Origin of the sequence: Belliella pelovolcani (assembly GCF_900156785.1) — a bacterium.
Classification (GTDB): domain Bacteria; phylum Bacteroidota; class Bacteroidia; order Cytophagales; family Cyclobacteriaceae; genus Belliella; species Belliella pelovolcani.
Window position 1 is genome coordinate 288,357 of the sequence record NZ_FTOP01000003.1, and the last position, 115,343, is coordinate 403,699.

The window sequence follows — 115,343 nt, forward strand, 5'->3', positions numbered from 1 at the left end:
CAATCGTCATTTCAGGCTTGTTTCTTTTGATGGCATTGAATTGTGAAAGTCGTTTTCTTACTGTCAGTTCGGCTTTTTCTCTGATCGAGCAGGTGTTTAGAAAAATCACATCTGCTTGCTCAAAATCAGAGGTGGTGTCAAATCCATTTTCTTTCATAATAGATGCGACGATCTCCGAGTCAGAAAAATTCATCTGACAGCCATAAGATTCTATATAAAGTTTTTTGGATTTGCCGGTATTTTCATCTTCAGTAGTCTTGTAATCACAAGCCTGCGCCTCTTCCGCTGAGATGATATCGATGTCTTTGATGATATTTTCCATGTAAGCTTTCAATTTCAAGTTGCGAAATTAAGAAAATACCGACAAAATGACAGTTTTTTGACTTGCTTTATTTTCTTAATTGGATCAATTACCCACAAACCAAAAAAACAGAAACTAAAATACTAAAATCGGGTTTGATATGTTAATGAAATTGAATCCAGATTTAGTCTGTAGTGGCGTTATTTTTGCCCATTTCAGTAGATAAAGTTTATATTTGAATTTGAATTTCACCAAAACAGTTAGAAATTATTAAACGGTTTTTCTATAGATTTTTCAAAATCACGGGACTCAGTGTGCTGGTATTGATGCTATTGACGATACTGTTACTGCTTTTTGTCCGAAGTCCCTGGGGGCAGGGTATAATCGTAGACAAGGCGACTAAATATCTTGCAGGAAAAACCAATACAACCCTATCCATCGGAAGATTATTTGTGACTTTTCAAGGTAATTTGTATCTGGATGATTTCTATGTGGAAGATCTTCAGGGTGACACATTGGTCTATTCAGACAATTTGGAATTAGGCTTTGGGTTGATGGAGTTTGTCAAAGCAGGTACAATTCATATCAATAAATTTGAATGGGAAGGCTTGAAAGCCAAAATTAGTAGAGCTGAAGGGCAAAAGGATTTCAATTATCAATTTTTGATAGATGCTTTCGCTGGAGATGTTGAAGAAGCTGATCAAGGTAAAGAGGAAGTAGAAAGTGCTGAGTCAAGCCCTGATCCCATTCAAATCAAACTCTCACCGATTAGATTCCGTGATTTTGACTTGAGCTATTTAGATTCGGAAGGAGGCACGGAGGCCATCTTGAGGTTCAAAGAATTTATGGTAGATGTTCAACATTTGGACTTGGAAGCTTTTGAGTTTGATGTCAGAGCGCTAAAACTCCAACAGAGTCAAATTTCTTATAAACAGCTAAAACCTATTGAAAGTGAAGAAGAAGCGTCTGATGATGGGTTGATTCCTTTATTATTATCCGTTGAAAAGCTGACGCTAGATCAGGTGATGCTGGATTATGAAAATCAAGTGGATCAGCAGTTTGCTAACCTATCTATTGACTTTTTTGAGCTGAGTTTACCAGAACTGGATTTGCAAGATCAAAAAGTTCTATTGAAATCAATTGATCTTAAAAATTCAAAAATAGCTTTTGCTGATTTTGGAACAAAAGCACCATCAGATGATGCCAAGCAAGAAACGTCTACTCCATTTGAATGGCCTTATTGGGATATTGAGATTGGGTACATAGACTTAGAGGACAATCAGATTACATACAAAACCCAGGATATAGATGCCATACCAGGATTCTTCAATCCGGAGAACATGCAGTTTGAAGGATTAAATTTTAATGTTTCTAATGTTCTTTTGAAGCACAAAGAAGCAAAGCTTGCTTTGAGAACTTTTAATTTTAGAGAATCTAGCGGTTTTGAACTCAAAGGACTCGAAGTCAATCTTGATGTGGATGATCAGAGGCTCATCATAAATGATATTGTCGTAGAAACCAATAGCAGCAAGCTGCAAACAAATCTTAAACTTGCTTATCAATCTTTTGCAGATTTCATTACTCAACCAGAGTCGGCAAAGCTAGATTTAAGATTGAAAAGCCTAAAAGCAGATGTAAGAGATGCTTATTTTTTTCAGCCAGATTTAGCAAAAGATGAAGTAATTCAAAATCTGGCACTATTCCCAATATTAGCAAATGGCAGCATTATAGGGAATCTAACTAGTTTGGCAATCCCAAATCTTCAGGGCTCTTGGGGAAGTAGTAGATTCGTTGCGCGAGGTTCTGTAAAAAACGTACTTGATGTCGATCAATTAATTTTTGATTTTCCGAAACTAGAATTAAGTAGCGATGCCAAAACAATCACAAAATTCATTGAGGAAGATTTGATTGCAGCCTATCAGCTGCCAGAAAAATTTAATGTCAGTGCAGACGCGAAGGGGAAGCTGAATAATCTTCAAGCTTCGATGAATTTGGTCTCAGACCTAGGTGAAATTGATTTTAAAGGTAAATACAGAGACCTAAGTGAAATAGTATTTGAAGTGGCGCTTGGGGTAAAAGATTTTCAGCTAGGTACACTTTTAAAGGATCCAAGATTAGATACACTGACTTTTACAGTTGAAGCTCAAGGAATAGGCGCATCACTTGAGAACTTGAATGCGACTTTGAAATCAGATTTTCAGCGTTTGAAATTCGATGGGAATGATTATTCAGGTCTACAGCTTGAGGGGGTAATGAAGGATGGAGTAGGAGAGTTGATGCTTGGCTTGGAGTCTGAATACTTGGATTTTGAATTACTGACCAAATTGACTTTGGATACTGTGGATTACCATGTGGACTTATTATTAGACCTCAAGGGAGCAGATTTTTTTGCACTAGGCCTTACTCCGGAGCAGGTTAGGGGTAGGTTGGTGTTCAATGCATTATTTGATGGCAATCCAGAGGCTTTTGATCTTAGTACAAGTTTGAAAGATGCAATTGTTGTATTCAATCAAAGAAATTACCCTCTCGGGAATTTGGATATTCAAGCCAAAGTGAGAGAAGAAGAGACTAATTTCGAATTAAGGAGTTTGCTCTTGAATGGGAAAATGGCAGCGAATACATCACCAGAAAAACTGGTGGCTTCCTTGACTTCCTATTTGAGAACATATATCGACAAAGAAGAGGCCATAGAGGACCTTTCTGATCAAGAAGTAACCATGGAGCTTGATTTTAAGCTGAATCAAGCACCTATTTTGAATCAGGTTTTGCTTCCGGGATTAGAAAAGCTCGATACTGCGAGGCTGGTAGTAGATTTTGATGTTTCCAATGCTAAGCTCTTAGCAAATCTTGATTTTCCATACATGAAATATGGTGAAATTGAAATTGATAGTTTGGGCATGCGAGTCAATGCTGACAGGGATGATTTAAATCTGGCTTTTGGATTTTTGAAACTTGAATCTGGTCCATTATCCATGGATAGGACATATTTCACTGGAGAGTTGGAAGACTCAAGGTTGTTTTTTGATTTCAATGCATTCGATGGTGATCAACGGATGGTTCATGTAGCTTCAGATATTGGCCTGATGGGGGATACTTTGAGTATTCATATAGATCCAGAAGATTTGCTATTGAATAAGCGTGAATGGGGAATACCTATGGATAATGAGGTCTTGATAGCCGAAAACTACCTTCATTTTAAGAATTTAAGGTTTTTTAGAAATAATCAAGAACTACTAATCCGGGATGATTTGGATGATGTAGCGGAGGAGCATGTTGCATTGGAATTTAGAGATTTTAGGCTGGAGACCTTCACCAGTTTATTTAATCCAGACGAATTGATTGCGGGTGGCCTTTTGAATGGCAAGCTAGTGGTCGAAAATCCTTTTGGCGCCATAGGTATATTGGCTAATCTAAAAGTTCAAGATCTAAAGGCTTTAGATGTTGGTCTTGGAAATCTCAGCATGGAAGCTGTAGCCGCTAATTTGGGAGAATATCAACTCAAACTTGCATTGAAAGATGGAGGGATAGATCTAGATCTGGCAGGGGATTTTGTCGCAGACGAAACTGGAGGAGAATTTGATCTGGACATCGCTATCAATCGAGTGGAGATGAAACTCCTAGCTGATCTTTCAAAGGGAGAGATTAGAAATGCTGATGGATATATCTCAGGCAAAGTCAATGCAAGTGGAAATACCAATGAGCCAAATTACAATGGGGAATTGGTTTTTAACGAAGCAGAATTTGTAGTCGCACAGCTTAATGCTAGATATATGCTTCCTAAGGAGGTTTTGAAAGTGGATAATGCTGGCTTGAGCTTGAATCAATTCACCATTCGAGATGAGAATGGGCAAAAATTCATCATTGATGGAAAGATACTTACCGAAGATTTTACAAATCCTAAATTTGACCTCAAGCTAAAAGCGAATGGGTTTAGGGCAGTAAATTCAAGTAGAGAAGACAATGATTTGTTTTATGGAACAGCCATACTAGATGCAGATGTGACCATCCGAGGAGATCTAAATTTACCTAGAGTGACAGCAGATCTTAGCGTGAAAGATGGTACCAACTTCAATGTCATCATCCCTGAAACGCAACTTGACCTCGTAAAAAGAGACGGTACGGTCATTTTTGTAAATAGGCAAGACCCATATGATATTTTGACTAGACAAACTGACGAAATGCTCAACACTTTCACTGGGTATGATGTCAGGTCGGTATTGAAAGTGGATCCTAATGCGGTTTTTAAAATCATTGTAGACGAAAGGTCAGGAGACAATTTATCTGTTTCGGGTGAGGCTAATCTCAATTTGGAAATCAATCCCAATGGAAGGATTACTTTGAGCGGTACCTATGAATTAAGTAAAGGGCATTATGAAATGTCCCTCTATAATTTGGTCAATAGGAGGTTTGAGATTGCTCCAGGTAGTACAATAGCATGGAATGGAGATCCGATGGATGCCAACATGAATATATCGGCGATTTATAATGTAAGGACGCCTTCGGCTGAATTGATGGCTTCCCAGCTAAGCGGAACCAGCGCAGATGCTAGACTTCAATATCAGCAAGAATTGCCTTTTCAAGTGTACTTGAATGTTGGCGGTGAAATCCTCAAGCCTGAGATTTCTTTCCGCTTGGATATGCCAGAAGATCAGCGTGGTGCCATGGGAGGGAATGTGTACAGTAGAGTTTCTCAAATAAACGAACAAGAGGATGAGTTGAACAAGCAAGTATTTTCTCTACTCGTATTGAATAGGTTCTTCCCATCTACAGGAAGTGATGGTTCGGGTGGAGGAACTGCCGCAATTGCTAGAAACAGTGTGAGCCAGGTACTCTCAGGCCAACTCAACGCACTTTCCAGTAGTGTATTTGGAAATACTGGTTTAGAATTGGATTTTGATTTGGATAGTTTTACTGATTATCAAAGTGGATCAGCCCAAGACAGGACCCAACTCAATGTAAATGCTCGTAAGCGGTTTTTTGATGATAGGCTGATTGTACAAGTCGGCAGTCAGATGGATGTAGAAGGTAGCTCTCAGAATCCTGAGCAGGCCAATGCTGTGCTTGGGAATATCAGCTTGGAGTATGTATTGACGGAAAATGGACGCTATAGGGTGCGAGCTTTTAGGAAAAATCAATTTGAAAGTATCATTGATGGTCAGTTGATAGTGACTGGTTTTGGCTTGATTTTCAATCGGGAGTTTAATAGATTTTACGAGCTTTGGAGAGGTGTAGATCTCAGCGAAAATGGCACCAACCCTATAGACAAGCTTCAAAATGGTGAAGCAAAAAAAGAGAATCAAAATGAAAAATCTCAAGATAAAAAAGAGCTTGATGTTTTGAGAAAGGAGGAAAATGAAGACTAAGTTTATTTTTACAGCATTTATCTTTTCTCTGATCTGCAGTTATTCTTGTAGTGTAAAGAAATTCATTCCTGAGAATGAGACGCTTTATATTGGTTCTAATCTAGAGCTTGAATCTGAGGAGCGTATTGATGATATCAAAGCTATCAGGTCAGAGTTAGAAGGTTTGATTAGGCCAGAGCCCAATGGGAAAGTTTTGGGTATGTACTTTGGACTTTGGGCGCATTACAAAGGGAGTAAGGAGAGGCCTGGCTTCATCAATAAATTCCTCAAAAAGCGTTTTGGAGAGGAACCTGTTTATTTCAGTAAAGTGAATCCTCAGAATACCGAAGAGTTGATGTTCAATAGATTAGAGAACAATGGGTTTTTCTACTCAGAAACATCCTCAGAAGTCAATAGAGGTGAAAAATTCACTTCAGTATCTTATAAGGTAAAGCTTTCTGAACCTTACTTACTTCGTTCACTTTCAGTTGATCGTGATTCTTTAGAAGTGGATAAAGAAATCATCAAATTGATAGAAGATTCCCCATTGAAATCAGGAACTAGGTTTAGCCTTTCAAAAATGCAGGCTGAAAAGGAGCGGATTGATGAAGCGCTAAAGTCATTGGGTTACTATAATTTTAACCCGAATTACCTGATTTTCGAAGCTGACACCAATGTGTCTGATAAACGTGAATTTGATCTTTTTTTGAGATTTAGGTCCAATGTGCCTCAAAGTGGCATCATTCCATATAAAGTCAGGAATATTCGAGTTTTCCCTAATTATTCTGTCATGGAAGACGAAGATAGACTTGATACAGTAAGTATAGGTGGCAAGGATTTTATTCAGGGTGTAGAAGTATTTAGACCAGATCTTTTGGAGCAATATATTTTGCTAGAGAAAGATGAGCGCTTTAGTCCTCAAAAATCCAGATTGACAAGCAATAGGCTAAGCTCTATTGGGACTTACCGGTTTGTTAATTTGAGATACGAAGAAGCGGATGATAGTGTAACACATGGTAATTTGGATGCAAATATTTTTCTTTCCCCTTTGACCAAGCGCTCTATTAGAGCGGAACTTCAGGGCGTGTCTAAATCAAATAATTTTGCAGGCCCTGCATTGAATTTGGTTTATAGAAATAGAAATCTTTATCAAGGGGGAGAAGTTTTTAGCCTTACAGGCAAGTTTGCTTATGAAACTCAAATTGCTGGAGGGGAACTATCTGGCTTAAATTCAATTGAGCTTGGGTTGAAGGCAGATCTTGTATATCCAAGGGTGGTTTTCTTCATTCCAATAAAAGAGCGCTTTTCTTACTCAGTTCCAAAAACCAAGATGAGTCTCGGTACAGAATACCAAAGCAGGGGAGGGCTGTATAGGTTAAACACCTTCTCTGCTAACTATGGTTATTTTTGGAATGCAAATCGTTTTGTCTTCCATGAGATCAATCCTATTAGTTTGAATGTGGTAAACCTCTCCAGGACATCGCCCGAATTCGAGGAGATTTTGGATAATAATCCATTTTTGAGAAGGAGCTTTGAGCAGCAGTTTATCGCAGGTATCAATTATACCTTCAATTATGATAAGCTTTCGGGTAGGTTTAGAAGACATGGTTTATTTGTAGGGACTACATTGGATATTGCAGGCAATGGATTGAGTTTGGCCAATAGAGTTACAGGTGGAGCAGAAGGGACTTTCTTGGGGCTTAATTATGCCCAATATGGCAGGGGAGATCTTGATTTGCGTTATTATTTTAGAATCAATGAAAATCACACCATCGCGACAAGGATGTTTGGCGGGGTAGGTTTACCTTATGGAAATTCTGAGTCACTTCCATTTGTCAAGCAGTTCTTTGCTGGTGGTCCCAATAGTATCAGAGCGTTTCGTATCAGATCAGTTGGTCCAGGTACATATAGACCTGAGTCTTCTGGGGTAGCAGCATTTTTTGATCAAGCTGGTGATATTCGTTTTGAAGGCAATATTGAATATCGATTTCCTTTGGTTTCCATACTCAAGGGAGCCGTGTTTATGGATGCTGGAAATGTATGGCTAATGAATGAAAATGAAGCCTTACCTGGTGGAAAATTCACTTCTGATTGGTGGAATGAATTGGCTGTCGGAGCGGGCGTTGGACTTCGCTTTGATATTGAATTCTTTGTACTTCGCTTTGATTTTGCTACACCGATGCGAATTCCATACTTGCCAGAGGATCAGCGCTGGGGGAATAGCCTAGATGTGAGAAGTAGAACCTGGAGACGAGAAAGGTTGATTTTCAATTTTGCAATTGGCTATCCATTCTAAGCAGGCTGCTCAGGTCTGAATCTTATTTCTTTGGGGTAAGGGAAGGCGTGAAGGAGCTCTCCTTTCCTAATTCTTTCTTGAATCTGTGACCAATAATCGGGATTGAATAGCTCCTGGTGATAACTTAGAAAATGGGGCTTCACGTCTACTCTTCCAATCATGAATCTTTTGAAATCCTCAGGGAAAACATCATGCTTAGCAATATTATACCAAGGAGTAGGAGCATAGATTTGCTCGTAAGTTTCTGCTTTAGGTTTCCAACTAAAGTTCATATCTGTCAGAAATTCAATTTCATCATAGTCATAGAAGATCACCCGCTTTTGTCTTGTAACACCAAAGTTTTTTGTCATCATATCGCCTGGAAATATATTAGCTTGAGCAAGTTGTAGAATACTATTACCATACTCTTCCACTGCAAGTTTAGCGTCTTCTAAATCACAGCTTTCTAAGTAAAGGTTTAAAGGAATCATTTTCCTCTCTGTGTATAGGTGTTTGATGATCAGGGTTTTTTCGGTGAATATTAAAAGTGAATTGACGGTATTTTTCAACTCCTGCATCAATGCAGGACTAATCCGATCAAGTGGGATAGAAAAGTATTCGAACTCGTGCGTATCGGCCATCCTCCCAACTCTATCATGGAGAGATACGAGCTTATATTTATCCTTGACCTGCTGACGTGTCATGTCTTTAGGTGGTTCAAAATGATCCTTGATCAATTTGAAGACAATGTTGTAGCTTGGTAAAGTAAATACTGTCATCACCATTCCCTTGATACCTTCTGCTATTTCAAATTGATCTTGACTATTTTCTAGGTGGATTAAGAAGTCTCTGTAGAATTCTGTCTTGCCATGTTTATTAAAGCCTATGGCATTATAAAGTTCATGGATCTGCTTGTGGCTAATCACCGCATTGAGAAAGGAGACCATCTGTGATGGAATAGTTGTCTTGACCATAAAGTAAGACCTGCTGAAGCTAAACATATGCGCCATGATCCTTGGGTCAAAAATCATGGTGTCTACATATACACCATTTTCATTATGAAGAAATGGGATGATAAATGGCATCCATTTATCACCTACACGCGTTCTACCTATCAGATAGGCAGCTTTGTTTCTATAGAATACACTTTTAAGCACTTGGGTGACGGTGTCTTTGGTTGGCTTGTATCGGGTGAGGATGACTTCCCTTACTGCCCTCACTAAGAGCTGTATATCCTCTTCCTTATTGTAGTATTTGACTCCAAAATCAAAATCATCCATAATCTGTCTGATGATTTTTTGCAATCCCCAAGCAGATGGATAGGTGTAATAGAGGTCGTCATTAGGGTGAAGGTCGCAGGTGTTGTATCCTTCATGTACATACATAAGACTATCGTCTACAGCTAAGTTATCGAAAGTTTTCCTGATGGTAGAGTTGTAAAAAGTCTCAGCAAGCTCCTTGTTTTTTCTATTGTTGATTATCATTGAAAAATGTTGTTTCACTTCCAACCAGAATGTGCTATTATTTTTAAACTCACCAATCTCTTGGATGATTTTCCCTCTACAGTTCGCTATAAAATCTTTGTAGAGTCTCAGCCGCTTTTTATGATTTGCTTGCATCGCTGTCCATTGACGATTTTTGAAAAACTCAGGTGCAAGCGCAGTTAGTTTATTGAATTCCTCAAGGTAAAGTTCAAAATCATTAAGGATATTCTTTGTAGTAAATTCTATAGTATTTTTCACGCTATTTGGTGGATTTTTCTATTACAGGAAAATGAAATTAACGAATCTAATTGGTATTCATATACTCAAATTTAACAAGTTTGAAATGCTTATTCATAACAATTGATTCTTAGAGGGATTTACTTTTTATTCAAGCGATTACCAATAGAAATAATGAAACAATAATCCATTTATTTACACAAAATAAAATTTTCGCAATCGATTGCTTGTACAATAAAAAAACATTTTCTACCTTTCAGCCATGTTATTCACACACTGAATATCTACAATAGGTTTAATAGGTTTGAGAGATAAAAAAGGTTCGGACAATGTTCGAACCTTTTTTGATTTCTGGAGATTTTACACTTTTTTCGTATCCGCTAACACAATTTCAATATGAGGCTTTCTTCTTGGTTCCACCTCTCCATTCTCATAATTTTCTCCATCATATTATTTGCATGTGATGGTGCTAATAAAGAAGGAGAAAAAATAGCAGACTCTGAGGTTCAAATTCCAATTGAAGAAGCACAACTTCTGGATATAGGATTTCAGCATCTCCAACAATGGGTAGCTCATTGGAAGGGAGTTGAGCCTACTTTTAATCTAAAGGATTTTCAACTTTCCAGAACTGACTCCATAGATCGAATTGAGCGTCCTGAAGAAAATTTCATCACAGCAGGAAATCCCTTCTTTCCATACCTTTTGGAACATCCAGAAGGTGAAGGGACTGTAGATATCTATAGCTACAAGATTGTCTACCCAGAACAGGGAAAACCATATTTCAACCCTGACTCGGAAGTTACTTATTTTCGAGCTGATGGCATGAGGGAGCGACTTTTATTCATAGGGCCATCAGGCGCATTTGAAGATGCAGTTTGGTTGAACAATGAAGCTTTATTGGTCGTTGGACATTTTGAGGATGAACAGGGGGTATCCCCTAAGGCATGGGTGATATATCCAGAAGCTGGTTTGATTTCTCAGTATGACAATCCAATTCACTCACAATCTTATGGCAGAGAGAGTTTTTTGACCAAAAGATTCACAGTGGAGGTTCCCTAGATCAAAATGGAGTTTCAAGATATTATCCAAAAAGTAGAAAAAATGCTAACTCAGCCACTTCCGGGTAGGGTTGGTCAAATGATGATGTCACCTCAGCCTGTGGATGAAACACGCTTTGCGGAAGGGGCTTTGAAAAACCCTCGAAGGGGGGCTGTTTTGATGCTTTTTTACCCTGATGAAGATCAGACTCTGGTTCCATTTATCAAACGTCCAAGTTACGAAGGCGTGCATAGCGGGCAAGTGGCTTTTCCAGGAGGAAAGTGGGAAGAGCAAGATGAAGATTTAAGTATGACAGCTTTGAGAGAGGCTGAGGAAGAAATTGGAATTGATCAAAAGAAAGTTAAGCTTCTCGGAAAGCTTTCGGATTTATTTATCCCTCCAAGTAATTTTTTGGTATCTCCATTCATAGGGTTTTTGGAAGAAACTCCATTCTTCAAACCTGATCCTTACGAAGTAGATAGAATTATCAATTGTCCTGTAAATCAACTGACTGATTTGAGTATCCGAAAGGAAGGAAAAATCACTGTTAGAGGACAGTATCAGTTGAAGGCACCTTATTTTGATATTGAAAATGAGATGGTCTGGGGAGCTACGGCAATGATGCTGGGTGAATTCATGTACCTCTGGGAAAACTCCTAAGTTTGATTTTTCGGGCTTTTGATGTATTTATGTACTTCATTTAACCCGAATATGATGGAAGAAAATACACCCTTACTGACCAATGATGCTGTAGTTTTTGGAATTTTAGTTGGAATTTTGGCATTGGTATTTGCTACTTCTTCAAGTAGCAATAGCTTTTGGAAGAAATTCTATCGAGTAGTTCCTTCTATTTTGTTGTGCTATTTCATTCCAGCAGTACTCAATTCGTTTGGTTTGATTTCAGGTGAGTTTTCCAATTTGTATTTCATGGCCTCTAGGTATTTGCTGCCGACTTCTTTGGTGTTGTTGACTTTAAGCATCGACTTCAAGGGAATCTTAAAACTAGGCCCCAAAGCTTTGATCATGTTTCTAGCTGGTACTTTGGGAATCGTATTGGGCGGACCAATGGCACTTTTTGTGATCTCTATTGTCTACCCTGATATCTTGGGTGGTGTAGGTCCTGATGAAATATGGAGAGGCTTATCAACTATAGCTGGGAGCTGGATAGGCGGCGGTGCCAATCAGACGGCCATGTTGGAGATTTTTGGAGCAAGCCCTACATTATTTTCTCAGATGATTGCCGTAGATGTATTGGTGGCCAACGTCTGGATGGCGGTATTGCTATACTGGGCTGCTAAGCCAGGTAGGATAGATAAATTGTTCAAAGCTGATAGCTCTGCCATACATGAGCTTCAAGATAAGGTAGAAAAGTACAGGGAAAGTATTCTGAAAATACCAAGTATGGCAGATACCATGAAGATTCTTGGAGTTGGTTTTGGAATTACTGCTTTAGCGCATTTGATAGCAGATAATGTTGCCCCATTTATTGGAACGAATTATCCCCAGCTGAGTGATTATTCTTTGGATTCTACATTCTTTTGGATAGTGGTGATAGCGACCACAGGAGGATTGGTGCTTTCTTTTACCAAGGCTAGGGAAATGGAAGGCGCAGGAGCCTCGAGGTTGGGTTCTGTGATGCTCTATGTATTGGTGGCGACGATTGGTATGCAAATGGATTTGATGGCAATCTTCGATAATCCACTTTTCTTCTTGATAGGGATTATTTGGATGTTTTTCCATGTATTGATCATGTTGCTAGTCGCATATTTGATCAAGGCACCTTTCTTCTTTGTAGCAGTAGGTTCTCAAGCCAATGTAGGAGGAGCCGCTTCTGCGCCAATAGTCGCATCAGCCTTCAATCCAGCCTTGGCTCCGGTCGGAGTTTTGATGGCTGTATTGGGTTATGCCGTAGGGACATATGGCGCTTTACTCTGCGGCTACCTGCTTCAGTGGGTACACAATGGGATGTGATTAGGCCTCTTTCTTCACTACTCTGACAGCAGTACCGCTTGCCGTCACCATCAGCATTCCATCTCTGATGGTTTCATAATCTAAATCTATCCCCACGACTGCATTGCCACCAAATGCATTGGCCTGCATTTGCATTTCTGTCATGGCTGTGGATTTTGCTTCTCGAAGTACCCTTTCGTATGCACTGGATCTGCCCCCTACGATATCGGTGATACTCGCGAAGAAGTCTTTAAAAAGGTTGGCTCCGATAATGGTTTCTCCTGTAACGATTCCTAGATATTCTTTGATTTCATAACCCTCAAGGGTTGGTGTAGTTGATACAATCATGATTATTTATTTTTTAAAAGATTACGTTAATTTCTCACGGGCTGGAGTATTTGAAGTTGTAATTTAACAAACCTTTCGGTGAAATTTCGGTATATTCATGCTATGCAAACAGATAAAAAATTAGCAGTTTTGATTGACGCTGACAATGTGCCTTCGGGTCAAGTAAAAGAAATGATGGAAGAGATCACCAAATATGGTAATCCGACGATCAAAAGAATTTACGGAGATTGGACCAAGCCTCAACTCTCCAAATGGAAGAATGTACTTTTGGAAAATGCCATTAATCCCATTCAGCAATATGGCTATACCACAGGAAAGAATGCTACCGACTCTGCCATGATCATAGATGCTATGGATATTCTATATTCTAGCAAAGTAGATGGCTTTTGTATTGTTTCAAGTGACAGTGATTTTACCAAACTGGCTACTCGGCTACGTGAAGCCGGAATGACAGTCATAGGTTTGGGTGAAAAGAAAACACCTGAACCATTCATCGTGGCTTGTGATAAGTTTATTTATCTTGAGATTTTACAAAAGGATGAAGAAGAAGCGGAAGATAAAGGAAAGCCAAAAAACAGACCACAGGTAGATAAGATCAATCCAAAATTGATTCGCCTAATTGCTACTACAGTTTCTGATTTGGCTGATGAAGAGGGTTGGGCATTTATGGGTGATGTTGGAAACTTGATTCAGAAAAAGCAACCAAATTTCGATTCAAGAAACTATGGATTTCAGAAATTAACACCAATGATTGCTTCCATAGATAGATTTGAAATAGAACAAAGAGAAAATCAAAAAGGTAGATTCAAGCTTATTTATGTAAGAGATAAGAAAGGATGATAATATTCATTAGATAAATTCATCCGCTTAGCCTCGCGATGCTTTATTATAAAATATGTATGATTTGAGCAAAGTAGTGCTGAGATAAAAAAAGAGGCGGTATCGCACCGCTACGACCGCCTACCCTTGCTTCCTTCCGGACCTGGGGGATTCAGCAGGAGCTGGTCGTACCGCCGACACAAAGGTAAGTCAAAATTAATCGTTTCCAAAAGCAGTAACTTGAATTTGATAAAATAGAAACTTAAGTGTTTCACATTCAGTATTAAAAAGTGTGGCAGAGTTTTTGAAACTTTCTACAATCAAAAGTGCTATTAGATTATTCGCTTTTACATCAATAGTCAAAAAGAATTGACCTTTATTTGTGATTAAGAGCTTCTGTTAGCTATGGTCCGTCGACAGCTGACCATTTCAGAAATAATTAAAGTGTTCAATTGAACTGCTGTTCCAATTGCGGCTAATCTAAAATTCTAAACTGAAATATTGTCATTAAATAAATAGATTAACAAACTATAAATCATATGAAAAAATCAATTGTTTTTATTTTCACAGTGTTTTTGCTTGGTTCTTGTGCGGTATTTACACCGAGACAAGAGTTTCAACAGGGGATGTCAGAGAGGAAGTTTTTGAGACAGAATAGAGATGCTGTCATGAGTAATATGGAAGGGCCATTTATTACCTATAGGGTGAACAGGGGCGAGCGGTTCTACATTTTGGCTACTTTTGAAAACAAAGAACTTATTAAAATAGAGGAGCGTGAAATCTCGCCAGCATGGATGCCAGCACAGCCCTCAGAAAACAAAGAGTAATAAAAAAACCGGAGGTCTTTCCTCCGGTTTTTTTATTTGGCCCCACTCAGATAGAGATTGTATTCCATCGCACCAGATTCTTCAAATTCGTCTACAGCTAAATCCTCGAAGATTTCCTCGTCAAACTCCATCTCAGTTTTTTCGATTTTCCCATCAGGATGGACGATCAGTTCTGTTCCTGTAAAATCTTCTGGATTGACCCTGACCAAAACTTTGTAATCATCAAAAGTCCTCTTGAAATATTTGAATAGGGTAGGCATATGGTTTTGAATCTTAATTAGAATCAAAGATAATTGTATGTTTAGAATCGGCCATTGATTTAGTCATTTCTTTTTTTTAGGAAGGGTTGAATTGATGTATACAAAATAATCTGCGCCTTTATTGCCATTTAAATCCAAAAATCATCTTTAGTGAAAATTTTTGAAACTTTTTCAGAATCATTTTTGTCAATCGAATATGCTTATCTATATTTGAAGCATTAAAAATTATGAAAAACATTCAAGCAAAATATTGGTGGTGGCATTTGACTTCTTTTCTCGGGGAAAAACCTAATGCTATTGTCTGATATCAACACTTGAAAAGATATATTTAGGCTTGCTGGTTTTTCCCAGTAAGCCTTTTTTTATTCCAAAAAATAACCGAATAGTGTTCAATGAATCAAATCAAACTGAAAACTCAATATAAAAAGCTCCTAGCAGATACCATTACGCCTGTGAGCATTTACCTCCAGATCAGGGATAGGTTTGCGAACCCGATCTTGCTGGAAAGTTCCGATTATCACGGTCAAGAAAATAGTTATTCCTATATCTGTTTCAATCCTTTGGCCTCTTTTTCATTTGATGGAAAATTTGTAAAAGAAGAATTGCCAGGTAATGAAATCCATACTTACGAATTAGCTTCAGGCAAGAAGTTGATAGACCAACTTAGGGGTTTTTCCGCCAAGTTTGATGCGACATCTTTGGAGCAGAAGTTTATCACCAATGGCCTATTTGGCTACATGCAATATGATACAGTTGCTAGGTTTGAAGATATTCAGCTCGCAAACACAGAGGAATCTCCAATACCCATGATGCATTATGCGGTATATCAGAATGTCATTGTGGTGGATCATTTCAAAAATGAGATGCATTTACTTGAGCATCAGGTAGAAGGTGATGAAAAGCCAGCTGTGCTTCCTCAACTTGAAACACTTTTGAATAATAAAAATATCCCTGCATATAGCTTCAAGTTGATAGGTGAGGAGGAGTCAAATTATACCGATGAAGAATTTCTGGATATACTCAAAAAAGGTCAAGAGCATTGCTTCAGAGGAGATGTATTCCAAATCGTGCTTTCTCGAAACTTTACCACCAAGTTCAAAGGAGATGAGTTCAATGTCTACAGGGCGCTACGATCGGTCAATCCCTCACCTTATCTTTTTTATTTTGATTATGGGTCATACAAGGTGTTTGGTAGTTCTCCAGAAGCGCAGATTGTGGTCAAAAATAACAAAGCAACGATCTATCCCATTGCAGGTACATTCAAGCGTACTGGCAATGATCAAGCAGATGCAAATCTAGCTATGAAGCTCTATGATGATCCCAAAGAAAACTCCGAGCATGTGATGCTAGTGGACTTGGCTAGAAATGACCTGAGCAGATCTTCTGAAAAAGTAGCAGTAGAAGTCTTTAAAGAGATTCAATATTATTCTCATGTCATCCATTTGGTATCCAAAGTGACAGGTGTATTGCCAGAAAATTCCAATCCATTGCAACTTGTGGCGGATACTTTCCCTGCTGGGACGCTTTCAGGAGCGCCAAAGTTTAGAGCCATGGAGCTTATCGATGAGTTAGAGAATACCTCCAGGAAGTTTTATGGAGGAGCCATTGGATTTCTTGGCTTCAATGGAGACTTCAACCATGCCATTTTGATCCGCTCTTTTGTCTCAGAAAATAATCAGCTAAGATTCCAGGCTGGTGCAGGCGTAGTAGCCAAGTCTTCGATTCAGTCCGAACTCCAAGAAGTCTCCAACAAACTCGAAGCCCTCCGAGTCGCCCTCCAAGCCGCGGAGTCTATCTAGAATTGGAAGATTGAAGATTTAAAGATTGAAAAATTATTCTTGAATTAGTGTTATAGTGCATTATTTATGATCAAAGTATATGGGGAATATTCAACGATTTGAAGATTTAGAAATTTGGCAAAAAGCTATTGATATCGCTGTTGAAGTTTATCATTTAGCAGATAAGGGTTTGCTAGCAACAGATTTCAAATCACGAGGGCAATTTATAGATGCTGCCATTTCCATATCAAACAATATTGCTGAGGGCTTTGAGTATAATAGTAATAGATCTTTTATTAATTTCCTTAGATATGCTAAAGGATCAGCTGGAGAAGTTAGAAGTCAAGCTTTTGTTTTGGTAAGAGCTGGAAGGATTTCTGAATCTGAATACCAAAGCTTGTACATTAAGCTTGAAAGCATATCGAAGGAAATAAAGGGCTTCATGAAATAGTCAAGATTATGAGAATCAAAAAAATCCAAAAGGTAAATATTAGTATAGTAGCAATATTAAAATTTTATAATCTTTCAATCTTTTAATCCGAAAAATGAAAATACTTGTCCTTGATAATTACGATTCATTTACCTACAACTTGGTGTATATCATCAGACAGTTGGGTTATGAAATGGATATATATAGAAATGATAAAATCAATTTAGATCAAATCGAAGTTTATGATAAGATTCTGCTTTCTCCAGGTCCAGGAATTCCTTCTGAAGCTGGTATCATGCCAGATCTGATCAAAAAATATGCTGCTTTCAAAGACATTCTTGGAATATGTCTAGGTCATCAAGCAATTGGAGAGGCATTTGGCTCTTCCTTGACCAATTTGTCAGAAGTTGTGCATGGTTTAGCTTCGGAGGTTAGCGTAGATAAGGATTTGCTCTTTGAAGGTTTACCTACAAAATTTAAGATAGGTAGATACCATTCTTGGGTCATCAACGAACAGACACTCAGCCCAGACCTTGAAGTGATCGCAAGAACGCCAGATGGTCAAATCATGGGCGTTAGACATAAAGTGTTCAAAGTCAGAGGGCTTCAGTTTCACCCGGAGTCAGTCCTCACAGAGCATGGCGTAGAGATGATGAAAAATTGGCTCAAGTGATGTTTAGGAAGAGATTGGAGAGAAAAGAATCAAGAAACAAGAACCAAGACAGTCACAACTGAAAAGAAGGATGAATGTGGAAGGATGAAGGATGAAAGCCATTTTGTAGTCATGAAAATGAAAATATTCCCTTTGCGCCTTCGTGTCTTCGTGGCAACAAAAAAGCACTGCATCATTAACTAAACATCAATTTAAATAAGAAACTTTACACCTCTACAACATATATACAATGAAAGAAATACTCAATCACCTGATCGAACACCGGACGCTGAGCAAGGAGCAGGCTAAGGAGGTGCTACTCAAGATCACATCAGGTGAATACAACCAGAGTCAAATTGCAGCTTTTTTGACTGTCTATATGATGCGTTCTGTGACAGTAGAAGAGCTGGGTGGTTTTAGAGAAGCCATGTTGGAGCAGTGCATACCAGTAGAAATAGCTGAATACGATGCCATGGACCTTTGCGGAACAGGTGGAGATGGAAAGGACACTTTTAATATCTCTACACTGGCATCTTTTATCGTAGCAGGTGCTGGTCAGCATGTCGCCAAGCATGGTAATACTGGCGTGTCATCTATCTGTGGTTCCTCCAATTTATTGCAGAGTTTCGGCTATGAGTTTACCAATGATTTAGATCAAATTAGGAAAAGCTTGGATGAAGCAGGGATTTGCTTCTTGCATGCACCGCTATTTCACCCAGCGATGAAAAATGTAGGTCCCATCCGTAGAGAGCTAGGAGTCAAGACCTTTTTCAACATGCTCGGCCCAATAGTCAATCCTAGTTTTCCAAAGAAGCAATTGGTGGGTGTGTTTAGCTTAGAGCTGGCAAGATTATATGCATATCTCTACCAAAATCAAGAAGGATTATTCAGTATTTTACATGCCCTAGATGGCTATGATGAGATTTCCCTGACAGGTGATTTCAAGATGATTACACAAAATGGCGAGAAACTGGTCAGTCCATCCGCAATCAACCTGCCTAAGATTTCGGCGGATTTGATCAAAGGTGGAGAGTCTATCCCTGAATCTGCTCAAATATTTGATAGCATCCTCAAAGGTAAAGGTTCAGAAGCTCAAAATTCAGTAGTGATTGCCAACGCAGCTGCTGCATTGCATACGGCCGACCCTTCACTTTCCTTTGTAGAGGCAGTTGACAAGGCTAGAGTCTCTTTGCTTTCTGGCAAAGCACTCGAGAAATTCAATAAATTGGTCAATCCAAAGACCTCCATTTCATTTGCTTAATACAATTCAATATGAATATTTTAGATAAAATCATTGCCCATAAGAAACAAGAAGTTGCAGAGAAGAGTAGTCTAGTTCCTGTGAAACTTTTGGAAAAGAGCATCTTCTTTGAATCCAAAGTGGTGTCGATGAAAGACTATATCAATGATCCAGAGAAGACGGGAATCATTGCAGAGTTCAAGAGGAAATCGCCTTCCAAAGGCATCATCAATGCCAATGCGCAAGTGGAAGCCACAAGTATAGGCTACATGCAAGCAGGCGCATCTGCACTTTCTATACTTACTGATCAAGAGTTCTTTGGAGGGAAAAATGAAGATTTGATCACTGCTAGAAAATACAATTTCTGTCCGATTCTGAGGAAGGACTTCATCATAGACGAATATCAGATCATTGAAGCCAAATCGATTGGAGCTGATTGTATTCTTTTGATTGCAGCAGCATTGGAGCCCGCTAGACTGGAAGCTTTGGCAAAATTTGCCAAAGGTCTTGGCTTGGAGATTTTGATGGAAGTACATGATTCAGAAGAATTGCACGCATCACTCAATGATTCCTTGGATCTAGTGGGCGTAAATAATCGCAGTTTAAAAACTTTCGAAGTTTCTTTACAAACATCTTATGATTTGGTAGACCAAATTCCAACTCAGTTTGTTAAAGTGTCAGAAAGTGGAATTTCTCAACCGCAAACGCTGATCGATTTGAAGAAAGCTGGTTTTGAAGGGTTTCTGATAGGAGAGAATTTCATGAAATCAAGCAGACCACATCAAGCGGCTTATAATTTCATGAAAGAATTCAGGGAGCTCATGCTCCAAGTGGGAATGATTCAAGAAAAATGAAATTAAAAGTATGTGGCATGCGCTCCCTAGAAAATGCGCAGGAATTGATAGAGAAAGTGCAGCCGGATTGGATGGGCATGATCTTCTATTCCAAGTCGGTCAGGTATGTTCCAGAAGAAGCAAAAGTAGCCTTAGCAGAACTGCCAGTAAATAAAGTGGGGGTATTTGTCAATGCAAGCTTGGAGGAAATCAAGCAGTGCATCAAGGATTTTGGATTGACAACTATTCAGCTTCATGGTGATGAATCTGTGGCATTTACAAAAGAATTAAAGGCTCAAACAGGGCTTGAAATCTTTAAAGTTTTTGCTATCAAGGAGTCAATTGATTGGGGAGTATTAGAGCCTTATCTGCCAGTTGTTGATTATTTTCTATTTGATACTTTCACCAAGGCTTATGGGGGGAGCGGGCAGGTTTTTGATTGGCATTTGTTAGAAAATTATCCTTTTGATAAGCCATTTCTGCTGAGCGGTGGTTTATCTATTGAGCAAGTAGCTGAAATCAAAAAGCTACAAAATAGGCTACCGCAATTAGCAGGTCTGGATATCAATTCCAAATTTGAAATCGAACCTGCCTTGAAGGATGTAGAAAAAATTAGGGAGTTCAAGAAACTGGTGTATAACTGAATAAAAGTAACGATTAATTAAAAAGTCTTAAATGATTGAGTGATGATAAAAGTAGACGAAAAAGGGTTTTATGGGAAGTTTGGTGGGGCGTATATCCCAGAGATGCTGCATCCCAATATTGAGGAATTAAGAGAAAATTATGAGCAAATTGTTGCCTCACCTGAGTTTCAGGAAGAGTTTCAGATGCTTTTGAGAGATTTTGTGGGAAGACCTACACCTTTATATTTTGCGAAGCGTATGTCTGAAAAGTATGGTGCCAAGATATATTTCAAAAGAGAAGATCTCTGCCATACTGGAGCACATAAAGTAAACAATACTGTTGGTCAGATTATTCTAGCAAAGAAGCTTGGCAAAAAGAGAATCATCGCTGAGACAGGAGCAGGTCAACATGGAGTAGCTACAGCTACTGTTTGTGCTTTGATGGGTATGGACTGTACCATTTATATGGGTGCATTAGATATACAGCGACAGCGCCCTAATGTAGAGCGTATGAGAATTCTAGGAGCAAAAGTAGTCCCTGCTACTTCTGGAAGTCAGACACTCAAGGATGCTACCAATGAAGCCATGCGTCAATGGATCAATAATCCTGTGGACACGCATTATATCATCGGTTCGGTAGTAGGGCCTCATCCTTATCCTGAGATGGTTGCGAGGTTCCAAGCTGTGATTTCAGAGGAGATCAAAAAACAACTTCTAGAGAAAGAAGGTACAGAAAATCCTGATATTCTAATTGCATGTGTTGGGGGTGGTAGTAATGCTGCTGGCACTTTCTATCATTATTACAATGTGCCCCAAGTGAGGTTAGTTGCTGCCGAAGCTGCGGGTTTGGGAGTAAGTTCGGGTAAGTCCGCCGCTACCACGGCATTGGGTACACCAGGGATTTTGCACGGAAGCAAAACCTTGCTGATGCAAACAGAAGATGGACAGGTTGTAGAGCCCCATTCTATTTCGGCTGGTTTGGATTATCCAGGCATTGGTCCTGTTCATGCACATTTGTTCGACATTGGAAGAGCAGAGTTTGTGGCTGTTGAAGATGAAGATGCGATGAAAGCGGGCATAGAGCTGAGTAGGATGGAAGGAATTATTCCAGCTATTGAAACAGCTCACGCCGTTCATGCGCTGAATATGATAGAATTCAAGAAAGACGATATCATTGTAATCAACCTCTCAGGTAGAGGAGACAAAGACCTAGATACCTATATCAAGTGGGGAGGGTATTGAAGGATGAAGGTAGAAGGATGAAGGAGGAAAGATGGAAACCGCCTCTTCCTCATGAAACCGAAAATATTCCCTTTGCGCCTTCGTGTCTTTGTGGCAAATAAAAAGAAGGATGAAATAAGAAGGATGAAGCACCGCGCAACATTCATGAAATCGAGAATATTCCCTTCGTGCCCTCGTGGCAACTGGAAAGAAGGATGAAGGAGGTTATCAATTAATAACTCAATAATCTTTATTCCGCTTTTGCCAATCTTATAATTTTGAAATCTTCCAATAGACTTTCAACCATTAAAGCTTTCCAACTAATTTTAAAATCTTAGAGTTTCAATGAACCGAATACATACATTATTTCAAAATAAAAAAGAGCGGGTACTATCGATCTATTTTACAGCTGGATTTCCTGCTTTAGAAGATACGCTGCCTACGATGCAAGCCATAGAGTCTGCTGGTGCTGATATTATAGAGATAGGAGTGCCTTACTCAGATCCGATCGCTGATGGGCCGACGATCCAAGATAGTAACATGATTGCCCTTGAAAATGGCATGAGTTTGAAGAAGCTTTTTGAACAAATTAAGGATATGCGTCAGACGGTGAGCATTCCTGTTGTATTGATGGGATATTTGAACCCAATCATTCAATATGGTATGGAGTCATTTCTGAAGAAATGCCAAGAAGTGGGTGTAGATGGATTGATCTTGCCTGACCTACCCATGCAGCAATACCTTGATGAATTCAAAACGCTCTTTGAGCAATATGGACTGAGCAACACCTTTTTGATTTCTCCGCAGACTAGTGAGCAGCGTATCAGAGAGATCGATGAACATTCAAATGGATTTATCTACATGGTTTCCTCACATAGTATTACAGGAGCCAAGACCGGTATCACAGAAGCCCAAATAGCCTATTTCAAACGTGTGCAAGCAATGAATCTCAAAAACCCTAGGTTGATAGGTTTTGGAATATCAGATGCAGAGACCTTTGGAACAGCCTCGCAATACAGCAATGGAGCCATTATAGGCAGTGCATTTATCAAAAAAGTAAAAGACAGCAAAGACTTGAAAGCTGATATTCATGCGTATATCAAGTCTGTAATCCAATAAGTTATGATCATTCAGTTAAAACAAGATATTACCGAAAGGCAAAAAGAATCATTGATCAAAGAGGTCAATGAGATCGGTTACAAAATCACAGAAGTCAAAACGCAACTAGGCGATTACCTTGTGGGGATTGGTAAAAGTGATTTTGATATTCGTCGAATCGGACAAAAGGAAGGTATCGAAGATATCCATATCGTGTCAGATGAGTACAAGTTGGTGTCCAAAAAGTGGAAAGCTAAGCCGACATCAATTGACCTGGGTGATGGCGTATTTATCAAAGATGGCGATATGGCTATCATGGCTGGCCCTTGCTCCATTGAGTCAGAGGAACAGATCAGAAAAGTGATCCAACACCTCAAGGATAACAATATCAAAATGATGCGTGGTGGAGTTTTCAAACCTAGATCTAGTCCATATGCATTTAGGGGATTAGGATTGGATGGCTTGAAATTATGGTATGAATTGGCTCAAGAGGCGGGTATCAAGATCGTCACAGAAGTGATGCAGGTGTCTCAAATCGAGGAAATGTACCCTTATGTCGATATCTATCAAGTAGGTGCAAGAAATACACAAAACTTCAACTTGCTTGATGAATTGGGTAAGGTAGATAAGGCAGTCATGATCAAGCGAGGGATTTCTGGAACCATTGAGGAATTGCTGCAATCTGCTGAATACGTATTTTCTGGAGGTAACGAGAAATTGATCCTTTGTGAGCGTGGGATTAGGACTTACGAAAAGGCGAGCAGAAACACCCTTGATTTGAATGCCGTACCTATTTTGAAAGCCAAATCTCATCTGCCAGTTGTGGTTGATCCATCTCATGGTATTGGTATTCGTGCATACGTACCACAGATGGCATTATCGGGCGTGATGTCAGGAGCTGACGGAATTATCTACGAAACACACGAGATTCCTGAAAAAGCTTATTCAGATGGTCAGCAGACCTTAGATTTTGCTCAAAGTGCCTTGCTTGCAGATCAGATTAGAAAGACTTTCGCCATGAGAAAAACATTTGCTTTGCTCTAATCGCCTCTCGCATAAAAATAATGGTAGAGTTAAGGAGATTGATTAAATTTGAGGAAAGTAAGATTGAGATTACTTGAAGTTTGAATCGAATATAACCCAAATATAAATGACAAATAAGCCAAAAGACTGGGTCTTCACCGACCCACGATTACGAGAGATGAAGCAGGATTATGCTGCTTATACTGAGGAAGACTTTAAAGTCTGGAAAATCTTATTTGAAAGACAAATAGTCAATCTTCCAAAAGCTGCTTCTATTGCCTACCTTGAAGGGATCAAAGAAGTGAACTTTACCGCAGATAAGATAGCAGATTTTGAGGATGTCAATAGACGATTAGCTGCAAGTACAGGTTGGGCTATTCAAGTAGTGCCAGGATTGATTGATGATGATCTTTTCTTCGGTTTGATGAATAATAAGCGTTTTTGTTCATCGACTTGGTTGAGAAAAATGGAGCAATTGGACTACCTAGAAGAGCCAGACATGTTCCATGATGCTTTTGCTCACATGCCTATGTTGACCAATCAGCCCTATGTGGACTTCTTGGAAAACTTAAGTGGCTTGGCATTAAAACATATCGAAAATAAGTGGGCTATTGAAGTATTGTCTAGAATCTATTGGTTCACCATAGAGTTTGGCTTGATCAGAGAAAATGGAGAACTTCGCATCTATGGTGCTGGAATCTTGAGTTCAGCTGGAGAGACCAAATATAGCCTGTCAGACGAGCCAGCTCACTATGAGTATGACGTCAGACGTATCATGAATACCCCATACTGGAAAGATAAATTCCAAGACAAATACTTCATCATCGAAAGCTACGAGCAACTTTACAAGTCACTGCCAGAGATAGAAGCAGTATTGGAAGAAATGGTGGCTGAAGAGGCGAAGTGAGTTTAGTTTATATTTAAATAAAAAGATTCTAGAGAGTAGTTTCAAGAATCAAGTCAATAGGAACTAGCGAGACCTTTGAGGTTTATGAAACCTCGAAGGTCTTTTAGCTAGAAGATTAATTTAAAAGTATCAATGCAAGTAGCAGTTATAAAATACAATGCAGGCAATGTACAGTCTGTTCTTTATGCATTAGAAAGACTTGGTGTACATGCTGTCCTGACAGATGACCTAGAGCAAATTGCAAAGGCTGATAAGGTGATATTCCCAGGTCAAGGTGAGGCAAGTACTGCGATGCGTTACTTGAAAGAGAAACAGCTTGATAAATTGATTCCTAACCTCAAGCAAGACTTTTTTGGTGTGTGCCTTGGTCAGCAATTACTATGTGAACATTCAGAAGAAAACGATACGCCTTGTTTAGGAGTCTTTCCTGTCAAAGTAAAAAAGTTTGTACCAGCTAATTCAGCTGATTTCAAAGTTCCTCATGTAGGCTGGAATAACTTATTTGACCTCAAAACCCCGCTATTAGCAGGACTGAGTGATGAATCGTTTGTGTATTATGTACATAGCTACTACTGTGAGTTGAGCGAATTTACGATTGCGTCTACGAATTATGTCCTAGACTTCGCTGGTTTGATGCAGAAGGATAATTTCTACGCCATGCAAGCTCACCCAGAGAAAAGCGGCTTGGTAGGAGAACGAATTTTGAAGAATTTTCTGAGTTTATAAACTGTTCTAAGTACCAAGTACAATGTACAATGTACAAAGAGGTAAGAAACGAAGTCTGTCTTTATTAAAAATGGGGAGTCAAGAAACAAGAATTAAGAGATTAAACAAATCTAAGATCTTTCAGACCCCTCACGGCTAAAATCATCAATCTAATATCTTCAATCTAAAATCTACAATCTAAAATCAAAATGTATATCATTCCTGCAATTGACATCATCGACGGAAAATGTGTTAGGCTTACTCAAGGAGACTATGGTCAGAAAAAAGAATATCATGATAGTCCACTAGAAATGGCTAAGAGATTCGAAGATGCAGGTATCAAGAGGTTGCATCTGGTGGATCTAGATGGCGCCAAGGCAAAGAAAATCATCAACAAGCAAGTATTGCAGCGTATTACAGCAGGTACATCCCTGCAAGTGGATTTCGGTGGTGGCGTACAGTCTGACGAAGATATCGCATTGGCTTTTGACTTAGGAGCACATCAGTTGACAGGTGGAAGTATCGCAGTGAAAAATCCTGGCATGTTTGAATCATGGATCAGTACTTACGGTGGTGAGAAAATTATCCTAGGAGCAGATGCCAAGGATAAGAAGATAGCCATTTCAGGTTGGGAAGAGACCACTGAAGTTGATTTGATTGATTTTATCAAGGATTATCATACCAAGGGAATCAGCTATGTAATCTGTACTGATGTTGCCAAAGATGGATTGCTCCAAGGGCCATCCATTGATTTATACAAAGAAATCATGCAGGAGATCCCCGCTATCAAATTGATCGCAAGTGGTGGCGTCTCTAATGTCAAAGACCTAGAAGAACTTCAAAAGACAGGTGTCTACGGTGCCATCGTAGGTAAAGCCTATTATGAGGGCAGGATTACTTTGGAGGAGTTGGCAGCGTTTTGAGAATTGAAATAAAGTATTCTTGAGTTGAATAGATTATTTTAGTGATATAAGTTTCGCGATATATTTAGATATAAGGCTTCGGCGATTTATTTCTCCTTCATCTAAGTGTTTTATCAGCTCATCCATTTAACCTTACATCTTCCATACATTCAAACCTATCAACAATCTTCTAATGTTACATCTCGCGTAAGCCAACGTTCAAACCTAATATCTTTCCATCTTTCAAACAATCTTCCATTCCCGAATGCTAACTAAAAGAATCATCCCCTGCTTAGATATCAAAGATGGTCGTACGGTCAAAGGTGTCAACTTTGTCCAGCTTAGAGATGCTGGAGACCCTGTTGAGCTAGCCAAGATCTATTCAGATGAAGGAGCAGATGAGCTTGTCTTTTTAGATATTACCGCCACAGTGGACAAGCGCAAGACACTGGCAGAATTGGTAACCAAAGTAGCTAAAGCGATCAATATACCATTTACGGTAGGTGGAGGAATATCGACTGTTGAGGATGTGAAAGTATTACTCAATGCAGGTGCTGATAAGATTTCTATTAATTCAGCCGCAGTCAAGAATCCTGATGTCATCAATGAGATGGCTTTGGAGTTTGGTAGTCAGTGTATCGTAGTAGCCATTGATACGCGAAATGTAGATGGGATAGATTTTGTGCATACACATGGTGGAAGAAAACCAACGCTATTGAAAACTCAAGCCTGGGCGCAGGAAGTCTGCGAACGCGGTGCTGGGGAAATTCTCCTCACCTCCATGGACCATGATGGAACCAAAGCAGGTTTTGCCAATGAAATCACAGCGGAGATTTCATTCATGCTTTCTATCCCTGTGATTGCTTCAGGAGGAGCCGGAAATATGGAACATTTCAAAGATGTGTTTACCTTTGGGAAAGCAGATGCTGCCTTAGCCGCAAGTATTTTCCACTTCAAAGAAATTCCAATTCCTGAATTGAAGCAGTACCTTAGCGGAGAAGATATCTCGATTAGGAAATGAAAATTGAGATATGAGAAATAAGAATCAAGAATCAAGACAGAGAGAGGCGAGAAGCATCTAAAATTTGAAAAAATACGACCTTTAAAGGTGCTGAATAGTGTTAAACAACGGCACACATAAATTAATAATATGTATATACGGAACTTTGCCAGTAACATTGAGAAAATCCGATTTACATAAATACCGATATTAATTGATATTTGATATTTGTGGATATTGAACATTAGCCACCGAATGAGTCAATGAATTGATTTATTGGAAAAGAAGCGTACAATCATAAATAACAATGAACAAACTGAATATAGATTTTGAAAAGGTAGATGGTCTAGTGCCAGCGATCATCCAAGACGCAGACACCAATAAGGTGCTGATGTTGGGTTACATGAACCAAGAGGCGATTGATATTACCCTCGAAACCAAAAAGGTGACTTTTTTTTCCAGGACCAAAAATAGGCTCTGGACCAAAGGAGAGACATCAGGTAACTTTCTCCATGTTGCATCGCTCACCGTAGACTGTGACAATGATACTATCCTGATCAAAGCCAAACCCGTAGGACCCGTATGCCATACTGGTGATGATACCTGCTTTGCAGAAGAAAATAAAAGCAAGACCTTTTTTATCGATGAACTTAGGGCCATCATCAAGGATAGAAAGAACAACCCTACAGACAAATCCTATACTGCATCACTCTTTGCCAAAGGCATCAATAAGGTGGCGCAGAAAGTAGGGGAAGAAGCCGTAGAGATTGTGATCGAAGCCAAAGATGACAATAAGGAGCTCTTTATGGGGGAAGCAGCTGATTTACTCTACCACTATTTAGTTCTCTTGGAAGCAAAAGGCTACGAGCTAGATGAAGTGATGGAAGTATTGATCGATAGGCATCAGAAGAAATAGAAAGAAAATATGTTGGCTTTATTGAGGCAACCTTACCCTTGCGAAATTTCCAATTGGAGAGATAGTATAAAGCTAGCCTTTCTGATTGGTTTTTTTGTGGCTACTTTTTTATAAGTTTTCCAGCCTTTTGGTCTGAATCGTATTCCCGATGAAGACAAGTTAGTGATCATCTCTGGTTATGGTTTGGTGACTTTTTGTTGTATGTTGGCATTTCGTTGGATAGAGATCAATTTGATTTTTCTGACTGAAGATGACCCCGCATGGACTACTGGCAAAGAGATGCTTCAAAATCTCGGAGTATTGCTTTTGATTTCATTGGGGAATTTTCTTTACACAATATGGATAGAGGGGATCAATTGGTCGTGGAGTGCTTTGTTGATGTCTATTGGGGTTACTTTTGCTGTAGGTATTTTTCCAGTGTTTGGGAGTTTTCTGCTTTCAATGGTCTGGGTGGATATCAGGGCATCTCGAAAGCTAGAGACCATGACCAAGCAATGGTTTCTCAGCATGCACATCAGCAGGATGATGGGTGCATTTATAGTTACCTTTACAGCTTTTCTGGTATTGAACTGGCAAAGCAACCCAGTCTTCATCGCCTGGCTACTTCCTACCGTTGCCTTTACACCAGTGACTATTTATTTCCAAAGGAAGTTCGTCAAGCGACGAGAAAAAGTAAATGGTGCTTAGCCTGAAGTGAGGGAGTGCCTATAGCTGATCGAATGATTGGGATTGGATTTAAAATAAAGTGACTCGTAGGATAAGATCTTTTGGAATTCATCATTAAAATTCTCAAGCGTAGTTACAGAGCCTTTAACTCTAATAGCAAATAAATTAGCAATAATTCTTCCTAAATAGCCCCTTATTATTCATAAGTTTGGTAAAAGGTTTCTTTGCCAGTAATATCAGTTCATTGGCTAGTTCGGTTGCTAATGGCCTATATAAATCAATATCTAAATATCTATCAATATTCAATCTAACTTTATCCGATATTTTCTATCGCTACTTTTAAGATTTCAAATTCACATATTCCGATCTCTACATTTTCCCTTTTCCCTCCATCAATACAAGAAGCCAAAAATCCACAAGGGGGTTTTGTTGCCTGATCCAATTTTGATGTTGTCTGCTACGATGTAGGCATTGGGGACGCCTTGGATTTGAGTGGCAGTTTTGCCTGCGCCACCGATTTCAAATACATAGGAGTCATCTACTATAAAATCTCCATACTTTGGTAAAGTGACTTCATGGGATTGCCGAACCTGATTGAGAAAGAATGTCTCTCTTAGGTTTCCCTGATTGGAGGCATAAGTAGATAAGGCAAAGGCCAAATTGGTGTTTTGAAGATAGATTTTCTCAGGCTTTTGCAAGAAAGAAACACCTCGGGTTGACTGTCTAAGTAGGTTGAGAATCTGAGCTTGTTCGAGGAGATCGAGTGTTTTTAATATGGTGTTTCTTGAGACTTCCAATTTTTCGGCAAGCTTGCTGATATTTGGGATAAATGGGACTGATTCACTGATGATGAAGATGAGCTTTTTCATGTTTCGGATCGTCTTGTGTGTCAAATCTTCCCATGGGCTGAGGTCCATTTCTAGGACTACCTGTGTGGTTTCCAGCAATCTTGACTTATATAAGTTTTCACTTTCAAGGTAAAAGGGGTAGTAGCCAAATTCTAAATATTTTTTGAAAAGCTTTGTAATATCAGCTTGATCTGTGATCGATTCGCTCAAGGCTTGGTGATTAGCTAAAATTTCATTTAGGCTAATGGGTGGATGGTCTATTTGATTTTCTAGCATCAAGTATTCTCTAAAAGATAGCCCAGCCAAGTGATAGACAGCAGCCCTTCTTGATAAATCTCCTTTACCTTTTTGAATTTCCAATATGGATGAACCTGAGACTATAAAATGTACATCAGGGAAATTATCATATAGGTTTTTGAGGTCTACAGACCAATGAATGTAGCGGTGTACTTCATCCAAATAAAATGACCTGTAACCTAAATCATAGAGTGCTTCAATTACTAAGACTAGCCTGTTACTTTCAAAATGAAAGTCATCCAATGTAAGATAAATTGCCTTAGCTTGGCGCTTTTGCATCTGTTGGAGGAGTAGTGTAGTCTTGCCCACACCTCTATGTCCTAGGATCAAAATCAACCTCTGATCCCAATCTACCTGATCAATTAAGTAGCGTTTGAAGCCTTGATTAAAGCCTTTAATTGTTTTTTCAGAAGTTTTAATTAACCTTTCCATTTTGTTCTCTATGAAAAACAAATATAAAAAATGTTTTCTGTAAAAAACAAAATGAAGATATGTTTTCTGTGGAAAACAAAAACCCACCCCGTTTCCAAGGTGGGTTTAATCAAATCAGTTAACCAATACTAAAATCTAAAATTTAGGCACTGTAGTCAGCCCAGCCACCTGCATAGTTCTGAATATTGTCAAATCCATTGGCAACTAAAACAGAGTATGCGATCGCTGCTCTGGCACCACTTTGACAGTGAATGATCACAGGCTTATCTTTGGCAATTTTGCCTAAGTTTTGATCGAGTTTGCCTACAAAATGATTCTCAGCACCTTCGATATGTCCTTTTTTGAATTCAGCTGCACCTCTTACGTCTACGATTTGGGTGTTACCTTTTGCTCTAGCAGCTTCTACTGCTGCTTTGTCAATGGGTTCAAAAGAAGCAAGGTTGCCCGCTTCATAAGCTTCCAGTTGAGCAGGGGTGATATAGCCAGCTAGATTGTCCAACCCAATCCTCATCAACTTGCGTGTAAGGTCTTCGATCTGAGCTTCTTCTGCTACCAGGTAGAAGCTCTCGTCAAAGTTGATGTACCAACCCATCCATGTGGAGAAAGAGTTATTATTGGTAATGCTGAGTGTTCCTTTGAGGAATCCTTTGGCGTAGTCTTGCCAAGGTCTGGTATCGATTACTTTAGCCCCTGAAGCTTTGACTTGATCAAAATCTGCTTTGCTCAAATTCTTTATCTGAGGCACTTCAGTCACAAGCTTTCTTTCCACTTTGTTGAGCTTCTTCATCATCGCAAAGTATCTTGGCGGTTCAGGTTGATCTGCTAGGAGTTCTTTGGTGAATGCTGTTTTATCATTGAGTAGCTGTAGTGCCCAGTTTCGGATTTTTTCATAGCCAACTGTGGTACTAGGTACGGCTCCAAGGGCTTTGCCACAGGCAGAACCTGCACCGTGTCCCGGCCAAACTTGGATGAAGTCTCCCAACTTGGCGAAATCATGCAAGGAATCAAACATCTGTGCTGCTCCGATATCCTGTGTACCTTTGAGCCCAGCAGCCTGCTCAAGCAAATCTGGTCTTCCGACATCACCCACAAACACAAAGTCTCCTGTAAATAACATTACAGGCTCACTTGAAGCAGGTTTGTCAGTCAATAGGAAACTCACACTTTCAGGTGTGTGACCTGGGGTATGGATCACTTCAAAATTGAGGTTACCCAATTTCACGACATCACCACCTTTAATCTTGTTGTGCGGGAATTCATATTTCCAGTTTTCATCCCCTTCATCTGACAGGTACATTTCTGCACCTGTCAATGCTGCCAACTCTCTGGCACCACTCAAGAAATCTGCATGGATGTGAGTTTCGAAGATATGGGTGATCTTCATGTTGTTAGCTTTAGCGATTTGTAGATAGGTATCCACATCTCTTTTTGGGTCGATCACTGCTGCTACACCGCCTGCTTGACAACCGATAACATAACTGGCTTGCGCCAAACTTTTGTCATAAACTAATTCGAAAAACATAGTCTCTAATTTTATTCTTTTCTGTTATTTTCTATTTAAATCAAAAAGGGAAATTAAGGATCTATTCCCTTTTGACAATACAATTTTAAGTAATTTAGGCCTTGGACTTTGTGATAAAAATTACTTAATCGATTTTCCGAATCAATAGAGTTTGTTTATCGAGGATTATTATTTTCTGGAATAATTTTCAAAGAATAAAAACGCTAGAATCTATAGCTATACCCCAATCTAAATACTTGAGTTTCGAAGTAATCATTGGAGTTTAGAGTGAATTCATTGCCTTCCAACCTATATCTAATCACGAGAGTATTGAATATATCTGTCGCGTTGAGAAATAATTCTCCATTTCCATCTTGGATTTTTTTGTTCACTCCTCCATCTAAATGATACCTTGATAGAATTCTTCCTTGAGGAACAATATCTGGAGCTAGGTAAATTGCTGAAATTTGTATGTTTAAACTTTTGGGTAGTTTAAATAGCCCATTGACTTTTATATTACCTGTAATATTACTTTCCTCATCCCTAATGAAATTGATATCAGAAGGGTAAGCATTGTTAAGTGCAAAAGCTCCAATCCTATTCTGGTAGATATTAGCATTGGTGTTCAGGGTGAATAAATCACCTAATTTTTGAGAAATAACGAGTTCCAAACCTGTGTTCCATCCTTTTCCTGCATTATGATCTATAGTTACTAGTCTCGTAGAATTCGGGATTTCGGTAGTGATTCTGGTCAGTAAATTGGTGGATGCCCTGTGATAAAATGCACCATAAAAATAGCCGCCTTCATTTGATTTTTTATAGCCTGCTTCTACACTTTGCGTGAATTGAGGGATCAAGGTAGGGTTTCCGATACTGAGAATTTCTGGGTCTGCATAGCTAGGAAATGCTCTCAAGTTTTTTTCCTCAGGCCGGTCTACTCTTCGATTATAGAAGATGGTGAAATTACTCAAGCCATTGATATTGTAGGAGGCTCTTAGACTAGGAAATGGTTCGAAATAATCAATACCTGCACTTTCAAAAACTGCGTGATTAGGATCTACCAAGTAATTTACCTTGACAAATTCCACTCTTAGTCCAGCTTCTAATTCCCATTTATTTTTTTCATAGATATAATTGCCATATACTGCAGAAAGCCATTCTTGATATTCTGCGCTCCCTGCAAGTCCGGGGTCTAAAATTGAATTATCGCCGGGAGAGAAAGTAATTAAATTTGGGAATACCCTTGCTCTCTGTTTGGTCCCCAATTCCATTCTTCCAGATCGAAGAGGCTTGATGTAGTCCATTGTCAAGTCGAAGATGTTCTCGTCTGCAATCAAGGCAGTAGTGTCGGTACCTGTGACATCTAGTTCTTCATTGGTGAAATAGAAGACTTCATCCTTTCTTCTGAAAGAGTAATTGAACGAAGAGGTCAATTGGTGCCCAGGTTGCCTGAATTTATAGGTATGAGTTATTGTGGCAAATAGGGTTTGGTTTACTTCATTTTCGAAGTATCTCCAAAATCTCTGCTGTTGGTTGGTGAGTGCATTTTGGTAAAGAATATCTCCCAGATCCGTATATTCTCGATAGTTGAATAATCCTGAGAAGGTAAAGGAGTTGTTCTCGTTTGGATTCCAGTCGAGTCCAGTCCTTAGGTTATAAATTGGTTGCGTTCTATTTTCAATATACTGCTGCCTGATGGCTGTGCCATCTTCAAATATCCGGTCTGTAAATTCACTTTTCATCATTTGCTGATGCCAAAGGATGTCCCCTTGGAAGAAAAAGTTGATTTTATCCTGCTTGTAGTTCAAAGAAAGCGAAGGGTTCAATTTAGGAGTGAATCTATATTGATCTCTGAGTCCAGGAATACTTGCTCTCTTTTCGATGAGATTTCCTATACCTGCGATCATTCCAGCTTTTCCATTCCACCCTGCTTCTTTTTCCTTTTTGAAGATGATGTTGATGATTCCAGCATTACCAGTAGCATCATATTTGGATGAAGGATTGTTGATGATTTCTATTTTTTCAATGGATGATGCAGGAAAGTTTTCTAGACCAGATTGTGCACCAATACCAGTGATTGCAGTCTGCTTACCATCAAGTAAAATGGCTACCTGATCACTACCCCTTAGGAAGACAGTACCATTTTGATCTATAGTGATGCCGGGTAGGTTTTGTAAAGCTTGCAGTACGGAGCCCCCTAATTGACTAATATTGTCTTCTAAAGAGAATGTTTTTTTGTCTAAAGCTGAGGCTACTTCTTCTCTTGAGCCTGATACAGTTACTTCTGCGAGCTCTTCTGCCAATTCCTCTAAAAAAATCGTACCTAAATCCAAGAACGCGCTCAAACGACCTATTTCTATTTTTTCAACTTTTGGTTTATATCCTACATAGGAATAATTGACATAATATTGACCAGATTTGATAGGAGAGAGTTTGAAAAGACCCGATTCATCCGTTACTGTTCCAGCTACAAAGCTGTTATCATGTAGATTTTTGACTAAGATATTGACATAGGGCAGGGGTTCTTTGTTTTTTAAATCTTTCACCATACCTGACACGACCACATTTTGGGCTTGCAAAGAAGCAGAAGTGATTAGGAAGACAATTATCGCGATTGTATTTTTAAGTTTCATAATAGACTTTTGAGAAGAAACAAACCTAATTCACAATTTTGAAGAAATTTAGATTATTGGAGTTAAACCTAAATAGTTTTAGCTACTGAAAATATGATATTTGTTACACAGGATTAAAAAAACCAAATTTGATAACCAGCATTAATTGTTAAAATTTCTGATTATCCTATATTTGGTCATGAATATGGTATTAAGGGTATTAATCGTAGTTTTTGCAATTATTTTAACTTCTTGTGATAGGGAGCCACTTTTGGTTCTAGGGATGGAGTATCAAGGAGGAAGGATTTTTTATTTGGACAAAACAGGTAAGCATGGACTGGTCGCAGCTCCTGAGGATCTTCCTGGTCGATTCCCTTGGGGCTGTCCAGAAAGGATCATTCAAGGAGCCAACTTCACCTTTATAGGCGCTGGAGAAAGGAATACCAATAGAATCGTAGAAGTGTGCGGTGAAGTGACTGCTGCGAGTATGTGTGCAGCATTGGAAGTCAATGGTTTTGATGATTGGTACTTACCCTCAAAAGATGAATTGCTTTTGATGTATGAAAACAAGGAGTTTATTGGAAATATGCGCAATGGTACTTGGGAGCCTTATTGGTCATCCTCCCAGTTTGAAATCAGAAGACAAGCGATCGTTCATAATTTCGGAACTGGAAGGACGACTTTTGAAAATAAGGATTTAGAATTTTGGGTCAGACCAATCAGGAGTTTTTAGTTCAATAGTCAAAATCGCAACTCATATCATCGCTGCCTATCGGTGCGCCATCAGGTACGCTGATCTGCACAGGTGTGCTGAGTTCCTCAGGTAATCTTAAGAAAGCTGAGATCTTATCTGCCAAGTACATGCGGTGACTTTCTTCTATCGCTTTTCCTTTTTTTGCATTTTTATCGCCATAGGTATTGAGTTCATTGCTACTGATATCTTTAAGAATGGCTCTAGCTTCCGCTTTGACCATAGAGCTTGCTCTAGGGTCTTTGGCAAGTTTGATCAAGTGATCCACCATTTTATTTTGTGTCATCAGCTGAATTTGACTTTGGTAATCATCTTTTGGAGCTGAACTAAATACACCAGTCCTAATTTTACCAAATACCGCTTCCAGTGATGGGAGCTTGTTGTCAAAAGCGTTTTGTTGAGATAGTCTATTAGCCCTTGCAGCATCGAAGAGGAAGCTGAAAGTCATGTCGACTACATTTTCTGCTGGAGCGATGGGGTCAAAGTTAGGTCCTGTGCGAGATGGGAAGGTTTCTCTATTTCTTCCATAGCCCATCGGACGTGGGGGAATTAAATCTACAATATGGTTAGGCATTGCTAAGTTCTCTGGCTTGATGACTGTAATCAATTCATTCAATGCATCCATTTGCGCTTTGGATTCCAACCTATTTTGCTTTCTTTGGTTATCTCCTTTAACTTTGTAAGTATAGTCCACACCGCCAACAAGCTTGGCAGTAGCCTCTACCTGATAGCGATGCATCATGTATAGGGGAACTAGTACCTCTTCTAACAAAGCCTCTGGGCGATCATTTTCTAGTGCGTTTAATCCAAAGCTTTGTAATTTTTTAGCTCTAATTTCCATCATTCTTGCAAGCTCAGCAGATGCTGACTCGCCATTGTCCCAAAGGTGAGCGTGTGGGTGGCTACCACTTGTATTTCTAGAATCTGAATCTGAAATAAAAGTATGACCTGCAGCATAGGTGTTCTCAAGAATTTTATTCAAATATGCTTTTTCATCTTGACCAGTAGGAATGATCTCATATCCATATTTGATTGCCCATTTGTCCCAATCTCCGATTTTGTCATCATAAGCTTTGGAAAAGTCAAGGTCTCCATTACCGCTCATCGTGATGTAAGGATAGGGGTAGTCCATCACAGAAGCTCTGTTTGAAGGAGAGGAGGCATATGCATGAGCCAAGCCGATGGTATGGCCGATTTCATGGGCTGACAGCTGTCTTAATCTAGCCAAAGCCATTTCAAGCATTTTAGGGTCTTTTGGCTTACCCTCTTCAAATGGCTGCAATAACCCTTGAGCAATCAAGTAGTCCTGTCTTACCCTGAGAGAACCAAGGCTAACATGTCCTTTGAGGATTTCACCTGTTCTTGGATCTCTTACAGAGGATCCATACGACCAGCCTCGTGTGGATCGATGCACCCATTGGATGACATTGTACCTCACATCCATTGGGTCGGCTCCTTCTGGCATCAATTCTACTCGGAAGGCATTTTTGAATCCAGCCGCTTCAAATGCTTCATTCCACCAATTCCCCCCTTCGATCAATGCAGATCGTACAGGTTCTGGCGTACCTCTGTCCAAATAATATACAATTGGCTTGATAGGTTCAGAAAGTGCTGCGTTTGGGTCTTTTTTCTCTAGTCGATGTCTGGAGATAAATTTCTTTTCCATGGGTTCTCCAATCGGACTGGTGAAGTCTAAGTAGCTGATGTGAAAGTATCCGGCTCTTGTATCAAATGTTCTAGGCTGGTATTGGTCATCTGGTAATTGGATAAAGGAGTGGCGTTGTCTCACTGTCACAGCTTCTGGAGATGGAGTGACAGAGCGAATATAGCTTCCTGCAGGCGTGCCTGTAACTGTGATGGTAGCTTCGACCTCGGTATTTTGAGGGAAGTTTTTTGTCATGGGTTCATAGATCGCACTTCGAGAGTTGTCTAATCTATAGGTTCCCTGTCTTGCAGAGCCTAATTTTTCCGCAACTTGATGTGCATCTTGTAGGTAGAAGGTGGTGGCATCTACAATGTACTTTCCATTTTCTGTCTTACTAATTTCAAATCCCCAAATGATGGATTCAGCAAAGGCATCTTTGACAGATTTGACTTCGTCAGGATTATCGCTGTATGCTCTGAAATCATAATTCTTATGAACCAAGAAAAGCTTGTTGCCAGCCTTCCTAAACTCCACAACCCTTGTTCTACCCAATTGTCCTCTGTCTAATCCGATGTCATTGGAGCCAACGCCAGCTGGTAAGGAATTGACATAGAGAAATTCCTTTTCTAATTCTGCTATCTCAAGGAAGATTTTCCCCTTTTCGTCATCCAAATAGAAGTCAATAAAGCCTTCTTTTTTCTGTAGTTTTGACATGTCAAGGTTTTGAGCTTTTGCTGATAGTATGCTGATAAGCAAAGCAAAAATCAAGGTGTAAAATGTTCTCATAGGTATTTGATTTTAGATGCTTTAAATTACGAAACGTAATCTTGCATCACTTACCGATGGTGGAATTTTATCGATTAAACTGATACCTGAGTTGAAAAGTGGTTTCAGTTTGCGTATTCCCATCAATTGTCTGTAAGCCGGATCCGATTTGCTCCCTATCTGTGTAGATCGTTCGTCCAAATCGAGCCCAGAGTGTGAGTTTTGGATTGACTCGGTACTGACCTAGGAGATAGTAGCGCATGCCTTGACCATGCAGAGCCGGAATTGAAAATGCCCAAAGGACATTACGCTCGTAGATGTACTGTCTGTTGTCAAAATCATCAGTATCAAATAGTACAAATCGGGAGGAAATCCGCCATTTTTGAAAATCAGCATTGAGGTCTTGGCTGATTGCGTAGCCTTTGCTGATCTGTCTATTAAAATCAAATCTACTTCCCATCACACGGGATTTGATACTCCATGATGCATTGATTCTATAGTCCAGGTTGATGACATAGTTCCATTTTTTGCCTACTGCTAATTGATAAGTGCTTTGTGGGCCTAGCATTTCGCTGATATTTCTGCCTTTGGATTCTTCTCTAAACTGCGCGAAAAGTAAAACCGCTTTGGAAGGTCTGTAAGTAAACCTGCTGAGCCATTCATACCCTTCAGATGGGGCGTAGGTTCTGAACTTGAGCCAAGGGAACTTGAACTGATCGTAATAGAATGACCAATTGTAGCGAATAGAGGGTTTGAAATTCAACCCAATATATACTCCCTCTTCATTGATTGGTCGTGTATTTTCTGAAAAGGCATTGCCATAGAAAGTATGGAAGTTTCTATCGAATTTCCGCCATAGAATAGCTAAGTCTAGCTGCTTGCTCAGACTGCTCATCATACCGAGCGTAGAACCCATGCCGCCACTTTTTGAAATGGCACTCTCGCCGAAGAAGAAGTAATTATGAAGATTGTAAGAAAAGTACAGGCTATGGATATGATTCTCTTGTCCTGAGAATTCAAACTGATTATAGACTTGAGGGTTCCTGATGAATGGCTGACTGAATCTGGTCAATAAGCTGTTTAATCCAAATTGAAAAGTTTTATTGATTGAATTGAATTGCAAATTCCCACCTAAGTTACTCTCTCTGATTTGGTCTTTGTAGGCGATTTCTGTCGGTGTACGGTGCAGTCCAGATAATTGAAGGGAACTGATAATCAACTCTTGCCTTTCAAGAGTGTCTAAGGTTGCAGTCACTCTCCCATCCCTAGGAGCGTGGGAAGCAATAATGGTCGTAGTCCAGTTTCCTGACTGATAAGAGGCACCTATCCCTCTAAAAAAGCCAAATTCCATAGCTCCTGTATATGGCCTCAGACCAATGCTACTCCTTCTTACAGTCGTAATTGTCTCTGCTCCTTTGCCCACAGAGAATCCAGCACCATAAACTAGTCCTTGCCCAAATTGTGCTTGAAAATCACCAAGCATGATAGCTTTCCACTTTTTCTGGTTGTAAAGCGCAAAATGGTAGGAAAGGAAATTAAATCCATATCGCTTGGTGTCTGGATCCCAGACAAACTCTTCACCTGGATCCTTGTCAATCGTAAAGCCTAGACTGAAATCTTTGCTATGCTGAATCCTAAATCTTGCATAAAGGTTATTTGGATCACCCAAGTATCGGCTTGTTAGTCGGCCATTGCTCAGCGTATCAGGTGGGGTAAATCCACGTCTTGTTTCCCAAACTCTGTTTTGTCTAAAAATAAAATAGGCGTCTCGTTCAGTTGTGATCCTTTTTATTAATGGTCGGTTGGACAAGCCTTCATTTTCCGATAAAGTCACAAAAGGGAGGATTTTATAGATAGTCTCCATATCAAACCCGGGTATAGCTTGAAGCTCATATATGGAGATCAGTTGTCCAAAACTCTCTTTGTAAGTGAAAAAGGAGTTGATTTGGTAGGGGTTGAGAATAAAAATGGATTTGAGCTCCTCTGGTGTAGTTTTGTTGAGATGAATGGGGTTAAGAAAGAGTTGAAGTAGACTTTCATACATGTCTTCAAACTCCTCTTCCCCTTGCTGCATGGCGAAAAGCTCTTCAATGAATGCTTCTATATTAATTTCACCTTTGCGATAGGTCTGAGCAGGAAGTTTCAAGCTCACAAGCACAAGCAGTATCCCTATCAAGATCCATTTCTTCATTGTTTTGAGATAATATATCCAAATGAAAAATGGTGCGTGGCACCTAAATATTGATTTTGAGTCATGGCATAGTCGATTACAAAATCTTTTGGCCTAAAGCCTATTCCAAAGAAAAGATTACTAGGATTGGTGTTGATACCTGTTCGCATCCATAGCTTATCCATCAAGTTGTATTCTAGACCAAGCTTCAGTACTGGGTCAAGCAAAATGTCTTTTTCAGCTTCCAAATTGATAGTCAGCTTATCGGTTGGTAGGTATGATAGTCCAGATTTGACCACGGTAGGAATGTGATCATTGGATATTTTGCTGACCTTAGCATTGGTTAGGTTGTAGATATGAGCGCCAAAAAACAAGTTTGGGCTCAATTCTGCAAGCCCTCCAAATTCCACTACTGGAACGGCACTTCTGCCAAACCCTTCAATATTGGTCTGTACATAATTGACTTTGATGCCAAGACTTGCAATTCCCATTTGGTTTGAAATACCGATTCCAATATGCCTTTGATTAAAATGCTCATCGCCAAATGTAGACATGCTAAGCCCTAGATTAAGTTTATCATTAGCAAGAATAGCTCCAGATGACAGGGTCGTGAGTTCGTTCAGCTGAAATCTATGATCATAGCCCACTGCCACTGAAGATTTTGTTATTCTTCCTAATGCTCCTATGTTATTGAACACAGACCAAGTATCCGTCAAACTGAGGTTTGCATTGCCCATGCCCATGCTTCTCGCACCTTTGGCATAGGTATCCAAGCCACCCTGAGCATGAAGGTGTAATGGTAAAAGTATCAAGCCAAGAAAAGTCAATATCCTAGCCATTGCAAAAAGTGATAGCGATGAAACAAGAACTATGAATTTACTTCATTTAGAAAGTAAAGGGAAGACCATAGCCGATTTTAAACACTTAAATCGGTTAGCAGATGAAAGTGATTATTAAAAAGGTGCCTTGAAATTAAAAAAGAAATTACCCTCACCCACATTGTTCATAGAGTACTCTAGTCGAAATACGATATCATAAAAAATCACTAAATCTAAGCCTGGACCATAACCAAACAAGTATTTATTTGTCAGCCTCAAGTTTTCGGGTATTCTATTGCGGTCATTGACATAACCGTGGTCAAAGTTTCCACTAAGGTAAAGTTTTATCGGGAGTGTAGAGAATCCTTCAAAAGGCACGTAGTCATCAATCGCATATTCTAAATCTAAGAGTTTGAACCTCAAGCTGTTTTTATGCACAAGCAACTGCTGACCTTCAATCACATTAAATTCATAGCCTCTGATGAAATTGGGCATGTAGCCTATCCCTCTAACCGAAGTAAAGGGTTGTCTTTTGCCGAAAAAACTATTGACAGTAAGTCCTGACGCAAGGTGGAATTTGTCATTGAATGTCCAATAGCGATTAGCTATAGCCGTAAATTCCCAGTCCTTGAAATCATCAAATCCAAACAATCCAAATTTGGTCAATCCCAAATTAAGCAATGCTCCTTGCGTTGGATAGGCATTGTAATTTCTTCTATCGTGTCTAAAGTTATAAGACGCTACAAAGTTACTCAGGGTATTATCACCATGTAGGAAGTAATTTTCATTTTGGATAAATACATCTTCATTGACTCTGATATTATTATAACCCAATGTCACAAAATGAAAATTATAGAAACTACCTCTGTAGCTGTATCGGATAAAGGAAGAAAAATTTCTTCTCAGTACATCTTCATTTTCATTGGTGTAAAACACCTGTCGGTTATTGGCTGACCTGACTGCGATGGTCTTATTGGTTAGATAAGAAAATTGGAAAGCCAACCCATGTTTTTGCTTTCTGTCTATAAATGGAAAGCTATAGAGTAAATCAAAAGCTTGAGTAAATCCAAATTGAGTAGTCAGTCTGAGTTTTTCATTTCTTCCGCCCACATTATTGTGATAGAATCTTGCGCCATAATTCACCCGTTTTAGACTTCTGTTTTGATTGGTCCACCACTCTGCAAAGTTCCTGTCTGCTAGCTCAAAAATAGGGGAAGGGATGAAATACCTTCTTTCATCTACAGTCACTAAAATTTCGATTAATTCTTCCCCTGTGATCAAAGGTGTGATTTCGACGGTATTGAAAAGAAGGAGATTGAAAACTTTTTTCTGATCAGCTTCAATCATTGAAATCAGATCTTCCCAGTCATATGTGACTCCAGAACTGATATCAAGTTCCCTAAGGATGATGTTTTTTCGTGTTCTTTGATTACCTACTACAAAAATATTATTGATGGTAACTCGCTCTGGGATATCTATCGCTATTCTCAGGCTGTCTTCAAAAGTATCACCTTGTGCATAACTCTTTTGAATTAAGCCCATAGCTGACACTGAGAAAAATATCAACAATAAATACCTGATTCGCATTGTTTACTTTTTTTGCAATTTGAAAGATAAGGCTTCATCAAGACATTTACGAAGCTAGCGTCAATTTCTTTCGAAGAAGTTTGCCAAAAGATGGAATTATAAGAAGCTTATCAGTTGTTAATCCTTAAATTTGTCAAATAGCAGATGCCCTTGAAAACTATCATTCGAAAAATCGCCATATTTCCAGTACTGATCTACCAGTACTTGATCTCGCCACTTTTCCCCGCATCATGTAGATATACGCCAACTTGTAGCAATTACATGAAACAAGCCATCATGAAACATGGGGTTTTCAAAGGAGGGTGGTTAGGGATCAAACGTATCGCCAGCTGCCACCCTTGGGGAGGTCATGGTCATGATCCTGTTCCATGATTATTTTTCAATTTTTGGCTTTAGGCCTTTTTTTGCAGCCAAGAAAATCAACACAATCCCAGCTATTACAAGAGGAATACTTAAGGTCTGACCCATATTAAATTGAAGTCCTTCTTCGAAGTCAACCTGATTTTCTTTCAAAAACTCCCAAACGAAGCGCATTCCAAATACTGATATCAGGAAAAGTCCAAGGAAGAGTCCATCAGGAAGTCTTTCTTTGTATTTGTTCCAAATCAGGAACAAGATGATGAAAATCAATAGATAGGAGATAGATTCATAGATCTGCGTTGGGTATCTAGAGACTCCATAAGTCTTGATGGTAGCAACATAATGGTCTCCGCGATCTATCAAGTCGTAATTAAGATCAGCACTTGGATCTTCTGAAAGGTATTTCTGAGAACTTCTAAATCTCGTCAATACATACTTGACATCAGTTTCAATGGCTTTTCTCAAAACATCTTCATCGAAGCCACCCTTTGCAATTTTGATATCAAAATTTACTGGGACAATCCCGTTCCCTACCAATTCACTTTGTCTATCAGTAGGCTTGTAGGCATTGACATCAATCAGAGGTATCCTAAGTGTTTCTAAAGCTTCTTCTGTATCTCGAGCAAATACAAATCCGGAATCTGAATCAGTTGGCTTACCACCGATTTCTGAATTCATCAAATTCCCCATTCTGATCAGCGCTCCTGTCATTGCAACCACAATGACAATCCTATCTACAACCCAAAGATAAGATTGACCAGGAGTCTTCTTTGCGTACATGAAGAGAGCAATCAGGATAGCAATAGCGGCTCCATGACTTGCTAGTCCACCTTCCCAAACCTTAAGTATGTCAAGAGGATTGCTTAGGTATTTTTCTGGCTCATAGAATAATACATGACCTAATCGTGCTCCTATTATGGTCGCCAAAACCATATAAATGGTGAGTTTATCAACCAATTGTGGGTTTTGACCTTCTTTTTTAAAAATGTAGACCATGAATTGTTGCGAGATGATGAAACCCAGTGCAAAAAGCAAACTGTACCATCTCAATCTTTCAAAACCTGGAAAAACAGCTGGGTTTGGACTCCAAACCACGTAGTTTAAAATATGATTTATCATTTTCTTGTTTGATTCTTTTTCAAAGATGTATATTAATCAGACATTTCCCGAAAAAACGTTTCGAATTTTTCTTTTTAGAGTGAATCTAATTCCTTCAATTCTTCTTCATATCCCCCGGATAAAATCGGGAACCTATACCAAGTTTTTGGATCCACACTGAATTCGTCCAAGTGAAAAGATGGAGCGATTCTTTCTCTTTTCCACTGATTTCTAGACCATAGCCTAAAGAATTTTTTGATGTACTCTTTCAAAAGGTTTTGTTTTATATCAAGTTCTTCCTTTAAGATAAGGAAGACATCCATAGGAGATCTTCTATCGCGGATGGCTAGTTTTTCGATCTCTAAAATGATACTGTATGGCATCAAATCATCTTCATCAGTTTGGTGATTATCAGTAGGTCTCAGTTCTGCAGATGGTTGTAGTGCATTGACGTGTCTCAAGCCAGTTTGCCCCAATTCTGTTTCAGCCCATCGGAGCCATTGAAGAATAAAGGCTTTGTCCACGCCAGCAATAGGGGCAATACTCCCAGAAGTATCACCGTCCATAGTTGTATAGCCGACATCACCTTCGCTTCGATTGGATGTGGTTAGCAAGAGTGCATTGTTGATATTTGCTAGCATCCAGATGATGGGTGAGCGAGACCGGGCTTGTATATTTTGAAGGGCTAGGTCATCCTTTTCCCAGGTTAGTTTTCTACCAAGTGCATTTTCGATCTTTTCGGTGTATGACTTTACCTCGTCAGCAATTTCCCAATTGTAAAACTTTGCGCCTATACTATCAGCCAGGCCTTTAGCACTCTGGAAAGTAGCATAGGAAGAATTATCTGAAGCTTGGTAAGCTGTACTGAGCAACTCGTGTACGATTTCCTTGGCAGGATTATCTGTTTTGGGTACAAAGCTTAAATTGATTTTTTTCAAAAACTCTTCTATTCCAAGTTCGGCAATTCCTCTTTTGACCATTTCAGCAACCAATATGGCTATACTCGCAGAATCTGCTCCACCACTCAGAGAAAGCACAAAGCCTCTACTTTTACTTTTTCTCAAATAATCAAATAATCCAAGCGAAGCTGCTTGAACAAATTCTTGATTCTTATTATGAATGCTTTTTACAGTTGGATAATTTTCTCTGCCTTTGTCAAAATCAAAGCTAACTATTTGGTAATCTTGGTAGGAGAGTAGTTTGTTTTTCAATAGCAATTCACCGCTTTTTGCCACAAGCATTTCACCATCAAAAATCATCTTACCTGCTTCGTTCCCAAGTAGGTTGATATAAAAATAGGTTGCATTTAATAAAGTGGATGAATTTTTGACAAGCTCTTCTCTTTGGATACTTTTACCCATTGCAAAATGACTGGCACTAGGATTGAAAATGACGTCCATTTTGCGGTCTTTCAATCTAAATCCAGGTCTGACATCTCCTCGCCAGGCATCCTCACAAATCTCAAATCCGTATCGGACATCATTCTTTTCAAAAATCAAATCGCCTAGTGGAATGCTGGTGCCAAAAAAATCAAATGAAATTATTTGATGCGCTTCCCAAGGAGTAAACCACCTGAACTCGTAATGAACACCATCGATGGCCATAAACTGCTTGGCAACAAACGCTTTCAGTTCAGCATTTTCTATAATGGCCATGCAATTATAGACATGTTGTTGTATACGTACAGGTAGGCCTATGGCTACTGTGATATTTTCACAAAGTGGGATAACTTGCTGTAGTTGCTTTACTGCCTTTTGTGGATACCAATAGCTAAGGTATAAATCCTCACTTCCGTATCCCGTGATGGCTAACTCTGGGAAACAGAGTAATTCAATCTTTTTCTCTTTGGCTTCTGCTATAGCCGATGTAATATTTTTTAAGTTTCCTGTCCAATCCAACGGAGTTTGGTTGACAGTAGCACAGGCAATTTTCAATCTTGACATAATGATGACTTGATACCTAGAAACAGGAAATTCAAAGATAGTGTTCTAAATAGGGATGTTTAGATTTTCACAGGCATTTTTGGAAGCTTCCTGTTCAGCCTTTTTCTTGGTAGCTCCTTTTCCCTCAGCAATTGCTTCTCCATTGACTTTTACCTCTATCAAAAACTCCTTAAAACGTTGTGATCCAGTAATGGAAAGTAAGTTGAAGTCAATTTCTTTAGATTCTTTTTGAGCCCATTCGATCAGCTTACTTTTGAAATTGCTCGTAGTAGAAATAATGTCGTCAACATCAAAGTGGATGATGATCCTTTTGAGGATAAAATGTTTGGTGAAAGCATATCCTCGATCCAAATAGATAGCACCTATCAATGCTTCCAAAGCATCACCATTGATCGACTTGTGCCCTGCTATATTTCTTCCTTTCAGCTCTTCATTGATCAATTTGGCTAGACCAATCTTAATAGCTATCAGATTGAGTGCCTCCCTATTGACCATTCTTGAGCGAGTTTCAGTCAAGAAGCCTTCATCCCTGTAAGGGAACTTGATAAATAAAAATTCGGCCACGATTGTACCAAGTACAGCATCACCTAAGAATTCTAATCTTTCATTTGAGATTTTTAGTCCGTTGATGCTTTCTTCAGCAATAGAAGCGTGTTTGATGGCAAGTTTATATAAGGACAAATTAAAAGGCTTGCTGCCGACCATATGTTTGATGGCGGCAGCAAGCCTTTTTTCATTTTTATTGTAAAACAGCGCTTGAATTCTGAGTAAACGTGACAGTCTCAAGGTTACTCAGTGATTTTTTTGAAAATGATAGAACAATTGTGTCCACCAAATCCAAACGTATTACTCAAGGCAGCTCTAACTTCTCTTTTTTGAGCTTTATTGAAAGTCAAATTCAAATTACTGTCAAAACTTTCGTCATCAGTAAAGTGATTAATTGTAGGCGGAACGATGTCATTCTGAACAGACAGAATAGAAGCAATCGCTTCAATCGCACCTGCAGCTCCTAGAAGGTGACCTGTCATGGACTTGGTACTACTTATATTAAGCTTGTAAGCATGCGCTCCAAAAACTTTTTGGATGGCTTTCACTTCACTCACATCCCCTAATGGGGTGGAAGTACCATGTACATTTACATAATCAATCTCTTCGGGAGCCATACCAGCGTCTTCTAGTGCAAATTTCATCACATTGGCGGCACCTTCACCTTCAGGATGTGGAGCTGTGATATGATGTGCATCTGCGGTCATTCCACCACCTACCAGTTCAGCATAGATTTTGGCACCACGTGCTTTGGCATGCTCGTACTCTTCAAGAATGATAGCGCCAGCTCCTTCTCCCAGTACAAATCCATCTCTGTCTTTGTCAAAAGGTCTTGAAGCAGATTGTGGATCATCATTTCTTTGAGAAAGTGCTTTCATAGCATTGAATCCACCAATGCCAGCCTCTGTCACAGCCGCTTCAGATCCTCCAGAGATGAAAACATCCGCTTTGCCCAATCTGATATAATTGAATGCATCAATCAATGCATTGGTACCAGAGGCACAAGCAGACACAGTGACAAAGTTAGGACCTTTAAAACCATACTTGATTGAAAGGAATCCCGCACTGATGTCAGCGATCATCTTGGGAATAAAGAAAGGGTTGAATCTCGGTGTACCGTCTCCATTAGCAAAGTCTACAACTTCATCTTGGAAGGTTTTGAGACCTCCGATTCCGGAACCCCAAATAACACCTGCTTTGTGTAGGTTGATCTTTTCTAAGTCTAAACCTGAATCTTTCATGGCCTCATCTACAGCAATCATTGCATATTGTGTAAACGGATCCATCTTCCTAGCCTCTTTTCTATCAATAAAATCTTCGACGTTGAGGTTTTTGACCTCGCAGGCGAATTGTGTCTTGAAAAGGGAGGCATCGAATCTAGTAATAGGTGCAGCACCACTCACACCATTAGTGAGCCCCTCCCAAAATTCAGGGGCGGTATTGCCTATTGGTGTGAGGGCGCCTATACCCGTTACTACAACTCTTCTTAAATTCATAAATGAATTTTAAGTGATTATTTTATTTTACGTTTGCTTCCAGGTAGCTGATAGCTTGACCTACAGTACCGATTTGCTCAGCTTGGTCATCTGGAATAGAAATGTTGAATTCTTTTTCGAATTCCATAATAAGTTCTACCGTATCTAGAGAGTCAGCACCTAGATCGTTTGTGAAGCTAGCCTCAGGAGTAACTTCAGATTCTTCTACGCCTAACTTATCTACGATAATGGCTTTTACTTTTTGTGCAATTTCAGACATTTTGTTATCAGTTTATTTTATAACACTTCGCAAAGAAATATATTTATCCCCTTATTGCCAAAAAAAACAGACAAGTAAATTCAAGATATTCCCGTACCACCTTGAAGTTGAAGGAATATTTTTAACTTTGTTTTTTAAATTCTTCCTGAATGAAGAAAACAAAATTACTTGTCGACAACCCCTTTGATTTTGAACTTTTGGGCTTTGTAGCTCCCCTCAAAGACTATAAAATGGCTTGGGTGATCAACAATTGCCTGGATATCAATTTGATTAGATCCAAGGATTTTGAGCTTCAATTCATGGATGATACCGCCTTGGTTATTTCTCAATATATGATTGAAAAAGACCACGGATACCTCCAACTCCTTAAAAATAGATCTCTCAATGAAAATGGAAGTATCAGGTATCTTATACCCGAACTTAGGATGATGGATTACTTCCTCTTGCTACAGGATCTAACCTTCGAATTGGATATTAATACGTATATTGAGCGCTTATCCAAAAGCCATTATATTCAAAATGTAGTGAAATTGGATGTGAATAAGATTAAATCAAAAGAAAACCTGTTAACCTATTAAAACGAAAATTACCCATGAGTGTCACCAACTTTAATAAAACAAAGATTTTGGCTACAGTAGGCCCTGCCTCAAACAATGAAGAAACATTATTGAATCTAGCAAATGCTGGGGCTAATGTTTTCAGATTGAATTTTTCGCACGGAAATCACGAGGGGCATGCCAATGTGATTGGTATGATCCGAAAAATCAACAAAGACCATAATCTATCGCTTGGAATTCTTCAAGATCTTCAAGGCCCAAAAATCAGAGTAGGAGAGGTAGAAAACAACGGCGTAGAAATCAAACCTGGTGATCAAATTACCATTACCAATGATCCTGTGATCGGAACATCTAAGCTAGTCAGTACCGTGTATCAAAACCTACCAAATGATGTAGTGACAGGGGATAGAATTCTAATCGATGATGGTAACCTTGAGTTGATAGTGAATGATACTGATGGGAAAAATGTAAATTGTACTGTAATACATGGTGGTATTCTGAAATCTCGAAAGGGAATCAACTTACCAAATACCAAAGTTTCTGCACCTTCTCTTACAGAAAAGGATATAGAAGATTTGGCTTTTGGTCTAGAAAACGAAGTGGATTGGATTGCTTTATCTTTTGTGAGATCAGCTGAAGATATCTATGATCTAAGACAGCGCATCGAAAAGGCAGGAAAAAACTGTAAGATTGTAGCGAAAATTGAAAAACCCGAAGCACTTGAGAACATTGATTCAATCATCGAAGCTACCGATGCTATCATGGTAGCACGTGGTGATCTAGGTGTAGAAGTTCCAATGCAAATGGTACCACTATGGCAAAAGAAAATGGTAGAGAAATGTAAACTGGCTTGTAAGCCTGTGATTATTGCTACCCAAATGCTGGAAAGTATGATCGTGAATCCTAGACCTACCAGAGCAGAGACCAACGATGTCGCGACGGCAGTATTGGATGGGGCAGATGCAGTGATGCTTTCGGCTGAGACAGCATCAGGAAACTTTCCAGTAAACGCCGTGAAGGCAATGAGCTCAATCATCTCTCACATTGAAGCAAATGCAGACGTCTACCACAACTTGTATAAAATCCCAGAAGATGATAAGACTTTTCTTTCAAACAATTTGATCTTAATGGCTTCTAGAATTTCTAGAAATGTTGGAGCCAAGGCTATAGTTGGGATTACATCTTCAGGCTTTACAGCATTTAGAATAGCTTCACATAGACCAAAGGCCAATACTTTTATTTTTACTAGAAATAAGCCTTTATTAACTCAGCTGAGTTTGGTATGGGGAGTCAGAGCTTACTTTTATGAAAGCAATGTATCCACTGATGCTACCTTTATGGATATTCAAAATCAACTCAAAACAGATGGTCATGTGAAAGAAGGAGATGTAATCATCAATACTGCCAGCATGCCATTGAAAGTAAAAGGTAAAACCAACATGATGAAAGTTCATGTAGTGGATTAAATTAAGAATAAATTTCACTCTTTTCATTAAAGGTCAGTAGTTTTACTGATCTTTTTTTGTGCAGGTCAGGGATAGTATCAAACGATTCAACCGAAAGATTTCCCTATTCATAGATTTTTGTAAATCAACAATTGGTTTGCTTCTGTTAGTTATTTGAACATAACTAAACAACTATGAAAAATATATTCAAAAACCTGATGGCAGGTATGTTTGTGTTACTTGCTTTTTCTTGTCAAGAGGATGAACCTGCACCGCAACCAGCACCTGACTTGGTTCAAGCTGCAAATGCGGCAGGCTTGACTACTCTGTTGGCAGCCGTGGAGGCTGTACCTGAGCTTGCTCCAGCTTTGCTAAACTCACAAGCAATTACAGTTTTTGCTCCAACAAATGATGCATTTGCCAATGCGCTTACAGCATTGGAAGCTGCTAATTTAGATGAATTAGTAGAGAAATTGGGCGGAGTTGATGGTTTAGAAACTGTTTTAGGTTTTCATGTAGTGCCAGCAATCGCTTTTGCCGCAGATCTAAACGCAAGTAATAATTTTACTACCTTATCAGGACAAGAATTACTTGTGGAAAGATCAGGTAATAGTGTTACCATTACTGATGCTACTGGAGCTGTAGCCAATGTGGTTGCTGCCGATGTGACGATCTCCAATGGAGTTGTCCATGTTATTGATAGGGTGCTGTTACCAGAGATTGATGCACTTCAACCAAGCACATTGACGATTAAGGAAGACCCTAATCTTGGGTTCATGTTTGCTGATGCAAATGGTCGTTCTTTGTATTATTTCTCCAGAGATGTGAATGGTGATAATAACTGTTCAGGTGGATGTGCCAACAACTGGCCAATTTTCTATGCGGAAGAAATCAATATTTCTAATCCTGCATTTGATGCATCGCTGATTGGTACTATAGAAGTTGACGGCGAAAATCAAACAACCTACAATGGATGGCCTTTGTACTATTTCGCGAATGACGAGAATGGATCAGTTAATGGCGACGGAGTAGGAAGCGTTTGGTTTGCTGCAAAGCCTGATTATAGTATCATGATTGCTAATGGTCAACTTGTAGGTAATAATGGCGAAAATTATATCATAAATGAAGCAGGAGAATATGTGAATGGTGAAGGAAATACTCAATATTACATTGATTTCCAAACTGGGAGAACGCTATATAGATTTATCAATGACGAAGCAGACCAAAGTAATTTTGGAGGTAATCCATCAGTTTGGCCTCTTTACACTACTGAAATAGATCAACTTCCATCTTTGATTTCCACTGATGACCTAAATGTAATAGAGAACAATCAGTTGTCTTTCAGGGCAAATCCGCTTTATTTCTTTGGCAGTGATGAAGATAGAGGAGACACAAAAGGAGTAAGTGTTCCGAACCCTGGTGTTTGGCCAATTGTAAACAACGATACGCCTGAATTAGAGCCAATTCCTAACTTGGTGGAGGCTGCCACGGCTGCTGAATTGACTATATTGTTGGATGCTGTGGTGGCAGCAGGTTTGGCAGACGCCTTATTAGAAGCAGACGAGATTACTGTTTTTGCTCCAACAAATGATGCTTTCGTGGCATTATTGGAAACACTAGAAGTCGAAACCTTAGAAGAGTTGATTGAAGCCCTCGGTGCAGATGCGGTTGTTAAAGTATTGCAGTTTCACGTCGTACCTGCTGTTGCTTTTTCAACAGACTTGGCTGAAGGGAGTCAAACAGTTCCAACTTTGGCAGGTGAGAATTTAACAGTGATCAGAACAGGTAATTCCGTCACTGTGATAGATTCAGCTGATAATACTTATAATGTTGTCGTGGCTGATGTACAAATCCAAAATGGCGTCGTACACGTTATAGATGGTGTTTTACTACCTAATTTAGATTAAAAAAAGTTTAATTCTTAAGCTAGATGCCAAGGAACAATAAGTTTCTTGGCATTTTTAATTAATATACTCCACACATTTTAATCGTAAATATCAACTATTCAACCTCGATTTTACCCCATTGATCTATGTATATACATCCATTTTTTATTTTTTGGGGTTATACAATGGAACATAAACTATATCAACTATGAAAAAAATATTCAATCTTTTCCTTGCTGGTGCAATCCTTTTGTTTGCAGCTTCTTGTCAAGAAGACGAACCAGCTCCACAGCCAGCTCCTGATTTGGTACAAGTTGCTAATGCAGCCGGTTTGACTACACTTCTAGCTGCAGTTGAGGCAGTACCTGGCCTAGCACCTACTTTATTGAATGCGCAAGCAATCACTGTGTTTGCTCCTACCAACGATGCATTTGCTAATGCGCTTACTGCGTTTGAAGCTTCTAATCTTGGTGAATTAGTTGAGAAACTAGGAGGTGTTGAAAACCTAGAGACTGTATTGGGTTTTCACGTTGTACCAGCAGTTGCTTTTGCAGCTGACCTGAATGCTACAAATAGCTTTACCACTGTTTCTGGACAGGCTTTGACTGTGGCTAGAAATGGTAATGCTGTTACTGTGACTGATGCAAATGGAGATGTAGCCAATGTTGTTGCTGCAGATGTTGCTATTGCCAACGGTGTCGTACACGTCATTGACAGAGTATTACTACCTGAAATCGATCTTCCTCAGGAGCCTGCACCAAACTTGGTAGATGCTGCTACAGGTGCAGGTTTGACTACACTATTAGCTGCCGTTACAGCCGTTGATGGTTTGGCGGGTACTTTACTCGGGCTAGAGGCAATCACAGTTTTTGCTCCTACCAATGATGCATTTGCTGCTGCTCTGGAAGCATTCAATGCTGCAAACCTTGAGCAATTAGTTGCAAAAATTGGTGGTGTCGATAATCTAGAAACGGTATTAGGTTTTCACGTTGTTCCTGCTGTGGCGTTCTCTTCAGACCTTCAAGCATCTAACACCTTTACTACTGTAGCGGGTCAAGAATTGACGGTGAATGTGTCTGGTTCAGCTGTAACTGTGACTGATGCCGCTGGTAATACAGTAAATGTAGTGGCTGCAGATGTAGCTATTGAAAACGGTGTAGTGCACGTGATCGATGGAGTCCTTCTTCCAGAATTGAACATTCCAAATGTAGTGGAAGCTGCAACAGCTGCTGAATTGACTATTCTACTAGAGGCTGTAACAGCGGCTGGTTTGGGTAGCGCATTACTTGAAGCTGACGAAATCACCGTTTTTGCTCCGACAAATGAAGCTTTTGGTAACCTATTAGCAGCACTTGAAGTGTCTTCTCTGGAGGAACTAATAGATGAATTGGGTGCTGAGGCAGTTATTAAAGTACTTCAATTCCATGTTGTTCCTGCTACTGCATTTTCTTTTGATCTTGCAGAAGGTGCACAACAAGTTCCTACACTCGCAGGTGAGAACTTGACAGTAACTAGATCAGGAAATAGTGTAACTGTAACTGATGCTGCTGGAACAACTTATAATGTGGTAGCTGCTGACGTGGTGATATCAAATGGTGTAGTGCACGTAATAGATGGTGTGGTACTACCTACACTTGACTAATATTATTGTTTGATAAAGCAGAGAAGTATCAATCTTCTCTGCTTTACTTTGTTAATCGTCATTTTTTTACCTTAAATTCCCGAAGAGTAACTAACCCTATTAAATTAAAATCATGTTCAACGGCCCATATAAATTTCTTTTTCCGGGCTTATTAGCCGTCTATTCTTTTATCAATATAAAGGTTTTGGATGGAGATCGCTTGTATCAAGCTGACTTGCCACTTGATAAACTATTTTATATCATTTTTATACTTTGTTATGCTGTTTGGTTTGTTAATGCATTTATTGAAAAGTACAATACCAGCATAAAAATCAAGATACAGCCACTTTTATTACAATTTGGGTTCAGTATTATAGGAGTATTTTTTATCAGTTTATCTTCTATTTTAATTACCGAAGCTGCTCTGGGTGAGCCTTTCAGTTATTCGTTTCAGAATTTGCTTTTGACAAGTGGTTTTGCTTTTAGGATTAATTTGTTCCTCAATTGTATCAATGCAATTCTTTATTTTAGCAAGAGATATAAAGAAAAAGCAGTGGAAGCTGAGAAGCTTCATTCACTCAATGTAGAAGCACAGCTGGTTTCTTTAAACTCTCAGATCAATCCTCATTTTTTCTTCAATAACCTTAGTACGCTTTCCTCATTGATCCACGAGGATCCGAAATTAGCAGATGAGTATTTACAAAAGCTATCCACAATCTATAGACATATTCTTTCGACAAGAGATAAAGAATTGATTCCATTAAAAGAAGAATTGGCATTTTTGGATAATTATATTTCACTTCTAAGCATCAGATTTCAAAAATCTTTAAAATTTTCTAAAAATATTTCTTCAGAATGTAAGGACTTACTTTTGCCACCTTCAGTTCTACAGCTTCTAGTGGAAAATGTGGTCAAACATAATTATTTCACAGAAAAAGAGCCTTTGACAGTAACCATTACCTCTGATTGTGAACAGATCAAAATCCACAATAAGAAGCAGAAAAAAGATGTTGTAGAGTACTCTTCTGGTATAGGACTTCAAAACATTTCGGAGAGATATTCATTTTTAGATAAGAAGATTGTCATTATTGATGAAAAAGAATATTTCCAAATAAGCCTACCACTGATCCATGAAGATAGCAATAGTAGAAGACGAGCCACTTACGCTGAATAGAATTCGTAACATTATCAATGCACAAAATGCTGATCTTGAGGTGGTCGGCACAGCGCAAAGCAATAGAGAACTCTTAGAGCTTCTGAATAGTGATATTCAAATCGACCTACTACTTTGTGACATACATTTAGCCGATGGTCTGAGTTTCAATGTACTCAAAGACAAGGCTATTTCTTTTCCAATAATTTTTGTAACAGCTTACGATAAATATGCATTAGAATCATTTGAACATAACTGTATAGACTACATTCTCAAACCTATTCAAGAAGAGCGCTTGCTCAAGGCATTTGATAAAGTAAAAACCTTAAAGTCTCAACCTCTAGACCTAGCTCAAATTAATGCTGATTTTTTGAAAAATATGATGATGGGTTATCAATCGAAAGAGTATAAGAAAAGGTTTCTTACAAAATCAGGAAATAAGATAAGGTTTGTCAATGCCGATGACATAGCCTATTTCTATTCTTATGAAGGAATCACATATGTTTATGAAAAAGAAACCAAAAAGAAATCTATTGTAGAATTTACACTCAGTGAGCTTGAGTCACATCTTTTAGATCCTTCTAAATTTTTCAGAGTTAGTAGATCTGTTATCATTCAGTTGGATGATTTAGTGGAAATGAGACCATATCAAAATGGACGGATGATGTTGATGTTAAATTCGCAACCTGAGGCAGATATTATCGTTGCAAGAGATCGGGTAAATGATTTTAAAAATTGGATTAATCAATAAAAAATGCATAGGTTCTATTTCACAATTTTAATGCTTTTAGGACTGTCATTGTCTACTTTCGCTCAAAGCTCCGAAAAAGTAAATTTAGATTCTCTAGTTAATCAAATCGTTAAACTTGATCAGGAGTTGTATCAAGTTCAATTGAATCTCCATCAGTCTCAAAAACAACTTAAAACAGGTATTTTTATCGCAACAATTGGCTACTCTGTTACCATACTTGGAGGACAGCTTCTTGGTTCGAATCCAGATTTGGGGAAAACTTTACTCTATACCGGAGGAGCTATTGGCATAGGTGGTACTTACACTCTCGTCAGAGGCTTCAATAAGATATCCCTTGGCCCGCCTAGAAGAAGGATCGTTTATTGATCACGTTTTACAGCCGTGATTATTGCTCTTGGGGACCACGAGGTACGACCATTAGTACTTTTTCTTTGTCGACTATGACTTCGCCAGGAGCAGAGCCTTTTACCTTTCTGACAAATTTCACTGGTGTGTAAATGATTGGAGCAATACTTTCGTTTTTGTTTTTAGAATAGTATGCGGCTAGTTCTGCGGCTTTTTCTAGGACTGTTTTTGGGAAGTTTAGTCCTGATTTGTATTTAATAATGACATGCGATCCAGAGACATCTTTGGCATGTAGCCATAAATCCTCTTTCCATGCATAATATCTCAGCATCTCGTCATTTGATTTTGCTGATTTACCAACTAAAATCTCAAATCCTTCAATTTCAAACCGCTTGAAAGGAACTTGTTCAAGTTTTTCTTTCTCTTTTGCTAGGAGCTGATTTTGTTTGACAAAACTTTTCAAATCCTTGAAGTGAGTAATATTCGAAAGCTCATCCATCAGGTCATGGATATTTGCCAACAAAGCTTCTTTATCGGCTAAATTTTGGTAAAGTTGATCGATTTCAATCTTTCTATTTTTTGATTTTCTATAAAGATTTTCCGCGAATTTCTGTGGACTGAGACCTCTTTTGAGTCTGAGCAACTCCTCCTTGCCAGTGTAGAAATTGAAAAGCATGATCTCTTCTGCTCCTGCTGGAATCTGATGTAAGTTGGCCATAATCACATCAGCTAGCTGTGAGGGCGGGCTCTCTTTTTCAAGGGAATTTAGCTTTTCTGTTGTTTTGAGAATATAGGCTTGAGACTTTTTCTTTTGATCCTCGAAGTTTCTGATCCAATATTGCTTTTCCTTTTCAAATGCTTGAATGACAACAAGATATTTAAAAAGTTCATTGCAGGCGGCAATAGGGTTTTCCGATTGGTAAATAGACTGATCAGTGGGTAGTAAAGTTAAGCTGTATTCAGTTTTGTTTTTGATAATCGAAAATAAAGGTGAGTCCAGCATGTCCATCATAGATTGCATCATAGTCCACTTCTGATCAAGGCTAGCTTCGATGTATCCATGATCCTTCAAATATTCTCTTGGTATCTTCCCAAGTGTTGGGAGAAACTTTGCAGCATTTCCATCAAGCGAAAAGAAATTCGATTCGCTTAAGTCCAAATTTTTTGGCAGATTTCTAATCTGTAGTGAGTGGTCGTCTTTGATTTCATTTCTAAAAATGCGTGCTGGGATATCATCATTATCCTTATAGAAGAGGATATTACTTCTTGTCCCGTGCATTTTGAAAAGCAATCTATCTCCTGATTCGAATTCACAGATAAAAGCCCTTTCAAAGTTGACAACTTCGATTTTTGAAAACTTTTGATTCAATAGCTCGGGAAATAAAGATACGGTATTTCGTTTGCCTCGCTTAAATTCATCAGGGAAAGAGAGGCAAGAGATGGTTGGGAGTAAATTAGCACGAATGAATATTTCTGATCCTTCTTTGACGCAGCCGATGACCAATTCATCCTTATTTTGAGAAAAGCATGAGATAACCTGAGCCCCTTGAAACGTATCATGGAGTTCTGGACAAAGAAACTTCAGAAAATAATAATTGAGATGCATCAGACTAAGTCAAATTTCAATCCATCAAATGCCAACCTAATGTGATCAGGTAACTTTCTTTCAACATCAGCATGTGTACCTAGTTTGTGGCTGATATGTGTAAAGTAAGCTTTTTCAGGTTGTATTAAATGAACCATTTCTATAGCCTCATCTAAGGTAAAATGTGAAATATGATGGCTGGATTGAAGTGCATTTAGTACCAAAACTTTGCTACCTTTTATCTTTTCAAGCTCTCTAGGAGCAATTGTTTTCGCATCCGTGATATAGGTGAAATCACCAATTCTAAACCCTAAAACTGGTAGCCGATAATGCATCACTTCAATGGGATGAATGCTTATTCCCTCGATCTCGAAAACTTCATCTTTTGATATTGTTTCTGCCTTGACCTGAGGAACACCTGGGTATTTTACTTCTTCAAAAATATAGGCAAACTCTCTCTTGATTTGATTAAGGACTTTCGTAGTTGCAAAGACTGGCATATCTTTCTTTTGCATGAAATTAAAAGGCCTGATATCATCTAATCCTGCAGTATGATCCTTGTGCTCATGTGTGAAAATTACCGCGTCAAGTTTGCTGATTTGCTCTCTTAGCATTTGAGCCCTGAAGTCTGGTCCAGTATCAATAACCAAGCTTTTTCCAGCAATTTCTAGATGTATGGAAGATCTGAGTCGTTTGTCTCTAAAGTCGAGCGAAGCACAAACAGGGCAATTGCAACCGATAACTGGTACGCCCTGCGATGTTCCTGTGCCCAAAAATGTAACTCTCAAAGCTTCAATACGGTTTGTTGTAATTCACCGAGGAAGTCTTGATTTTTTTTATCTGTAAATTCATTGGGCTTGAACCCCAACTCTTTAATGATGTCAACCAAGGTGTTGACTTTCCCCTCCAAGGTGTAATATTTGTTGATGATGACGATCTTGTTGTCTTTTAGAATACAATATCCTGATTTGAAGTTACCTTTTTCGTACCTCAATATATACTCAGAAGAGGCAAATAAGTTCTCGAGCTTATCGAGGTAGCTTTTGGTGTACTTAACTGCCATGATTCTATTATGCTACAAATTTATTAGGATAAATGTTTTTTGACAGTAGCGAGCAACTTGTCATAATCCAATGGCTTTTGAACATAATCATTGAGACCAGCCTTTTTGAAATCATCCAAAGTGTAATTTTTATAATTACCCGTAATGGCAATGATTGGAACTGTAGATTTCTTTTTATCACTTAGTCCTCGAATTGCTTTGGTACACTCTATTCCATCCATAACAGGCATATTGATGTCCATCAAAATAAGGTCAAAGTCCTCATTTTCAAGTTTTTCCATCACTTGCTTGCCATTTTTGACAGCAGTTATGCTGTATTTCTCGAACATCAATACATTCTTTGTCAAGTTGATAATTACAGAGCTGTCTTCTGCAACGAGTACTTTTTTTGTTTCCGTCATGGATTAAAATGTTCAGATTGGTTAAGATATGTTTTAAACGAGTCAAATAACTCCATCAAAATTAGATAATCTTTTAAAGTATTGTCAAAAATGCCATTTTTTATATTTTTTTCAAACTCTTTACAACAATTATAGATTTTTTGTGCACCCAGTGTACCCGAATTGCCCTTGATAATATGTAACTTCTCCCCAATTGCTTCGAAGTCTTTGACAATCAAAAGTTGCTTCATTTCAGTAAGAAGTGACTCAGTTTCTTCTACGAAATCATTATAAACAACTTGAATGTTTTCTTTAGAATTGTACTTCTGCAATTGTAAGAGAACTTTTTCATCTAAAGTATCAAAGTTTTCTCTTTCTGAATTTGATTTTTCATTATCTACTTTTACACCATGCTCTAAATGGAGAGATAAGGTCTCTAAAAATAGTTTTGGCTTGATGGGTTTCGCAATAAAATCACAGAAACCTGTAGATAGAAAATAATCCTTATCGTTTTGTTCTGCATAAGCTGAAATAGCAATGATAGGTGCGTTTGTTAGGTTTTCATACTTTATCTTTTTCATGGCAGTGATGCCATCCATGACTGGCATTTGAATATCCATCAATACTAAGTCAAAATTCCCCGTTTGCAATTTTTCCAATGCAATTTTCCCATTTTCAGCGATGTCAAAATTATAAACTTGACCAATAATATGCTCAAATACCCTTCGGTTCAAGGCATTGTCATCTACAATTAAGACATTTTTGCTTTTCATTTGTAATTATTGGTAATTTCGTGGCTCTATTGGTGCTACTGAATCAGAGGAATTGTGAAGGATAAGAAATATTTAATCGTTATCGTCGGACCTACCGCAGTGGGAAAGACTGATCTCTGCATAAAATTAGGTAAAAAATTTAAGACAGAGATTATTTCTTCAGATAGTCGACAGTTTTTTAGAGAAATGAAACTTGGTACTGCTAAACCAAGCCAAGCTGAATTGAATATAGTCAAACACCATTTGGTCGACTCACATTCTATTTTTGATACTTACGATGTCAAGGCCTTTGAAAAAGACGCGTTGGCTATATTAGAGCAAATTTTTTCCTCAAAAGATATAGCAATCATGACAGGTGGTTCTGGACTTTATGTAGATGCTATTTGTGATGGGTTTGATGATATTCCTGATATAGACCCCGCGATCCGAGCAGGCATAATAAAAGCATTTGAAGAAAAAGGCTTGACTTATCTCCAAGATAGGGTTTCGGCTATTGATCCAGGTTACTATGAAATTGTAGATAGACAGAACCCACAAAGACTCATGCGAGCAGTTGAGGTATTTGAAGGTACAGGAAAGCCATTCAGTAGCTTTAGAAATAAAAAGAAAGTTGAGCGACCATTTCATATCATCAAAATAGGATTGGTACGAGATAGAGAAGAACTCTACTATAGAATAGAACAACGCATGGACATGATGATTGAGGCAGGGCTTTTTGAGGAAGCAAATGAGCTATACCCTTACAAAGATCTAAATGCCTTGCAAACAGTCGGCTATTCAGAGATTTTTGGATATCTAGATGGAAAATATGATAAGGAAGAGGCAGTCAGGTTGCTCAAAAGGAATTCTCGTCGCTACGCTAAAAGACAATTGACTTGGTTTGGAAAAGATGAAAATATCAGATGGTTTAGACCCGATCAGGAAAATGAAATCATAGCGTATTTAGCGGATCAAATAGCTTCGTAACCAAATATCTTGGCTACGAAGCTATATGGTTTTTTACTGATTAATTGATTGTATTGCAATCTAGTCAATTTAGCCTGATTGAGAGGGGTCTTAACTAAAGTTTCGTAGGTAGACAACTCCTCTGGTTTTAACTTTGGTTTTACTTCTTGGACGAAAGACTTTATGGCACCTAGGTTAGCTGGGACTGACTGATTACTTGATAACTTGCTCAAACCAGCAGCTACTACATTCAGTAGCTCATCAAATTGAAGCTTCTTGTTAGCTAATGACTGTCTTACAACCATGATAAAGAGCAATACAGCCCCACCTAATGTCAAGAATATTGGAATAAAACCCATTATTAAATTTTTTAAATACTTAATATTTCAATTAACCTTAAATGGTCTCCTTTTAGAGGTTTGGTCTTGCCAATACAATCTGCAAAAGGGGTATAAGCAACATCTCCATTGACAACACCCGCCATGCAGTTGGCCTCTCCATTGAGCAAACCTTCTACTGCAGCCATCCCACATCTAGAAGCCAATACTCGATCCCTAGCTGTCGGATTACCTCCTCTTTGTATATGGCCTAAAGTTGTTACTTTGAATTCTTTATCCTCGTCATTGATCTTGACTTTCACTTTTTCCATGATCAAATCTGCGTTGCCTTCTTCATCACCTTCTGCTACTACGATGATGCTCGAAGATTTAGATTTTCTAAGGTTCTTCAGAGACTTTACCACCTTCTTGAGATCAGTTTCTGTTTCGGGTACCATTACAAACTCAGCTCCTCCTCCAATCCCACACTCTACAGCTATGTATCCGCTATCTCTCCCCATCACTTCTATGAAGAAAATCCTGTCGTGTGCCGCCGCAGTATCTCTAATTTTATCTATTGCTTCTAAAGCTGTATTAACAGCTGTATCAAATCCAATGGTATAGTCTGTGCCATAAATATCATTGTCAATAGTCCCAGGACAGCCGATAGTTGGAATACCAAATTCTTCAAAGAAAACCTTAGCCCCAGTAAAAGTCCCGTCTCCTCCGATTGCTACTATGCCATCTATTTCTAATGCTTTTAACTGCTTATAAGCTTTTTCTCTTCCCTCTTTGGTTCTGAACTCCGCACTTCTTGCAGATTTCAATATTGTACCACCTCTTTGAATAATATTACTTACAGAATGGGAATGCATCCTTTTGATATTCCCGTTAATCATACCGTCATAACCGTAAGTGATGCCATAGACTTCAAGTCCATGAAAAATAGCTGTTCGCACTACAGCCCTGATACAGGCATTCATTCCTGGGGCATCTCCTCCAGATGTAAAAACTGCAATTTTTTTCATTGTTTTAATAGGTTTTTGAACCTCAAAAATACTATTAATTCAATGTCTTTGTTTAGAAAATGAGAAAAGTTTTGTCGTTGAAAACTATTGTCATGGATTAAAGTAATAATGCCTAACACGAAAAAATAAATCGTTTCGCCAATAAAAAAATTGAGGTCAAGAATTTGAAATCCAACTATTTAGATTAATTAAAAAAATATAGTCTACCTCAAATTAAAAATCGAAAAAACCAGTTTCCTTGAAGGAAACTGGCCGCTCAATTTAGGACTCTACGGTTGACTTTTCACCTAAAAGGAGCACCTCATCGGCAATGACCTCAGTGTAATACTTTTTATTGCCGTCCTTATCATCATAGGATTTGCTGCTTAGCTTGCCCACAATTCCAATTTCTGAGCCTTTGTCTGTGTATTTTTCAATGATAGAGGCTGCTTTGTCCCATGCAGATACATTATGCCATGTAGTCTCTTCTACACGCTCACCTTTTGCATTTTTATAGTATTCATTTGTAGCCATTCTGAAACTAGCTTTCACTTTACCACTTTCAAAGCGATTGATTTCTGGCTTTGCAGCTAACCTCCCGATCAGCTGAACTCTGTTTTTGATTCCGCCCATAATTGTATTTGTTTGGTTAAAGATGAATTGAAAAACTATTGATGGTTGATCAATAATTTAAATTTCAGACGCTATTTATTTTATTGTCGGTTATTAAGTGTTTATAACCGTTTATAAACGACTAAATCGGATAATTTTTTTCTTTTCAACACAAGTCCAAATAGAACCTATTGCTGAAATTTTGTAGCTTAGCTAGGCAACCAAAATAAATCCAATAATATGAAGAGAACACTAATACTTAGTTTGGCAATGCTGCTGATCACCCAGTTGACTTTTGCTCAAAAAACATTTATCCATGCTGGTAAACTGATTGATGTGAAAAATAATCAAATGCTATCAGAAATGACAATTATCGTAGAAGGAGAAGTCATAACTGAAGTCCAAAAAGGTTATGCTTCTCCTGGTAGATCTGATAAATTGATAGATTTGAAGTCAAAGACAGTCATGCCAGGTTTGATGGATATGCATGTCCATATGGAAAATGAAACTAGCCCAAGAAGGTATCTGGATAGATTCGTGGATAATGAAGCTGATATAGCCTTTAATTCTATCATTTTTGCCAAAACCACACTAATGGCAGGATTTACGACAGTGCGAGATCTGGGAGGTTCAGGAGTAAATATTTCTCTTAGAAATGCAATCAATGCGGGTAAGGTAGAAGGGCCTAGAATTATCACTTCTGGAAAGTCTATAGCTCCGACTGGTGGACATGCTGATCCCACCAATGGCATGAGAAGAGACCTAATGGGTGATCCAGGACCTGAGGTTGGTGTCATCAATGGAGTAGCTGATGCAAGAAAGGCTGTCAGGCAGCAAGTTAAGAACGGTTCTGATGTCATCAAAATCACCGCTACAGGTGGTGTGCTCAGCGTGGCCAAAGATGGTAATGCGCCCCAATTTCAACAAGATGAAATCAATGCAGTGATAGAAACAGCGACGGATTTTGGAATACATGTGGCAGCACATGCTCATGGGGATGAAGGAATGAAAAGGGCAGTCATCGGCGGTATTCACTCCATTGAACATGGGACTTATATGTCAGAGGAAACAATGGATATGATGATAGAGGCTGGTACGTGGTACGTTCCTACCATTACTGCGGGTAAGTCAGTAGCTGACTATGCGCGTATTCCTGGGTATTATCCTGCCCCAGTCAAAGCCAAAGCTGAAACCATCGGTCCGTTGATTCAAAGTACTTTCGGAAAAGCATACAAAAGAGGCGTTAAGATCGCCTTTGGAACTGATGCTGGGGTTTTTCCACATGGTGAAAATTATCGAGAGTTTATCTATATGACCGAGGTCGGCATGCCAAATCTGGAAGCAATTCAAACAGCAACACTTCGCTCAGCGGAATTATTGGGTATGGAAGACAGAATTGGTACTATTGAGAAAGGTAAATTGGCTGATATCATAGCTGTCTCAGGAGACCCAGAGAAAGATATCAAGGTCATGAAAGATGTAACATTTGTGATGAAAGAAGGAAAAGTTTTCCGAATGGATTAATTCGTGCATTGAGTTTTAGAAAGAGATTTTAACTGCAAAATCTCTTTCTTTTTCATTGATATTTTTTGATATAAAAAAATACCATTAAATTGTTTTGGTAATTAATTGTTTGACCATGAGATCTTTGGTGTTTTTGCTCTTTTTTGTTTCTATTGAGGTGCTTGCTCAATCATCTAAAATCGATAGCCTTCAGACTATCATTTCCCAAAATAGACAGGATACTATCCATGCCAAAGCTTTGATGGACTTGGGAATTACCTTAGAGCGTTCAGACTTAAAACGCTCCACGGAAAATTATAGGGCAATTCTAAAGATGCCGGATAATCGGGCTTTTGACAAATTCAAAACAAATGCTGCGGTGCGGTTAGCGGGGAATTACTCTGCTATGGGAGTTTTGGACTCGGTAGACTATTATTTTGATCAGGCCGAATCATTCCTTCGATCCAACCCAAATGACCAGAAGTTGGCCTATACACTTTACAATGGAAGGGGAATTCACCTCAACAGAATAGGGAAATTTGAAGCTGCACTTTCAGCATATAAAGAAGCCATCTCCTTAGACCATCAGGTGATTGGTTTGGACAACGTGGCAGGTATTTATATCAACCTTTCTAATGTCTACAAGCAAAAGGATGATCAGAAATCCAATTTTGAAGCTACTTACAAAGCCTTGGACATTTTTGAAAAAACCCAAAATAAGACAGGATTGGCATTTGTGTACAACAGTTTAGGTACCGCCCATTATCACATCAAAAACTATGGAGATGCCGAAAAATACTTCTTGAAATCCATGGAATACAGAAAGCTTCTTGGAGATAAACGGGGAGAATCCATGGTTTTGGGAAATCTGGGCAATGTCTACATGGATAAAGCCCAACATCAAAAAGCGAAGGAATATTTCGAATTGGCCATGGAGGTGCAGGAATCGCTTGGCCTGAAAGAGATGGTGGGGATTCAACTTTATAATATCGGAAGAAATTATCTCCTGATGGAAGAACCTGAGTCTGCTTTGGCACATTTCCAAAAAGCTCAAAAAGTATTGAAAGAGGCAGGTATCAGTACTTATGATTCTAAAATTTTAGCTGATTTGGGAAAAGCTCAAAGCTTGTTATCACAGGAAAAAGAGGCTTATCAAAGTTTGAAGATGGCTACAGAAACTGCTTTGCTTCAAAAACAATACAGTGAGGCGATCACTGCTTTCAAAAACTTAAAGGAATACTATCTGACTCAGGGCAAATTTCAGGAAGCACTTGAAGCTCAATCCAAAGAGTATGCCTATCGCGATTCTATAGGGATCGGAGCATTGCAGGCGCAGCTCAAAGAACTGGAATCCAGATATGCTTTGGATCTGAAAGAAAATGAAATCAGTTTATTGAAAACAGAACAGCAATTGGACAGGGCTGAGTTGGCCAAAAAGAAAGCCAATCAGAACCTGATTATCGCAGTATTCACTTTTTTTATCATTCTTGCTGGAATTTTGGTGAATAAATACCGTATCGTAGGCCGTACCAAGCGCCTTTTGGAGGTGGAGAAGCTCAGGAATTCCATAGCCAGAGATTTGCATGACGACTTGGGAAGTACATTGTCCAGTATTCATATTTTATCGCAAATGGCTCTGCAAAAGAAAGAGTCCCCAGATATAGGCCTTTTTTCGAAAATCAATGTCCACACAGCTTCCATGATGGATAAGCTCAGTGACATCGTCTGGTCTATTCACCCCGATAATGACAACTTAGAACAATTGCTCAGCAAGATGCAGGAATTTGCAGCAGAGATTCTAGAGCCGAAGGGGATCACCTACCACTTCGAGGTAGGAGAAGGTGCCGAGCAGATCAAGTTAGACCTGGAAAAAAGAAGAAATCTGTTTTTGATCTTTAAGGAAGCGCTCAACAATGCCGCCAAATACGCAGAGAGTAAGCATTTGGATATCAAGCTCAAGATGGAGGGAGGCAGGCTGAATCTATTCATCAAAGATGACGGAAAGGGCTTTGACCAGGAGTTGACCAAAAAGGGAAATGGGCTTTTCAATATGCAGCAAAGGGCCAGTATGATGGGAGGGAATATGGTAATCGAAAGCTTTCCCAATATGGGTACAACCATCCAACTGAGTGCACCTATCACATGATTGGGGTATTTTCTAGCTCGTTGTTTTTTGGGATATTTAGGTGAGTTGAAATATGGTTGAAATACGATAGAAATAAGGTTGAAATAATTTTCACCAAAGTCATCTTTATATGTAACTAATTGCACTTGACTGCGGAAGGCTAGGGGGGATTTCTCTGAAAGCTTATTTCAAAATATTTCACCGCAGGTATATTTCTATTTATTTCAAGAATAGTTACTAGCCATAAATACAGTCCCTTTGAAAACCAAGAATATGTCAATTAAGGTTTTATTATACGAAGACAACGACCTCCTTCGCGAAAGCATCAGTAGTATGGTGACCTTGAATGATGGGATGGAATTGCTGGGGGCTTTTTCGGATGCCAATAATGTAGAGGAGGAGGTGAAGACTTTTCGACCTGATTTGATTTTGATGGATATTGAGATGCCGGGAAGGACGGGGATTGAAGCTACGGCTTTGGTGAAAAAAACATCACCCGAGACAAACATTTTGATTCTAACTGTTTTTGATGATTCCGAAAACGTGCTCAATGCCATCAAAGCTGGAGCTTCTGGATATTTGCTCAAAAAGTACATAGCCAACCGTTTGTTTTCTGCCGTGGAAGAAATATTGGAAGGCGGTGCACCCATGTCACCTGCTGTGGCCAAATTGGTGATACAGTCTATGCAAAAGCCACTGCAATCCGTGAATTATGGGCTGACAGAGCGGGAAAAAGATGTTTTGGTATCTTTAAGTAAAGGCAACAGCTTCAAATTGATAGCAGCAGATTGCAAAATCAGTATCGATACGGTGAGAACGCATATCAAACATATATACGAAAAGCTCCAAGTGCACTGCCAGACAGAGGCTGTTTCCAAGGCAATTAATGAAGGATTGGTATAAAACCTTTGAGGTCTTTTTCAGACCTCGAAGGTTTTAAGTGAGAAGTATAAAATGCTAAAAATTGATTCTTATAAATTAAGACCTTCGGGGTTTTGGAAACCCCAAAGGTCAGGCTCTGCTAAACTTTAATGTCTTTTATTGACCTCGAAGGTTTTGAAGAATTGAATGTGGTTGGGGTGAAAGGAAAGATATTAGTGGATATTTTAGATATTAGGATATTGGTGGAGACCTGCCAGGTTTTCAAAACCTGGCAGGTCTGGATCTTATAAAAATGGATATTAATCGATATTTATTGATACTAGATTGATAATGCTTGGAGGGTGTGTGAGGTTCAATATCTATCAATATCCCAATATCCATGAATATCTTTTCCCAGACAATAATATCTATCAGTACTCCGTGATAAGTCTGGTAGTTAAACATGAATATATTAAATTGATACTAATGGATATTAGATTGATATTTTTTTAGCGGTATGTTATAGATAATATCAATGAATATCCAGTATCCACCAATATCTTGATCTATTTATAACTCCTATTGAATATTAAGAAAAGAATATGATCCAATTCAGATTTTTCGACCCACATCCGCTTTTGGCAAGTTTTGTCCAAAGTATTTTCTTGGTGGATCATGTACTTGAGCCAGGTGAAGGGTCAATTGTCGGACAATATCCCCCAACACCTCAGCATTGTATTTTTTTGTATATCAAAGAGAAGTTCCAGGCCAAAAAAGTCAATGATACTGAATTTAGGTTAAGGCCAAAGGCTGTTGTGGTAGGGCCGCAAGTAACCCGAATGGAGTTGACGGTTAGCCATGATTATACAGTTGCAGTAATAGGCTTCCGACCTGGAGGTCTTTTTAGATTACTGGGTATTCCTATGGAAGAGATATTCGATGATGGCTTCGACGGATTGGAGTTGATGGGGTCGGATATCAATGAACTAGTGGATAGGTGTGCGGAAATGGCATCCTTGGAGGAAATGCACCAACGCATAACACATTATTTGCTTGGGAAATTGACTAAAATAAAGGACCTGCTTCCAATAGACAAAGCCTTGTTTCACATGCTCAATTATCAAGGCCATTTGCCAATTACTCAGGTGGCGGATTTGGCATGCTTGAGTTTGCGGCAGTTTGAAAGGAAATGTAAAGAAAGGTTGGGGCTATCCCCGAAGGTTTATTCCCGACTGATCAGGTTCTCCAATGCATACAGACTTTTTGAGAGATCCGAAACCCCTAATTGGTCAGAGATAGCCTATCTCTCCGGTTATTACGATCAAATGCACTTTATCAAAGACTTTAAGGAATTTGCCGGAATCACGCCTACAATGATGGAAGAGGAATTGAAAAGGAAGCCATTGAGGTTTCAGAAAGAAATTAGATTTTAGAAGCGAGAGAAAAGAGACATGACACAGGTGTCTTGATTCTTGTGTCTTGCTTCTCGCTTCTCAAAAAACATGTCGTTTTCTTACTATCCATTTTTTTGCCTGGAGACTAGGTTTGTAGGGTAATTATTTGAAATCCTAAAATCAAGGTCATGAAAAAAGCAACTTACCTCAATTTAAGCAAGGCAGCCATTGCTTGGGTCATTTTGGTAATGGCTTGCGACAATGAAGATCAACAGCCGTTAGTTTCCGAGCTTGAAAAAGCCCGACTGGAATACGAACAAATGAAAGCCAATCCTGCATTTATCGAACTGTCCTTTCCCGAAGATGATCCAGGACCTCCCTTTTACGCAAGAATTGCAGTCCTCGGTCCAGATGTTTTATTAATGGAATCGAATGGCACGGTTGTGATTCCCATGATGCGCCAGGTAGAGTGCATTGATCCTGAATTTAACTTGTTGGATTTGTATCATGTTCCGAATGGATTTTTTTGCCCATTGACACTATCCGGACGAGGTTTGATCGAACCAAATGCACCAATGGGTACATTTCCTGTCATTGCTTATGGAGAGGGGTCTAATATGCCAGTTTGGTTTGTGGATAGTGACTTATTGGCAAATGCTATGGTGGATGGAGTCTTAACTCTTCCTGAATTGGAAGCCCTCAATCCAAGGAAAGGAGTGGCTTCCCGCTACGAAGAGTACAATAAGCCTAGGTCTGAGGAAGACTATTTGTTGGTAATAGAATCAGAAGGAACGATACCTGGCACCAATCAGAGATTTGAATACAAGGTGATTTCTAGAACGAAAGCTAGACAAGATGTAGAATTGAGATTTTGGTAAGATTTAGACCTGTCAGGTTTTTGAAACCTGACAGGTCTTATCCCATGATTAGGGTATTGTGATGGAATTTTGAAAGCGGTAACTTGTCTAAGTAATTATTATCAAGCATCCAAATGAAAATCAAAAAATGGCTTTCTAATCTTCCCATGTGGCTCTATGGCTGTATGCTATTGCCGCTACTGGCTTTTGGATTGAGTAAGCAAAGTGCGGTTTACTTTTCTGTTTTGGATATTCCCCGGATCTGGACGGATGAAGCTATGAAGGATTGGGAGTTGCCTAATTCAAATCCAGCGTATTCGGCACAGCCTGTTACGGAGGAATTCTATTACAATCTTCCAGAAAGGGTCATCTATAAAACGTATCCAGTGTACCATCCAGACCAAGAGCCTGAGGGGTATTGGGAATGGCTCCATGGCCTGGAAGCGGAAATTGTATTTGATGAAAGTAAGCTGATTACTGAGGAAGATTGGATCAAAGCCGGTGAATTGCTCTTTGACTATCCAATTGATACCCTTGGAGCTATAATCAATACACAACATGTGCGCAATCCGGATTTTTACTCCAGTACAGGCATGCCTTTGACACCTGAAGGAATCATGCCTTTTGCTCAATGGGTAGTAGCGGGGAAAGGCAAGGTGTATTTGGGAAATCTTTCCTGTGCGATGTGCCATACCCGGGTTATGGAAGATGGTAGTTTGTTGAAAGGAGCCCAAGGAAACTGGCCCGGGGATAAGGCTTTTGCATTTGCTTTAGAATCCGATGGAGTTTCTGAAAGGGGAGTGCAGGGTATTACCAATATTCTTTTCGGAAGTGCTTTTGTGGAAGGTAATCCCCATGGGAAATTGCTGGCCAGTGGAAGAGAAAGTATATTGGAAGCTTATAAAGCAGTTCCGGAAGGAGCCTTTGGTAGGCAGGGTACCAGTATCCTGTATCCACCCCAAGCGCCAAACCTGATAGGAGTGAAGGATAGAAAGTATTTTGATCATGGAGGATTGGGGCAACATCGCTCAATAGTAGATATGATGCGCTACATTGCCATGAATCAGGCATTGGATTTTTTGAATTTTTATGGGGAATACAATTCTATAGGTTTGACCAAAGAAAGACTGAATATAGGAGATCCCATTATTTTCCCAGGAACTTACGATCGGCACTCAGAAGCACAATTATATGCGATTGCAAAATATGTTTATTCATTGACCCCACCGGAAAACCCTTATAAACCATCAACTGTCAGCGAGCGGGGGAAGATCATTTTTGCGGAACAAGGTTGCGTGACTTGTCATACCCCGCCGCTTTTTACCAATAATAAACTGACTCCTGCTGATGGGTTTGAGGTTCCTGACGAACACTTTGATAAGTATGACATCTTTGATATTTCTGTCGGAACAGATCCAGGCTATACCCTGAATACCCGAAGGGGGACAGGGTATTACAAAGTTCCTTCTTTGTTGGGGCTGTGGTATAGAGGCCCCTTTTTACATGATGCTTCATTAGCTAAGCTCGAAGATCTATTTGATCCAGCGAGACTGAGAGATGATTATGTGCCTACAGGATTCAAGCCACATGATGTCAAAACCAAGGCAGTTAAGGGACATGAATTTGGGATGGAGTTGAATGAAGGGGATAGGAAGGCTTTGGTTGCTTACCTATTGACTTTATAAGGAGGTGAAATTCACTAAGCTGTGGCTCAAAATCATGTGACGCACCCTTATAGTATGATGTATTGACTTGTTTATCACATGATTAGGGTATTGTAATCAAGCGTCATCAGCTGTAATTTGTTGTTGTAATTTTATCCAAAAGGAAAATGAAAGAAATCGTTAAGAAATTATCAAAATTACCAAATTGGCTCCTTTTAAGCTTGATATTACCGCTTTTGGCTTTGAGTTTAAGTGAAAAGGGAGGGTATATTTTGAGCAAAATTGAAATCCCAAAGGTGTGGACAGATGAAGCAATGAAAACTTGGGAATTGCCTAATCCCAAACCAGAATATTCTCCTCAGCCTGTTTCAGAGGAATATTACTATGCGATGGCTGAAAGAACCATTTACAGATCTTACCCAGTTTATCATCCTGATCATGAACCAGAGGGTTACTGGGAATGGCTTCAATCGCTGGAACCAGAAGTAGTTTGGGATCCATCCAAGTTTATAACAGAGGAAGATTGGATCAAAGCTGGCGAGATGCTGTTTGATCACCCCATTGATACCTTAGGGGCCATTCTCACTAACGATTTGGTGCGAAACCCGGATTTTTACGACTATGTCGAAATGCCTCTTACTCCTGAGGGAATTATGCCATTTAGCAGGTGGGTGGTTACTGGAAAGGGTAGGGTTCGTGTAGGGAATTTGTCATGCGGTATGTGTCATACGAGGGTTATGCCCGATGGCTCTCTGATTAAAGGTGCACAAGGCAATTGGGCAGGGGATAAGGCATCCGTATTTTTTGCTACTGAGGAAGGTTTTGAACCTGATAGTGATCTAATTCGGTCTATGGGTTTTTTAATGAATGCTTTGTTTGGAAGTCCTTGGTCTGATGGAGATCCTCATGGAAAGTTAGTTTCTCAAGGCTTTGATGCAATAGTCAATGCTTTTCAATCTGTGCCTATTGGGACTTTCGGTAGGCAAGGAACAAGTATTTTATTCGCTCCTCAAGCTCCCGATCTAATTGGAGTGAAAGACCGAAAATACTTGGATCATGGAGGATTAGGCCAACATAGGGGCATTGAAGATATGATGCGATACATTGCCATGAATCAAACTTTGGATGTGCTTAACTTTTATGGGGATTTCAGCCCTTTAGGTATTCCCCGAGAAAGGCTTATCCCTGACAGACCTATCATGTTTGCAGGAACACATGATCGCTACTCAGATGAGCAATTGTATGCACTCGCCAAATATGTTTACTCCTTAACTCCACCGGAAAACCCCAATAAACCATCAGCTTTGAGCGAAAAAGGAAAAATCATCTTTGCAGAACAAGGATGTGTCACTTGCCATACTCCTCCTTTATTTACCAATAACAAACTCACTCCTGCTGAAGGCTTTGAAATTCCAGAGGACCACTATGAAAAATATGACATTTTTGATGTTTCCGTGGGTACAGATCCCAATTACACATTCAACACCCGACGTGCCACAGGCTATTACAAAATACCTTCATTAAAAGGCCTATGGTATCGGGGGCCATACCTTCATGATGGTTCAATATCTCAGTTGGAAGACTTTTTTAATCATGAAAGGCTTCAAGAGGGATGGTCACCCAAACCGATCAAAGGACATGAATTTGGGATGTATTTGAATGAAGGGGATAGGAAGGCTTTAGTTGCGTATTTGTTGACACTTTAAACATTTAAACATTGATATTGATGGATATTGGATATTTAGATATTGTTGTTGCCCCGTGGCGATCGTTACGTATTCTTTGCGCCCGCTGCGTGAACCCCACTTTAATTAATAAGAAAAATAGATTGTTTTTGGTTTTTGCCTTAGTACCGTTTTTGCTTATAGCTCAATCGGTTAAACCTGAAAGTCCTATCCAATTCAAAATAAAAAATGCGGGAATAACTGTGGATGGGACAATTTCAGATTGGGAAGTGGAGGTGGATTTTGATCCTAAGAAATTATCTCAATCTATTATTCGAGGTAAGGCAAACCCAGAAAGTATCCAAACAGGAATCAAATTGAGGGACAAGCACCTTCAAGGAAGGGAGTACTTTCATATCCAAAAATTTCCTTTCATTAGTTTGGAATCCAAGTCTTTTCAGCCAAGGGGTAAGAATGCTTTTGTAGGGATTTTTGAATTGCAGATCCGGGATGTAAAAATGGAAGTGGAAATCCCATTTACTTTGTCCCAAACAGGAAGGCAGCAGAAGTTTAAGGGTGAGTTTATAATTGACCGATTGGATTTCGGGCTAGGAGAGAAGAGTTTGGTTCTTTCTGATGAGGTGAGAATATTTGTGGAATTTTAGAATTTGTACCATAGGGTTTCACGCAACGACCGCAACGGGGGAAACGCAACGGTCGCCACGGAAAAGAACTCTATATTACGTAGCGCTCTTAGCGTTAATCGTTGCGCACGTTGCATGAACTTTTTAATCGGTTATTTAAACGTTTATCTAAAAGTGAAAGCATTGGCTTTGGATATTTATTTACTTTTTGTAATGGATGAATGAAAATGAAATAGCAAAGATGATCCTTGATAAGGCTTTTGAAATCCACAGGACTTTGGGACCGGGATTACTGGAGTCAGTTTATGAAAAAGCTTTGGAGTATGAATTGATTCAGGCTGGTATTTTTGTGGTATCTCAAGTGCCGGTCCCTCTTATTTACAAAGAAATAAAATTTGAAGCAGGCTTTAGACTTGATTTGCTGGTTGAAAACAAGGTGATCGTAGAAATTAAAGCCAACGAAGCCCTAGCACCTGTACATTTTGCCCAAACCTTGACCTATTTGAAGCTTTCAGAGAAAAAGCTTGGTCTACTTATAAATTTTAATGTCAAATATCTTAAAGATGGGATTCATTGAATTGTCAATAATCTTTGATTTTAAAAATTGATGGTTTCACGCGGCGGGCGCAGCGGTTTTACGCAACGAACGCAACTAATAAGATGTCCATATTTCGTTGCGGTCGTTGCGTTTTCTCTTTGCGTCCTCCCAATACTCGGGACAGGGTCTGCGTGAAATTTTTTTTAAAAAAAAACCTCAAACACCCGAATCTTCAACAGGAATGATTTTATCCAATTCATTAGATTTTTGATGTTTTTCCTCTTCTAGGTCATAGTCATCTTGTAACCCTAACCAAAATTTAGGACTTGTTCCGAAGTATTTGCTTAGTCGAAGTGCAGTATCAGCAGTAATCCTTCTATTGCCCTTGATGATTTCAGAAACTCTCGTTTGAGGAATAAATGTTTCCTTAGCCAATCTGTAAGCAGAAATTTCCATAGGAATTAAAAACTCCTCTAATAAAATTTCACCTGGATGAATGTTTTTAAGCTTTTCCATTTTATGAATGATAATCTAATATTTGAACTTGGTAAGCATCATTATTGTCCCATACAAATATGATCCTCCACTGATCATTGATTCTGAGACTGTAAAATGAAGGTAGATTTCCTTTGAGTTTTTCAAGTCTATTTGCTGGTGGAATCCTCAAATCTTGAAGACTTTGGGCATTATGAAGCATTCTTAATTTTCTTCTTGCAGTATGCTGAATTTCATTTGGTAGTTTTCTTGAAAAGATACCGTTCCAAATTTTTTCAGTTTCTTTATCACCAAAATCTTTTATCATCAATCTTGCCTTGCGTTACTAACGTATAAAGTTAGTATCTTGTTTTTAATTTCACAACACACTGTTTTATTTTTAAACGTTTTGCCTCGATATCACATAATTAGGGTATTTTCCGCACTGTTTCATTTTCGTACATTTATAGTGTATTCATTTTCAACGTTTTACCAAACTGTCAACACTATGAAAGTTCATACAGAAAACATTCTGGCCCATACCTGTGTGATAGGGGGCTGCGCTGCCTTGATTGGTACAATCCTTTTCCTATTTATGATGCTATCGGATTATTTAAAGGGCTTTTTATCCCTAGCGTCTATTGTTTAAGTTGATATTCTATGTTTTAATTATAATCAATTTTTGCCCATGAAAGCATATGGCTTGTTCTTTATTGTTTTGATTTCTTGTACTGGCAAAGTAGAGCTGACGCAAGAAGATATGGTCGCCAAAGTGTTGAGAGAAGCCCCACTGATTGATGGTCATAATGACCTGCTGATCCATTATATCTGGTGTCAAGCCTGTCCGAGAGAATTGGATGCCTACCGGTTAGATACCATCACAGATGGGCATATCGATATTCCCCGACTGCGCCAAGGAGGAGTGGGTGCGCTGCTGACCAATATTTTTGGTAGAGGTAAAGAGATGAATGAATACCTGCAAGGCTGGGATTTGATCTATAGAATAGAGGAGAAGTATGCTGATGTTTTCAAAGTTGCAGTTACATCTTCAGAAGTCAGGCAATTAATGAAAAACGGGAAGATTGCCATTATCCCCTCCATGGAGCATACCTATGAATTGGTGGATGATTTGGGGCGATTGAGGACATTGTACCGATTGGGTTTGCGCTCGGTGATTTTAGCTTACAATAATAACAATATTGCGGATGGAGCATTTGATGAACCCATAAATGATGGTTTGACTGGTTATGGGAAAGAATTGGTGTTGGAAATGAATCGCCTGGGTATGATGGTTGACCTTTCACATATTACTGAGAAAGGGATGCTGGATGTACTTGAAATTACAAGAGCCCCAGTCATATTCAGCCACGCCAATGCAAGGGCCCTTACAGACACCGAAAGGAATGCCTCAGATCAGGTTCTTTTGAAATTGAAAGAAAATGGTGGATTGATCATGCTGACTCCGGTCAATTATTTTACCACGCAGGAAGCCCATGATTATTTTTTGGTAAAGCTTGATAGTATGAGTAAGGTATTTCAAGAAAAATACCCCAATCCTGATCAGATGTCTGAAGAAGAAATTGAATTAGCTGAAGCAGAATGGGATGCTTGGGAAGCAGCCAATCCGGAACCCAAAGTGACCGTCAGGGATTTTGCAGATCATTTTGATTATGTAAAAAATCTGATTGGTGTAGATCATATAGGTATTGAAAGTGATTTTGATGGGATGTTCTATTTGATTGAAGGGATGGAGGATGCCAGTACATTTCCGAATATCCTTTTGGAATTGGCTAGCAGAGGTTGGACAGAAAGCGAGTTGAAAAAGGTGACCCAAGAGAATTTTTTGAGGGTATTTGAAGCAGTAGAACAAAAAGCCGCAGAATTGCAGAAAGTTGAGCAGCCAAGGATTGCTAAAATTTTATCTGATTAAGATGTTAAATAGTTTAAAAGTTTCTCGCAACGAGCGCAACGACTTTCACGCAACGAGCGCAGCGTTTCTTTTGTGATGCCGTACCCTAACATCAGGAGATTCCAAGGAAGTAAAGGATGAGCTTCTATCAAGCGGGAAAAGGAAGTTGAAGGTTTGTTCAAACAAGCATTTCCTGGCCGTGAAATTGTTTTAGTAGATGCTTTGCCGCTGAATTGGCATGGTGGAGGTATACATTGCAGTACACAGCAGGAACCTAAAAGGAGGGGGTTGAAGTAAAGCAGGGCTTTCATTATGCTTTCTTGAAAAACCATTTTTTAAAAGTGCTTTTTGTAAAAACTACCTTATCAACCAAAAGTGTCACTTGTGAATTAAAATTTTGAATGAAATAATACTCGTTAATATGTAAAATGACTATTAACGAATGAAAAATCATTCATAAAATGTTTTTTGTTTACTGAAATATTTATACATTTGTATGAAAAATAAGTCATAAAAGCACAATTTATCATATAATGAATGATTTTTCATACATATCGTATATAAGTGATGGAGCGCTTCTCAAAAAAATAGGAGGCTTTATCAAGTCCCGCAGGATTGAGCAGAACCTTACGCAAGATGAAGTGGCGGAGCGGGCTGCGATCAGTCGATCTACCCTCAGTTTATTGGAGAGGGGAGAGAATATTGCGCTGACCAATCTATTAAAAATACTTCGTGTTTTGGATGCCCTGTATGTGTTGGAGCATTTTCAAGAAGTAAAGCCTATCAGTCCTATGCAGCTGGCCAAAGAAGACGAGGCCAAATGGAAAAGGGCATCCAAAAGCAAAAAATCTTCCCCTAAAGATGATCTGGGATGGTAAGGACGGCATTTGTCAAGCTCTGGGGGCAGCGGATAGGGGCGGTGGTATGGGATGAACGTCAAGAATTGGCTTTTTTCGAATATGACAGAAAATTTACCTCTGGTAAACTCGATATCTCACCGATTCGGATGCCGCTTGGGAATCGTGTCTATGGCTTTCCTGAACTGAGAGGCAATGCGACATTCAAAGGGCTTCCCGGATTGTTGGCAGACTCTCTACCTGATCGTTATGGAAATGAATTGATCAATGGCTGGCTTGCCCGTCATGGTAGACCCGAAAACTCTTTGAATCCCGTTGAACTACTTTGTTTTATCGGAAATCGAGGCATGGGTGCCTTGGAGTTTGAGCCTTCTACACTGCCAGTCCAAGAGCAAGGGCAATTATTGGAACTCTCAAGCCTTATTGAGACAACTAAAAAGTTGCTGGAAAGCAGGGAGCAGTTTGAAACACAAACTGACCAAGCCATGCGTGATGTCATGCTGAATGTGTTAAAAATGGGTACTTCAGCGGGAGGTGCACGACCCAAAGCCATCATCGCATATAATGAAGCCACCGGAATGATCCGATCGGGGCAGACTTTGCAAGATGCTGGATTTGAACATTGGCTGATCAAGTTTGATGGGGTTAATGACACACAGTTTGGAGAGACCTTTGGTTATGGACGGGTGGAGATGGCTTATTATGCCATGGCGATAGATGCTGGAATTGACATGGCTGAAAGCAGGCTGATTGAAGAAGAGGGTAGGGCGCATTTTATGACCAAGCGTTTTGATAGAGTGGACGGAACCGATAAGCTACACATGCAGACTTTTTGTGCTTTGCAGCACTTTGATTTCAACAATGTTACTAGCTTTAGCTACGAACAGCTGTTTCAGACCATGCGCCAACTTCGGCTTACCTATGCTGAGGCAGAGCAAATGTTCCGCAGGATGGTATTCAATGTTTTGGCCCGCAACTGTGACGATCATACCAAAAACTTTGCTTTTCTGATGGATAAGGAGGGAAAATGGAAGCTTTCTCCGGCCTATGATATTTGCCATGCTTACAGGCCTGACAGTGTTTGGGTCAGTCAGCATTGCCTGAGCATCAATGGCAAAAGGAAGGATTTTGTACTAGACGATTTTTTGGCCATTGCCAAGCAAAATTCTATCCGAAATCCTCAAGGGATTATAAAAGAAGTGCAGGAGGTCGTTTCCAATTGGCTGGACTATGCAGGAAAATATAAGGTGAATTCAAAGCTTTCAGAAGCTATCGCTGCTACTTTGGTCAAGCTGGTATAAGGGCTGCATTTGATTAATTTTTTTATTTCTAAAAATTTTACCCATCACATCATTGGGGTATTGTGGGCGACTTGAAATTGAGGGAAATTTAGTGGAATGATTTCACGCTACGAGCGCAACGAGAAATACGCCACGAGCGCAACGTAATTAATTTAAAAAATCACCGCGTTCGCCGCGCTTTTCTTTGCGTTCGCCGCATGAAACAAAAATCCTTAATCCATGAAAAATCTAATTTTCTTTGTCTTTTTGATCGTGATTATTTTCTCCTGCAAGCAAGAGCGAAGAGATCCTTCAATTTTTTATTATCCTGCTGAATGGGAACCACAGGAAGCTATTATGATTGGTTGGAAAACCATTCAGCCTGAGTTTTTCCCCTTGGCTGCAGATGTGGCACGAGCGCTTGAAGGTTCCACTTCTGTCATATTTGTATCAGATACCAGCGAAAACCCTCAAATATTTAAGCAATATCTAGTAGAAAATGGTTTAGATACGGCTTCATTTACTTTTTTGACCATCCCTATTCGGCAGGCTTTAGCCTTAAGAGATATTGGTCCTGTGTATCTGACCAATGGGTTGGGAGAGAAAAAGGCAGTAGATTTCAGGTGGTCATACCAGGACTACTTTGAGCGTTTTTTAATTGAGAAAGGAGAAGAACCCGACTCAGCAAAGATTTATGCTTCGTTCTTTGACCGAAATCAAAAAACAGATAGCCTGATAGCAGCTAGAAATGGTATCGAAGTCATTACTTCTTCATTGAACCTAGATGGGGGAGCAATTGAAGTCAATGGTAAAGGTACCATATTGCTGAATGAAGAGTGGATGTTAATGGTCAATCCGACTTCAACCAAGGAAAGCATGGAGCAAGAGTTGCAAGAACATTGGGTGTTCATCATTTTATTTGGGTAGGAAAAGGCCTTGTAGAAGATGGTGATGTGTCGAAATTCATCATACCTGGATACATTGCATTAGGTACAGGTGGTCATACGGATGAATACATTCGATTCGCAAATGCCAATACGATTCTTCTAGCATGGGTGGATGAAGAAGAAAAAAACCTACATCCCATACATGCCGAGAATCACAAAAGGATGCAGGAGACTTATGAAATTCTGAAAAAAGCAAAAGATCAAGATGGGAGGCCCTTTTCTATCATTAAAGTCCCATTGCCTGACCTCCGGTATAGGCCCAATGTGGTTGTAGAAAGATGGGCAATGAGTGATTCCACGATTGGGAAAGAGTATTTTGCCCCTGATCAGGGCGTGCAAGTCGGAGATACACTTCAGTATTTGTCGTCTTCTTCCTATTTGAATTTTTTGATTTCAAATGACAAGGTTTTATTGCCTACCTACTTACATGTAGGCAGTTCGCCTGAAAAAGAAGAACGTGTGAAAGATATCTTTTCAAGTTTATACCCTGATAAAACTTTGGTTTGGATAGATGCTATTGAATATAATTGGGGTGGTGGAGGTATTCATTGTTTCACCAAGCAAGTGCCTAAGGTAAATTGAGAATTAGGGATTTTTTATCAAACCATCACATCATTAGGGTATTGTGGGCAACTAGAAATTGAAAGAAATTTAGGGGAATGGTTTCACGCAACGGTCGCAGCGGAAAAAACGCAACGAGCGCCACGTGAGGGTTTTAAATTCGCTGTGTTCGCTTCGATTTCCTTAGCGTTCTCTGCGTGATACAAATGATCTTGTTAATATGAAGTCATTATTTATACCCCTGTTTATTTTCTTGTTTATCAGCGATGATTTCGCACAATCTGATAGGCTTCAGGCATATAATCCATCAGGAATGTCCCATTGGGAGCCATTTATCGGGCAATGGAAAGGAATCGGCTGGAGGTTGACAGAGGATGGACAACAAACAGAATGGCATCATGCCTATAACATTCAAATCAAACTGGATGGGAGGCTCCTAATGCTGGAAAATACCACAACAGTGAAAGGGGAAGTTCACCACAAAAGCCTAATCCTAGGGACTTATGATGAAAAAGCCAATAATTTTCCTCTTCGTGTGTACTCTACGCTAACACCGGATGGGGATTATTCAGGAGTTTTTGAAAACGGGGCATTCATCTATTTTATGAACAAGAACTTACGTTTTTCCATGCAGGTAAATGAAAAGGGACAGATCCATGAGATCGGGGAAATGAACATGGGCGATCAGTGGGTGCAGGTTTTTGAAATGCTTTCTGCCCGACAAAATTTAAATGAAAAATAAGCACCCCCGTTTTTACCTGACAATAACCATCTTTGCGTATTTCGTGGCGTACGCTGCGAGAACCCCATAACGAAAAACCTTGAAATATTTCACTCCTGCTTATTCCTGACTATCATGCATTTTCAGCGTGTAAACTCTTTAAAAAGCGCGTATTTCACATTAGTTAATCCTATATATAAGATAGATGAAAACATCAAAAAAAGTAGTTTGGATTACCGGTGCTTCTTCCGGAATTGGAAGGGAGATGGCACTGCAATATGGGGCTAAAAATTATGCTGTAGCAGTGGCCGCACGGCGTATGGATTTGCTAGATGCGCTCGTCAAAGAAATAGTAAAACAAGGCGGGGAAGCATTTGCCGTTTTCTGTGATGTGACGGACGAATCTTCCATTCAACGTGCAGTCAGTCAAATTGTGAGTCAATATGGCAAAATTGATATTGCTGTGGCCAATGCAGGGGGCGGGGTGATCGGGTTTTTGGAAAACCTCAGTCGGGAGGAGTGGACCAGACAACTGGATATTAATGTAATCGGCCTGGCAATGACGGTGAAGCATGTATTGCCGGAGCTTAAGAAGACTAAAGGAAGGTTGGTATTGATAGGTAGTATTGCTGCGTATATTCCCAATCCATACCTCAGCGCCTATGGCGCAAGTAAAGCTGCAGTACATAATATCGGTGAGTCTCTTCAAGTAGAACTTTTAGGTTCAGGAGTGACTTGCACGACAATTCATCCCGGATTTGTTGACAGTAATATCACAAGAGTGGATAATAAAGGCCATTTTAACCCCAATGCCAATGACCCACGTCCTGCCAACCTTATGTGGCCAACAGATAAAGCAGTCAGAGATATGATTAGGGCCATTGACAAACGGAAGAAGCTAGCAGTCATCACAGGCCATGGAAAAGTCTTTGTTTTTTTGGGTCGCTTCTTTCCTGGCTTAGCAAGGGTTATGATGGCAAAGCAGATAAAAGAAATCTCTAAATCATTGTGATGTGATATGTTGCTCCGTGTGAACCCCAAAACCAAAAACACATGAAAAAACTCACACTTTTCACACTCCTAGGATGGATCATTTTTGCTTGCTCCAGCCCTTCCCATGATCTTTTGATCACCAATGTGAATGTCATAGACGTAGTCACGGGTGAAGTACTTCCTAACCGAACAGTCGCCATTGACGGTGATGAAATAACGGCCATCTACACTAGAACCATTAAATCCGGAAAAAACACTTAAGTGGTAGATGGAAAAGGGAAATTCCTGATCCCAGGGCTTTGGGATATGCATGTGCATAATAACTGGAACTATGAAGATACCAATGACCTCTTAGTAGCCAATGGTGTAGTAGGAGCAAGGGAAATGTGGGGGGATATGAAAATCAGGAAGAAAATGTATGGGATAGTTATGCCGAAGGCTTTTTAACGCAAGGGGATACTGCCAACGCCATCCAATACTACCAAAAGGCACTGGATATCTATCCCTGTAATCTTGTAATTGAGAAGCGATTGCTAGCATTGAAGCCTTAAGTTCAACAAATTTCCAAAGTTTTGAACTTTGGAAAAATTTAAGTAGTGGTTAAGCAAGTATAGGTTTGGTTCCTTGGAATGGTTGTGGAGAACACTTACCTATGGAGTAATACCTGCGTTGATAATATATTGATTGAAAACGTTGAAAAAAATGTTATGAAAACATCAAATCAAGTCCTCTGCACCACAGGAGGCTCTTCTGGAATAGATCTCCATTTGGCAAAAGCATTTGTAAAAAAAGGTGAAACTGAAGAAGCCATTTCACGATGAATGGCTTTACTTGGAAAGCTTGTAATTGAAATCAATAATTCACCTACTGTTCTTTTTTTATTTTTTAGCTTGTATCTTTAGTCAAACCCAAAGCATAAGCTATGAAAAGGATATTTCCCAATTTTATTTTTATTTGTGGAACTTTGTTCGCGTGTAGTACACCACCAGAAACTACCTTTCCAATAAAGAAAAATATCTCTGAGTCTGTATTCGCTTCTGGGCTCATTAAAGCTAAAAATCAATATCGTGCTTTTGCCAATACAAATGGAATTCTTTCTTCATTATCCGTGGAAGAAGGAGAACTTGTAGAAGAAGGTCAAATTCTTTTAGAGATATCCAACGAATCGACTAAACTCTCTAGAGAGACCGCGGAATTAGCTCGGGAATTTGCTGATCGGCGAGAAAATGAACTAAAAATCAAAGAGGTGGAGGTTTCTATTGAATTTGCCAGAATTAAATTTGAAAATGATTCACTCCTTCTAAGCAGGCAAGAAAATCTTTGGAAACAGGGTATCGGCACGGCCAATGATCTAGAACAACGACGGTTGAATTTTCAAAACTCTAAAACCCAGTACCTCTCAGCTCAACTTCGGTACAGAGATTTTAAGCGGGAATTGGAGTTTAACGAACGGAATGCCTCTAAAAACTTGGCGATTTCCAAATCTGTAGAAGGCGACCTCTCGCTGCGAAGTAAAATAGCTGGAAAGGTATATGCTTTGCTAGTTGAAAAAGGAGAAATGGTCAATCCGCAAACACCTTTGGCCATCATTGGTAGTGCAGATGAATTTATCTTAGAAATGCAGGTTGATGAATACGATGTCGCTAAAGTAAAGGAGGGACAACGCATTCTCGTCAAACTTGATAGCTATAGAGGAGAAATTTTTGAAGCTGTATTAAGGAAAATTAATCCGATTATGGATGAGCGGACCAAGAGCTTTACTGTAGAAGCTGAATTTGTCCAAAAACCAGATGTGCTCTATCCCAACTTGAATTTTGAAGCGAATATTCTAATTCAAGCCAAAGAAAATGTATTGACAATCCCTAGGAATTACCTAATCCAAGATCGATTCGTATTAGCTGCAGATGGGGATACTTTAGAGATTCAAACAGGTCTTAAGGATTATCAATTGGTGGAAGTCTTGGGGGGGATTAATGAGCAGACCAAATTAAAAAAGCCCTTTCTATGAAATTTGGGCTGATTATAGAAATTGCAAAAGCCTTGATGCTGGCACGCATCAAACAAACAATGGTAGCTGCTGTAGGAGTAACCTTTAGCATTACCATGTTTATTGCATTACTTGGTTTTATGAACGGGCTCAATGACTTGTTGGATGGATTAATTTTGAATCGGACTCCCCATATCCGCTTTTACAATGAAATCAAACCAAGTGAGGATCAGCCCATCAATGTATTTGAAGAGTTGACAGGCTTTTACAATATAATTCGATCTGTCAAACCTTCTGGCGCACGTGTCAATATATATAACAATGAGGCAATCATTCAAACCTTGGAAAAAGATGATAGGATTTCAGGAATAGCACCCAAAATCACTGTACAGGTATTTTTCAATGTTGGAAATGTAGATATTCCTGGTTCCTTGAATGGAATTCAAGTAGTCGAAGAAAACAGACTCTTCGCATTTAGTGATTATGTGGTGGCCGGGGATTTTATGAATCTCCAAAATACTGCTACCAGCATTATTTTAGGAAAAGGTGCTGCTGATAGAATAATGGCAGAGATCGGAGATTATGTGCAGGTCACAACGGCACAAGGCAATCGATTATTGCTAAAAGTTGTTGGGTATTATCAATCAGGACTAGGAGAACTGGACAATATTCAATCCTACGTTTCTTTGGCTACTGCTCAAAAAATGATTGGAGAAAGCGCTTCCTATGTGACAGATATTCAGGTAAAGCTGCATGATTTTACATTAGCACCAGCCATGGCAAAAGAATATAGCACAATTTTCGATATTCAAGCAGATGACATACAGACTGTTAATGCGCAATTTGAAACAGGCTCTGATATACGTTCGATGATCAGTTATGCCGTAGGAATTACTTTTTTAGTAGTCTCAGGATTCGGTATTTACAATATCCTGAACATGATGATCTATGAAAAAATGGACACCATTGCTATTCTAAAAGCAATTGGATTTTCTGGAACGGATGTGCAACAGATCTTTACAAGTATCGCAATATCAATTGGATTTGTTGGAGGAGTTTTAGGTTTGATCTTTGGGTATTTTGCTTGCTTAGGTATTGAGCAGATTCCTTTTGAAACTGAAGCTTTGCCTACTATCAAAACCTTTCCGGTCAATTTTAATCCCAAATTCTACTTGATTGGAGGTGTTTTTAGCTTAGTTACTACCTATTTCGCTGGCTTTTTTCCATCGAGAAAAGCTAGTAAAATCGATCCTGTAGAAATAATCCGAGGAAAATAAGATGCAAACATCTACAGTCATAGAAGCGAAGAAAATCAATAAGTATTTCTATAGTCCTGGGAAAGTTCAGGTACTCAAAGAAGTTACATTTTCAGTTAATAAAGGAGAATTTGTATCTGTGATGGGAAAGTCGGGATGTGGCAAATCAACCCTGCTATATGTACTTTCGACAATGGATACGGATTATGAAGGCCAATTATTGTTGGATGATCATTTGATTACAGACCAGCCTTCTCAGGTTCTCTCTCAACTCAGAAATGAAAAGATTGGCTTTGTTTTTCAATTTCACTATTTGATTCATGAGTTTTCCGTGTTGGAAAATGTGATGGTTCCGGGTCTCAAACTCAATAAGCTCTCTAGAGAGGAAGTGGAGCATCAAGCGATGGAAAAGCTCCGGATTTTTGATATGCACGAGCATGCTTTCAAAAAAGCCAATCAATTATCTGGTGGCCAAAAACAGCGTGTTTCCATAGCTAGAGCTTTGATCAATAATCCGCTGATCATCATGAGCGATGAACCTACCGGTAATTTGGATAAAAAGAATTCAGATATTGTTTTTGGCATATTTCGAGAGTTGGTTCAAGAATTTCACCAAACAATGCTGATGGTTACCCATGATTCAGAGTTAGCAGACAAGACTGACAGGACCATCTGGATGGAGGATGGGAAGATTGTCTCGCACCTTTAAGCTTTGAATTGGTTCACGATTTAAATTGGTGGAATACTTGATAAGCGAAAACATAAAATGATGCCTTCGAAACATTATATTTGAGTCAACTTAATCGAGGGAAGAAACTCTTATGAAAACTTCAGGAGCCTTACTTTTAATATTCATCTTGGGAATAGTCCAAGTTACCTCAGCCCAATCCCTACCCAAGGTGCTAATCACCTACCATTCCGAATCTGGTAAAACCAAAGCTATGGCAGAAGCAGTAGCCAAAGGTGTTTCTAGTGTCAAGGAAGTTGATTTTATTCTCAAGCCAATAGCTGAAGTAACCAAAGATGAAATCCTACAGGCCTCAGCCATTATCCTAGGCTCTCCTGTTTACAATGGCAATATTACGCCTGAAGTACAGGCTTTCATTAATTCTTGGCCATTTGACGGAAGACCTTTGAAAAATAAGATCGGTGCAGTATTCGTGACGGGAGGAGGTTTTTCGATAGGGGAGGAAGCCACCATGTTTGCCATGATCCGATCCATGATGATTCACGGGATGATTATAGTAGGTGGTGAAGAATTGGAAGCTGCTTTTGGTGCTTCTGCGATTACAGGCGAAGGAGACTTTGCCGATAGGGAAGTGCAGGAGATTTTTTTAAAAAAGGCTGAAGGATTGGGGAGAAGGGTAGGAGAGCTAACCAAAATCAAAGATTGATTTATTGTTAAGAAAGAAAAGGGTATTCTGAATATGTAAGGTCGCTTTTTACCATCTTCAAGTACATATTACAAATACAACGTCTGTCTTGTTTATACTAGGTTAACATTGGATTAGTATAAGATAATGATTAGAAAATATTAAGAAAATAAGGAGGTAATCTTCGACGACTACATTTGTCGCATGAAGATCAAGTTATTGTTATTGTCATTTTTACTGTTTAGTTCTTCTGATTCGTTTGCTGCCAAAATTATTGGAAAGATCAGAGATACATCAAGTAAGGAGCTGCTCATCGGAGCAAACGTCAGCATCACCAATAATTCAACCCAAGAGGTTTATAGAACCATCACAGGACTAGACGGAACCTATAATTTATCAAATATCCCTATTGGTGTTTATTCCCTTGAAGTTTCTTACATGGGATATGCTAGTTTCCTCGAAATCATTGAATTTACTACTGATAATGCGACTTTATCAATGGATTTTGATTTGGAATCTGATGATGCATTGCTTTCAGAAGTGATAGTGACAGCTGGTGTAAAGGGTACAGACATTCAAGCGAGACAACTAGAAAAAAACTCCGCCAGTGTATTAAATATTATATCGGCAAGGCAAATTCAACTTTCTCCTGATATCACAGTGGCCAACGTGATCCAGAGAGTGTCAGGTTTGTCGATTGAAAGAAACGCCAGCGGAGACCCTCAGTATGCAATCGTAAGAGGTATGGACAAAAGGTACAACAACACCTTGGTCAACGGAATCAAAATCCCTTCTCCTGATAACGAAAACAGGTTTGTTCCCTTAGATATTTTTCCAGCTGTATTACTTGAGAGATTGGAGGTTTACAAATCACTAACAGCCAACATGGAAGCTGACGCAATAGGCGGAACGGTCAATATGATCATGAAGAGCGCTCCAAATCAATTGATGTTAGAAGGTGATATTCAGTTAGGTTATAATCAATTGAACCTAGAGCGACCTTTTCAAACCTACGATAGGTCTAATCTCAATAGACGCTCACCTAAGGAGAGATTTGGAGAAAATTATCGTGCGACCCCAGCTGACTTTCCTGTTGAAAATATGATCAATGAAGGAATTACACCGCTTCCTGATATTTTTGCAAATTTAACTTTTGGAAATAGATATCTAGACAATAAGCTTGGCGTGATGCTAGGGGGGAGTTTCCAGAATTCCTATAGGCCTGTTTCCAACTACTTTTATGATCCAGGTGTTAGTTTTTTGCCAGGTAACCCACTTTTGATGCGTGAGTTGATCGAAAGGGAAACTAGTTCTCAGCTTCAAAGAACCGCTTTCCATGGTAAATTAGATTATGCTATCAACCCAAAACACAACATCAGTCTCTACCTAGGTCAATATCTTCTGAATGAATTTAGAGTAAGGGATCAAGTGAGGAGAGAGTCCTTTGTTTCTACCACAGACTATGCCGTATATCCAATCACTAGATTTAGCAATATTTTCCAATCTATTACTACTGCTGACTTAAGAGGGGATCACTCACTCGCTGGGAATTTGAAAGCGAATTGGATGGCTATTTACTCAACTGCACTGAATGATAGACCTGATGATGGCGTTTTTTCTAGGGCTGGTCAATTTATCACTGCTGAGAATAGAATTACAAACGAATCCGTATACTTCCAAGGTACTAGAAATTCTCGTGCATGGGAAAGAAATAGAGATACAGACATTTCCTTCTATCTAGACTTCAAATACACGCCTTACTTTATCAATGAAAAGACAGAGGTGCTTTTTGGTGGCTTGGTGAGGAATAAGGTTAGGGATAATTTCTTTAACTTTTATAACTACGCTCAAATCTTCGGACAATTTAGAGGCGTGGATTGGGATGATTTTGGAGAAGTCAATTTCAGCGCCATGGCCAATCCATTAGGAAGTGGAGATAGGAGCAACTTGGTATATGACGCTTATGAAAATATTTATGCCGGTTATATCAATGGTAGTGTAACAGTCAATAAGACAAATTTTCAGGCAGGATTGAGAGCAGAACAGACTTTTCAAGGCTACGAAATCAATGCTGTATCTGCTTCAAGTAATGATACAGAGCTGAAAAAAGAACAACAATACTTGAGTCTTTTCCCTTCTGCAAGTATCAAGCATAGTATCAATGATAGAACCAATCTTCGAGCTACTTATTTTAAAGGTATCAGTAGACCTGGGTTTTATGAAATTGTACCTACCATTAGAAGTGCAGGAGGAGGAGATTCTTTTTACAGCGAAAGAGGAAATGAAAATTTGCGTCCATCCTTTGGCCATAGTGCAGATCTGAGATACGAGTTTTTCCCATCAGGGGCGGATCAAATTTTAGTTGGATTTTTTTACAAAAAGATCATTGATCCGATTGAATATGGATTTCCACAACCTGATGGAAGTGATGTTACCCCGAATACCAGCAGAATCTTACCTCAAAATTTTGATGACGCTACAAATTTCGGAATAGAGGCAGATTACACCAGGTATTTTAGCAAGATTGGAATAAGGATGAATTATACTTATACCAAGTCGGAAATCACCACGACCAAGGTGGTAGTCAATGAAGATCGTTCAAATTCTATTGTGAATCAAACAAGGCCTCTTCAAGGACAATCGGATCACATCGCCAATCTCAGCTTGCTTTACAAAGATCAAGACCGAATGCTCGATATTCAATTGGTGGCAAACTATGCAGGTGAAAGAATTGCTTTCGTCTCCCCATTTTTTGAGGCAGATCATTACATGAAACCAATGACCCAGCTAGATTTCTCTTTAGATAAGGGTTTCAAGAATGGACTAGTGGTCTTCATGAAAGTAAATAACATACTCAATACACCTTATCAACTTTATGTCAAAAAACCACTGGCAGTGCCTACGGATCCTTATCCATATCAAACTGATCCATTTAATATTGGATTTGTAAGAAGGGATTTGTTTGGTCAGGCAATTAGACTAGGACTGAGATACACACTTTAAACATCATCAATACAAATAAAATTATGAAAACACTCAAATCATTATTGTTACTAGCAATGCTTGCAATGGCTTTATTTGCCTGTAAGGAAGATGAAGAAATCAATCCAATAGATGAAAACCCAGATGAAATACTAGATGGTATTTCAGGGGATATGACAGAGATTGACTTCGAAAGAGGAGAAACTTACAAAGTAGTCGGTGACTTAGTTGTTCCTCAAAATGCTTCTGTGACTATTCCAGCAGGAGTCACGCTTGAATTTCAAGAAGGACCAAATGGAGAAGCTTGGTTTATCGATGTGTTTGGTTCCTTATATATCAAGGGAGAAGAGGGTGCAAGAGTCACTTTGACTGCATCTCAAGAATTGATTGAAGGGCCTAAAAATAATGGTATCGGTCAGTTATGGGGTGGTGTCATAGGTACCAATGTTGCAGGAGATTTGGTAATTCTCTATACGGATATATTATATGCAGGTGGAGCTGCAAGAGAAGAAAACGCCATGGCTCAACCAGCTACTGGAGGAGGTGGAGAATTAAACGCAGGAGATGCAAGTTATGCCCTCTATTACATAAGACAAGCCCAAATGAGACAAGATGGAATATTTGTGTTGAATAATTCCAAAATCGCTTTCTGCCCAGATGATGCAATCAGAATCAATGGTGGAAAAACATTGATGACATACAATACATTTGAAGTTACTGGTGGTACTGGAGGAGACGCTGTAAACATTAAAGCTGCTACTTCTGGAGATTTTGCTTTCAACTTATTTTATAATCTCGCAACTAATGGTCTCAAATCGGCAGATACAGGACCAGGAGAAAGAGGTAGATGTCACACAAACTTTTACAATAATACTATCCTTAATTCAGGATACAGAAGAGCTGAGCCAGGTAGAGGAGCAGGTCTAAACTATGAATCAGATTCCTATGGAGATGTTCACAACAATCTTTTGGTAAACAATAGGTTTGGACTAAGGCTAGTTTCAGGTGAATCTCAGCCAAGAGTAGAGTCTATCAATTATGGTTACAACTGGAACTACGGTGCAGTGCAGACCATCACAGATGAATTTTACCCTACAAGTGCTACCTCATCAGTTGGCTTGATTGGAAATGACCCAAGGACCCCAATCCCAAGTACTGATGTGGCTGGTGCTCCACAAGAGAATGATCCAATGTTTGAAAATTATGACCCTAGTACTTTCACTTTTGGTGGTAACTCAAGTGTAAGCACTGATCCTTTGTCGAGAAATATTTCGCCAATCCCAGCAGGAGCTGATTTCCACTTAAAAGCTGATTCACCTGCATTGACTGGAGGAATTACAGATTTTGATCCTGTTCACACTGCTTACACCACATTGGATGGAAGCATGACATTTACTCCTCCAGCTCCAAGAGCTTTCTTCGGCGCATTCGGAACAAGAAATTAAGTTATCATTCAGGAGTAGGAGCACCTACTCCTGATTTGTTACAGCTGATGAATAGATTACCTTGGTATACTTTCTTTGCTTTATGTTGCAGCTTCAGCTCATGCCTTACAGAGGCTGATCCTCAGCAAGACAATTATTGGAGCACGCATGTGCCTTTTAGGGTCAGCTACAACACCTTCTCTATGCCAGTCACGGAAAAATGGATTCCCTTACCAGAAAATCTGGGTGCTGTACCATTGAGTGAGGCTTCTGGTTTGGCATATAGTTACCAAAACCCTGGTAAAATTTGGACGCATCAAGATTCTGGAAATACAAATATACTCTTCCTACTTGATTCAGAGACAGCAGAAATTGTTGCCAAGTATAGAATAGAAGGGACAGTCAATATTGATTGGGAAGATATCGAAGTGTCATTCGGGCCTGAGGAAAACATCACATACCTGTATATCAGTGATACTGGTGACAATAACTTAAGAAGAAATCAATATACAGTTTACAGAATCAAAGAGCCTGTCTTCGAAGAAGCTCACAGAGGACAGACAATTACATTGTCAAATCTTGAATTGGATCAGATTGACTTTGACTACCCAGATGGCAGTCATGACGCAGAAGGTTTAATGGTAGATCCTGAGACCTTAGATATTTTCTTGACTACCAAGAGGAGTACATTCTCAAAGCTTTATGTACTTCCATATCCTCAAGAAAATGGAGTTAGAAACGAAGCAGTATTTGCTGGTGAATTTGGTTTTAGAGATTCATCGGCTGCCACTACTAACCTTCAAGGGGATAAAGTTTTGATCAAAAATAGACAGGAAATCTTCTTTTGGGAAAGGCAAATGGGGGAAACAATGGTAGAGATGCTAGCCCGAACACCCCTTAGAGCTCCTTATATAGGGGAACCACAAGGGGAAGCGATCTGCCTAGATCCAAATAATAATTATTTCACTTTAAGTGAAGAGTTGAATAGTTCAACACCACCAAACCTTTATAAATATTTACTTTCAAATTAATAGCAAAATCATGAAAACTACATTCAAAATTTGGTCTCTTTTAGCACTGTTTAGTTTATCTATTGGAGTCATTAGCTGTTCTGATGATCCCGAGCCAGAAATGCCTACCATTGTCAATGTGCCAGATACCAATCTCGCTACTCAAATTCGTCTAGCACTAGAACTTGAAGCAAGTGCTCAGATCACATCTGAGGATATGTTGAGACTAGAGGAATTGACAATAGATGGTGGTTCTGATTTCTCAGGAACAATCTCCGAAATAGCTGACCTTACAGGGTTAGAATATGCTGAGAACCTTACTTATCTTCATTTTGGGAGTACCAAGGTGTCTGACCTTACACCGATCAAGGACTTAAAAAAGGTGGAATACCTCAGAATGAACAATACAGATGTCACTGATCTGAGCCCTGTATCAGAATATACTACGCTTACATATTTCAATGCGAATACAGCTAGAGGTATTACTGATATTAGCCCACTTTCTAAAAACACTGGACTGAAAGAAATAATCCTTAGAGAAGTACCAATGGGAAATGCTGGTCTGAATACCATCAGAAATTTCACCACACTCTATAGAATCAACATGAGAAACACTGGAGTTACCAATGTAACAATCTTAGCAGAAATGATGGCTGCTGGTGCCTTACTAGATTCTACTCCAGGTGCAGCAGAAAATGGTGGCGCTACCTTGGATTTGAGACAGCTTACTGTTGAGGATTGGAGTCCAATTAGGCCATATTTGGATCAAATTTCAAATATTGAGGGTGTTCCAGCAGAGGATTAATTTAAAGCATATAGCTTTAAAAAAGTTTGCTTAGCTCTAAAAACCACTCACCTAAATAGGAGAGTGGTTTTTTTATTCCCAACCTTGTCTCTTATTAATACTAGGATGTAATTTTAATTACCTTTGCTGCATGATACAGCGAACTTTTTTTGTTTTGCTTTTGGGGTGTTTTAATACGGTTTTCTTCGATGCACAAGCTCAATTGAAACAGTGGACATTAATTTGGTCTGAAGAATTCAATTACAAAGGCTTACCCGATCTTGAAAAGTGGTCTTATGAACTTGGCCATGTGAGAAATCAAGAGCAGCAGTATTACACCCAAAACAGGCTTACCAATGCACAAGTCAAAAGAGGGAAATTATTCATAACTGGAAGAAAGGGAAAATATCCGAACGCTGCCTTCGACCCCGGCTCGACCAATTGGAGAACCTCGGAACCTTATGCGTCCTATACCTCAGCAAGTATCAGTACTCAAGGATTGCATGCTTGGACTTATGGCAGGATTGAGGTACGTGCCAAGCTCCCAAAAGGAAAAGGCCTGTGGCCTGCGATATGGATGCTTGGAACTGATATTGATGAAGTAGGTTGGCCTTTTGCAGGAGAAATTGACATCATGGAGCATGTTGGCAAAAAACCTTTGGAAATTCATGGAACCGTACATTATCCTGTCGGCAATGAAGAGGAATACTTGTCCAATGGAGGCCTTCATGTCCAAAAGGGTTTGGCACGGAAGTTTAATGTGTATGCGATTGAATGGTCAGCGGAGAAAATCGACTTTTATGTCAATGATGACCTGTATCATTCATAATTGATCATGCTGGCATTGGACCAGATAACCCTTTTCGCAAACCGCATTTTTTGATCATCAACCTTGCCATGGGGGCCAATTGGCCCGGGCCAATAGATGATAAGGTTCTGCCACAGCAGTTTGTTATAGATTATGTAAAGGTCTATCAATAGTTAATATACCCTTTTTTTACTTTTACCTTCCATCTATACATTTCTATTCGTAATTTTAATTCCTAAATTGAATATACTATTCTTTACCAGTTATATCGATTTAATGGTAAAATTGGCTGCTATTAGTAAATTCCAAAAAATCGGAACAAATTATCAATTAGATTCAACCGACATGACTCGGGCAGGCATCAATCAATTTCAATGCAAAGTTAAATCGGTTTTAATATGATTTGCTCGCTAAGTGCTGTAAATCGCAATTTCTCTATTTACATCAATTCAACCATTCAATTATTCAACCATTCAATTATTCAACCATTCAAAATTAATGGCTAGAAAATCCAAACCTCAAAAGACCACTTTTAACCCCATTAGCTATCTCAAGTCTGGCAATGCACGTAAATTACCTATGCATGAATGCCTGATTCCTAAAAGCTGGCAGGAAGACAAGAAATTCCCGATCCTATTTTCAAGAAAACATGTCAATGGGAACTTGACTTTTGTGTCTGTGTTAGTGGATTTACTATGCACAGGTGCCAAAGATGTATTGTTTTTTGTTAATGAACCTGATTTTATCTATCATGAAATTTTGGAGACTTACGAGGAAAACTTATTAGTCGAGTTCGTTCCTGTGAATTATGAATTGATTCATAATATCATTTTTGAATCAGTTGCTTTTGCCGAGGAGTATGGCATCGCACCTCATGAAGATTTTAGATTTGTGGAGATGATCCTGGAAGAAGATACAGATGACTTTCCAAGGATAGATGTACCATTGGGTGAAAATGGCAAGGCTCATTTACACCTCAATGAAGGGGATGATAGAATTAAATATTTCGAGCATCAAATCCTCAAATACGGCAAAGAAGGTACCTATGAAATATTTTACCATGATCATGAGGGTGTTTTTGACGATGACTTCGAGGACGATGAAGGATTTGAAGATTACTTGATGAACTCCTGTCTATTTTGGGAAGAGGAAGATTGGGAGGATTATTATGAAAATATAGATTTGGAGGATTTGCCAATAGATATCGTTTATCACATTATCCCCAGATTGCCTGATTATGATTATGAGAAAATGAAGCAAGAAAAACTCTTTGCTCCATTTACCAAAATCCAGTCAACTGATAAACCAACTTCTAAATCAGACTATAGTAAAAGGGAGAGAGAAAAAATGCATGAAATCTTTGAATTACTGCAAGATTGGGACGCTATTGACATTGAACCAAACCCCTCTATCATCAATAAAATCGAAAATGAAATAAAGCAATCGCCAAATAATAGAATCCTACTGCAATACAAATGGGAATACTTTCATAGAATTCAAGCAGATGAAAAAACCATTGAGATAGCTCTTGAGATGAAAAGGAAATTCCCGGATTACCTTTTTGGACTCACTTGTCACGCCCAAACCCTAATTGAATTAGAAAAAGTAGATGAAATCCCTGATGCTATGAATAATTTGCATAAACTTCAGGATTTAGATCCCAAAAGGAAAAAATTCCATACGACAGAGCTATTAGCCTTTTATTCTCCATGGATCTATTACTATTCAATGACAGGACAAATTAGGGCTGCCTTTTTCTTGATGCGATTGCTGATAGAACTCGAAGTGTTAGGAGATATGAGTTTACATCCTATGGTGCTTGAAGCTTACAGGGAAGCTACATCGAAAATTGTTTCCGCTTATCTCAGTAAAGTTAAGTCAGGTTATATTTCTAAGGATGATTTTATTGAAAAGATGATGATTTGATAAGTCACAAAGGGATTTTCTTTTGTGTATCTTTACATTCCTAACCACTAAAACCATGACTAAATCAATTCAAAAACTTCTAATCCTCTCTTTAGGAATGAGTATCGCATGTTCTCAACAAGAACCGGAATTTCAATATCCGGATGTACAGCCACCTGTAGCTACGATCAAGCCCTTTGAAATTACTGCCAAGCATGGACACGTCAGAGTGGATAATTACTACTGGCTCAATGAGCGAGAAAATCAAGAGGTCATCAATTACCTCAATGCAGAAAATGCCTACATGGACACCATGTTAGCACATACCAAGGATTTTCAAGCTTCCCTCTTCAATGAAATGAGAAGTCGCATCAAGGAAGATGATGCTTCTGTCCCTTACAAACTGGATGATTACTACTATTATTCCAGATATGTCGAAGGTGGAGAGTACCCTATATATGCTAGGAAAAAAGGATCCTTGGATGCAGCCGAAGAAATCATCATGGATGGCAACGAACTGGGTAAGGATAAGTCCTTTCTCAATTTTTTTACTTCGGTAAGTCATGACCACAACCTCGCTGCCATCATCATGGATACGCAAGGAAGGAATTTCTACACCGTCATGATCAAAGACCTCCGAACAGGAGAGATGCTGCCTGACAAAATCGAGAATATCAGAAGCTCAGCTGTCTGGACCACAGACAATAAATCATTCTATTACTCCATTCCTGATCCAGTTACACTGAGGAACTATCAAGTCAAAAGACATATCATCGGGCAGGACGCCTCTCAAGATGAGGTTGTTTTTGAAGAAAAGGACCAGACGCTCAATTGTGGTGTAGGCATCACCAAATCCAAAAAATATATCATCATTGGCTCGGGTCGTACAGATGCCTCTTATGCCTATTATCTAGATGCAGATAAGCCAGGCAAGCCACTGCTCATAGCACCGATTGAAGACAATGTACAATATGATGTAGACCACGCTGGGGGGGATGAGTTTTTCATTTACACCAATCAAGATGCTGTCAACTATAGATTGGTGAAGACGCCGATCACTAACCCTACAAAAGCTAACTGGAAAGATGTAATTCCAAATCGCTCAGATATATTTTTGGAAGGTGTAGATTATTTCAAAGACTATATGGCTGTGCAAGAAACCAAAGAAGGCCTTGCCAAAATCAGAATCATCAAATATGCGGACAATGCCGAACATGAAATCCAATTCGACGAACCAGCTTATTCGGCAGGCCTAGGGTACAACCCAGCTTTCGATACTGATGTTGTGAGGTATTCCTATACTTCTATGACTACTCCTAACTCTGTCTATGATTATAATATGGAGAGCAGGACTAAGGAATTGATGAAAGAGCAGCCTGTTTTGGGGGATTTCAACAAAAATAATTACCAAACCGAGAGGGTCATGGTCACTGCTAGAGATGGCAAAAAAGTCCCTATGTCCATCGTCTACAGAAAGGATAAATTCAAAAAAGATGGAACCATGCCCGGCTGGATTTATGCCTACGGTTCTTATGGATACTCCATGGATGCTTCTTTCAGCTCAAGCAGGTTGAGTTTATTGGATAGAGGAATGGTCTATGCCATCGCTCATATCCGTGGAGGTCAGGAAATGGGAGGGGACTGGTACGAAGATGGCAAGATGATGAACAAGAAAAATTCTTTCTATGATTTCATCGATTGTTCTAAGTGGCTTCAAGACAATGGCTATGTAGCCAAAGATAAACTCTTCGCCTCAGGAGGTAGTGCAGGTGGCTTACTGATGGGTGGTATTCTCAATATGGCACCCGAACTTTACCGTGGAGTTATTGCGGCAGTAGCCTTTGTGGATGTGGTCACTACCATGATGGATGAGTCTATTCCATTGACCACCTTCGAATGGTTAGAGTGGGGGAACCCCAATATCAAGGAGCAATACGAGTATATGCTTTCTTATTCTCCTTATGACAATGTGGAAGCTAAGAATTACCCACATATCTTAGCAACTACTGGTTTGCATGACTCCCAAGTACAATACTGGGAACCTGCCAAATGGGTAGCTAAACTCCGAACCCTAAAAACTGACAACAACAACCTATTCCTCTATACAAATATGGATGCAGGTCATGGAGGAGCGAGTGGCAGATTCGAAAGACTCAAGGAGGTTGCTCGCGAATACGCCTTTGTCTTTGATATCCTCGGTATAAGAGAATAAGTACTTCATATAACAACTCCCAAAAGCCCGATCACCCATCAGATCGGGCTTTTTTTTACTTAATCATCAAAAAAATATGTCTATCCGTTTTCTAGTATGTAGCCAAACAATAGATTTTTGAATGTGGAATTTTAATTTCGGTTGACTGTAAACTGTTGTCTATTGACGCGTATCAACAAAATGTAATGCCTCTTTTTTTACCACTTGCATTAGTGATGAAACTCGTAATAAAGCTCTATATCTTGTTTTATTACAATAAAAATTAAAATATTTCAATGAAAAAAAATTAAAAATACCCTGTTGTGGGTATTTTGATATAAGAAATATATATCTACATTTGTGGAGGGTGATTAAGCAATTTTTCTTTGGCATTCGCCAAACAACAAAACTTCAAAGGGCTATATTTTTTAGCCCTTTAATTTTACCCCCTCATTATAATGATGATTTGTATATCCGCTTACTTGCACTCAGCCAAACAAGTAATAGTTCCACAAGAAACAAGACAAAACCTCCAACAAAAAGCTGAACTGAGTAATCGTATAACCGATTAGAACCCCTAAACAGTTACCCAATTACACAGTTACTCATACAACCCCTCGCTTAACGTTTAACACTTAACGCTTAACACTTAACAATAAACACTTAACCCTCCAATCCCCCTCCGCTGCGTTCGTTGTGTCACCGTTGCGATCGTCGCGAGAAACTTCATTCCCAAAATTTCTTTTAGAGCAATTTGTGATTTCCTCCCGTGAGGGATGGTACCAAAGATCCTACCCAACATTCCGATGAATCGTGCAATCGAGCAACCGATTAGAACCCTTCCCCAGTAACTCATACACCCCCCTTCACTTAACGTTTAACACTTAACAATTAACGCTTAACGCTTAACCCTCCAGCTCACTGTCACCTGCTGCCGTCCGTCGACCGTGGTCTATCTACCCTAATAACTAATCCCCAATAACTCAATCACTAAATCCCCCCAATCCTAAATTAAGGAAAAATCCCCAAATCCATATAGCTCACCGCGATCCGCTCAATGGCTAGAATAAAGGCCGCTGTTCTTAGACTTTGAATATTTTTTTCTTTCCGGGTTTTGTTCATCGCATGATAAGCTTCCACCATGGTTTCCTCTAAGCCTGACAATACCAAATCTCGCTCAGATGCTCCTTTGATCAAGGCATCCTTCTCTAGGTCAGTGAATTCCTCACCTGTGGCATTTTCTATGGTGCCAAGTAGCTTTCTGTATTTCTCCATATCATAGCGCTTCTCAAGCTTACCAAAAGAGACACGTGACAGATTTTTCAACCACTCAAAATAAGAAACAGTAACACCCCCCGCATTGAGGTACATATCAGGGATCACCAAGATACCCTTTTCCAAAAGAATCTTCTCTGCCTCTTGAGTAACAGGACCATTTGCAGCTTCTCCAATGATCTTTGCTTTGATTTTGGTAGCATTCGATTTAGTGATCTGATTCTCTAGAGCAGCAGGAACGAGAATATCACATTCATAAGTCAGTAGTTCAAGACTATTCTTGATAAACTCTCCCTTAGGAAAACCCTTTAAGCCTTTGTTTTTCAGTTGATAGGACTTCAGTGCTTCGATATCAATACCCTCAGGGTCATAAATGCCTCCATTCCACTCAGCTACGGCAACAATTTTTGCACCAGCCTCCATGATATATTTAGCAGAGTAGTAACCTACATTACCCAAACCTTGGATAATGACTGTCTTTCCCTTCATACCTGTAGAAAGTCCCAAAGCTGCCATATCTTCCTCTACCTCTACAGCTTCCCTGATCCCGAAAAATACGCCTTGTCCAGTAGCTTCTGTTCTCCCATCTATACCGTGCTGAGAAAGTGGCTTACCAGTGACACAACCCTTAGCATTGATCAACTCAGGATTGAATGCCTCGTAAGTATCCACAATCCAAGCCATTTCCCTTGCACTTGTACCATAATCTGGTGCTGGTACGTCTATTGCCGGTCCAATGAATTTCTTTTTGATGAGTTCAGAAGTGTACCTCCTCGTAATTTTCTCAAGCTGAGTTTCATTATATTTCAAAGGGTCTATACGAACACCACCTTTGGCACCGCCAAAAGGAACATTGACAAGTGCACACTTGTATGTCATCAATGCTGCGAGTCCCTTGACCTCATCTTCATTGACATGCTCTGAATAACGGATACCTCCCTTTACTGGCAATTTATGATGCGAGTGCTGAACCCTATAACCTGTCAGGGTTTCATAAGTACCGTCCTCATTTCTCAAAGGGAAATTGAACTTGTAAATACTGTTACATTGCTTGATTTGCTCTATCAAACCTGGGTTGAGATTCATGTGTTTGGCGGCATCATCCACAAAACCACATACATCGTCAAATAAACTATACGCTTGTTCCTTACTCATAAAAATGGTCATATTTGGTGAATACACTAAGATACAAATCATTTAAAAACTTCAACCCAGCCACCCTGATATTTATTATAAACGGTGCTTTTGGATTTGCAATAAAAAACTAGACATAAGACACAAGATACAAGATACAAGATGCAAGAGGCAAGACATAAGACTCAAGATACAAGAAACGATTCGAGACACAAACTAACCAAGAAGCAAGAGCCAAGTGTCCTTATTGAAATATGCATGCGTGAAATAAAGTTGAAATATACCTTCCGAACTGAGTAATCGTATAACAAATTAAAACCCCTACACAATTTCTCAGTTACTCCTTCAACCCCCCTCGATTAACGTTTAACACTTAACGTTTAACCCTAACCCCCCGATCCCTCAGGACACCCCGAACCCTCGGGCAATCAATCACTCAATAACCCAATTCCCTCTCCGTTGCGTCCGTTGCGTCATCGTTGCGATCGCCGCGAGAAACTTTATTTCAAAAAAAGCCTTTTAGAGCTCTTTGAGGAATTTAGAGCGCTTTGTGATTTCCTCCCGTTAGGGATGGTTCCAAAAATATAACCCTAAAACACCCGAATCATGCAATCGATTAGATCCCTACCCAGTTACACAATCATACAATAACTCCTTCACCCCCCCTCGATTAACGTTTAACACTTATCGTTTAACCCTAACCCCTCGACCCCTCGGGCAATCAATCACTCAATAACCCAATTCCCTCTCCGTTGCGTCCGTTGCGTCATCGTTGCGATCGTCGCGAGAAACTTTATTTCAAAAAAAGCCTCTTAGAGCTCTTTGAGGAATTTAGAGCGCTTTGTGATTTCCTCCAGTTTGGGATGGTTCCAAAAATATAACCCAAAACACCCGAATCATGCAATCGATTAGATCCCTACCCAGTTACACAATCATACAATTACTCCTTCACCCCCCCCCTCGATTAACGTTTAACACTTAACGTTTAACCCTAACCCCCCGACTCCTCGAGGCAACCCCAATTCCTCGGGACACCTCGACCCCTCGGCACACCAATCTCTCAATAACCCAATTCCCTCTCCGTTGCGTCCGTTGCGTCATCGTTGCGATCGTCGCGAGAAACTTTATTTCAAAAGAAGCCTCTTAGAGCTCTTTGAGGAATTTAGAGCGCCTTGTGATTTCCTCCCGTTAGGGAAGGTTCCAAAGATCCGACCCAACAAAATAAGCCCCAGTCTCCTAGGGCTTAATCAATTTCACATGCTACTTTCAACTATTAAGGAAGAATCACTTTATCTATGACATGAATCACTCCATTAGTGGCTTGGATATCTGTCGCTACAATACCTGAAGTCCTATCATTTTGGTCTATCAAACTTGGGCCAGATACATCTACAGTAACTTCATCACCTGAGAACATGGTAATAGTTCCATTAGATAGGTCTGTAGAGAAAACCCTTCCAGCAAAAACATGGTAAGCCAAAACACCCTGCAATCCTGCAAGACCAATTCCATCTTCTTCATCTATTAATTCCTCCAAGGAACCGAAACCTAGTTCACCCAACAAATCTACAAAAGCATCATTTGTCGGAGCAAACACGGTCAAATCATTTGTGGTTGCCAAAAGTTCAACAAAACCAGCAGCGACGACGGCCTCAACAAGTATAGAGAAATTCTCATTTCCAAGAGCTACCTCTACAATGTTTTGAGAAGGCGGAAGCAATACCGCATCTATCGCATGAATCACACCATTTCTTGCTCTGATATCAGCCGCTACAATTTCGGCACCATTAATTGTGCCATTATCAGCTGAAATCTCAATAAACTGTCCATTCACGGTTTGTACAAATGTATTGGTGAGATCAGTAGAAAGCACTGTTCCAGCTACCACATGGTACAATAAGATTTCTCTTAGCCCAGGTTGATTTCTAACATTGCCGGGATTCAAACCTAGTTCAGCAAATGCAGCATCAGTAGGAGCAAAAGCCGTCAAATCATTTCTAGAGAAAACAGAAGCCAACCCCGTAGAACCCAATGCTGCATTGAAAGTGCTAAATGTAGGTCCCGGATTTCTTCTTTCATTTGCTGCACCTACATTGCTTGGAATGCCATTTTGCATTCTATCAATAGTGGTAGGAATGTCATAAAGTGCTACTTCAGCATCCAATGTTGGGGATACTTCCTCTAGGTCTGAACATGCAGTAAACCCTAGTGCAAAAATGGTCAATACTGCCGACCAAATCAATTGGTTTGTTTTTAGTTTCATTTTTTGTGTAGTTTAGATTAGGTTATTTGTATTTGATAACCGATTAACTCAATTAGATTTTATTTTGTTTGAAAAATTATTTGGCTATCAGATTGAATTTTAGAATTTTAAAGGGTCAATCGTGCAATTCGCAACTTGAACTGTTATATTTTTACTTCCAATTTCATGCATATCCATAACTTCAATATGTCAAAAAGCCATTTTTACTTTAAGTATCTTGCTATCAAAGCACTAACAAGCCTTAAGATCAACAATCTTCCTAGCTTCTTATTTTTTGGCATGCTCTTATTGAGTGCCTGTACTTCTTCAAGACCTACCACCAGCCAAAAACCAAGTACAGCGCCAATCTCAACCTCTAAACCCAATACAAGCATTGGTTTGCCCGAAAAAACAAGCAGTACTTCCTTTTACAACACCTACGAGCTCACACTGCAAGAAGGAAAAAGGGAATTCAGAGGGATATGGATCGCAACGGTTGCCAATATCGATTGGCCTCGCTCAGGCATGGATTCTTGGGATAAACAAAAAGCAGACTTCATCGCCTTGCTTGATTACTACCAAAACCTAAATTTCAATGCGGTCATCGTCCAAATCCGAGCAGCAGGTGATGCCTTTTATCCATCCCGATTTGCTCCTTGGTCAAAATACCTGACAGGCCAACAAGGGAAAAAACCAAATACCACAGAAGACCCACTATCTTGGATGATCCTCCAAGCCCATCAACGTGGCATGGAATTTCACGCTTGGCTCAATCCCTACCGGGCAACATTCGACCTCGCCATTGACCAACTCAGCCCACAGCATGATTTTCACAAACACCCAGATTGGATGATCAAGTACGGCAACAAGTATTATTACAATCCTGGCATTCCAGAGGTACGCAAGCACCTGACCAACATCATTCAGGAAGTGGTACAAAACTATGACATCGACGCCATCCATTTTGATGATTACTTCTATCCATACAAAGTCGAAAAAGAAATATTCAGAGACCAAGAGACATACAAGAAATTTGCGCAAGGACAATCACTCGAAGACTGGAGAAGAAACAATGTCAATCTTCTAATCAAAGAAACGCACCAGACGATCAAGACTCACAAACCTTGGGTTCAATTTGGTATCAGCCCTTTTGGAGTATGGCGCAACAAAGACAAAGATCCTAATGGCTCCAATACCCGAGCAGGGGTAACCAACTATGATGACCTCTTTGCAGATCCCATCACTTGGATGAAAAACGGCTGGATAGATTACCTCATTCCACAACTCTATTGGAGCATGGATTACAGCTTAGCTGCGCATCGAGAATTGGTGTCTTGGTGGGCCAAAAACTCACATCAAACCAAAATATACATCGGCAACAGTCCATACAAAATCCGAGACAATGCAGACAAAGCTTGGGACAACCCTCGCGAAATTTCAACCCAAATTGAATTCGCCAGAACCTTCAGGGAAATTGCTGGAAATGCCTTCTTTTCTGCCAGCTCCTTTTATTCAAAAAATAAAGATGTTGCTTCCCTTATCAAAGAGAATAATTACAAATACAAAAAACTAACTCCTCAATTTGTATCAAAAAGTACAAGTAACGCACTTCCTAGCCCTAAAGCTGAACTCCAAGTGGATCAGGGAATTCCTCGCTTGTTTCTCCCTTATGCCATCGATCCACAATTTAGATTTGCCATCATCTATACAACAAATCACCTAAATCAAGTCAGCCAAAAAACAGAAGGCATCTCTTTTAGAAAAATCTACCTCAATGACCGAACCAAAAATCTAATTATCCTTGATCAACAAGATTTAAATCAGCAATTCTTAGTTTTGACCTTCATGGATAGATTTGGGAAAGAGAGCAAGGCGCAGGTCTTTGAAATTCTCGCGAAACCTTAATAGGGCTTGCTGAAAAAGTCTCAGGTATGCCAGATTCAAAGCGGGCGAATGAAGATGTATGTTTATACTTCGAATGAGCCCAATAAAGAACCTGTCAAGTCGCCAGGAAGGGATGGTATGCCTGAGGCTAGCCTTAAAATTTCGAATTTTGAAATTTTAAGGAGCTCGGAAATCAAGCTAGATCATTGATTAAGCTTGCACCTACTTAAAAAGATAATACTTGTTAATTGAGGTATTCTTGAAAACTTAAAGAATTTATGCTCTATTTGGCGTTTTTAAGCACGCCCTTAATAGGTAATTTACCAGTATGCAACCAACCACCACCAATAAACCCTGGATTTGGGTTCCTATGCTTTACCTCACCGAAGGACTACCTTATGTGATGATCATGACAGTCTCTGTTATCATGTATAAAAACCTCGGCGTAGACAACGCAGACATAGGCCTTTATACCAGTTTCCTCTATTTACCTTGGGTGATCAAGCCCTTCTGGAGCCCTTTAGTGGATCTTTTTGCAACCAAGAGAAAATGGTTCCTAGCCATGCAATTCCTGCTCGTGTTTGCCTTTCTGGGCGTTGGACTAGCGCTACCGACCAACTCCTTTTTTATACTCAGTCTTGCTTGTTTTTGGATCGCAGCATTTGCATCAGCGACCAATGACATTGCTTCTGACGGGTTTTACTTGATCGCACTTAAAGAAGACCAACAAGCCTTCTTTGTAGGCCTTCGTAGCACCTTTTATAGAATAGCATTCCTGACAGGACAAGGATTGATTGTCATCATTGCAGGTTTCCTAGAACAAAAATTTGGAGACAATACCCAAGCTTGGTCACTTACCATGGTATCAGTTGCTGGTTTGATGCTATTGCTTACATTGGGAAATCTATTCAGCACCCCAAAGGTAGAATCAGCCAAAGATTATCAAAAAGCCAAAACACTTTCATTTTTGGAAGTTTTCGTAAGTTTCTTCCAAAAAAAGGAAATCGGATTGGCACTAGCTTTTATCCTGACCTATAGGCTAGGGGAGTCCCAATTGCTGAAAATGGCCTCTCCATTTTTGCTAGATGATCAATCCCAGGGTGGTTTAGCCTTGACTACCTCAGAAGTGGGATGGATTTATGGTACCTTAGGAATCGTAGCCCTTTCCATCGGAGGCATAGTAGGAGGTATAGTGATCTCGAAGGATGGACTAGGAAAATGGATGATGCCCATGATCTTGGCCTTGAATGTTCCCAACCTATTTTATTACCTTTTAGCCAACCTCCAACCCGAATCCATTTGGTTTGCAGGAGCTGTGGTAGTCATTGAGCAGTTGGGTTATGGTTTTGGCTTTGCGGCATTTATGGTTTACCTGATATATATTGCAGAAGGACTTTCCAAGACTTCCCATTATGCCATAGCGACAGGTTTTATGGCCCTAGGAATGATGCTTCCTGGAATGATATCTGGCTTTATTCAAGAAGCATTAGGCTACGAAGGCTTCTTCATCATCGTCGTATTAGCTGCCCTCCCCGCCATTCTACTCTCCAGATTCATTACCTTCCCAAAAGACTACGGGAAAAAACAATAAGACACAAGATGCAAGACACAAGACATAAGATGCAAGATGCAAGATGCAAGACAAAAAAAACAACAAAAAGCAGAACTGAGTAATCGTGTAACCGATTAGAACCACTACACAATCACACCATTACTCCTTCAACCCCCTCGCTTAACGTTTAACACTTAACGCTTAACACTTAACGTTTAACCCTTAACGCTTAACACTTAACATTTAACACTTAACCCCCCGACCCCTCGGGGAACTAATCTTAGAGCTCTTTGAGGAATTTAGAGCGCTTTGTGATTTCCTCCCGTTAGGGATGATTCCAAAAATACAACCCAAAAAAAGCCGAATCATGCAATCGACTAGATCTCTACCCAGTTACACAATTACACAATTACTCCTTCAACCCCCTCGCTTAACCTTTAACGCTTAACCCTTAACGGTTAACACTTAACATTTAACCCTTACCCCCCCGACCCCTCGGGGAACCAACTAACCAACACCCCATGAACCGCCTTCAAAAAATAGCCCAACTCTTTTCTCCCGCAGCCTTTGTCCATGACTCAGAAGAGGAAATACAAAAACTGGAGCAACTCATCAAATCACAACAAATAGGAGGGATCACCTTTTTTCATAGCAGACACAGTGCTGCCGCAAACTTTGAAGGCAGACAGGAAAAATTAACCTTTGACAATTCCTTGGAGAAACTCAAATCCCTCATAAAACGCTACCAAAGCATCAGCAAAACACCCTTACTGATCAGCATAGACGCTGAATTTGGTCTTGCCATGCGCATAGAACAAACCCCACAATATCCCTACGCCATCACCCTTGGCCAACTACCTATTGAAATGGAGCCACTGATCTTTGAGTCAGGCAAACTGATAGGAGAGGACCTCAAGGCCATCGGTATACATCTCAACCTAGCACCTGTAGCAGACTGCAATACCAACCCCAATAACCCTGTCATCGGTTACCGAGCTTTCGGAGATGACAAAGAAAAAGTCAGCCGCTTTGCATTAGCCCAATACAAAGGCATGATTGCTGGAGGGGTAGCTGCTTGTTACAAGCATTTTCCTGGTCATGGAGATACCGCAGTAGACAGCCACCTTGGATTACCTATCATCGACAAAACTAAAGAACAGCTACTGCAAGAGGAGCTTTATCCATTTATTGCAGGTATCAAACAAGGTGTTGACATGATCATGGTAGGACACTTGGCAGTTCCGGCATTGACAAAAGGGGAGAGGCTTCCTGCCTCTCTCAGTAAGCATGTACTCAAGGACCTCTTGAGAGAGGAACTCGGGTTTAATGGGATAGTCATATCAGACGCCCTCAACATGAAAGCAGTCTCCGAGCTATATCCTACCAAAGGGGAATTAGAATGGAAAGCCTTTGAAGCTGGAAATGACATCCTTTGTTTCTCTGAAAACATCACCGAAGGCATCCATTACATCAATCAAAATGCTACAGATGAACAAATAGATCTCAGCTATCAACGAATTTACAATTTAAAAAACAAGCTTGGACTCAATACAGCCTCCAAACCAACTTTTTCAAAACTGAATGACAACAAGGCCAATACTTTCAATCAAATTGTCGCCCAGCAACTATTCAACACCCATTGGGATAAAGCCCAAATAGCTCATCTATTAAAATCCAAAGATAAAATAACCTTCATCGCAGCTTTCAACAACCTAGAGGATTTGAAAACACCTGAATTCAATAATTTAAATTTTCGTGAAACCCTTCAACTAGAAGATTTAAATCAGCAAAAGCTAGATCTAATCACAGAAGAGCAAGCATGTATCCTGGGGATATTCCTACCATCCGCCAAGCCCATCAACCAATTTGGAATGGATCAAGCAAGCATAGACAAAATCAAAGCGCTATCACAGAATCCCAATGTCCTGATCATTCATTTCGGCAATCCCCTTGCAGCAAAAACATGGCAAACACCTCAATCCAAAGCCATCCTGCTCCATGCTTATCAAAACCTTCCAGAATTTCAATCCCAAGCCTGGAAACACTTCCGCTCCACCCTCTAACCCCTCCTTTATCTTTCCACCTTTCCATTCTCTACACCCTCAGCCAGCCCCTTTTACCTTTAATCTTTTCCCTATGCTCTCATTTCCTCCTTTACATCTTTCGCCCTTTATCCTTCCTCCTGATTATTGGGACAAGTTTTGTGTCCTCCTTTCTCCTAATTAACTCAATCAACTTAATAATTAATTCCCTTCATCTTTTCCATACCTCCTCACCTTCACCCACTTATCTTCCTTTTCACTAATCATAACATACCCCATCTCCGCGATCAATTCCAAAAACTCCTCCACATCTGGAATTTCCTTGGGATAAGCATGTGTATGGTAAGCATAGATCAGCAAGGAAAATTCTTCTGGTGCCAGCTCCTCAAATGCATCTAGCCGCTCGATTGGGAACAATAAGGCTTGTTGAGTTTCTTGGTAGGGTAGAAGCACCTCCTTACTAAATGCTACAAAATTATTCACCGCTACTACTTCTCCATGATTGACTTCATTTTGAAGTAATTTGGTAAATGAAGTATAACCCTTCAGTTGCTGCTGATAATAGGCACTATAGATTGCTGGTAAAAAAAGCATAACTACCAAAGCAATGTTAACTAGGAACGGACGGACTACCGCATAACTCCATAGGATAAGCCCAAAAAGAGAAAGAAATGCAGCCTGCTTCCAATCACCTATTAAAATGCCAATCAATGCGCCTATTAAAATGACTAACACCATCAGGTTACGTGTCTTTGAATCCTCTAGCCAAAATTTAGCACCCATCCCTATCAACACTGCGCTTATAGGAACGATAATGATCAGATGTCGAGGATTCAGATAAAGTGGATTGTAATACTCCAAACTCGTACTCATCCACCAAAAACCAACCAACATACAGACCAATGCAAGACTAAACTCAGAAGTAACTCGATGATAGGATTTCAAGCCCTTGACCACTGCTGGCATTGCCAAGACCATCCATAACCAATAGCCCCGCTCCACATATGTGACCAATGGGCTAAAACTAACCCGCCAAAGCATAGCCTTCCAATCCTTATCAAAAAAAGTATGTTCCGAAATATAGTGTCCCTCGTGAACAGATTGAATCCTATAAAGTGGATCACCAAATGTCCACCAATAATACCCCAAATACAGTCCTGTAAAAAGTATAGCAAAGGAGATAAATGCAAGATGAAAACTACCTAATTGCTTTGATTTGCCGTCCAGGTAAAACAGTAAAAATGGGAATGGAAATAGAAAGACCATGGTCTCCTTTGTCATAAATCCCACTAATAAACTTAACGTCAGCAACAGGGCAGAGGTATAAGGATGGGAATGACGGCTGATAGCAGCTATGGGGATCAATATGACCCAAAAAGCCAACAAACTATCTGGATAGACCTTTGTCAGAAAGTGTAAGAAATAGACCTGTGTCAATAAAAAGGGAATGGCCCAAAGCCTTGATTTTTGATCTAAAATGCGAACAGTCAAGATCAAAATCCCCAAATAGGCGAGGAGGGAAGCGATACTGCCAACTCGATCCGAAAAGCCAAAGAGGTTAGTGAGAAATCCAGAGAAAACATAAGAACCTATTCTGCTAGAAAAATGATAATCATTCACCACTTCATTTCCTTCCCAAAAAGCCTGACCAGTTACCAAGTAAAATACATCATCACTAAATGTAATCCCATCATAACCCCACTTCCAAAAGGCAACCAAATAAAGCATGCCTAGCCACATAGGAGAGCTCCTAATCCAAGAAAAATCTTTTTGTTGAATCATGGCCTAAAGTTAACCCATTTTTTCATCCACAAAGTACACCTTTTACCTTTCCTTTTTCCCCTCATTACTTCTCCATCCTCCAACTTTTCCAACATTTCGCTATCTTGCCGTATGAATTCTAATACCCGAATCAAAGTCTTACACCTGATCAAATCCTTAGGAAGGGGCGGAGCAGAAAAATTGATTCCAGAGACATCCAAACTCCACAATCAACAGAAATTTGAGTTTTATTGTATTTATTTCTATCATCAAGAAAACAATATTGTAGATGAGCTGCAAGCCGCTGGAATTCGAGTCTTCCTTTTTCCTTCTTCTAACCTAGGCATTTTCCGTCAGGTCAAAAAGGTAAAGAACTTCATCAAGGCCGAAGGGATAAATATCATTCATGCACATTTACCTTGGGCTGGAATTTTAGGTAGACTTGTAGGTAGGGAAATAAAGCTTCCTATTGTCTATACCGAGCACAATACTTGGGATAGGTATAATAAAGTTTCCTATTGGTTTAATAAGCTAACCTTCAAACAGCAAGATGTAGCAATAGCTGTCTCCAATGAAGTAGCTTTGTCTATGGAGTTAAACATGATGTTATTTCCTCTCAAGCGTCAGGGGAGACTCAAGGTTCAAAACATCTTAAATGGAGTCAATACAGATTATTTCAAAAGAGATCAGCAAGCTGCATTGGCTATAAGAAAAGAATATAATATACCGCATCAGGCCTTTGTAATAGGGAAAGTAGCTGTGTTTCGAACACAAAAGAGACTCTGGATATGGATTGAGCAGGCTCTAGAAATCCTCAAGGAAGCTCCTGAAACACACTTCCTGCTAGTAGGTGATGGAGATTGGAGGGAGCAAATACTAAGCCTAATACAAAAGTCTAATTTTAAACAAAATTTTCATTGGGTAGGAGTCCAAAAGGAAGTGGCACCCTACCTTTCAGCAATGGATTTATACATGAGTAGCTCAGAGTTTGAAGGCTTACCAGTTGCCATGCTAGAGGCCATGTCTTGTCAAGTGCCAGTGGTTGCCACAAGGGCGGGTGGTATTGGTGAAGCAGTTACTCATGGTTTGGAAGGCTTACTCTGCGAGGTAGAGGAGTATCATAAATTATCCGAACTTGCTCTTAAAATCATACATGTGCCAAGCCTTCACCAAGCCCTAGCTTTCAATGCCAGACTGAGAGTAGAAAAAGACTTCTCAATGAAAAATATGGTCACCGAAATAGAACAAGTCTACAATTCCCTAGTCCCCATCCCTAATCTAAAATCTAATACCTCACAAGATGCAAGACATAAGACATAAGACACAAGACACAAGAAACAAGACAAAAGACAAAACCTCCAACAGAAAGCTAAATCGTGGAATCGTATAACCAACTGCAAACCAATCTGTTAACGTTTAACGCTTAACAATTAACCCTTATCACCCCGACCCCTCGGCTAAAATCTAATACCTCACAAGATGCAAGACATAAGATGCAGGACATAAGACATAAGACACAAGACACAAGAAACAAGAAACAAGACAAAACCTCCAACAGAAAGCTAAATCGTGCAATCGTGTAACCAACTACAAACCAATCTGTTAACGTTTAACACTTAACAATTAACCCTTATCACCCGACCCCTCGGGGAACCCAATCCCTCAATAACTAATCCCTAATAACAAATTCCCTAAACCCATTCATCTAAAGAAATAAATCTATGAAATCAGCGGAATCTGCGCGAGCCCCCAATCTTTCAATTTTCCAATCTCTAATCCCTAATAATTAATCCCTAACTCCCAAACCATGAATCAACAACAATCCGGCTCCTGGGTGATTTCATTAGACTTCGAACTCCTATGGGGTATTTTTGATAAGTCTGACAATAAGGTAAATACAACTTACTTTCAGAAAACTAGAGATCTTGTCCCTCGAATGCTAGAAGTATTTGCCAAACACGAGATCCAAGTAACATGGGCTACTGTTGGGATGCTTTTTGCAGAAAATGAAGAGGAATGGAAAACTTATACACCCCAACTTAAACCCTCTTACCGAGAAAAGTCATATTCAGCTTATGAGTGGGTAAAGAAGCATGAACTGAATCCAACACATCATTTCGCCCCCGAACTGATCAAAAATATCCTTGATACACCAGGTCAGGAACTAGGTAGTCATAGCTTTGCGCATTACTATACGTTGATGCGAGGACAAACACCAGAGCAGTGGCGAATGGATTTGAGAGCAGCACAATTGATTGCCATGGACAAGTTTCAAATACAACTGAGGTCATTGGTATTTCCTAGAAATCACATCAACCTACAATACTTGAAAATTTGTAAAGAGGAGGGGTTCACCCAAGTAAGAAGTAATCCCAATGATTGGTTTTGGCAAGAAACGCAATATGAGAACACTTTAAAAAAAATATATAGAACCGCTGATTGCTTTATTGGGCTAGGGGGGAGGTCTTCTTTCCCTAGAGAAGCCATATACCAAGAGTCTGAAAACCATCCGGTCGAAATTCCAGCATCTAGACTGCTAAGACCCTATTATGCTAAAAGTAGACTTGTAAATATTTGGCGGTTGAATAGAGTAAAAAATGAAATGACCTTGGCTGCAAAAAAGCAAGAAGTCTATCACTTATGGTGGCACCCTCACAATTTTGCCAATAGCCCAGCAGCATCCCTTGCCGAACTAGAATCTCTGATCCTACATTTTAAAACTTTGCGAGATAAATACGGCATGCAATCCAACTCCATGCAATCCCTAGTGGATCCCCCAAACCCTATCATTCATCAAAAGCAATAAATCTGAGAAATCCGCGTAATCTGCGCGACTCCCTTAATCTCCCCGATCCCTCAGGCTAAAATCTAATATCTACAATTTAATCCCCAACCCCCAATTCACTTATTAACCCAATAACTCAATTCCCTAATCCCCATTCATCAAAAGCAATAAATCAGCGTAATCCGCGTAATCCGCGCGACTCCCCAATCTTCTAACCCCCAATTTAACCAATAACACAATTGCAGGTAATCATATTATTCATATCTTTCGAGCTAGATTTGCATCCTTTTTAACGTATAAATATTGGAAGCCAACAAAGTAAAAATTATTGAGCCTACCTCAGGTTGGCAATTAGTGGACCTCAAAGAATTGTGGAGATACAAAGACCTACTTTACTTCTTGACATTAAGAGGAATCAAGGCCAGGTATGCACAATCCATCATGGGCGTGTCTTGGGCAATCATTCAGCCCTTATTTACAACAATAGTGTTCACAATAGTTTTTGGAGGCTTAGCCAAGGTAGATTCTGATGGTATGCCTTACATTCTTTTCTCCTATTTGGCATTATGGCCTTGGAATTATTTCTCTGGAACACTCACCGAATCAGCCAACAGCTTGATTCAAAATGCCAATATGATTACCAAAGTTTATTTTCCAAGAATGGTATTGCCGCTTTCATCCATACTTTCAAAGTTGTTGGATTTTATCATTGCCTTTGTTGTGGTGATTGGTTTGCTAATATATTTCAAAGTCAGCCCAGGATGGGGGATATTATTTCTTCCAATTTTAATCCTTCAGCTATTAATGACCTCCTTAGGTATTGGGATGTTTTTGTCGGCTTTGGCCGTGAAGTACAGGGATGTCAAGCATGCGCTCACTTTTTTAGTGCAATTGCTATTATATGCTGCTCCAGTTGTTTACAGCACCACAGCCGTGCCAGAGCCTTATCAAAAATTCTATATCCTGAACCCCATGGTAGGAGTGTTAGAAGGCTTTCGAGCAGCTTTTCTAGATAGACCCATGCCTTGGGAATGGATTTGGCCAGGTTTTATATTAGCGATCATCTTCTTCCTCTTCGGAACCCTCTATTTTCGCCGAATGGAAAAGATCTTCGCCGATGTCGCATAGCCTCTACCCATGAGGCGATCCCGATCAAGTGATTAAAATAGATTGTTTTCGGGACGCCGAATGGAAAAGATCTTCGCTGATGTCGCATAACCTCTACCCATGAGGCGATCCTCTTCCTAAACCCTCAGCTAACTTAATTCCCTAATAACCAATAACCAATAACTAAATCCCCAATCTCCCCGATCCCTCGGGGCTAAAATCTACAATTTAATCCCCCAATCCCCCCAGAAAATCATTTCCACAGCTTCCTAGCTAGTTCCAAATCCTCCGCAGTATCTATAGCTATAGCTTGATGTTTCGTACTTATCATTCTTATTTTAATTCCTCTTTCCAAAATCCTCAGTTGCTCCAACATTTCAATTTGTTCCAATTTGGACTTAGGCCAAGTAGTAAACGCCATTAGTATCTCTTTTCTATAGGCATATATGCCGATATGTTTCCAATAAAATTGATCATGCTTACCATCTCGATCGAAAGGAATCAGCGACCTGCTGAAATATAAGGCATCATCATTTTCATCCAATACGACTTTGACAGCATTCGGATTATGAGCTACGTCTTTGGAGATTTGATACATGACTGAGGCCACTTTAACATTTGGGTCATCAAATGCTCTGATTAGTCTTTCAAGTGTATCTCTATCTAAAAATGGTTCATCTCCTTGAATATTGATGACAATAGCGGTATCTATATCTTGGGCTGCTTCGGCAATCCTATCCGAACCACTTTCGTGTAGTCCTTGACTGAGGAATACCTCACCGCCCAATGCTTTGATCTGATTTGCAATCAACTCGTGATCCGTGGCAACAACCACTCGGTCAAATAAGCCTGTATCAATTGCACTTAAGTAAGTTTGCTGAATCACAGATTTTCCCCCCAAGTCCTGAATCAATTTGGCGGGTAGTCTTGTGGACGCATATCTAGCAGGAATTAATGCTGCTGTTTTTAATTTCACCATAAAGAATTTAACAAATTATGACCTAAAAGCCTTTTTGATTTTAATAACGAAAGCTTTTAAACCAGTTTTTCTTTTCTTAAAAATTCGTTTTTTCTCTTCCAAATCCTCACCATAGTAATTGTACATATACTTATTGTTTTGAGAATAGAGATAGGTGTTTCCATAGCCGTAATTATAACCTTCATAGTAATACCCAGAATCAGTAATGCCATTGAATACGCCATAGACATTATTAACTTGTTTATTATTGAAAAGATCATTGATCATTACCAAGTGATCTTTGAGTGTATAATTCTGCCTGACCACATACAGATTGAGATCAAACAAACGCATCAAATCTATAGTCTCAGACACCAAACCCAATGGAGGCGTATCAAAAATAACAATATCAAAATTACCTTCTAAATAGGAAATAAAATCCTTCAACTTCTGAGTCTGCAAAAGCTCAGCTGGATTTGGTGGAATAATTCCCGAAGGGACAAAAAAGAGATTTTCATGACTGGATGGTACTATGATTTCTTCTTCATTGGCCTTACCTATCAAAAATGTAGAGAGCCCTTTTTTATCAGAATAATTAAAATAAGATGCCAATTTAGGCCTTCTTAAATCAGCCCCTACAACAACCGTTTTCTTACCACCTAAGGCCATCACGGAAGCTAGATTGAGTGAAGTAAATGTCTTTCCTTCTCCTGAGACACTTGAGGTAACAAGGATTTTCTTAGACTTTTTACCCGCAGCAATATAATTGATTGCTGACCTCAATGAGCGGAATGACTCAGAAACGGCAGATTTTGGATGTTCCAAGACAACCATATTCGTGTCTTTTTGACTATTACCTATAATAGCTAACTGTGGAATCATGAAGTTTTTCTTCAAATCTCTTTGATCCCTGATTCTGTTATCAAAAATATCCCGCATAACAAAAAAGCCAAAAGGAAGAAAAAAACCTAGCGCTATTGCCATCAGATAGTTATTCTGTTTTTTAGGGAAAACCAAAGACCCCAGCTTGGCATAATCAAGAATTGCATTGTCTGAAACATTTGATGCCTTAGCAATACCTGCTTCTGCTCGCTTTTCAAGCAAATAAGTATATAAATTTTCTCTAAGCCTATATTCTCTAAATATGCTGGCATACCTAGATTCAGATTCGGGAAGCTCGGCAAATTGCTTGTCGTAATTTTGGATATTTCTAGAAAGTAAGGCCCTTTTTTTCTCTGTATTTTCTATTAAGTTGACAACATTTTCAAAAAGAGCATCCTGTACCTTTTCCATTTGAACATCAATCTTCTTGACCTCTGGATGAATTTCATTGACTGAAGCAAGTAATTTTCTCCTTTCTTGAGAAAGTTCTACCAAATTTTGAATCAATCCATTTAACAAAGGATCTGGAATACCAACTACAGAAGGAGCAATAACTTGGCTGTAAT

100 protein-coding genes, 1 other RNA gene and 1 pseudogene (2 of these 102 cut by a window edge) are annotated in these 115,343 nt (G+C 39.4%); 70 read left to right on the forward strand and 32 right to left on the reverse strand.

Going from position 1 to position 115,343, the window contains the following annotated elements:
• Positions 1–322, reverse strand: partial view of a tRNA (N6-isopentenyl adenosine(37)-C2)-methylthiotransferase MiaB gene (gene miaB / locus BW935_RS05395; protein WP_076499246.1) — the start only. It extends 1,139 nt beyond the left edge of the window; the window shows 322 of its 1,461 coding nt (coding positions 1–322); the start codon lies at positions 320–322; its stop codon lies off the left edge, out of view.
• A gap of 305 nt (positions 323–627) precedes the next feature.
• Here miaB and BW935_RS05400 point away from each other — a divergent pair, with 305 nt between their 5' ends.
• Entirely contained in the window at positions 628–5,664 is a 5,037-nt protein-coding gene (locus BW935_RS05400) for a translocation/assembly module TamB (protein WP_084565818.1), read from the forward strand.
• A complete protein-coding gene (gene tamL / locus BW935_RS05405) occupies positions 5,654–7,939 on the forward strand; it encodes a translocation and assembly module lipoprotein TamL (protein WP_076499248.1) in 2,286 nt (761 codons plus the stop codon). The genes BW935_RS05400 and tamL overlap by 11 nt, the downstream gene beginning before the upstream one ends.
• On the opposite strand, the gene aceK is transcribed toward tamL, so the two are convergent.
• Positions 7,936–9,660: a bifunctional isocitrate dehydrogenase kinase/phosphatase gene (aceK, locus tag BW935_RS05410; RefSeq protein WP_076499249.1), complete on the reverse strand. Its 1,725-nt coding sequence runs from the start codon at positions 9,658–9,660 to the stop codon at positions 7,936–7,938. The two genes, tamL and aceK, sit on opposite strands and share 4 nt — an antisense overlap.
• A gap of 375 nt (positions 9,661–10,035) precedes the next feature.
• Here aceK and BW935_RS05415 point away from each other — a divergent pair, with 375 nt between their 5' ends.
• The 3 genes from BW935_RS05415 to BW935_RS05425 are packed head-to-tail and all read left to right on the forward strand — an operon-like array spanning position 10,036 to position 12,648.
• Entirely contained in the window at positions 10,036–10,698 is a 663-nt protein-coding gene (locus tag BW935_RS05415; RefSeq protein ID WP_084565820.1) for a hypothetical protein, read from the forward strand.
• Between the two features lie 6 nt (positions 10,699–10,704).
• A complete protein-coding gene (locus BW935_RS05420) occupies positions 10,705–11,337 on the forward strand; it encodes an NUDIX hydrolase (protein WP_076499250.1) in 633 nt (210 codons plus the stop codon).
• Positions 11,338–11,391: 54 nt separating this feature from the next.
• Entirely contained in the window at positions 11,392–12,648 is a 1,257-nt protein-coding gene (locus tag BW935_RS05425; RefSeq protein WP_076499469.1) for a DUF819 family protein, read from the forward strand.
• Here BW935_RS05425 and BW935_RS05430 read toward each other — a convergent pair whose 3' ends face one another.
• Entirely contained in the window at positions 12,649–12,975 is a 327-nt protein-coding gene (locus BW935_RS05430; RefSeq protein WP_076499251.1) for a YbjQ family protein, read from the reverse strand. It lies immediately after the preceding gene.
• Positions 12,976–13,077: 102 nt separating this feature from the next.
• On the opposite strand from BW935_RS05430, the gene BW935_RS05435 reads away from it, so the two are divergent.
• Positions 13,078–13,815: an NYN domain-containing protein gene (locus BW935_RS05435; RefSeq protein WP_076499252.1), complete on the forward strand. Its 738-nt coding sequence runs from the start codon at positions 13,078–13,080 to the stop codon at positions 13,813–13,815.
• Between the two features lie 89 nt (positions 13,816–13,904).
• Here BW935_RS05435 and ffs read toward each other — a convergent pair.
• Positions 13,905–13,993: signal recognition particle sRNA small type (gene ffs / locus BW935_RS05440), an RNA gene on the reverse strand.
• Positions 13,994–14,333: 340 nt separating this feature from the next.
• Here ffs and BW935_RS05445 point away from each other — a divergent pair.
• Positions 14,334–14,621 (forward strand): hypothetical protein, encoded by a 288-nt coding sequence (locus BW935_RS05445; protein ID WP_076499254.1) that lies wholly within the window; start codon positions 14,334–14,336, stop codon positions 14,619–14,621.
• Between the two features lie 32 nt (positions 14,622–14,653).
• On the opposite strand, the gene BW935_RS05450 is transcribed toward BW935_RS05445, so the two are convergent.
• Positions 14,654–14,881, reverse strand: coding sequence for a hypothetical protein (locus tag BW935_RS05450; RefSeq protein WP_076499256.1), 228 nt, complete (start codon positions 14,879–14,881; stop codon positions 14,654–14,656).
• Between the two features lie 392 nt (positions 14,882–15,273).
• Here BW935_RS05450 and BW935_RS05455 point away from each other — a divergent pair, with 392 nt between their 5' ends.
• The 15 genes from BW935_RS05455 to BW935_RS18315 all read left to right on the forward strand — a co-directional run bounded on the left by BW935_RS05455 (position 15,274) and on the right by BW935_RS18315 (position 28,896).
• Complete coding sequence (locus BW935_RS05455) at positions 15,274–16,680, forward strand: anthranilate synthase component I family protein (RefSeq protein WP_076499258.1); 1,407 nt, start codon at positions 15,274–15,276, stop codon at positions 16,678–16,680.
• Positions 16,681–16,759: 79 nt separating this feature from the next.
• On the forward strand, positions 16,760–17,110 hold the full coding sequence (locus BW935_RS05460; RefSeq protein WP_076499260.1) for a four helix bundle protein: 351 nt from the start codon (positions 16,760–16,762) through the stop codon (positions 17,108–17,110).
• 94 nt (positions 17,111–17,204) lie between these two features.
• A complete protein-coding gene (locus BW935_RS05465; protein ID WP_076499262.1) occupies positions 17,205–17,762 on the forward strand; it encodes an anthranilate synthase component II in 558 nt (185 codons plus the stop codon).
• A 229-nt stretch (positions 17,763–17,991) separates the two neighbouring features.
• Positions 17,992–19,002, forward strand: coding sequence for an anthranilate phosphoribosyltransferase (gene trpD / locus BW935_RS05470; RefSeq protein WP_076499264.1), 1,011 nt, complete (start codon positions 17,992–17,994; stop codon positions 19,000–19,002).
• An 11-nt stretch (positions 19,003–19,013) separates the two neighbouring features.
• Positions 19,014–19,835, forward strand: coding sequence for an indole-3-glycerol phosphate synthase TrpC (gene trpC / locus BW935_RS05475; RefSeq protein WP_076499266.1), 822 nt, complete (start codon positions 19,014–19,016; stop codon positions 19,833–19,835).
• Positions 19,832–20,458: a phosphoribosylanthranilate isomerase gene (locus tag BW935_RS05480; RefSeq protein WP_076499268.1), complete on the forward strand. Its 627-nt coding sequence runs from the start codon at positions 19,832–19,834 to the stop codon at positions 20,456–20,458. Before trpC ends, BW935_RS05480 begins: the two co-directional genes overlap by 4 nt.
• 42 nt (positions 20,459–20,500) lie before the next feature.
• Positions 20,501–21,679, forward strand: a complete 1,179-nt coding sequence (trpB, locus tag BW935_RS05485; protein WP_076499270.1) for a tryptophan synthase subunit beta — start codon at positions 20,501–20,503, stop codon at positions 21,677–21,679.
• Positions 21,680–22,003: 324 nt separating this feature from the next.
• Positions 22,004–22,777, forward strand: coding sequence for a tryptophan synthase subunit alpha (trpA, locus tag BW935_RS05490; protein WP_076499272.1), 774 nt, complete (start codon positions 22,004–22,006; stop codon positions 22,775–22,777).
• Positions 22,778–22,780: 3 nt separating this feature from the next.
• Positions 22,781–23,800 carry a 3-deoxy-7-phosphoheptulonate synthase gene (gene aroF, locus BW935_RS05495; RefSeq protein WP_076499273.1) on the forward strand — a complete coding sequence of 340 codons (1,020 nt, stop codon included), beginning with the start codon at positions 22,781–22,783 and terminating at the stop codon, positions 23,798–23,800.
• A 106-nt stretch (positions 23,801–23,906) separates the two neighbouring features.
• A complete protein-coding gene (locus BW935_RS05500; protein ID WP_076499275.1) occupies positions 23,907–24,686 on the forward strand; it encodes a phenylalanine 4-monooxygenase in 780 nt (259 codons plus the stop codon).
• Positions 24,687–24,818: 132 nt separating this feature from the next.
• On the forward strand, positions 24,819–25,412 hold the full coding sequence (hisH, locus tag BW935_RS05505) for an imidazole glycerol phosphate synthase subunit HisH (RefSeq protein ID WP_076499278.1): 594 nt from the start codon (positions 24,819–24,821) through the stop codon (positions 25,410–25,412).
• A 188-nt stretch (positions 25,413–25,600) separates the two neighbouring features.
• Positions 25,601–26,314, forward strand: coding sequence for a 1-(5-phosphoribosyl)-5-[(5-phosphoribosylamino)methylideneamino]imidazole-4-carboxamide isomerase (gene hisA / locus BW935_RS05510; RefSeq protein ID WP_076499280.1), 714 nt, complete (start codon positions 25,601–25,603; stop codon positions 26,312–26,314).
• A gap of 244 nt (positions 26,315–26,558) precedes the next feature.
• On the forward strand, positions 26,559–27,314 hold the full coding sequence (gene hisF, locus BW935_RS05515) for an imidazole glycerol phosphate synthase subunit HisF (RefSeq protein WP_076499282.1): 756 nt from the start codon (positions 26,559–26,561) through the stop codon (positions 27,312–27,314).
• A 286-nt stretch (positions 27,315–27,600) separates the two neighbouring features.
• A complete protein-coding gene (gene hisIE, locus BW935_RS05520; RefSeq protein ID WP_076499283.1) occupies positions 27,601–28,209 on the forward strand; it encodes a bifunctional phosphoribosyl-AMP cyclohydrolase/phosphoribosyl-ATP diphosphatase HisIE in 609 nt (202 codons plus the stop codon).
• A 201-nt stretch (positions 28,210–28,410) separates the two neighbouring features.
• On the forward strand, positions 28,411–28,896 hold the full coding sequence (locus tag BW935_RS18315; RefSeq protein WP_076499285.1) for a hypothetical protein: 486 nt from the start codon (positions 28,411–28,413) through the stop codon (positions 28,894–28,896).
• Between the two features lie 371 nt (positions 28,897–29,267).
• On the opposite strand, the gene BW935_RS05530 is transcribed toward BW935_RS18315, so the two are convergent.
• From BW935_RS05530 to BW935_RS05540, 3 genes are all read right to left on the reverse strand, one after another.
• Positions 29,268–30,452, reverse strand: a complete 1,185-nt coding sequence (locus BW935_RS05530) for an ATP-binding protein (protein WP_076499287.1) — start codon at positions 30,450–30,452, stop codon at positions 29,268–29,270.
• Positions 30,453–30,594: 142 nt separating this feature from the next.
• Entirely contained in the window at positions 30,595–31,974 is a 1,380-nt protein-coding gene (locus BW935_RS05535; protein ID WP_076499289.1) for an MBL fold metallo-hydrolase, read from the reverse strand.
• A gap of 203 nt (positions 31,975–32,177) precedes the next feature.
• Positions 32,178–34,586 carry a TonB-dependent receptor gene (locus tag BW935_RS05540; RefSeq protein ID WP_076499291.1) on the reverse strand — a complete coding sequence of 803 codons (2,409 nt, stop codon included), beginning with the start codon at positions 34,584–34,586 and terminating at the stop codon, positions 32,178–32,180.
• A 178-nt stretch (positions 34,587–34,764) separates the two neighbouring features.
• Here BW935_RS05540 and BW935_RS05545 point away from each other — a divergent pair, with 178 nt between their 5' ends.
• On the forward strand, positions 34,765–35,298 hold the full coding sequence (locus tag BW935_RS05545; RefSeq protein WP_076499293.1) for an Lcl domain-containing protein: 534 nt from the start codon (positions 34,765–34,767) through the stop codon (positions 35,296–35,298).
• Between the two features lies 1 nt (position 35,299).
• On the opposite strand, the gene BW935_RS05550 is transcribed toward BW935_RS05545, so the two are convergent.
• The 4 genes from BW935_RS05550 to BW935_RS05565 form a co-directional block, all read right to left on the reverse strand.
• A complete protein-coding gene (locus BW935_RS05550) occupies positions 35,300–37,747 on the reverse strand; it encodes a zinc-dependent metalloprotease (protein ID WP_076499295.1) in 2,448 nt (815 codons plus the stop codon).
• 67 nt (positions 37,748–37,814) lie between these two features.
• On the reverse strand, positions 37,815–39,917 hold the full coding sequence (locus tag BW935_RS05555; RefSeq protein WP_076499297.1) for a ComEA family DNA-binding protein: 2,103 nt from the start codon (positions 39,915–39,917) through the stop codon (positions 37,815–37,817).
• A complete protein-coding gene (locus tag BW935_RS05560; RefSeq protein WP_076499299.1) occupies positions 39,914–40,735 on the reverse strand; it encodes a PorV/PorQ family protein in 822 nt (273 codons plus the stop codon). Before BW935_RS05560 ends, BW935_RS05555 begins: the two co-directional genes overlap by 4 nt.
• A 114-nt stretch (positions 40,736–40,849) precedes the next feature.
• Complete coding sequence (locus BW935_RS05565) at positions 40,850–42,301, reverse strand: BamA/TamA family outer membrane protein (RefSeq protein ID WP_076499300.1); 1,452 nt, start codon at positions 42,299–42,301, stop codon at positions 40,850–40,852.
• Positions 42,302–42,445: 144 nt separating this feature from the next.
• Here BW935_RS05565 and yidD point away from each other — a divergent pair, with 144 nt between their 5' ends.
• Positions 42,446–42,673 carry a membrane protein insertion efficiency factor YidD gene (yidD, locus tag BW935_RS05570; protein ID WP_076499302.1) on the forward strand — a complete coding sequence of 76 codons (228 nt, stop codon included), beginning with the start codon at positions 42,446–42,448 and terminating at the stop codon, positions 42,671–42,673.
• Here the strand turns inward: yidD and BW935_RS05575 are convergent, their stop codons facing one another.
• From BW935_RS05575 to BW935_RS05595, 5 genes are all read right to left on the reverse strand, one after another.
• Positions 42,674–43,780: a prolipoprotein diacylglyceryl transferase gene (locus BW935_RS05575; protein ID WP_076499304.1), complete on the reverse strand. Its 1,107-nt coding sequence runs from the start codon at positions 43,778–43,780 to the stop codon at positions 42,674–42,676.
• A 74-nt stretch (positions 43,781–43,854) separates the two neighbouring features.
• Positions 43,855–45,702 (reverse strand): NAD(+) synthase, encoded by a 1,848-nt coding sequence (nadE, locus tag BW935_RS05580; RefSeq protein WP_076499306.1) that lies wholly within the window; start codon positions 45,700–45,702, stop codon positions 43,855–43,857.
• A 45-nt stretch (positions 45,703–45,747) separates the two neighbouring features.
• Positions 45,748–46,488: a ribonuclease III gene (rnc, locus tag BW935_RS05585; RefSeq protein WP_076499307.1), complete on the reverse strand. Its 741-nt coding sequence runs from the start codon at positions 46,486–46,488 to the stop codon at positions 45,748–45,750.
• Positions 46,489–46,490: 2 nt separating this feature from the next.
• A complete protein-coding gene (gene fabF / locus BW935_RS05590) occupies positions 46,491–47,744 on the reverse strand; it encodes a beta-ketoacyl-ACP synthase II (protein ID WP_076499309.1) in 1,254 nt (417 codons plus the stop codon).
• A 22-nt stretch (positions 47,745–47,766) separates the two neighbouring features.
• The gene (locus BW935_RS05595) at positions 47,767–48,003 is read right to left on the reverse strand and encodes an acyl carrier protein (protein WP_008629501.1); all 237 of its coding nucleotides are present in this window, start codon (positions 48,001–48,003) and stop codon (positions 47,767–47,769) included.
• Between the two features lie 149 nt (positions 48,004–48,152).
• Between BW935_RS05595 and BW935_RS05600 the strand changes: the two genes are divergently transcribed.
• From BW935_RS05600 to BW935_RS05645, 7 genes are all read left to right on the forward strand, one after another.
• A complete protein-coding gene (locus BW935_RS05600) occupies positions 48,153–48,581 on the forward strand; it encodes an IPExxxVDY family protein (RefSeq protein WP_076499311.1) in 429 nt (142 codons plus the stop codon).
• A 14-nt stretch (positions 48,582–48,595) separates the two neighbouring features.
• Entirely contained in the window at positions 48,596–50,026 is a 1,431-nt protein-coding gene (gene pyk, locus BW935_RS05605; RefSeq protein ID WP_076499312.1) for a pyruvate kinase, read from the forward strand.
• A gap of 173 nt (positions 50,027–50,199) precedes the next feature.
• Positions 50,200–51,912: a fasciclin domain-containing protein gene (locus BW935_RS18630; protein ID WP_245802643.1), complete on the forward strand. Its 1,713-nt coding sequence runs from the start codon at positions 50,200–50,202 to the stop codon at positions 51,910–51,912.
• A gap of 187 nt (positions 51,913–52,099) precedes the next feature.
• Positions 52,100–53,533 carry a fasciclin domain-containing protein gene (locus BW935_RS05630; protein WP_076499314.1) on the forward strand — a complete coding sequence of 478 codons (1,434 nt, stop codon included), beginning with the start codon at positions 52,100–52,102 and terminating at the stop codon, positions 53,531–53,533.
• A 112-nt stretch (positions 53,534–53,645) separates the two neighbouring features.
• The gene (locus BW935_RS05635; RefSeq protein ID WP_076499316.1) at positions 53,646–54,686 is read left to right on the forward strand and encodes a sensor histidine kinase; all 1,041 of its coding nucleotides are present in this window, start codon (positions 53,646–53,648) and stop codon (positions 54,684–54,686) included.
• Complete coding sequence (locus BW935_RS05640) at positions 54,643–55,416, forward strand: LytR/AlgR family response regulator transcription factor (protein ID WP_076499318.1); 774 nt, start codon at positions 54,643–54,645, stop codon at positions 55,414–55,416. Before BW935_RS05635 ends, BW935_RS05640 begins: the two co-directional genes overlap by 44 nt.
• 3 nt (positions 55,417–55,419) lie before the next feature.
• Positions 55,420–55,782, forward strand: coding sequence for a hypothetical protein (locus tag BW935_RS05645; protein WP_076499320.1), 363 nt, complete (start codon positions 55,420–55,422; stop codon positions 55,780–55,782).
• Between the two features lie 19 nt (positions 55,783–55,801).
• On the opposite strand, the gene BW935_RS05650 is transcribed toward BW935_RS05645, so the two are convergent.
• From BW935_RS05650 to BW935_RS05670, 5 genes are read right to left on the reverse strand one after another with little or no spacing between them, the layout of a single operon-like run.
• On the reverse strand, positions 55,802–57,367 hold the full coding sequence (locus tag BW935_RS05650; protein WP_076499323.1) for an NFACT RNA binding domain-containing protein: 1,566 nt from the start codon (positions 57,365–57,367) through the stop codon (positions 55,802–55,804).
• Positions 57,367–58,134 (reverse strand): MBL fold metallo-hydrolase, encoded by a 768-nt coding sequence (locus BW935_RS05655; protein ID WP_076499325.1) that lies wholly within the window; start codon positions 58,132–58,134, stop codon positions 57,367–57,369. Before BW935_RS05655 ends, BW935_RS05650 begins: the two co-directional genes overlap by 1 nt.
• Positions 58,131–58,409 carry a hypothetical protein gene (locus BW935_RS05660; protein WP_076499327.1) on the reverse strand — a complete coding sequence of 93 codons (279 nt, stop codon included), beginning with the start codon at positions 58,407–58,409 and terminating at the stop codon, positions 58,131–58,133. The genes BW935_RS05655 and BW935_RS05660 overlap by 4 nt, the downstream gene beginning before the upstream one ends.
• A gap of 23 nt (positions 58,410–58,432) precedes the next feature.
• Positions 58,433–58,810: a response regulator gene (locus tag BW935_RS05665; protein WP_076499328.1), complete on the reverse strand. Its 378-nt coding sequence runs from the start codon at positions 58,808–58,810 to the stop codon at positions 58,433–58,435.
• Positions 58,807–59,562 (reverse strand): response regulator, encoded by a 756-nt coding sequence (locus BW935_RS05670; RefSeq protein ID WP_076499330.1) that lies wholly within the window; start codon positions 59,560–59,562, stop codon positions 58,807–58,809. The genes BW935_RS05665 and BW935_RS05670 overlap by 4 nt, the downstream gene beginning before the upstream one ends.
• Before the next feature lie 54 nt (positions 59,563–59,616).
• Here BW935_RS05670 and miaA point away from each other — a divergent pair, with 54 nt between their 5' ends.
• Positions 59,617–60,528: a tRNA (adenosine(37)-N6)-dimethylallyltransferase MiaA gene (gene miaA / locus BW935_RS05675; RefSeq protein ID WP_084565822.1), complete on the forward strand. Its 912-nt coding sequence runs from the start codon at positions 59,617–59,619 to the stop codon at positions 60,526–60,528.
• Here miaA and BW935_RS05680 read toward each other — a convergent pair.
• The 3 genes from BW935_RS05680 to BW935_RS05690 all read right to left on the reverse strand — a co-directional run bounded on the left by BW935_RS05680 (position 60,513) and on the right by BW935_RS05690 (position 62,464).
• Positions 60,513–60,866 carry a hypothetical protein gene (locus tag BW935_RS05680; RefSeq protein WP_076499333.1) on the reverse strand — a complete coding sequence of 118 codons (354 nt, stop codon included), beginning with the start codon at positions 60,864–60,866 and terminating at the stop codon, positions 60,513–60,515. The genes miaA and BW935_RS05680 overlap by 16 nt on opposite strands.
• 11 nt (positions 60,867–60,877) lie before the next feature.
• A complete protein-coding gene (pfkA, locus tag BW935_RS05685) occupies positions 60,878–61,852 on the reverse strand; it encodes a 6-phosphofructokinase (protein ID WP_076499335.1) in 975 nt (324 codons plus the stop codon).
• A 261-nt stretch (positions 61,853–62,113) separates the two neighbouring features.
• Positions 62,114–62,464: a single-stranded DNA-binding protein gene (locus tag BW935_RS05690; protein ID WP_076499337.1), complete on the reverse strand. Its 351-nt coding sequence runs from the start codon at positions 62,462–62,464 to the stop codon at positions 62,114–62,116.
• A 219-nt stretch (positions 62,465–62,683) separates the two neighbouring features.
• Here BW935_RS05690 and BW935_RS05695 point away from each other — a divergent pair, with 219 nt between their 5' ends.
• The 10 genes from BW935_RS05695 to BW935_RS05735 all read left to right on the forward strand — a co-directional run bounded on the left by BW935_RS05695 (position 62,684) and on the right by BW935_RS05735 (position 73,732).
• Positions 62,684–63,967, forward strand: a complete 1,284-nt coding sequence (locus BW935_RS05695; RefSeq protein ID WP_076499338.1) for a metal-dependent hydrolase family protein — start codon at positions 62,684–62,686, stop codon at positions 63,965–63,967.
• Between the two features lie 115 nt (positions 63,968–64,082).
• The gene (locus BW935_RS05700) at positions 64,083–66,092 is read left to right on the forward strand and encodes a tetratricopeptide repeat-containing sensor histidine kinase (RefSeq protein ID WP_076499340.1); all 2,010 of its coding nucleotides are present in this window, start codon (positions 64,083–64,085) and stop codon (positions 66,090–66,092) included.
• Positions 66,093–66,344: 252 nt separating this feature from the next.
• Complete coding sequence (locus BW935_RS05705; RefSeq protein WP_076499341.1) at positions 66,345–66,974, forward strand: response regulator; 630 nt, start codon at positions 66,345–66,347, stop codon at positions 66,972–66,974.
• A 128-nt stretch (positions 66,975–67,102) separates the two neighbouring features.
• The gene (locus BW935_RS18545) at positions 67,103–67,243 is read left to right on the forward strand and encodes a hypothetical protein (protein WP_217695346.1); all 141 of its coding nucleotides are present in this window, start codon (positions 67,103–67,105) and stop codon (positions 67,241–67,243) included.
• A 291-nt stretch (positions 67,244–67,534) separates the two neighbouring features.
• Positions 67,535–68,365 carry a helix-turn-helix domain-containing protein gene (locus tag BW935_RS05710; protein ID WP_076499343.1) on the forward strand — a complete coding sequence of 277 codons (831 nt, stop codon included), beginning with the start codon at positions 67,535–67,537 and terminating at the stop codon, positions 68,363–68,365.
• Between the two features lie 149 nt (positions 68,366–68,514).
• The gene (locus tag BW935_RS05715) at positions 68,515–69,204 is read left to right on the forward strand and encodes a hypothetical protein (protein WP_076499344.1); all 690 of its coding nucleotides are present in this window, start codon (positions 68,515–68,517) and stop codon (positions 69,202–69,204) included.
• A gap of 113 nt (positions 69,205–69,317) precedes the next feature.
• Complete coding sequence (locus BW935_RS05720; RefSeq protein WP_076499346.1) at positions 69,318–70,868, forward strand: hypothetical protein; 1,551 nt, start codon at positions 69,318–69,320, stop codon at positions 70,866–70,868.
• Positions 70,869–71,014: 146 nt separating this feature from the next.
• Positions 71,015–72,553, forward strand: coding sequence for a hypothetical protein (locus BW935_RS05725; RefSeq protein WP_076499347.1), 1,539 nt, complete (start codon positions 71,015–71,017; stop codon positions 72,551–72,553).
• A gap of 20 nt (positions 72,554–72,573) precedes the next feature.
• Entirely contained in the window at positions 72,574–73,176 is a 603-nt protein-coding gene (locus BW935_RS05730; RefSeq protein WP_217695347.1) for a YceI family protein, read from the forward strand.
• A 196-nt stretch (positions 73,177–73,372) separates the two neighbouring features.
• Positions 73,373–73,732, forward strand: a complete 360-nt coding sequence (locus BW935_RS05735) for a GxxExxY protein (protein ID WP_076499349.1) — start codon at positions 73,373–73,375, stop codon at positions 73,730–73,732.
• Between the two features lie 177 nt (positions 73,733–73,909).
• Here BW935_RS05735 and BW935_RS05740 read toward each other — a convergent pair whose 3' ends face one another.
• Complete coding sequence (locus tag BW935_RS05740) at positions 73,910–74,209, reverse strand: HigA family addiction module antitoxin (protein ID WP_076499350.1); 300 nt, start codon at positions 74,207–74,209, stop codon at positions 73,910–73,912.
• 1 nt (position 74,210) lies between these two features.
• Positions 74,211–74,495 carry a type II toxin-antitoxin system RelE/ParE family toxin gene (locus BW935_RS05745; protein WP_076499351.1) on the reverse strand — a complete coding sequence of 95 codons (285 nt, stop codon included), beginning with the start codon at positions 74,493–74,495 and terminating at the stop codon, positions 74,211–74,213.
• 180 nt (positions 74,496–74,675) lie between these two features.
• On the opposite strand from BW935_RS05745, the gene BW935_RS18320 reads away from it, so the two are divergent.
• The 22 genes and pseudogenes from BW935_RS18320 (at position 74,676) to BW935_RS05840 (ending at position 97,176) form a co-directional block, all read left to right on the forward strand.
• Complete coding sequence (locus BW935_RS18320) at positions 74,676–74,816, forward strand: hypothetical protein (RefSeq protein WP_175606641.1); 141 nt, start codon at positions 74,676–74,678, stop codon at positions 74,814–74,816.
• 39 nt (positions 74,817–74,855) lie between these two features.
• Positions 74,856–76,097 carry a dipeptidase gene (locus tag BW935_RS05750; RefSeq protein ID WP_084565824.1) on the forward strand — a complete coding sequence of 414 codons (1,242 nt, stop codon included), beginning with the start codon at positions 74,856–74,858 and terminating at the stop codon, positions 76,095–76,097.
• Between the two features lie 126 nt (positions 76,098–76,223).
• Complete coding sequence (locus tag BW935_RS05755; protein ID WP_084565826.1) at positions 76,224–76,373, forward strand: agmatine deiminase family protein; 150 nt, start codon at positions 76,224–76,226, stop codon at positions 76,371–76,373.
• A 236-nt stretch (positions 76,374–76,609) separates the two neighbouring features.
• The gene (locus tag BW935_RS05760; RefSeq protein WP_076499352.1) at positions 76,610–76,954 is read left to right on the forward strand and encodes a helix-turn-helix domain-containing protein; all 345 of its coding nucleotides are present in this window, start codon (positions 76,610–76,612) and stop codon (positions 76,952–76,954) included.
• Complete coding sequence (locus BW935_RS05765) at positions 76,948–78,234, forward strand: type II toxin-antitoxin system HipA family toxin (protein ID WP_076499353.1); 1,287 nt, start codon at positions 76,948–76,950, stop codon at positions 78,232–78,234. The genes BW935_RS05760 and BW935_RS05765 overlap by 7 nt, the downstream gene beginning before the upstream one ends.
• Positions 78,235–78,570: 336 nt before the next feature.
• Positions 78,571–79,742: pseudogene (locus BW935_RS18855) on the forward strand (agmatine deiminase family protein).
• Between the two features lie 199 nt (positions 79,743–79,941).
• Positions 79,942–80,463, forward strand: coding sequence for a hypothetical protein (locus tag BW935_RS05775; RefSeq protein ID WP_076499354.1), 522 nt, complete (start codon positions 79,942–79,944; stop codon positions 80,461–80,463).
• Positions 80,464–80,647: 184 nt separating this feature from the next.
• Positions 80,648–81,454 (forward strand): SDR family NAD(P)-dependent oxidoreductase, encoded by an 807-nt coding sequence (locus BW935_RS05780; RefSeq protein WP_076499355.1) that lies wholly within the window; start codon positions 80,648–80,650, stop codon positions 81,452–81,454.
• 41 nt (positions 81,455–81,495) lie between these two features.
• Positions 81,496–81,696: a hypothetical protein gene (locus BW935_RS18185; protein WP_139325496.1), complete on the forward strand. Its 201-nt coding sequence runs from the start codon at positions 81,496–81,498 to the stop codon at positions 81,694–81,696.
• Positions 81,697–81,882, forward strand: coding sequence for a hypothetical protein (locus BW935_RS18325; protein WP_175606637.1), 186 nt, complete (start codon positions 81,697–81,699; stop codon positions 81,880–81,882). It begins immediately after the preceding gene.
• On the forward strand, positions 81,822–81,986 hold the full coding sequence (locus tag BW935_RS18860) for a tetratricopeptide repeat protein (protein ID WP_139325497.1): 165 nt from the start codon (positions 81,822–81,824) through the stop codon (positions 81,984–81,986). The genes BW935_RS18325 and BW935_RS18860 overlap by 61 nt, the downstream gene beginning before the upstream one ends.
• A gap of 371 nt (positions 81,987–82,357) precedes the next feature.
• The gene (locus tag BW935_RS05790) at positions 82,358–83,443 is read left to right on the forward strand and encodes an efflux RND transporter periplasmic adaptor subunit (protein WP_076499357.1); all 1,086 of its coding nucleotides are present in this window, start codon (positions 82,358–82,360) and stop codon (positions 83,441–83,443) included.
• On the forward strand, positions 83,440–84,699 hold the full coding sequence (locus BW935_RS05795; protein WP_076499359.1) for an ABC transporter permease: 1,260 nt from the start codon (positions 83,440–83,442) through the stop codon (positions 84,697–84,699). The genes BW935_RS05790 and BW935_RS05795 overlap by 4 nt, the downstream gene beginning before the upstream one ends.
• A 1-nt stretch (position 84,700) precedes the next feature.
• Complete coding sequence (locus tag BW935_RS05800; protein WP_076499360.1) at positions 84,701–85,387, forward strand: ABC transporter ATP-binding protein; 687 nt, start codon at positions 84,701–84,703, stop codon at positions 85,385–85,387.
• A 112-nt stretch (positions 85,388–85,499) separates the two neighbouring features.
• The gene (locus tag BW935_RS05805) at positions 85,500–86,072 is read left to right on the forward strand and encodes a flavodoxin family protein (protein WP_076499362.1); all 573 of its coding nucleotides are present in this window, start codon (positions 85,500–85,502) and stop codon (positions 86,070–86,072) included.
• Between the two features lie 183 nt (positions 86,073–86,255).
• The gene (locus BW935_RS05810; protein WP_076499363.1) at positions 86,256–89,054 is read left to right on the forward strand and encodes a TonB-dependent receptor; all 2,799 of its coding nucleotides are present in this window, start codon (positions 86,256–86,258) and stop codon (positions 89,052–89,054) included.
• A gap of 23 nt (positions 89,055–89,077) precedes the next feature.
• Positions 89,078–90,478 carry a right-handed parallel beta-helix repeat-containing protein gene (locus tag BW935_RS05815; protein WP_076499365.1) on the forward strand — a complete coding sequence of 467 codons (1,401 nt, stop codon included), beginning with the start codon at positions 89,078–89,080 and terminating at the stop codon, positions 90,476–90,478.
• A gap of 47 nt (positions 90,479–90,525) precedes the next feature.
• Entirely contained in the window at positions 90,526–91,488 is a 963-nt protein-coding gene (locus tag BW935_RS05820) for an SdiA-regulated/phytase-like domain-containing protein (protein WP_139325498.1), read from the forward strand.
• A 10-nt stretch (positions 91,489–91,498) separates the two neighbouring features.
• Positions 91,499–92,272 carry a leucine-rich repeat domain-containing protein gene (locus tag BW935_RS05825; RefSeq protein ID WP_076499368.1) on the forward strand — a complete coding sequence of 258 codons (774 nt, stop codon included), beginning with the start codon at positions 91,499–91,501 and terminating at the stop codon, positions 92,270–92,272.
• Between the two features lie 130 nt (positions 92,273–92,402).
• Positions 92,403–93,080: a glycoside hydrolase family 16 protein gene (locus tag BW935_RS05830; RefSeq protein ID WP_084565828.1), complete on the forward strand. Its 678-nt coding sequence runs from the start codon at positions 92,403–92,405 to the stop codon at positions 93,078–93,080.
• 477 nt (positions 93,081–93,557) lie between these two features.
• Positions 93,558–94,985, forward strand: a complete 1,428-nt coding sequence (locus tag BW935_RS05835) for a hypothetical protein (protein WP_076499370.1) — start codon at positions 93,558–93,560, stop codon at positions 94,983–94,985.
• A 55-nt stretch (positions 94,986–95,040) separates the two neighbouring features.
• Positions 95,041–97,176: a S9 family peptidase gene (locus BW935_RS05840; protein ID WP_076499371.1), complete on the forward strand. Its 2,136-nt coding sequence runs from the start codon at positions 95,041–95,043 to the stop codon at positions 97,174–97,176.
• Positions 97,177–98,166: 990 nt separating this feature from the next.
• Here BW935_RS05840 and BW935_RS05845 read toward each other — a convergent pair.
• Together BW935_RS05845 and BW935_RS05850 are read right to left on the reverse strand one after the other, a co-directional pair.
• Positions 98,167–99,585 (reverse strand): Glu/Leu/Phe/Val family dehydrogenase, encoded by a 1,419-nt coding sequence (locus tag BW935_RS05845; RefSeq protein ID WP_076499474.1) that lies wholly within the window; start codon positions 99,583–99,585, stop codon positions 98,167–98,169.
• A gap of 1,252 nt (positions 99,586–100,837) precedes the next feature.
• Entirely contained in the window at positions 100,838–101,827 is a 990-nt protein-coding gene (locus tag BW935_RS05850) for a fasciclin domain-containing protein (RefSeq protein ID WP_076499373.1), read from the reverse strand.
• A gap of 165 nt (positions 101,828–101,992) precedes the next feature.
• Between BW935_RS05850 and BW935_RS05855 the strand changes: the two genes are divergently transcribed.
• From BW935_RS05855 to BW935_RS05865, 3 genes are all read left to right on the forward strand, one after another.
• Entirely contained in the window at positions 101,993–103,711 is a 1,719-nt protein-coding gene (locus BW935_RS05855) for a glycoside hydrolase family 10-like protein (RefSeq protein WP_245802649.1), read from the forward strand.
• A gap of 307 nt (positions 103,712–104,018) precedes the next feature.
• Positions 104,019–105,281 (forward strand): MFS transporter, encoded by a 1,263-nt coding sequence (locus BW935_RS05860; RefSeq protein ID WP_076499374.1) that lies wholly within the window; start codon positions 104,019–104,021, stop codon positions 105,279–105,281.
• A gap of 482 nt (positions 105,282–105,763) precedes the next feature.
• Positions 105,764–107,305 (forward strand): glycoside hydrolase family 3 protein, encoded by a 1,542-nt coding sequence (locus BW935_RS05865; protein ID WP_076499376.1) that lies wholly within the window; start codon positions 105,764–105,766, stop codon positions 107,303–107,305.
• Positions 107,306–107,485: 180 nt separating this feature from the next.
• Here the strand turns inward: BW935_RS05865 and BW935_RS05870 are convergent, their stop codons facing one another.
• On the reverse strand, positions 107,486–109,066 hold the full coding sequence (locus tag BW935_RS05870) for a hypothetical protein (protein ID WP_076499378.1): 1,581 nt from the start codon (positions 109,064–109,066) through the stop codon (positions 107,486–107,488).
• A 111-nt stretch (positions 109,067–109,177) separates the two neighbouring features.
• Here BW935_RS05870 and BW935_RS05875 point away from each other — a divergent pair, with 111 nt between their 5' ends.
• From BW935_RS05875 to BW935_RS05885, 3 genes are all read left to right on the forward strand, one after another.
• Positions 109,178–110,365 carry a glycosyltransferase gene (locus tag BW935_RS05875; RefSeq protein WP_076499380.1) on the forward strand — a complete coding sequence of 396 codons (1,188 nt, stop codon included), beginning with the start codon at positions 109,178–109,180 and terminating at the stop codon, positions 110,363–110,365.
• 487 nt (positions 110,366–110,852) lie between these two features.
• Positions 110,853–111,851, forward strand: a complete 999-nt coding sequence (locus tag BW935_RS05880) for a polysaccharide deacetylase family protein (protein WP_076499382.1) — start codon at positions 110,853–110,855, stop codon at positions 111,849–111,851.
• 282 nt (positions 111,852–112,133) lie between these two features.
• Positions 112,134–112,958: an ABC transporter permease gene (locus tag BW935_RS05885; protein WP_076499384.1), complete on the forward strand. Its 825-nt coding sequence runs from the start codon at positions 112,134–112,136 to the stop codon at positions 112,956–112,958.
• A 232-nt stretch (positions 112,959–113,190) separates the two neighbouring features.
• Here the strand turns inward: BW935_RS05885 and kdsB are convergent, their stop codons facing one another.
• On the reverse strand, positions 113,191–113,916 hold the full coding sequence (gene kdsB, locus BW935_RS05890) for a 3-deoxy-manno-octulosonate cytidylyltransferase (RefSeq protein WP_076499386.1): 726 nt from the start codon (positions 113,914–113,916) through the stop codon (positions 113,191–113,193).
• Between the two features lie 15 nt (positions 113,917–113,931).
• A protein-coding gene (locus BW935_RS05895) for an exopolysaccharide transport family protein (RefSeq protein WP_076499388.1) crosses the window boundary here: on the reverse strand, positions 113,932–115,343 show its 3' portion. Its footprint extends 1,054 nt past the window's final position; the window shows 1,412 of its 2,466 coding nt (coding positions 1,055–2,466); the start codon falls outside the window, past its right edge; the stop codon is at positions 113,932–113,934.

Coding starts and splice junctions, on each gene's coding strand:
- BW935_RS05400 (WP_084565818.1), top strand. CDS start 628: ATGCTATTGACGATACTGTTACTGCTTTTTGTCCGAAGTCCCTGGGGG.
- tamL (WP_076499248.1), top strand. CDS start 5,654: ATGAAGACTAAGTTTATTTTTACAGCATTTATCTTTTCTCTGATCTGC.
- BW935_RS05415 (WP_084565820.1), top strand. CDS start 10,036: ATGAGGCTTTCTTCTTGGTTCCACCTCTCCATTCTCATAATTTTCTCC.
- BW935_RS05420 (WP_076499250.1), top strand. CDS start 10,705: ATGGAGTTTCAAGATATTATCCAAAAAGTAGAAAAAATGCTAACTCAG.
- BW935_RS05425 (WP_076499469.1), top strand. CDS start 11,392: ATGGAAGAAAATACACCCTTACTGACCAATGATGCTGTAGTTTTTGGA.
- BW935_RS05430 (WP_076499251.1), bottom strand. CDS start 12,975: ATGATTGTATCAACTACACCAACCCTTGAGGGTTATGAAATCAAAGAA.
- BW935_RS05435 (WP_076499252.1), top strand. CDS start 13,078: ATGCAAACAGATAAAAAATTAGCAGTTTTGATTGACGCTGACAATGTG.
- BW935_RS05445 (WP_076499254.1), top strand. CDS start 14,334: ATGAAAAAATCAATTGTTTTTATTTTCACAGTGTTTTTGCTTGGTTCT.
- BW935_RS05450 (WP_076499256.1), bottom strand. CDS start 14,881: ATGCCTACCCTATTCAAATATTTCAAGAGGACTTTTGATGATTACAAA.
- BW935_RS05455 (WP_076499258.1), top strand. CDS start 15,274: ATGAATCAAATCAAACTGAAAACTCAATATAAAAAGCTCCTAGCAGAT.
- BW935_RS05460 (WP_076499260.1), top strand. CDS start 16,760: ATGGGGAATATTCAACGATTTGAAGATTTAGAAATTTGGCAAAAAGCT.
- BW935_RS05465 (WP_076499262.1), top strand. CDS start 17,205: ATGAAAATACTTGTCCTTGATAATTACGATTCATTTACCTACAACTTG.
- trpD (WP_076499264.1), top strand. CDS start 17,992: ATGAAAGAAATACTCAATCACCTGATCGAACACCGGACGCTGAGCAAG.
- trpC (WP_076499266.1), top strand. CDS start 19,014: ATGAATATTTTAGATAAAATCATTGCCCATAAGAAACAAGAAGTTGCA.
- BW935_RS05480 (WP_076499268.1), top strand. CDS start 19,832: ATGAAATTAAAAGTATGTGGCATGCGCTCCCTAGAAAATGCGCAGGAA.
- trpB (WP_076499270.1), top strand. CDS start 20,501: ATGATAAAAGTAGACGAAAAAGGGTTTTATGGGAAGTTTGGTGGGGCG.
- trpA (WP_076499272.1), top strand. CDS start 22,004: ATGAACCGAATACATACATTATTTCAAAATAAAAAAGAGCGGGTACTA.
- aroF (WP_076499273.1), top strand. CDS start 22,781: ATGATCATTCAGTTAAAACAAGATATTACCGAAAGGCAAAAAGAATCA.
- BW935_RS05500 (WP_076499275.1), top strand. CDS start 23,907: ATGACAAATAAGCCAAAAGACTGGGTCTTCACCGACCCACGATTACGA.
- hisH (WP_076499278.1), top strand. CDS start 24,819: ATGCAAGTAGCAGTTATAAAATACAATGCAGGCAATGTACAGTCTGTT.
- hisA (WP_076499280.1), top strand. CDS start 25,601: ATGTATATCATTCCTGCAATTGACATCATCGACGGAAAATGTGTTAGG.
- hisF (WP_076499282.1), top strand. CDS start 26,559: ATGCTAACTAAAAGAATCATCCCCTGCTTAGATATCAAAGATGGTCGT.
- hisIE (WP_076499283.1), top strand. CDS start 27,601: ATGAACAAACTGAATATAGATTTTGAAAAGGTAGATGGTCTAGTGCCA.
- BW935_RS18315 (WP_076499285.1), top strand. CDS start 28,411: ATGTTGGCATTTCGTTGGATAGAGATCAATTTGATTTTTCTGACTGAA.
- BW935_RS05530 (WP_076499287.1), bottom strand. CDS start 30,452: ATGGAAAGGTTAATTAAAACTTCTGAAAAAACAATTAAAGGCTTTAAT.
- BW935_RS05535 (WP_076499289.1), bottom strand. CDS start 31,974: ATGTTTTTCGAATTAGTTTATGACAAAAGTTTGGCGCAAGCCAGTTAT.
- BW935_RS05540 (WP_076499291.1), bottom strand. CDS start 34,586: ATGAAACTTAAAAATACAATCGCGATAATTGTCTTCCTAATCACTTCT.
- BW935_RS05545 (WP_076499293.1), top strand. CDS start 34,765: ATGAATATGGTATTAAGGGTATTAATCGTAGTTTTTGCAATTATTTTA.
- BW935_RS05550 (WP_076499295.1), bottom strand. CDS start 37,747: ATGAGAACATTTTACACCTTGATTTTTGCTTTGCTTATCAGCATACTA.
- BW935_RS05555 (WP_076499297.1), bottom strand. CDS start 39,917: ATGAAGAAATGGATCTTGATAGGGATACTGCTTGTGCTTGTGAGCTTG.
- BW935_RS05560 (WP_076499299.1), bottom strand. CDS start 40,735: ATGGCTAGGATATTGACTTTTCTTGGCTTGATACTTTTACCATTACAC.
- BW935_RS05565 (WP_076499300.1), bottom strand. CDS start 42,301: ATGCGAATCAGGTATTTATTGTTGATATTTTTCTCAGTGTCAGCTATG.
- yidD (WP_076499302.1), top strand. CDS start 42,446: ATGCCCTTGAAAACTATCATTCGAAAAATCGCCATATTTCCAGTACTG.
- BW935_RS05575 (WP_076499304.1), bottom strand. CDS start 43,780: ATGATAAATCATATTTTAAACTACGTGGTTTGGAGTCCAAACCCAGCT.
- nadE (WP_076499306.1), bottom strand. CDS start 45,702: ATGTCAAGATTGAAAATTGCCTGTGCTACTGTCAACCAAACTCCGTTG.
- fabF (WP_076499309.1), bottom strand. CDS start 47,744: ATGAATTTAAGAAGAGTTGTAGTAACGGGTATAGGCGCCCTCACACCA.
- BW935_RS05595 (WP_008629501.1), bottom strand. CDS start 48,003: ATGTCTGAAATTGCACAAAAAGTAAAAGCCATTATCGTAGATAAGTTA.
- BW935_RS05600 (WP_076499311.1), top strand. CDS start 48,153: ATGAAGAAAACAAAATTACTTGTCGACAACCCCTTTGATTTTGAACTT.
- pyk (WP_076499312.1), top strand. CDS start 48,596: ATGAGTGTCACCAACTTTAATAAAACAAAGATTTTGGCTACAGTAGGC.
- BW935_RS18630 (WP_245802643.1), top strand. CDS start 50,200: ATGAAAAATATATTCAAAAACCTGATGGCAGGTATGTTTGTGTTACTT.
- BW935_RS05630 (WP_076499314.1), top strand. CDS start 52,100: ATGAAAAAAATATTCAATCTTTTCCTTGCTGGTGCAATCCTTTTGTTT.
- BW935_RS05635 (WP_076499316.1), top strand. CDS start 53,646: ATGTTCAACGGCCCATATAAATTTCTTTTTCCGGGCTTATTAGCCGTC.
- BW935_RS05640 (WP_076499318.1), top strand. CDS start 54,643: ATGAAGATAGCAATAGTAGAAGACGAGCCACTTACGCTGAATAGAATT.
- BW935_RS05645 (WP_076499320.1), top strand. CDS start 55,420: ATGCATAGGTTCTATTTCACAATTTTAATGCTTTTAGGACTGTCATTG.
- BW935_RS05650 (WP_076499323.1), bottom strand. CDS start 57,367: ATGCATCTCAATTATTATTTTCTGAAGTTTCTTTGTCCAGAACTCCAT.
- BW935_RS05660 (WP_076499327.1), bottom strand. CDS start 58,409: ATGGCAGTTAAGTACACCAAAAGCTACCTCGATAAGCTCGAGAACTTA.
- BW935_RS05665 (WP_076499328.1), bottom strand. CDS start 58,810: ATGACGGAAACAAAAAAAGTACTCGTTGCAGAAGACAGCTCTGTAATT.
- BW935_RS05670 (WP_076499330.1), bottom strand. CDS start 59,562: ATGAAAAGCAAAAATGTCTTAATTGTAGATGACAATGCCTTGAACCGA.
- BW935_RS05680 (WP_076499333.1), bottom strand. CDS start 60,866: ATGGGTTTTATTCCAATATTCTTGACATTAGGTGGGGCTGTATTGCTC.
- pfkA (WP_076499335.1), bottom strand. CDS start 61,852: ATGAAAAAAATTGCAGTTTTTACATCTGGAGGAGATGCCCCAGGAATG.
- BW935_RS05690 (WP_076499337.1), bottom strand. CDS start 62,464: ATGGGCGGAATCAAAAACAGAGTTCAGCTGATCGGGAGGTTAGCTGCA.
- BW935_RS05695 (WP_076499338.1), top strand. CDS start 62,684: ATGAAGAGAACACTAATACTTAGTTTGGCAATGCTGCTGATCACCCAG.
- BW935_RS05700 (WP_076499340.1), top strand. CDS start 64,083: ATGAGATCTTTGGTGTTTTTGCTCTTTTTTGTTTCTATTGAGGTGCTT.
- BW935_RS05705 (WP_076499341.1), top strand. CDS start 66,345: ATGTCAATTAAGGTTTTATTATACGAAGACAACGACCTCCTTCGCGAA.
- BW935_RS18545 (WP_217695346.1), top strand. CDS start 67,103: ATGTCTTTTATTGACCTCGAAGGTTTTGAAGAATTGAATGTGGTTGGG.
- BW935_RS05710 (WP_076499343.1), top strand. CDS start 67,535: ATGATCCAATTCAGATTTTTCGACCCACATCCGCTTTTGGCAAGTTTT.
- BW935_RS05715 (WP_076499344.1), top strand. CDS start 68,515: ATGAAAAAAGCAACTTACCTCAATTTAAGCAAGGCAGCCATTGCTTGG.
- BW935_RS05720 (WP_076499346.1), top strand. CDS start 69,318: ATGAAAATCAAAAAATGGCTTTCTAATCTTCCCATGTGGCTCTATGGC.
- BW935_RS05725 (WP_076499347.1), top strand. CDS start 71,015: ATGAAAGAAATCGTTAAGAAATTATCAAAATTACCAAATTGGCTCCTT.
- BW935_RS05730 (WP_217695347.1), top strand. CDS start 72,574: ATGGATATTGGATATTTAGATATTGTTGTTGCCCCGTGGCGATCGTTA.
- BW935_RS05735 (WP_076499349.1), top strand. CDS start 73,373: ATGAATGAAAATGAAATAGCAAAGATGATCCTTGATAAGGCTTTTGAA.
- BW935_RS05740 (WP_076499350.1), bottom strand. CDS start 74,209: ATGGAAAAGCTTAAAAACATTCATCCAGGTGAAATTTTATTAGAGGAG.
- BW935_RS05745 (WP_076499351.1), bottom strand. CDS start 74,495: ATGATAAAAGATTTTGGTGATAAAGAAACTGAAAAAATTTGGAACGGT.
- BW935_RS18320 (WP_175606641.1), top strand. CDS start 74,676: ATGAAAGTTCATACAGAAAACATTCTGGCCCATACCTGTGTGATAGGG.
- BW935_RS05750 (WP_084565824.1), top strand. CDS start 74,856: ATGAAAGCATATGGCTTGTTCTTTATTGTTTTGATTTCTTGTACTGGC.
- BW935_RS05760 (WP_076499352.1), top strand. CDS start 76,610: ATGAATGATTTTTCATACATATCGTATATAAGTGATGGAGCGCTTCTC.
- BW935_RS05765 (WP_076499353.1), top strand. CDS start 76,948: ATGGTAAGGACGGCATTTGTCAAGCTCTGGGGGCAGCGGATAGGGGCG.
- BW935_RS05775 (WP_076499354.1), top strand. CDS start 79,942: ATGAAGTCATTATTTATACCCCTGTTTATTTTCTTGTTTATCAGCGAT.
- BW935_RS05780 (WP_076499355.1), top strand. CDS start 80,648: ATGAAAACATCAAAAAAAGTAGTTTGGATTACCGGTGCTTCTTCCGGA.
- BW935_RS18185 (WP_139325496.1), top strand. CDS start 81,496: ATGAAAAAACTCACACTTTTCACACTCCTAGGATGGATCATTTTTGCT.
- BW935_RS05790 (WP_076499357.1), top strand. CDS start 82,358: ATGAAAAGGATATTTCCCAATTTTATTTTTATTTGTGGAACTTTGTTC.
- BW935_RS05795 (WP_076499359.1), top strand. CDS start 83,440: ATGAAATTTGGGCTGATTATAGAAATTGCAAAAGCCTTGATGCTGGCA.
- BW935_RS05800 (WP_076499360.1), top strand. CDS start 84,701: ATGCAAACATCTACAGTCATAGAAGCGAAGAAAATCAATAAGTATTTC.
- BW935_RS05805 (WP_076499362.1), top strand. CDS start 85,500: ATGAAAACTTCAGGAGCCTTACTTTTAATATTCATCTTGGGAATAGTC.
- BW935_RS05810 (WP_076499363.1), top strand. CDS start 86,256: ATGAAGATCAAGTTATTGTTATTGTCATTTTTACTGTTTAGTTCTTCT.
- BW935_RS05815 (WP_076499365.1), top strand. CDS start 89,078: ATGAAAACACTCAAATCATTATTGTTACTAGCAATGCTTGCAATGGCT.
- BW935_RS05820 (WP_139325498.1), top strand. CDS start 90,526: ATGAATAGATTACCTTGGTATACTTTCTTTGCTTTATGTTGCAGCTTC.
- BW935_RS05825 (WP_076499368.1), top strand. CDS start 91,499: ATGAAAACTACATTCAAAATTTGGTCTCTTTTAGCACTGTTTAGTTTA.
- BW935_RS05830 (WP_084565828.1), top strand. CDS start 92,403: ATGATACAGCGAACTTTTTTTGTTTTGCTTTTGGGGTGTTTTAATACG.
- BW935_RS05835 (WP_076499370.1), top strand. CDS start 93,558: ATGGCTAGAAAATCCAAACCTCAAAAGACCACTTTTAACCCCATTAGC.
- BW935_RS05840 (WP_076499371.1), top strand. CDS start 95,041: ATGACTAAATCAATTCAAAAACTTCTAATCCTCTCTTTAGGAATGAGT.
- BW935_RS05845 (WP_076499474.1), bottom strand. CDS start 99,585: ATGAGTAAGGAACAAGCGTATAGTTTATTTGACGATGTATGTGGTTTT.
- BW935_RS05850 (WP_076499373.1), bottom strand. CDS start 101,827: ATGAAACTAAAAACAAACCAATTGATTTGGTCGGCAGTATTGACCATT.
- BW935_RS05855 (WP_245802649.1), top strand. CDS start 101,993: ATGCATATCCATAACTTCAATATGTCAAAAAGCCATTTTTACTTTAAG.
- BW935_RS05860 (WP_076499374.1), top strand. CDS start 104,019: ATGCAACCAACCACCACCAATAAACCCTGGATTTGGGTTCCTATGCTT.
- BW935_RS05865 (WP_076499376.1), top strand. CDS start 105,764: ATGAACCGCCTTCAAAAAATAGCCCAACTCTTTTCTCCCGCAGCCTTT.
- BW935_RS05870 (WP_076499378.1), bottom strand. CDS start 109,066: ATGATTCAACAAAAAGATTTTTCTTGGATTAGGAGCTCTCCTATGTGG.
- BW935_RS05875 (WP_076499380.1), top strand. CDS start 109,178: ATGAATTCTAATACCCGAATCAAAGTCTTACACCTGATCAAATCCTTA.
- BW935_RS05880 (WP_076499382.1), top strand. CDS start 110,853: ATGAATCAACAACAATCCGGCTCCTGGGTGATTTCATTAGACTTCGAA.
- kdsB (WP_076499386.1), bottom strand. CDS start 113,916: ATGGTGAAATTAAAAACAGCAGCATTAATTCCTGCTAGATATGCGTCC.